Below are 113,837 nucleotides of genomic sequence, written 5' to 3' on the forward strand. Positions count from 1 at the left end.
GGAGGTCCTCGGCTACGCCTACCAGATGGCTGCCGAGCGTAAGGCGAATCCGGCGGACGATATCGTCACCACCCTCATCGAAGCGGACATCGACGGCGACGAACTCGCGCCCGAGGAATTCGGATTCTTCTTCATCGTTCTCGCCGTCGCGGGTAACGAGACCACCCGCAATGCAATTTCCCACGGCATGGCGGCCTTCCTCGACAATCCGGAGCAGTGGGAGATCTTCAAGCGCGACCGTCCGAAGACGGCTGCCGACGAGATCATCCGCTGGGCCACACCGGTTATCTCGTTCCAGCGCACCGCACTCGAGGACACCGAGCTCGGTGGTCAGGCGATCAAGAAGGGCGACCGCGTCGTGATGCTGTACGCATCGGCCAACAACGACGAAGAGGTCTTCGAAAACCCACGGGAATTCGACATTCTCCGGGATCCCAACCCGCACCTCGCATTCGGTGGAACCGGTGCGCACTACTGCCTCGGCGCCAACCTCGCTCGCATGGAGATCGACCTGATCTTCAACGCAATCGCGGACCATATTCCGGACATCACCAAGATCTCCGATCCGCATCGTCTGCGGTCCGGCTGGCTCAACGGGATCAAGGAATTCCAGGTCGACTACAAGACGCAGGGTGGGTGCCCGGTCAAGCACTGACCTCGGTGGAGGACAGGCCGGTCGCGACCAGCAGGGTGTCGCGCCGGTCGAGGGGCCCGGCCGGCCACCCGCTGGTCGGGGCCACTCCGAAGCGGTAGGAAAGGGGAAGGGATCTGTGGCGCGATGGAACACGGGACCATCGCTCATCGAGATGCATCTGCAGACTCAACCACTCTTGTAGCAACGGCCGCGCGCACCGCGAATCCGAGGCCGACGGTGGCGATCGCAGCGACCAGCCCGATCCCGATTCCGTAGGCCTGCGGCCCACCGTCTCCGGCATCGACCAGCCACCCGATGACCTGCTGGAGTACTGCCACGACCAGGAACACCGCACCGTTGACCACCGCCAGTGCGGTTGCACCGCCGCGAGAGCCGGTGTGGTCGTTGACCATCGAGAACACCACGACGACGCCGCCGGCCGCGACCGCGGCCAGCAGCATCCCGACCGTTGCCATCGCTGTGGCGCCCGATAGTTGCGCAGCGATGAACACTGCTATCCAGCCGCCGACCCCGACCGCGCTGACCACGACCATCGTTGCGGCCTTCCGGCCGTGTACATCCGAGAAACGACCGACGGCCAACGAGGTCAGTCCATACACAAGCAATGCTGCGGAGATCACGGTCGCCGCGGTTGCCGATGCCGTACCGGTAGTGGTCAGAAACGGCGTACCCCACAGGCTGGTGAAGGTGTAGAACGTCGAGTTCGTGCCCACGGCAACGAGTGTGAACGCAATAAGCGTGCGATCCCGCAGCAAGGCGCCGACACCAGTGCTGGTCTCCTGACCCGTCGTGCGGTCCACCACCGCAGACGGAAGATGCCGCACGAACATCAGTACCGCCGCCGCACTCAGCAACGACACCACCGCGGTGGCCGCCAGAACCCCTCTCCAGGTTGTCACCGACAGTAACGACGCCAGCGGGCCACCGGCGGCGATACTGCCGATGTTGCCGATCAGCATGGTCGTCCCCGACATCGCCGCGAATCGGCTTGCCGGATACCACGCTCCGATGGCGCGCAGCACACCCAAGAAGCTGGTGGAACTGCCGAAGCCGATAAGTGCCGACGCGGCGACCGCGGTCGGCAGGTTCATCGCGACGGAGTAGAGGAACAGTCCACCTGCGGAGAGTGCGGTGCCGACGCCGACCGCCCACCGGATGCCGATCCGGTCGATGATCGCTCCGGCCGGTACCTGCATGACGGTGTAGACGTAGAAGTAGGTGCCCGTGGCCAACCCGAGTTGAGCACCGGAGAAATCGAGCTCGTCGGCGAGTGGTCCGGCCAGGCTTCCTGGTGCGAATCGGGTGAAGAAGCTCAGCACGAACGGGATCAGCACCAGGACGTAGCCGACCGTGGGCGAGCGCAGTGTTGTTGGCATCACGGGCGATTGTCCAGCACGCGGTTCACAATCCATTTGTCGACACGATGCACGACCTGCTCGGTGTCGCAGTACCGCCCGGAAATCGACGCGGCCACTCCCTTCTGCTGCACCTCGTGGCGCTGGTGACCAGCGCCCGAACTCCTCAGGGTTGCTGATTCAGGCATACCAGGGGTCGACCAATTCGACTCCGGTACCGGTGAAATCCTTGGTGTTCCGTGTCGCGTATGTGGCTCCGTGTGCCAGACAGATCGCGGCGATCTGGGCGTCGGCGGTGTGGATCGGCAGCCCCGCCTGTTCACGCCTGATGAGGACGGCGGCGTAGTGCTCGGCGGCACCGTCGTCAAATGGCAGGATCGCCATGGTGTCTCGGTAGGGCTCGAGCGCGGCGTCGATCTTCGCGGCCAGTGTCGACCTGCGCCGGCCTTTCGGGAGGCGGCGCACGCCGGCCAGAAGTTCGGCGAGAGTGATGGCGGTGATCGCAACCTCGCCAGTGAGGCCTTCCATCCACGCGATGACCACGCTCTCCGGCTCCGGTCGGAAGATCTCGGAGATCACATTGGTGTCGAGGACGATCACGTGAAGTCCGCCGCGCGGGCGACGTCGGAGCGCTCGGGTAGGGGGAGATCCTCGACGCCCCCGGCTTCCTGCGCTGCACGCATGAGTGCGAGACCGATGTGTGGCCGACGCGTGGCCTTGGTGAGAATGTCGCGGGCTTCGGCCTCCATGGAGCGGCCGTGCTCCTTGGCCTGGGCGGCGAGCCGCTTTTTGACGGACTCGTCGAGCCCTCGGACGACGATGGATGACATCGGAACTACCTCCTCAGAGTGCTATCAAGAACGATAGCACCTGGGATGATCCTCGACCGCCCGTGGTGGTGGATACTATGCGTATGTCCTAATTCGAATCCCATCTCCAGCGGCCCTCCAGGACAGGGATGTGGGTCGACGTGGACGCCGCTTGGGCCTGGGTAACCTGGGACGTTCACTCGCATTGCGACCACTGTGTGCCAGTACGGACAACCGGCTGCGTGCCCACGCAGCGGCGAGACCTCCGGCGGCTCTGTGCGGGATGCCGCTGGAGGCTCGGTGTGCTCGATGGGACGTCGCATGCTGATCTCTGCGTGTTCGCCGATGGCCGGAGCCAACGCGTGGACGAATTGGATTGTGAGAGAGGCAATCTCGCGCCTACGTGACATGATATCTGGTCGGTGCACGTTGATATCGTAAAGTGTTGTGCAGAAGCGCAATTCGAAACGTTCCTACCGATTGACTTGTCGGATCGAGTGCAGCGTTGGAAGCGGTAGGGACGACCGATTCGCGGTCCGGTCCCACGAAGACGCATCGCGCAGGTAATCCTCTGGAGCCTCCGCTCGATCATCCTGCAGGTTCGGGAGCTCCAGGTCGACCGGTAGCCGCCACGACGCCGGTGGCGGCTCCAACGATCAGATCTCAGCATCGAATCGGCACGACAACGACCGGAGGAGGGATTCCATGGCACACGTACAATGTTCGACCACATCGGCATCACGTCGCAGGGGTCCGGTTGGAGCCGCGACCTTCGTCAGTCCCGACCACAAGCCGGGGTCGCCCACGGCGACGGCCAACGACCTGAGGTGCGCAACGTGTGCTTCGAAGTCGGTGACCTCGAGACGTCCGTCGTCGCGGTGGCCGAGCAGGGGTACGGACTCATCAGCGGGATCGCCGAGTATTGGGACAGTGTGCGGATGGCGTACAGCCGGGAGTGGCCGACCGCACGCGCACTACGCGAACCGGGAGCGCACCTCCGCGACCACATCCACCAGATGCAGTAGTCGATCACTGCCGTCGGGCGCCCCATCCGCATCGATGCCGCAGACAGTCACGCGCGTGACACCGGCCGCCGCATACGGCCGCACCGTCGCCTCGATCTCGTCGGCAGACGCATCAACCGGCACCATCGCCGGCATGACCACCTCGAACGGCCGGCCGAGGCCACGAGCGTCGCGAGCCTGCAGGGCCAGGCGCAGACTTTCCCGCACCCCGTCCGGTGTCTCGTTTCCGCCGCCGAGCAGCACACCGTCACCGAGTTCACCCGCGATTGCGAGCGTTCTGGGTTTGGTGGCGCCGATCAGTAGCGGCGGTACGAGTGCGGGCGGGTACGCGAGTCGGACGTCGTCGAGTTGGACGTACCGGCCCTGGGTCGTGACGGTCTCTCCGTCGAGCAGCGCCCGCAACGCAGTGCTGTATTCGCGTAGCAGCGTGATCGGTGACTTCGCTCGGACGCCGGCCTGTCCCATCCACTCGAGGATGCCGTGACCGATGCCGGGCAACAGCCGGTCCGGGAAGAGTCGGGCGAGGGTGGCGATTTCCATGGCGGTCAGGGCCACATTGCGCAGCGGTACGGGGATGAGGCTGATGCCGACGCGGATGCGCTCCGTCCAGGCGAGCACCGCGGCGGCGGGAGCCAGGCCGGACTCCGCGAAGCAGTCTTCCCAGAGCCAGAACTCGTCGATGCCGGCGGCCTCCACGGCGAGTGCGGCGTCGCGAAGGCGTTCGGGTGGTTGGCTGGGAGGAAAGACGAATCCGATCGCGACCGTGTTCGTCTCGGACGTTGCAGCACCTGAGTTTTCGGTGGCCATGTGTTCCTCGATTCTCGTCTTAGCTATCCCAGTGGCGCGACTATCGCACAGTCATACATCGGAACTCGAACGAGCGCACCCACGGTGACGGTCGAGGTGTCGGCAGAGACGAGAAAGATCATCGTCACGATCAGTTCTGCAACTGGATGAGTCACCCACACCCAGGATTACGCACCGAGGACGTGTATGCCCCGCTGGGTACTCGTGGCGTGCATCCGCACACCGACGAACAGCGATGACCGTGCAGATGAACACGGCACCCGGATAGTCGATCCGACCTCGCGTGCATCGGCGGTCAACCGTCAGGACAGCCTTCGGCCATGGAGTACCGTTCCTGCCCCGGAGACCGTTGCACACACGGCTACGGTTGATCGGACGTCGACAGCCGTACCCGGCCACTATCGAGATCGATCCATCCGCCGTCTCCTACAGCGACGTCGATTCGAGCGTGCCTCTTACCCACAACTTCTTCAGTGACATGCCTCTTCGCGGGGGAAAACAGTTCGTCCATCATCCCCAACGTGCCGCTCCCCGCGTCGGCCGTGCGTGGCTTGCTCTTGCGCCAGAAGATCCATCCTCTTCTCTCTGCCCACAGTGCTGCCTGGTCGATTCCGACGAGCACCACGATTGCGGTCACACCGATAAGCACGGCTTCCATCGAACATCCCCTCCAATGTCACGGATTCCTCGGCCAGCACAATGTTCGTGTGGTCTACTCCGGTTCAATCCCGTACCGATGATGCCAGAGGGGACTCGATTCCAGAGGTGCTCGGACGCACGGGAGAACGCCATCGTGGGTCTGCCGCCCGCCCGGTCGCGGTGTGGTGTCACCCTCGCCCGTTACCGTGTGCGCGTGAATAAACGCGTTCAGGTCGTGCCTGCGGTCTATGTGCTGTTCCGTCGCAACGTTGTCGGGCGCGAGGAGGTCCTGCTCCAACTGAGGGAGGGCACTGGCTACCTGGACGGACATTGGGCTCACGCTGCGGCGGGACACGTCGAGCGGGGCGAGTCGGTTTTCGATGCCGCTGTTCGTGAGTGTGCCGAGGAGCTCGGTGTCGTGGTCGATCCTGACGATCTCGTGGCGCTGACCTCGTTGCATCGCCAGGAGTTGCCCGGCCACTCGTACAAGGATCATCGAGTGGACTTCTTCGTCGAATGTCGCAGCTGGTTACGTGAGCCACGGCTGATAGAGCGTGAGAAGGCAGCGGCGCTGCAATGGTTCGACGTGCGAGAATTACCGACCCCGATGGTCCCGCATGAAGAGTTCGTGATTACCGCTCTGCACGCCGGTCGGCTGGCACCGCTTCACTGCATCGGATTCTGAACTACTCACGTCCGGCGTGAACGGACTGAGGTCTGGTTCCGTGGTGTCGCCAGGTCTCGTGCCGAGAAGGCGCGAGGATCGGTCATGGACGAGCGGCTTCGTCGCGCCTCACCGTCAACGGATCGGTGTCCGTTCCCATTCCTGCTGTTCGACGTTTTCCTCGGCTCAGAACAGGATTTGCCCGACCAATGCACTCGGAACTGCCGATGGACCGCGTTTCCGGCGTCGTTACCGATGACCATCCGGCAATCCGGCAGGACCGCCTCCGCGTAGCGGGACCCGACGGTATTCCTGGCGTTCCTTGCGATCGCGGACGACTATGCCGCGCTCCTGGAGCGTTCCGTGGAGCTGACCGGCTACATGGGAATCTTTGCGGGAGAGCGCGGTACGTCGTTCGCGGAGCAGTGCGTGGATTTCGCTGTCGAGGCTGGGGTCACCGTCGATCCACCGGGTGAATTCGTCATCGTTGTGTGACGTGTCGGTCCAGGGGTATCCGTGCTCGGTGAATGCGTGGGCGACGGCGATCTTGTCGAGGTCGCCGAATTTGCGACGGGCGAGTTCACGGCGCGTGACGTCAGTCAGGACCAGGTCTTTCTCATCGAGGTGGGCGCCGACGATCTTGTTTCGCGGAACATAGAGCGCGTCGTCGTCCTGCTCGAGGAGTACACCGTCGGAATCCACGGTGACGGTGAGTGATTCGCCGAGGGTGCTCATGGCGAGGACCACGCCCCCGACGATCCCGAGGATGGTCAGGATCGGTAGCGACCACGCGGTGGTCAGCTCGGAGAGAAGTTCCACCGGCCCGGGGACTGTCGGCAGAGTGTCGACGGCCCAGCGGCAGACCGGGGGAGCGGCGAAGCCGAGCCCGATGCCGACCAGGATGCATGCCGCCGCCACGACGGCGGGGATCATCCAGGAGACGGAGATCTTCGTTGCATCGTCACGCATCGTCGTCATGAGGTCCCTTTCGATGTCCGGTGAGATAGCGGTGGATGACCGTCCGCATGGTCTCCACGGGAGCTACCGCAGACGGGTTGTCCGCGTAGAGAAAAGCAGAATCCGTGATCGCACGGATCCAGGTGGCGGTCGCGTCCGGGTCGAGCGCGGGGTCGATCCGGTGGTGCGCGCGACGGAGGAGATCGCTGAGTCCTCGGCTCACTACGGCGTCCGTCTCGTCGAGGACCACGGCGAGTTGCGGGTCGTGGGCGACCTGCCGCATCACCTCGATCACGAGGCCCGCGGCGAGTGGGTCGGAGGCGGGTTCGACGAGCTCGGCGACCAGGTCGAGAATCGCCTCCAGTGGATCCTCGGCGTCGCGATAGCGTTCAACCATCGCCCGGGATTCGGGCAGGTCGCGCTCGAAGATTGCCCGGAAGACGCCGCGTTTGTCGCCGAAGTAATGGAAGACCGTGCCCGAACTGACGCCCGCGGCTTTCGCGATCGCGGTGACAGGGGTTGCTTCGTAACCGTGTTCGGCAAAGAGCACGGCGGCCGCATCGGTGATGGCATTGCGGCGTTGCGCTTGGAGTTCGGGGTCGACGGTACGGGCCATGAACCAAGGATAATAATTAATTGACTAGTAAGTCAATTAATTGTCCATGTGCGCGATCCGAGCGACAGGAGAACAATGTCAGTCCAGTCGGTGCAGGTCGCCGGCGGTGTCGATGTCGCCGGGATCTGCGAGACCTGCGCAATCCAACTGCCGGACCCGGTCGCGATTACGGGAGAGGAACGATCGCGCGCCCTCGTCGCCACGTGCTTGCTGCACCGCCGCTACCGCGTCGACCAGGTCGAAGACGACGGGATGACCGGGGCGCTCGCCGAACACCGGCAAGGTCACGGTTCCGGGTTCGTGCGCCGACAGGATTGCATGTACGAGTTCGGCGTTGATGCCGGGGAAATCCACCACCGTCAGCGCGATCACGTCGGCACCGGCCGCCGCGTCGACCCCGCACCGAAGCGAGGTCGACATTCCGATCTCCCATCGGGAGTTGTACACCGGGGTTGTTCCGGGTGGGCACGCTGCAGCCACCTCGTCGGCGTACGCGCCGGTCACGACGATCGTCCGGTCGCACCCGCCTTGCTCGAGAGCATCGACGACGGAATGCAGCAGGGGACGGCCCCGGTGGGGTAGCAGGGCTTTCGCCCGACCACCCAACCGTGAGCCGTCCCCCGCAGCGAGAACGATTCCGGCAGTGACCACGGTCCGACTCTACTGGGCCGGACGCAGCGTCTTCATCGCTCGATCGACTTCCCAGAAGGCGCGCAGCGACGCGATCTTGCCTTCGGCGTTCACCCGGTAGACGAACACGCCCTCGGCGTCGATGATGTTGCCGGCCATCGTCGTGCGAATGGTGCCGATGTTGACGCACTCGTCGCCGCACACCAGGACGTCGTCGACGAGGAACTCGAGCGAGTCGGTGTTCGCGATCGTCATGTCGTAGAACTTCGCGATCGCCTCCGTCCCGTGATGGCCCTTGCCTTCCGGGTCGAACCCCGACGGTCCGACAGGATCTTCGACATATCCGTCGTCAGCGAACAGCGCCAGCCATTCGTCCTTGCGCTTGCCGCTCGCGGCCGCCTGGGACGAGCGTGCCGCGACGCGTGCGGGATGTTCCTCGCTCATGCTGTGCCTCTCTCGTGGATGAAGCCCTTCGCGTGGATGAACTTCTCGGCGAACCTTTGCAACGATTCCTGCTTTGCCTCGAGCGGGGAGTCGAATCCGTGACCGTCGAATATCCATGGCACGACGATGATGTCGGTGACCCCCGCGTCTGCGAGTTCGGTGTAACCGGACGAGCCGAACTTGTCGATGCACACCGTCTGGATCTCGAAGGGGGTGTCGGACCGGCCGTATTCGCTGCGCAGCGTGCGCAAACGGTCGATCACAGGGACGAGATCGTCGAACTTGATCATTGCCGAGGTCCAGCCGTCGCCGACCCGCGCGGCCCGGCGCAACGCCACGTCGGTGTGGCCACCGACGTACAACGGCACCGGTTTGCTCGGGGCCGGGCTCATCTGCAGGCGATCGAAATCGTAGAACTCACCGTGGTGCTCGACCATGCCACCACCGAGGATCAGCTTCAGTACATCGATCATTTCGTCGACACGTTTTCCGCGTCGCGCGTAGGGAACGCCGCACCATTCGAATTCTTCCGGTGCCCAGCCGATCCCGACACCGAGCCCGAACCGGTTGTTCGTGAGGTTCGCGACCGAACCGACCTGACGCGCGAGCAGTACCGGATTGCGGGAGCCGAGTTTGAGGACCTGTGTGTAGAACTCGATCGTCGACGTAGCTGCCCCCATCGCAGCTGCGGCGATGAGCGGGTCCACCCAGGGTGTGTCCGCCGTCCACATCCGCGACCCGTCCGGCGTGTAGGGATAGTCGACGGTCTGCTTCTCCATGTAGAACAACGAATCCGGCAATGCGATCGACGAAAAGCCGCATTCCTCGGCGGTCTTCGCGATCCCCGCGAGCTGATCCAGTGGCGTCATCGCGACGCCGACGGTGAACTTCACCATGACATACTCCTAGTTCGCCGGCTTCTCGGACCCGACGACCCACATCGAGAAGTACTGCGAGCCACCACCGTACGCGTGTCCGAGTGCTTTGCGTGCGCCGTCGACCTGATGTTCTCCGGCCTTACCCATGACCTGGATCGCCGCCTCGGCGAAGCGGATCATGCCCGACGCGCCGATCGGGTTCGACGACAGAACGCCGCCGGACATATTGACCGGAAGTTGCCCCCCGATTGCAGTTTCTCCTGCCTCGGTGAGTTTCCACCCGCCACCTTCCGGGGCGAACCCGAGGTTCTCGAGCCACATCGGTTCGAACCACGAGAACGGGACGTAGATCTCGGCGCAGTCGATTTCGGTGAGCGGGTCGGTGATCCCGGCCTGCTTCCACAGTGCTGCGGCAGCGATCCGGCCTGCTTCAGGGTTCACCTGGTCGCGGCCGGCGTAGGTGGTCGGTTCGGTGCGCATCGCGGTCGCGTGGATCCACGCGACGGTGCGCCCGTCCGCCTCGGCCGCGGCAGCGCTGTCGGCGTCGCCGAGCACCACGGCGCATGCACCGTCAGAGGACGGGCACGTTTCGTCGTAGCGGATGGGATCCCACAGCATCTGCGACGCCTGCACCTTCTCGAGGGTGATGTCGGGCTGCTTGAGGTGGGCGTACGGGTTCTTCGCGCCGTTGAGACGATCTTTCACAGCGACCATCGAGCCGACGTGTTCGGGTGCCCCGGAGCGACGGATGTACGAGCGGACGTGGGGCGCGAAGTAGCCACCTGCGCCTGCACCGACCGGCATGGTGAACGGGACGGGCGTGGACAGCGCCCACATCGCATTGGATTCGGACTGTTTCTCCCACGCGACCGCAAGTACGCGCCGGTGGATACCCGCCTGGACGAGACTCGTAGCGACATTGGCGGTGGAACCGCCCACGGACCCGGCGGTGTGAACGCGCAGCAAAGGCCTGCCGGTTGCGCCGATCGCGTCGGCCATCGCCAGTTCGGGCATCATCGCGCCTTCGAACAGATCGGGAGCTTTCCCGATCACGACCGCGTCGATGTCGTCCCAGCCCACATGGGCGTCGGCCATGGCTCGGTCGATTGCTTCGCGGACGAGTCCTGCCATCGAGACATCGTGCCGCTTCGCGACGTAGTGGGTCTGTCCGGTTCCGAGGACAGCTGCAGGTTGCTTCGCCATCAGTTTCGTCCCTCCAGAACGGCTACCAGATTCTGTTGCAGTACAGCGCCACCCGTGGCGTGGGCGAGTGCCCTGCCCGCCTTCCCGTCCATGATCGCCTTGGCGGCGAAACCGATACGCTCGAGCCCACCGGAGAACATCGGGTTGCCGGTCAGCGGACCACCCGACGGATTGATCGCAGTGTTGCCGTTCAATCCGATCTCCTCACGCAGGATCAACTCCTGGTGGGTGAACGGTGCGTGCAGCTCGGCGAGGTCGAAGGAGATGTCACCGCCGGTGGCAGCCGCAGCGGCAGCGCGTGCGGACGGCGCGGACGTCAGATCGGCGGCTCCGAAATTCGGGGAGTCGATGCGATGCTCGATCCCTGTGATCCACGCGGGGTTCTCACACAGTTCCCGCGCGCGGTCGCCGGACGCCAGGATGATCGCGGCAGCGCCGTCGGTGACGGGGGCGCAGTCGTGACGGCGCAACGGGTCGGCGACGTACGGTGTCGCGAGCAATTCCTCGACGGTGACATCGCCGCTGATCTGGGCGTCGGGCCTGCTTTTCGCTGCCGCGCGTGCCTGGACGGCGACCTCGGCCATCTGCTCCGCGGTCCACTTGCCGGAGTCGAGTCCGATCCGTGCCTGCAATCCGGCGAGCGACACGGCGTCGAGGCCGAGCGGTGCGACGAGATAAGGATCGAGCTGGAGCGAGAGGACGCGCCGCAACGTGCCGGCCGACGACTTGCCGAACCCGTATACGAGCGCGGTGTCGACCTCACCGGTGATGAGCTTTACCCAGGCCTCGTAGAGGGCCCACGCTGCGTCCATCTCGACGTGCGACTCGTTGATCGGGGGAACTGCACCGATCGCGTCGATGGCCGAGATGAACGAGAACGAGCGACCTGCGAGGTAGTCGGACGAACCGGAGCACCAGAAACCGATGTCGGACTTGGTGATTCCGAGCTCGCCGTAGAGCTCCTGGAAGCAGGGCACGAGCATTTCGACACCGTTGGTGGTGCCGTGCGTTTCGCGGACGTGTGGAGCGTGCGCGAAGCCGACGACTGCAATGTCTGTCATGATTCCGCGGCTCCTAGAGGTGGTGTTTGAAAGTGTCGAAGTCGGCGTCGGGTTCGCCGGTGGGACGGAAGTATTCGATGTTCCTGAGGGTGTAGTCCCATTCCTCCTGCGGTCGCCATTTAGCTTCGACGCGCATGCCCATACGGACCTCTGCGGCATCGCACTCGAGGATCAGGTGCAGGAAGGGAATGTCGGCGCCGTCGAGCAACACATATGCGGCGACGTACGGGGGTTTGATCTGCTGGCCCATGAACGGAACATTCACGATGCAGAACGTGGTGACGATGCCCTTGTCGGACAGCTCGACGTGTTCCTTCGTCGGAACGCCGTCGGTGGGGCTTGCACCTCGCGGCGGAACGTACACCTTGCCCCCGGGCCCGGTTCGCCCGCCGACGAGCTTCCCTTCCTTCAATCCGCGCAGGTACCACGATTCCTCGGGAGACGCCGTGTGCGTGTAGTGCAGGTCGAGGGGCGTGACGATCATGCCTACCGGCTCGGTGTCGGCGTCGGCAGCGGGTGCTGCCTCGGCCTCGCCCGGCTCGAACGCGACGATGTCGTGGATGTCGCCCACCCGCTCGTCCGCCCATCGGACGCGCACCCGCATGCCGGTGCTCATGTCGTCGGGAGAAGGGACGTCGACGGCGTGCAGTAGCGACGAGTCCGAACCGTCGAGCCGGATCAGAGCCCACGCGAACGGGCGGTCGAACGGCTGCCCGGGCAGAGGCTCGGGATTCCACGTCCAGCTCACCACGGTGCCGGTCTGCCCCGCCTCGACGAAATCGACGAGCGGCTCGTGGGTGATCGCGTCGTATTCCGGGGGAGGGACGAGCACTCGCCCGTCCGAACCACGTGCGCCGACGATCCGCCCGTCGCGCAAACCGGTGACGAATGCACCGACGGCAGGCCCGGTGGACCGGGTGTAGTCGAACTGAAGATTCAACGGGGCTCTCAGTGGCGGTTCGACGACCGCGCTCTTTCCCAGACTCACATCTTCGAGTAGAACAGGTTCTAATGTCGCTGGCAAGAGTAGCGTGTGAACAGCGCGGCATGGCCAGTCGTCCGACCTGAAAGGCGTGCAATGGAACTGGGACTTCAGTTGGGATATTGGGGCGCGCAACCTCCGGCCAATGGACCGGAACTCGTTACTGCCGCGGAGGCGGCGGGGTTCGACGCGGTCTTCGCGGCCGAATCGTGGGGATCCGATGCGTTCACTCCGCTCGCATGGTGGGGATCGGCGACCGAGCGAGTGCGCCTCGGGACGTCGGTTGTGCAGATCTCGGCCCGAACCCCGACGAGTTGCGCGATGCACGCGCTCACCCTCGATCATCTTTCCGGTGGTCGGCACATCCTTGGTCTGGGGGTATCCGGACCGCAGGTCGTCGAAGGCTGGTACGGGCAACCGTTCGCGAAACCGCTGGCCCGGACCCGCGAGTACGTGTCGATCATCCGCGATGTTCTCGCGCGGAAGGAACCCGTCACCAGCGCGGGTCCGCACTATCCGCTGCCGTACTCGCAGGAAGGGGCGACGGGGCTCGGTAAACCACTCAAGCCCATCACGCATCCGCTCCGTCCCGACATCCCGATCTGGCTCGGAGCCGAAGGACCGAAGAACGTCGCGCTCACCGCCGAGATCGCCGACGGCTGGCTCGCGATCTACTACTCCCCGCGCCTCGCGCCGATGTACAACGAATGGCTCGACGAAGGATTCGCCCGTCCGGGAGCGCGTCGCACTCGTGAGGACTTCGAGATCGCGGCGACCTGCCAGGTGGTGGTGACCGACGACCGGGCCGCGACGATCGCCGGAATGAAACCGGTCACCGCGCTCTACGTCGGCGGAATGGGTGCTCCCGAGTTGAACTTCCACGCGCAGGTCTACCGCCGGATGGGATACGGCGAAGTGGTCGACGAGGTCACCGAACTGTTCCGCTCCGGACGTAAGGACGAGGCGGCTGCGGCGATTCCCGACGAGATGGTCACCGAGACGATGATCGTGGGCAATCGCGACGAGGTGCGTGCGGGGGTCAAGCGGTGGGAAGACGCGGGAGTGACGATGCTCCTGGTGTCGTGCCGCGACGCCGAGCACGTGCAGTCGCTGGCCGACGTCGTACTGGGCTGATTGCCTCTGCATCCGTTTCCGTCTCGCGGCATGCGGGCCTGTCCTATCCTCGAGCCATCCGGAGTTCCGTGGCGAGGGGGTCCGCATGTGCCGACTGTTCGCGCTCAGTGCTGCACCGCACCGCGTACACGCGACCTTCTGGCTGCTCGACGCTTCCGATTCTCTGGCTCGCCAGAGCCGTCGCGAGCCGGACGGCACGGGTCTCGGCACGTTCACCCACAGCGACGAACCCCTCGTGGAGAAGCAACCGATGGCCGCGTACGAGGATCGAGCATTCGCCACGGAAGCCAGAGAGCGGTCTTCGCGGACGTTTCTCGCTCATATCCGGTACGCGTCCACGGGCGGACTCGCCCCGCGCAACACACATCCGTTCGAGCAGAACGGACGGTTGTTCGCGCACAACGGCGTTCTCGGCGATCTCGACCGGCTGGACGCGGAGCTCGGGTCATACAGGGGTCTCGTGCAGGGCGACACGGATTCGGAGCGGTTCTTCGCGCTCGTCACCCGACGCATCGACGAGCACGACGGGGACGTGACGGCCGGCCTCACCGCCGCAGCACAGTGGGCTGCCGAGAACCTCCCGATCTTCGCTCTCAACGTCATCCTGACGACCGCCACCGAGCTCTGGGCGTTGCGATACCCGGATACACACGAACTGTGGGTACTCGAACGTCCGGGCGGAGGCGCCCAGGGTGATCGTCGCCTCGACCACGGCGGTACTGCAGGCACCGTGCGTGTGCAGGCAGGGCACCTCGCGCAGTATCCGGCCGTGGTGGTTGCCAGCGAGAGAATGGACGAAGACCCGCACTGGTCGGCGCTGAACCCCGGCGAGCTACTACACGTCGACGATCACCTGAGCACTGTCCGCAGCGTTGTGCTCGATGCCCCTCCGGCGCATCCGATCACGTTGGCGGAACTGGACCAGCGCGCAGCGGCCTCACAGCGCGGCAGGTGAATTCCCGTCAGGCACCGGTGAATTTCGGCGCTCGCTTCTCGACGAAGGCGCGAGGCCCTTCCTTCGCGTCGGCGCTCTTGAATACCGCAGCACCGAGTTCGGCGTCGATACGGAAGGCTTCTTCTTCGTGGAGTCCCTCGGAGCGGCGGATGGTTTCGAGGATTGCCTGAACCGCGACGGGCCCGTTGGCGGAGATCGTGTCGGCGATCTCGAGCGCCCTACCGAGAGCCTGGCCGTCCTCGACCACGTGCCCGATGAGTCCGATCTCCTTGGCTTCGGGTGCCAACAGGTGCCGACCGGTGAGCAGGATGTCGGCGGCGATCGTGTACGGGATCTGACGGACGAGGCGCACCGCCGAACCGCCGAGCGGGAACAGGCCCCACTTTGCTTCGGATACGCCGAACTTCGCGCTCTCTCCGGCGACGCGTATGTCGGTAGCCTGAAGGATCTCGGTGCCGCCTGCGATGGCGGGGCCCTCGACCGCCGCGATGAGGGGCTTTGTCAGTCTCCGTCCCTTGAGCAGAGCGGGCAGGCGAGACAGGTCCCAGCCGCCGCGGTTGCCTGTCCCGTCGCTGCGCTCGCCCCGTTCGAACTTGTCGCCGGGTGCGGACTTGTTCATGTCTTTGAGATCGGCGCCAGCGCAGAACGCGCCGCCTGCGCCGGTGAGGATCGCGACACGGATCTCGGGGTCGTTGTCGACGCGGTCCCACGCCTCGGTCATGATCGCCATCATCTCGCCCGACAGTGCATTTCGTGCTTCGGGCCGATTCATGGTGACGATCAGGGTATGTCCGCGTTGCTCGACGAGGCAGTGCGGAGCACGCTCCGAAACGTCCGAATTCTCGGCAGCGCCGGTGGGGGCGGTAGGGGGCACTGGAACTCCTGAAGTGTTGTGAGCTGGCTCTCAGTTCGGGTCTTGTCAGAAACGATAACACGTTCTATTTTGATGGCGTGGCCCTTAATATCGCAGACCTCGTAGAGCACGCCATCGATCTCGTCCCCGACCGTGTCGCACTCGCGTCGGACGGTCGCGAACTCACCTATGCGCAGCTGGAGGAGCGGACCAACCGCCTCGGGCACTACCTGCAGGAAGAGGGTGTCGCGCCCGGCGACAAGGTGGGCATCTACTCGCGCAACACCATCGAGGCCGTCGAGGCGATGATCGCGGTGTTCAAGATCCGGGCGGTAGTGGTCAACATCAACTTCCGGTACGTCGAGAACGAGTTACAGCACATCTTCGAGGATTCGGACATGGTGGCGCTCATCCACGAGCGCCGGTATGCCGACAAGGTCGCAAACGTGCTGCCGACTACACCGCTGGTGAAGACGTCGCTCGTCGTCGACGACGAAACCGGGCTCGACTACTCCGGCTACGGGGGAGTCGACTACGAGCAGGCGCTCGCGCAGACTTCCCCGGAGCGTGACTTCGGGGAACGCAGCCCCGACGACCTGTACATGCTCTACACCGGCGGCACCACCGGCAAGCCGAAAGGCGTGATGTGGCGGCAGGAAGACGTGTGGCGCGTCCTCGGCGGCGGTATCAACTTCCTCACCGGTGAGTACGTAGGTGACGAGTGGGAACTGGCGAAGACCGGCGCCGCCAACCCCGTGATGGTGCGCTTCCCGATCCCGCCGATGATCCACGGCGGTGCGCAGTGGGCGCTGCTACAGGCGTTGTTCGGTGGCGGCAAGCTGATCATGCACCCCGAGTTCGACGGCCACGACACGCTGCGCGTCATCGAGGAACACAAGGTCAACGTCATCTTCATCACCGGCGATGCAATGGGCCGCCCCATGATCGATGCACTCGAAGAGGGGAACCCGAAAACCGGTAAGCCATATGACCTCTCGTCCATGTACTTCATGGGGTCCAGTGCGGCGCTGTTCTCCCCTGCGCTCAAGGAACGATTCCTCGAACTGCTCCCGAACTGCATGATCTCCGACTCCATCGGCTCCTCCGAGACGGGGTTCTCAGGCATCGGCGTCGTCGCGAAGGGGCAGGCCCATACCGGCGCCCCCACCGTGAAGATCGACGCAGCGACCTCGGTACTGGACGAGGACGGCACCCCGCTGCAGCCCGGCGACGGCAAGGTCGGTCTGCTCGCCCGCAAGGGACACATCCCGCTCGGGTACTACAACGATCAGGCGAAGACCGAAGCGACGTTCCGCGAATACAACGGCGTGCGGTACTCGATCCCGGGTGATTACGCGCAGATCGAACCCGACGGCACGGTCACGATGCTCGGCCGAGGCTCCTCATCGATCAACAGCGGCGGCGAGAAGATCTATCCGGAAGAGGTCGAGGCCGCGCTCAAGGCCCACCCGGACGTCTTCGACGTGCTCGTGATCGGTGTCCCCGACGAGCGGTTCGGGCAGCGTGTTGCGGCAGTCGTCGCGACACGCGGCGGAAGTCGTCCCGCACTGGCCGATCTCGTGGAATCGGCGCGCGCGTCGATCGCCGGCTACAAGGTGCCACGCAGTGTCTGGTTCACCGACGAGATCAAGCGGTCGCCTGCCGGAAAGCCCGACTATCGCTGGGCGAAAGAGCAGGCAGAAGCCCGTCCTGCAGACGACATGTACAGCAGCGGCGGCCTCGTCGCGGCGAACTAGAAGGACACACATGCAGACCGATCTCAGTAAGAAGTTCGGCATCGAGTATCCGATCTTCGGTTTCACGCCGTCCGAACACGTCGCAGCGGCGATCAGCAGGGCCGGGGGCCTCGGCGTGCTGGGTTGCGTCCGGTTCAACGACCCCGAAGAACTCGACGCGGTCCTCACCTGGATGGACGAGAACACCGACGGCAAGCCGTACGGTGTCGACATCGTGATGCCGGCCAAGGTGCCTACGGAAGGTACCGCCGTCGATCTCGACAGCCTCATCCCGGCAGAGCACCGCGCATTCGTCGACCGCACACTCACGGAGCTGGGTGTTCCACCGCTCGGCGACGATGCCGAACACGCCACCGGAGTGCTGGGCTGGCTGCATTCGGTCGCGCGTTCCCATGTCGATGTGGCGCTCGGGCACCGACCCGCACTCATCGCCAACGCTCTCGGTTCGCCGCCGAAGGACGTCATCGATCTTGCACACGAGAAAGGCGTGCCTGTCGCTGCACTGGCCGGTGCCGTCGAACACGCGAAACGGCATGTCGAGAACGGCGTCGACATCGTCATCGCCCAAGGCTACGAGGCAGGCGGCCACACCGGTGAGGTCGCGTCGATGGTGCTGTGGCCGGAGATCGTCGATGCCATCGGCGATTCCGCTGCGGTTCTCGCCGCCGGTGGTGTCGGGTCGGGCCGTCAGGTCGCTGCAGCGCTCGCGCTCGGCGCGTCCGGTGTGTGGATGGGTTCGTACTGGCTGACCAGCTCCGAATACAAGCTCGGTTCGGCCGCGCGGGGACCGTCGTCGATTCAGCGTGCCCTGCTCGGCGCGAGTTCGTCCGATACCGTGCGGTCGCGTATCTACTCCGGAAAACCGGCCAGGCTCCTCAAGACCAAGTGGACCGAGGCGTGGTCGAAGCCCGATGCGCCGTCGCCTCTTCCCATGCCTTTGCAGAACATCTTGGTCAGCGAAGCGCACCAACGTATCTCCGCGGGGAACGATCCCGAGGTCGTGGCGATGCCGGTCGGGCAGATCGTCGGACGGATGAACGAGATCCGGCCTGTCGCGGAAATCATGACCGAACTCGTCGACGGCTACGACCGGGCGGTCGAGCGGCTGAATCAGGCGCGGTAGCCGAGAGTCATTCGCGGACTTCGACGATTCCGTGCGCGCCGCGCTCGGCATCGACCATCGAGTGCGACACGAACGGATATTGTCCGGGTTCGGGGAATTCGAGTTCGACGAATCCGCCTTGCGCGGGGGACAAACCGAGCGTCTGGCTACCACCGGTGCCCGGCCGCAACCGATACTCACCCTCCGACCACACGGTGTCGAACTGCCCGCCCACGACATGGAACGATGTGCCGCGGTTCGGTCCCGCTGCGAGCACCCAGATCCGGACCCGCTCACCTACCCGCGCCTGCAACGGCCTGTGGTCGTACTGGTTCGCATAGCCGTTGAACACCACCAGATCGGGGTCCTCCGCAGGGATCTTGTCGGAGTCGGCCTCGCCTCCTTCGGCTCCCAGGTACAGCTCCGACTGCACCAGGACGTATTCACGGTCGGCGGGCGGGAGGTCTGGCGAGTCGATGATGACCGCACCGAACATCCCGTTGGCGATATGCAGGGACATCGGCATGGTCGAGCAGTGGTACATCCAGATCCCGGCACGGGTCGCGGTGAACCGGTAGACAAGTGATTCACCCGGCTGGATCGTGCGCATGGGCTCGTCGGGCGCAAGCGCACCGGCGTGGAAATCGATCGAGTGGCCGATACTGCCATCGTTGACGAGTGTGATCTCGAAGACGTCGCCGACGTGGCCGCGCAGCGTGGGGCCGGGTGCGGTGCCCCCGAACGTCCACAGTCGCTGTGTGATTCCGGGGGCGACCTCGCGTTGTTCATCGGTGACAGCCAGCGTCAGATGGTGATCGGCATCAGGTGCAGGCGCAACCGGATCGTGGGCGATGAACCCGGAGTCCGGTGCGGCCCCGAGACTGTGCGACACAGCGCTGGCGGCAAGCGATGTCGCCTCGTGCTCCGAACCGGCCTCGCCGTGGTGCGGCGGTGCGGAACCGGAGGTGCGCACCGTCAGCGTCATCCCCATCTGGCGATGCCCGGCAACCGAGCACCACCCGTCGACGTCGCTGCCGATCACACCCGCGTCGAGTGTTGTGGTCGCACCCGGGTCGATGCGGTCGGTGCGAGTGCCGTTGGCCAGCACCAAATCGTGCCGGTCCGTACCCGTATTGACCAGGGTGACCACGAGCCGGTCGCCGGCGGCGACCTCGATGACGTCGGGGACGAACCGCATACCCTCGACGTGAACTTCGACTTTCGCGGTATGTCCGGTCTCGGCGACGTGAGAGGTGCCGACGGTCGCGATGCCGACCGCGGACGGGTCGGCGGCGACACCGACTGCGGCCGCGAACACCACGACCCCCAGGCCGGCCGCCGCGACCGACAGTCTGCGTCGCGCGGGTACCGGCTCGGGGCGCCCCGGTGTCGAGGTTTGCCCTCGCATGCGCCGCGCTGCCCACATCGCGCGGACCATGAGCGGCAGGAAGGACGCCAACGCGACGAGTACGAGGACCGAAGCCGCAACGAGCACGAGACTCGGAACGGGAAGAACGCACAGCAGCAATGCGCCGTTCGCGACCGACAAGCGCCAGGGCGCACCACGTTCGAGCTCCGCGGTGGCCGCCTGGATGGATGCGCGACCACCGATGACGACGGGCATCAGGTAGCTCAGCGCACCGAGCAGGACCTGGGTGAGGAATCCTGCGAGGAGAGCAGCGGTCGCCCGTCCGGTGACCTCCGTTGCATCGAGCGGCGTCGTTGCGAGTGCGATACCGAACCCGAGATAGGTGAGGGAGCCGAGCAGCCACACGACGCCGGCGAGTACGGAGAGCGTCGCGAAGTCGGTCGGATGCTTGCGGCGGATCTCGTCGAGGTGCGGTTCGAGGACGTACACGGCTGCGGCGAGGTATCCGAACACGCCGAGTGCCGTCACGAGCGGTATTCCGGCGACGGCGCCGACCACTCCGACGGCGAGTGCTGCGAGCAACGCAGGTAGTCCGCGTCGCGCCGCGGTTTCCACGCGCTGTGCCATGCGGGTACGCAACATCGTGGGCCACAGGGTGACGAGGGTGCCGAGCACTGTCAATCCGACCCAGCCGAGCAGGTTGATCCCGGCGTGAGCGAGCACCAGCCGGTCGTGCAGGTCGCCTGAGAGTCCCGAGTTCGCCATGGCTACACCGAATCCCGCACCGATAGGCAGCATGGATGCGGCTGCGACGTAGTACCGAATGGTGTGCGCGAATCGGGACGGGAGTGCGCGCCTGAGGCGCTGGAGAAGGATCGCTCCGTGCCACGCGGCGGCGACGGCCACGACGGTGCCGCCGAGGAGCACGGCGGGCCAGCGGCCGGTCACCATCCCGGTGACAACGGCGAGGGCTCCGGCATTGAACGCAACGAGCCGCACGGTTTCGCCGCGGTGGGTGACGGGCGCCGGGCGGCGCAACAGCGCATCGGTGAAGTGTCCGCTCCACACGAGGATCGCGTTGCTCGCGGCTCCCAGCCCGAGCAGATGGATGAGCAGCCATCCGGACTGCGGAATCCAGCGGTGTACGACGGCGACGACGACGAGCGCCGTGAACCACAGCCCGACCACTGCGCCGGCCTTCAGATGCCAGCTGCCACGCTCGGTCATCCCGCAACCTCCTCGGGAGCACGGTGCAGTGCAGGCCACGTCGTGATGGCGGTCATGAAGCGCGCATGCCCGCTCGCGCGGACAGTGCGGCGTGTCCGGAGAGCGACGGGCTTCACGGCGGGGCCGATGAATCGTGGGCGGGGAAGGACGGATCGGGCAGGAAGAGCCTGCACGCATCGGGTTCGGCGAAGGCGAGCAGATCGAGACCCGGGCCGGTGGGAGCGTCGATTTCGAGGAGGGCACCTTCGATGATGCCGAGGTGGACCTGGCACACGACGGTCGGGTAGCGGCGCGCTGCTTCCAGCAGTGGGCAGCGACGTAGTGCGACCCCGAGTGCGGGCCCGCGGTCGACGGGGTCGAATCCGAGCCGGATGAGGACGTCGAGTGCGAATGCGTGCGGATCGTTGGTTTCGGTGGCCATCAGGTCGATGACCTCGCGCGCGATCTCGCGTCCCCAGGCGATTCCGGCGGCTCGTGCATCTGCTTCGGGGTCGGTGCTGGTGCGGGCGATGTGTCCGGCGAGGGCGGTGGCCAGGCCCGCGTAGTCCCGGTGCGCGCCGGTGGGATCTGCGGTGGGGGTGGGGCGGTACAGCTGGGCGGGGCGTCCGCGTCCGTGTGCCTTTTCACGGGTGCGTTCGACGAGGTCGAGTCCGACGAGGGCATCGAGGTGCTCTCGCACGGTGTTCTGGTGGAGTCCGAGCCGTGTGGAGACGTCGCCGACGCGGGTGGGGGCGTGTGCGCGGATGTCGTCGAGCACCGCGATTCGCTGGGTGGACAGCGCCGGGTGCGACGTCGGCGGAAGTGCCGGTCGGGGGCCGTGTAGCAGATCACTGTTTTCCACGGAAATAACTGTAGTAAATTGACGGGTGGAAGGCCAGTGGCAACGACCACAGGCGCCACCACACCGAGGGAGTCATCATGAGCACCGAGGTCGTCCCCGTCGCCAGTAGTGCCGCCGATGCGCAGGCCGTCGACGCCGTCCGGAACCATCACGCCGAGATCGCGGGCCGCATCGCGATCCTCACCGACACCTTGATCGACGCCGCCGCGGCAGGAGGGGACGTCGAGACCGCCCGGCGCGCGGCCGTCGACTACCTCAACGGAACATTGATGCCGCACGCCGTCGCTGAAGAGCGCAAGTTGTACCCCGCTGCGGGTCGCCGCGACGATGCGCGGCTACTCGTCGAATCGATGATCGCCGTGCACCGCGTGCTCGCCGGGCTCGTCGATCGGATCGCGACGGAACCGTCGCCCGTCCGCCTCGCCGCGGCCGCGTACGCGCTTCGGGTCGTGTTCGATGCGCATCTCGTCGACGAGAACGACAGGATCCTTCCGCTGATCGCGGCCGACCCCGGGGAGTCCCTCACCGCGATCCTCGACGGAATGCACGAATTACTCGGTGGGCACGAAGAGTCCGAGGAGCTTACCGAGGCCGGTGCCCACTCCGGTGGCCACTCCTGCGGATGCGGTGAGAAGGACGACGAGCATCGAGGTCCCGACACGTGGGGCGTGAAACTGAATCGCGCCCGAGGTCTCACATGCGGGTGAGGACCGCGAGCAGGTTCTGGATCTCGTCGACGGTCGGGGTGCGCAGATTGTCCCGGCCGTAGACGAATCCGATCCCCGCGTACACGAGGGTGCCCGCGCGTATACGCGCTCCGGCATCGTCGAAACCCAGTTCGAGGAAGGCATTCTCGACCACCGCCATGATGCGCTGGTCCAGCGCGCGCACGGACTCGGCGACCTGAGGGTCGCTGCGGGCCCAGTCTCGAACCGCGGTCTCGGCGGCCCACGAGCGGTCGTCGACGAGCATCGTCGCCATGTGAGCGAGCCGCTCCCGCACCGGCATTTCCTCGACGGTCGTGAGTCCGCGAGCGGCGTCGTTGTCGTGGGAGCAGTAGCGTGTGGCGATGGCGTGCATCAGTTCGTCGATATCGGCGAAATGCCAGTAGAAGCTGCCTTTCGTGACACCGAGTTGGTCGCACAAACGCGAGATCTTCACCGCCGCGCGGCCCTCGGTGACGAGTAACTGCAATCCGGCTTCGGTCCAGTCGTCGAGTGAGAGCCGTGGGCGACGGGGGGAGTCGCGTGTCTTCTTCGCCGAGTGCCGAGTCACGACCATTCTCCTTGTCCGGTGCGAGTGCGAGACTACACGCCGTGGTCTGCGGTGGCCGCCGTGACGAGTTGCTTCGTGCAGATCGCGGAGTAGGTCGGAGCCGCGGATCGCCTCGCGGCAGCCCACGCATACCGGGTCTATCCGGCGACGACGTCGATCGCTCCGGGTGTCCCTGCCGCGGTCGAGAATGCGAGAGCGGCACCGGCTGCGAGGAATGTTGAGCGTGACCGGAATTGCAGTGTCATCGGATGCCTTTCGTGGCTTGACCAAACCATACCGTATGGTACTGTGAACCCCGTCACGATTCGTCGTGGTCGTACCGGTCGGTGTGGGGTCGACACGAAAGCGCATGATGCACAAGATCAGTCGCAGAACACTTCTCGCAGGAATGGCCTTGGGGGCCGGGGCGGGTGCACCATTGCTGTTCGGTGGTGGCCGCGCGCTCGCCGATGGTCCGGATATCTCGAACCCGTTGCTCTTCCACTCGCCTTCGCTCGAACCGTTCGTCGACGAACTCCCCATTCTGCCGCGCATCGACAACACGACGGTGACGATCGATGCGGTAAGCACGACGCACAGCTTCCATCGCGACCTCGCTCCCGGCCCCGCCCTCGCCTACGGCGACCGCACCTATCTCGGCCCGGTCATCGTTGCGCGGCAAGGGCGCGAAACCACGGTCGAGTACCGCAATCGGATCACGTCCCATCCGTTCGCAGCCGATTTCGACACGTCACTGCACGGACTCGGCGAGCACGACCGCACCGCGGTGCCCACCTCGATGCACCTGCACGGGGGTGTCACACCACCGGAATTCGACGGCCACCCGAGGCAGATCTCACGCCCGGGACAGGGCTACACCTACCGGTTCCCGAACCGGCAGGAAGCGACGACGATGTGGTACCACGACCACGCGATGGCCGTGACCCGGCTCAATGTCTACGCCGGTCTTGCGGGGCTGTATCTGCTGCGCGACGAATACGACACCGGCGAACCCGGCAATCCACTCGGCCTTCCCGCGGGCGACCACGAACTCGACCTCGTCCTCCAGGAAAAGATCGTGAACAGCGACGGCACACAGAGTATTCGCTCGACCCCCGTCGTTCCGCAGGGGCGCTGGGAAGGCGGAGCCGTCGGCGACGTCGGCGTCGTGAACGGCAAGATCTGGCCGCAAGCCCGCGTCGACCGCGGCCTGTACCGGATGCGGATGCTCAACGCGGCCTCGTTCAGCATCTGGGACCTGCACTTCTCGAATGACATGCCGTTCTGGGTGATCGGGATGGAAGGCGGTGTGCTCGATGCCCCGGCACCTGTGACGCGAGTGCGTCTGTCGCCGGGGGAGCGCGTCGACATTCTCGTAGACTTCAGTGCGCTCGAACCCGATTCCACCGTCGAACTGCGCAACACCGAACCCGCTGCGCCACAGGCCGCGCAGATCGGCGCTGTGCTGATGCCGACGTTCATGCGTTTCCGCGTCGGAATAGAACTCGGCTTCACCGACCCCGTCCCGGAGACCCTGCGCGGCGGTGCAGGACAACCCCCGGTGGTGGGCCCGATTCCGGTGCCGCAGACTGTACGCAACGTGTCGCTGAGCCAGCCGTCGGATGTCCGGCTGCCGCCGTCGATCATGTCGCTCAACAATCTCACCTTCGACACCGACGACATCGAAAAGCCTCGGCAGGGCACCGTGGAGCAGTGGAACATCGTCAACGCCACTCCCGATCCCCATCCGATTCACCTGCACCTGGTGCACTTCCGTGTACTCGGGAGGCAGGCGATCGACACCCTCGCGATGTGCGCGCGTCAACCACAGGGGCCACTGGGTATCAAGTGGACTCCCGACGCCGACCCGTTCGTCGTCGAACCGCTTCGCGGACCCGAGTCCTGGGAGACCGGTTTCAAGGACACAGTGATCTGCGACCCGAACTCCGTCACGCGCATCGTGGTGCGCTTCCCGACGACCGACGAACTCGGATTCGACCCTGACGCGACCTTCTCCACCGAGGTGCACACGTTCGACGACCACGCACATGCAGTTCCGCACCACGGTCACGGCGAACCGCAGGACGGTGAACTCCAAGGCTACGTGTGGCACTGCCACATCCTCGATCACGAAGACCACGACATGATGCTCGAATACCGGACGGTGACATGACTTTCAAAACAAACGACTACTTTCAGCGCATTCCCTACGAGCCCGCATCCGACGGCCGCATCGAGATGCACTCGGGCCTGAGCCGCCACTATCCGACACTCCACGGAAATCTTGTTGCCGCGCCGGGATACTCGCGGAAGGTCGGGGTGATCATGTGTCATCCCGCCTCGAACTTCCTGAGCCACTTCTTGCTGCGCGCGATCTCCGGGGCAGGCATTCCGGCCATGGGCCTGAACACCCGGTACGCGTCGAACGAGCCGGCGCTGATCATGGAGCGCGCCGCGTTCGATCTTGGCGCCGGAGTGCGGTGGATGGCCGAGGAACTGGGATTCGAGAAGGTCGTGCTGCTGGGCTTCAGCGGCGGTGGCTCCCTGGCGTCGTTCTATCAATCGCAGGCCGAGAACCCCACCGTCACCGAGACACCCGCCGGCGACCCGGCGTCATTCTCCGACGCGAAGCTACGTCCGGCCGACGCGGTGATGCTCGTGGGGGCGCACCCCGGGCGTGCGCGTGTCCTGCGGCATTGGATCGACGGCGCTGTCCTCGACGAAACAAACCCGTACAGCGTCGATCCCGCACTCGATCTCTACGCGCAGGGCAGGATGGTACCGCTCGACCACGACTGGGTCGCCCGGTACCGCGAGGCTCAACTTGCGCGTATGCGGCGCATCGATGCCTGGGCATTCGAACAGCTCGACGAATTGAACCGCACCGGTGCATCCGACCGCGGATTCGTCGTGCACCGCACCGTCGCGGATCCTCGGTTCGTCGACCTCACCCTCGACCCCAGCGACCGCGAACTCGGCAGCATGTACGGCGATCCGGCCGCCGCGAACACCGCAGCCGGTGGACTCGCGCGATTCGTCACGGTGCGTAGCTGGCTCAGCACCTGGAGCTTCGAGAACACCAATGCCGACGCTCTCGAAGACCTGTCACACGTCGATGCGCCCGCCATGGTGATGAGTCTGCTCGGCGACCAGGCCGCCTTCGCGGAGGATTCGCGCCTGATGAACCAGGCGCTGGGCGGCGACACCGATCTGATCGAGATGCGCGGACTCAACCACTATCTGGTTGATCAGCCGGGCGGTCTCGACGACGTGGTCGGCCGTATCACCGGCTGGATCCGTCGCACCGTCCTCGAGGAGGCAACGCCATGACCGGGACACTCGATGCGAAGACGACCCCGCCGGCACAGGACCGCTGTCCGAGTCGATTTCCCTATTGGCAGGCCGTCGAGCGCCCGGGCGTCGCGCGGGTCCGGAACATCATCCGCAAAGTCACAGGTTTCGACATCCTGCACGACGACGAGACTGCCCGTGCCCTGTGCAACGATCTCTTCAGCGGCGACCCCACCGCGGAACGGTTCGTCGGCGAGGTCTATCACGGCGATCTCGGCCCGAAGAACACGCGGGAGATGCTCGATAGTGCGCTCACCAGCGGCATCGATACCGTCCCGGACGCGCCGGAGGCGATGAAGGCGCTGTTCGAGGAGTTCGAGACCGTCCCAGACTGGGTGCAACCCGAACTCGTCGAAGAAGGCGCCAAGATCTGGCGACGCTGGGGCACTATGCTGTTCAGCTTCGCGGGCGCCGAAACCCTCGAAATCTACACGGAATCCGCTGTGGCGAAACCACTGTCGCTGGCCGGTGGGTATGCCGGTGACAACGCGCTGCGTCGTTACCTCGAAACCTGCCGCTTCTGGTGCGATGTCTCCGAGCCCGGTGCACTGCTCACCCCGGGATCGGCCGGACGCGCCACTGCCCTCAAGGTCCGCGTGATGCATGTATCGGTACGCGATCGGGTTGCGAAGCACCCCGAATGGGACGAACAGAAGTGGGGACTGCCGATCAGCCAGACCTACATGCTGCTCACCCTGATCGCAGGCAGCCTCACCCCCGGCCTTGCCCTGTGGACGCTCGGCTATCAGACCACACCGCGGGAGATCCGCGCTCTCATCCACTTTCAGAAGTACATGGGATACCTGCTCGGGGTTCGCATCGACTGGTATCCGGAGACGATCGGCGACAGCATCCGCACGTTGCTCACCACCGTGGTGTCGCGATCCTACGACTCGGGTGAGCACGGCAAGGAATTGATCGAGTCGTACCCGTTGGCATTCGCGCCCCGTGACGGCCAGCGAGGATTCGAGCGGCTACGGGCGGCGTACAACTTCCGGATCAACGCGGTCTACTCGGCAATGTTCATGGGACCGGGCACCCGTCGCAAGTATTCGATGCCGACCGTCATTCCGTGGATGATCATCCCGATCATCCGATTCCCGTTCATCACCGCGATGGAACTCGCCCGGCGTGTTCCCGGGATCGCCGGAGTGCACGAAAAGATCATGGTCGCTCATCGTGAGAACTGGTACCGAGCCCAAATGAACGGGCGAGAAGCGCAATTCGACGCAAGCGGCGCCCTGCGGCGCTGAATCCCGACATCACCGGAGGAACTATGGCGGCACTGCAGATCGTCGAGGCATGGAATGGTCCCGGTCGGCGCGACGGCGACATCACGCAAGTCGTCCCGAGCGACAACGGCGCTCACCCTTCGGCCGACAAGCACGCATTCGAACACTGGTACTTCGATGCACATCTCGACGACGGTCGCATCGTCGTCGCCATGCTGCAGACGCGGGAGCTGGTGCACCGGAAGCCCGGCGTCGAGATCCACGTCTACAGCGCCGACGGCGAGCGTCGCGAAGCCATCACACAGTATTCCGACGCAGACCTCACCGTGTCGGCGGAGCGGTGCGACGTCCAGGTAGGCCGCAGCTTCGCCAAGCTGACCGGCGAGGAGAACGGGCTACCGGTCTACCACGTGTCGGTGGCAGAGGACGACCTCGCATTCGATCTCACGTTCACCGCCGAGGTGCCGCCGTGGATGCCGGGACGGGGGCAGACCAGCTACAACGATCGCGAATTCTTCGCGTGGGTGGTCGGCGCACCTCGCGCACGTGTCGCGGGAACGGTGACCGTCGACGGGGTCACCACCGACGTCACCGGGCGTGGTTACCACGACCACAACTGGGGCGTCGGCGACATGAAGCGCATCATCTCGAAGTGGTATTGGGGTCGCCTCTACACCGACGATTTCTCGCTGGTCTACGCGATGGTGCAGACGCAGAAGAAGTACGGCGAGCACTGGTCTCAGCCGGTGATGATCGCTATGGGACGTGAGGTGGTGCTCAGCAACGGCGAGGTCGAGATGACGGAGGGCCCGGCGGTCTACGACGCCGTCGCCGATCGCACCTACCCGTCATGGTTACGGATACAGGTTGCCGATTCCCTCGATCTGACGTTGACGGTGCGCGAAATCGTCCACGCTCACAATCTCCTCGAAGACATCCCGATCGCGTCGAGCAAGCTCGTCAAGCCGATCGTGAACTGGCTGGTCGGCCGGCCGGGTTACTTCCGGTTCCGGTCCGATTTCACGATGACCGTGACTATCGACGGTGAACAATACGATCGTTCGGGTACGACGCTGCACGAGATGGTCGCCCTGACGTGACGGTGGACCTCGAGTACCTGAACGGGTTCGGTAACGAGCACCACAGCGAGGCGGTCGAGGGTGCGCTGCCGTGGGGTCAGAACTCACCGCAGCGAGCACCGTACGGGTTGTATGCCGAGCAGCATTCGGCCACCGCGTTCACCGAGCCGCGTGAGATCAACACACGCAGCTGGACCTACCGGATCATGCCCTCATCCGCTCATCGGCCGTTCCAGCGAACAGGCGACCGTGGCTGGGTGTCCGCGCCCTCGTCCGAGGCGGTGGTGACACCGAACCGGCTGCGTTGGGACCCGCAGCCCGCGCCTGCGGCCGGTGTGGACTTCGTCGACGGCATGACGACCTACGCTGTCAACGGAGACGTCCACGGACGTACCGGGATTGCCATACATCTGTATGCGATATCGGTGTCGATGACCGATCGGTATTTCGTCGACGCCGACGGAGAACTGTTGTTCGTCCCGCAGAGCGGTGCGCTGCTGCTTCGCACCGAGTTCGGCAGGATCGCGATCGCGCCGGGGGAGATCGCGGTGGTCGGGCGGGGCGTGCGCTTCCGGGTCGAACTCCTGGGTGACACAGCGACCGGGTATGTGTGTGAGAACTACGGAGCAGCCTACCGACTCCCGGAACTCGGGCCGATCGGCGCCAACGGACTCGCCCACGCACGCGACTTCCTCTATCCCACAGCGTGGTACGAGGATCGTTCCGGAAAAGTGGAACTGGTGCAGAAATTCGGCGGTCACCTGTGGGAAACCGAACTCGACCATTCACCGCTCGACGTCGTCGCGTGGCACGGGACGCACGGTGCCTACAAATACGATCTGGCGCGATTCAACGCCATGACCACCGCAGGCTGGGATCATCCCGACCCGTCGATATTCACAGTCCTCACCTCGCCGTCCTCGATCACGGGCCAGGCGAACGTCGACTTCTGCGTCTTTCCCGACCGTTGGGTCGTCGGTGAACACACTTTCCGGCCACCGCATTTCCACCGCAACGTGATGACCGAGTTCATGGGTCTGATCCGTGGGCGACACGATTCGAAAGCCGAAGGGTTCGTGCCAGGAGGAGCATCGCTGCACAACCAGTGGGGTGCGCACGGGCCCGACCGGGAGACCTTCGATCTGGCGTCATCCACCGAACTTTCGCCGGTCAAACTCGAGAACACGACCTCGTTCATGTTCGAAACCCGCCTCGCGCTCGCCGTCACCGAGTCGGCTCTGGGCGCATCCCATCGCCAAGGCGACTACGACTCGTCGTGGTCCGGACTGGAACGTCGCTTCATCCCGCCCTCGAACTAGGAGCCCCTCAATGACCGACACTGCAGCTCCCGTCATTCCCGCCCCGGTCGTCGTGCCGGACACACTTCTGCGCATCGGCGGCCGGGCGGTTCCGGCCCGGTCCGGCGAGACGTTCTCGTCCATCAACCCGGCCGACGAAGAGATCGTCGCCGAGATCGCACGCGGCGGCGCCGAGGACATCGACGCCGCCGTCGACGCCGCCCGCGACACGTTCGACTCGGGTGCGTGGTCTCGTATGGCCGGTGCCGAACGCGGCAGAGTCCTCTCGCGCGCGGCAGATCTCATCGAGCAACATGCCGCAGAGTTGTCAGCGCTCGAGACGGCGGAGATGGGCAAGCTGTACGCCGATACCGTCGCGGGCGACATTCCCGCGGCGGCAGCATCGTTCCGGCACTACGCGGGCTGGGCCGACAAGATCGCCGGCGAAGCGATGATCCTCCCGGACGTCGGACCGCAGCACCGCTTCGGCTTCACCCTCCGCCAGCCACTCGGGGTGGTCGGTGCGATCACGCCGTGGAACAACCCGACCGTGGTTGCAGCGTGGAAGATCGCACCTGCGCTGGCAGCGGGTTGCTCGGTCGTCGTCAAGCCCGCCGAGGATGCTTCCCTTGCAGTGCTGAAACTCGCCGACCTGCTTGCCGAAGCCGGCGTGCCGGACGGGGCGTTCAACGTCGTCCCCGGCCTGGGGCCGGAGGCAGGAGCTGCGCTTGCTGCGCACCAGGGCATCGACAAGATCACCTTCACCGGCAGCCCCGCCGTCGGCAAGACCATCACCTCGCTTGCGGGCGAGAAGTTCCGGAAGGTCACTTTGGAGCTGGGTGGCAAGGCCCCGCAGCTGATCTTCCCGGACGCCGACCTCGAAGCGTCGCTGCCGTGGATCGCGATGGGCAACTTCTATCACCAGGGGCAGGTATGTGCGGCGGGCACCCGCGTGATCGTGCACGAGTCCGTCGCCGACCAGGTCATCGAGGGCCTCGTCGAATTCGCACGTGCCGCAGTGATCGGTGATCCGTTCGACGCGGGAACCACCCAGGGCACGATCGTCAACCGCAAGCAACTCGACCGCATTCTCGGGTACATCGAGAAGGGCAAGAGTGAAGGTGCCGATCTGCTCACCGGCGGCGCCCGCGTAGGCGACAAGGGCTTTTTCGTGCAGCCCACGGTGTTCCGCGGCACCAACGATCTGACGATCGCGCGAGAGGAGATCTTCGGGCCCGTCGCGACCGTCATCACCTTCAAGACCACGGAAGAGGCCATCCGTCTCGCGAACGCGACGCAGTACGGCCTCAATGCCTTCATCTTCAGCCAGGGTCTCTCGACGGTGCACAGCGTGATTCCGCAGCTGAGGGTCGGCACCGTGTGGGTCAATGGCTGGGGTGTACCCGATCCGGCACTACCCTGGGGTGGTCGCGACGCGAGCGGCATCGGGCGTGAGCTCGGGCGCAGCGGCCTCGAGGCGTTCACCGAGGAGAAGACGGTTCACCTCGGCTACTGACCGGAAAGAAATGGACACTCAGTGACGACGGATACCGCAGGCACACCGACCGAGTCGACAGAGCAGACCGCATCCGGTGCGCTCGGAGAGATCAGGGTACTCGAACTGGGCACTCTGATCGCCGGTCCGTTCGCGGGACGGTTGCTCGGCGACATGGGCGCCGACGTCATCAAGATCGAGGATCCGAAGCGTCCCGACCCGTTGCGCACCTGGGGGCAGGGGGAGCGTGATGGTCACCGCTTTTTCTGGACCGTGCACGCACGCAACAAGCGGTGCATCACTCTCGATCTCAGGTCGGTCGACGGTCAGGACCTCTTCCGCCGACTGGTCGCCGAATCCGACGTCGTCGTCGAGAACTTCCGGCCCGGCACACTCGAGAAATGGGGCCTCGGCTTCGACGTGCTCTCCGAGGTCAACCCTGGGATCGTCCTTGCGCGTGTGTCTGGATACGGGCAGACCGGCCCCAGAGCCGGACACGCCGGATATGCCTCGGTCGCAGAGGCGGAAAGCGGTCTGCGGCACCTGAACGGCTATCCCGGTCAGGCGCCGCCGCGGCTCGCGCTGTCACTCGGCGACACGCTCGGCGGCATGTTCGCCGTCCAAGGTGTGCTTGCCGCGCTGCTGAGCCGCGAGCGGACGGGGCGCGGGCAGATCGTCGACGTGGCGCTGACCGAAGCGTGCTTGGCCGTTCAGGAATCGGTCATTCCCGACTACGACGCTGCCGGGGTGGTGCGAGGACCGTCCGGCACCAGGCTCGAGGGCATCGCGCCGTCGAATCTGTACCGCACCGCCGACGACATGTGGATCGTCATCGCGGCCAACCAGGACACCGTCTTCCGGCGCCTGTGCGCGGCTATGGATCGCCCGGAACTGGCCGACGATGCGAAGTTCGCCGACCACCTTGCGCGTGGTGTGAATCAGGACGACCTCGACGATCTCATCGGCGCGTGGGCCGCCACATGGCCCCTCACCGAGCTGCTCGAACACCTGTCGGCCTCCGGTGTCGTTGCAGGGCCCGTCAATACGGTGGCCGAAGTGGTCGCCGACGACCAGTTCCGGGCGCGCGACATGCTGGTCTCCCATCATGACGAACGCACCGGCCTCGATGTTCTCGGACCGGGGGTGGTGCCGCGCTTGGCCGACACCCCGAGTTCGGTACGTCGTGCAGGTCCGCCGATCGCCGGCTACGACAACGCCGCCGTCTACGGCGACCTGCTGGGCGTGACCGAAGGCGAGCGCGCCGATCTGCGCGAGCGCGGCGTGATCTGAGCGCAGTCGGTTCTCGTTCAGCCGGGCAGTCCGATTGTCTTGATTTCGAGGTACTCTTCGAAACCCTGCGTGCCGTTGCGTCGGCCGAGTCCGCTCTGTTTGGTGCCACCGAACGGGCTCGTGATCCCGAAGAAGGACTTTCCGTTGACGGTGACACTGCCGGTGCGCATGCGCTGCGCGACGGCCAGCGCCCGATCGTTGTCGGCGCTGCTCACCTCACCGGACAAGCCGTAGATCGAATTGTTGGCGATCGCAATGGCGTCGTCATCGGTGTCGTAGGCGGTGACGGTCAGTACCGGGCCGAAGATCTCTTCCTGCGCGACGCGTGAATTGGGATCGACGTCGCCCAGCAGCGTCGGCTGGGTGAAATAGCCCGTCGGCAGATCCTCCGGGATACCGCCGCCGGTGATGAGGGTCGCGCCGGATTCGACACCGTCGGTGATCAGGCCGAGTACCTTCTGACGCTGGGTTTCGCTGATCTGCGGTCCCTGCATGGTGCCGGGAACCCACGGATCGCCCACCGGGAACGATTCCATCGTGGCCTTCAGCACCGCGATGCCTTCGTCGTAGCGGCTGCGCGGTAACAGGATCCGGCTGGGCAGGATGCAGCTCTGCCCCGACATCACACATGCCATCACGGCTGCCATGGGAAGCGACGCGCCCAGGTCGGCGTCGTCGAGCACGATGTGAGCGGATTTGCCACCGAGTTCGAGCATCGTTTTCTTGACCGTGGGCGCGGCGGCCGCCAGGATGGCTCGCCCGGTCGCCGTCGAACCGGTGAAGGTGATCATGTCGACCCGTGGATCTGCCGACAACGCGGCGCCCACCTCGTTGGCGTTCGACAGCACGACGTTGAACACGCCCGGCGGAATATCGGTCTCCTCGGCGACGATGCGTCCCAGTTCGCTGCCGGACCACGGGGTGAGCTGTGCAGGCTTGAGGACGACGGCGTTGCCTGCCATCAGTGCAGGCATCGTCTCGGCGACGTTGAGATAGAACGGCACGTTCCACGGGGTGATGGCGCCGACGACCCCGACGGGGTCGAAGTGCAGGAGCCGTCGCGCCGGGCCCATGACAGTGGGATGCATTCCTGTGTCCTGCAGATAGTCGAAGCTGCGGCCGTATTCGGCCCAGTGCTTGACTTCCTCGATCGGATCTTCGATCTGGCTCGATGTCACCCCGATCGGGCAACCGACTTCGGTCACCACTATCCGGCGCAGGCGCTCGATGTTCTTCGTCAGCGCTTCATGCAGTTGGTTCAGGCAGTGGTAGCGGAACTCGACGTCGCGTGACCAGTCGGTCGTGTCGAAGGCGCGACGTGCGGCGCCGATGGCGCGTTCCATATCGGATACGGTGCCGTCGGTGGCGTGGCCGACGACTTCTTCAGTGCCGGGGTGGATCACGTCGAATGTGGCGCCGCTGCTGGTGTGTTGTAGTTCGCCGTCGATCAGCATGCGGTCGTCGCCGGCCAGTATTCCGGTGTCGTCCTGTACTGACGTCATATCGCTCCGTTCGGTTGTACGCGTTCGGGTGCTTGCCAATGTCGCGACATCAAGACGGGAATCGGTCGCGAGACTATATCGACGTCATCGATGGCGAGGTGATTCAGCGAAATCGTCGGGACACGGTCACGACCGCAGCCAGGGCACACCTGTGCCCTGGTGACGGTGGCTGCTTTTGTAGAACTAGGCGACCAGATCCGGTCTGTTCCCCGGAATCGGCTTACGGAACAAGTCCACACTCGCAGGAGGAATGAACTGCGGCCGACGCTCCTCGGTCATCTCCACTTCCCACTCGGTGTGGTGCATAAACCGATGATGATGACCGCATAGCAGCACGAGATTGTCGATGTCGGTGCCACCGCCGTCCACCCAATGGGTCAGATGATGGGCATCGGCCCAGGCCGGTGGTGTCGAACAGTGGGGGAAGGCGCACCCGCCATCCCGCACCGCGAGGGCTCTGCGTTGCGCGGTGGACGCGGTGCGGCGCGTCTGCCCGTGTGCGAGCGGCACGCCGTGTTCGTCGAGCAGGATCCGTGTGACCTGGCAGTCGCAGGCGAGCATCCGGGCGGCGTCGAGCGACAACGGTCCGGCCCACGGTTCGGTTGCGTATCCCTGTTCTGGGGAGTTCGCGAAGAGTTCTTTGACGGCGGTGTTCTTCGTCAGATCCGTGATCGACGCGGTGACCGTGACGTGCGGTTTCACGCCGCCTTCGACCGGGACGAGCCCGGCGGCTTCGACGAACTGCAGGAGTTGCTCGAACGCATCCGCGTTGCGCTTGGATGCCGGTCGGTCGTCTTTGATGCCGTTCGTTTCGGGCCTCGGTGCGGCCAACGGGGAGAGCAGGTGCCGGAGGCGGGCGCCGGTGACGGCATCGAACTCGCCTTTGATCACCACACGCCCGTGCAGAGTGGTGGAGACGAACAGCTCGTTGCGGGTGGAATCCTCACCGGGTGGTGGACCATCGCCCGTGCCGTAGAGGTGTTCGAGGCGGCGGATCACGGCGCGCACGGTCGCTTTCGTGGCGACCGTCTTGCTGGCGTGGTCGATGAGGATGTCGCGGGCCTTCTCGAACTCGCACGGGTTCATATTCCGTGGGTAGTGCTGGCAGAAGTAGGCGATCTGCCGCGCTTTCTCCGCATCGAGCAGCCCGGATGAGTAGGCGTCGCGGACTTCCGGTTCGAGCCGGAGCAGCTTCGCGAGTGATTCGATGCGATGACATTCACCGAGTTCGAGGTTGGTCGCGGCACACAACCAGTGCGCGGGGCTGCGGTACCCGTGTTCTTTGACGGCGTCGCGTTCGAACAGCGCGATCATCAGATCCACGCGGTGCACCTGCGACGCATGGATTTGGGCGCTGACGGCGAGCGTCTCGGACATCAGCTGCTTGTCATCGAATTTCCAGGTATCCCCACCCATGATCGAATTGTATAGAACATATATTCGACTTACAAGTACTTTTCGAAATCATGTTCGATGCTGGTCAGTTCGGTGTTGCGGGGCATGTTCATTCGGGCACGCTGGACCTATGGTGGAACTTGTTTCAGTTGTTCACCGTCTCTTCTCGAGGAGTGCTGAATGCACACACCCCTATGCGACCAGCTCGGCATCGAGTTCCCGATCTTCGCATTCACCCACTGCCGCGACGTCGTCGTCGCCGTGGCCAAGGCCGGTGGCTTCGGCGTTCTCGGCGCTGTCGGCTTCACGCCCGAAGAACTCGAAATCGAACTGAACTGGATCGATGAGCACATCGGTGACCGGACGTACGGCGTCGACATCGTAATCCCGGGCAAGTACGAGGGTATGGATTCCGACCTGTCCGCCGACGAGCTGACGAAAATGCTGCAGTCGATGGTGCCGCAGGAAACCCTCGAGTTCGCCCGCGGAATCCTCACCGACCACGGTGTCCCCGTACCCAAGGGCGACGACGATAACGCGTTGCAATTGCTCGGCTGGACCGAGGCCACCGCCACGCCGCAGGTCGAGGTGGCACTGCAGCATCCGAAGGTCACGCTCATCGCCAACGCGCTCGGCACTCCGCCTGCCGACATGATCGCGCACATCCACGACTCGGGTCGCAAGGTTGCGGCGCTGTGCGGTTCCCCGTACCAGGCCCGCAAGCACGCGGATGCCGGAGTCGACATCATCATCGCCCAGGGTGGCGAGGGCGGCGGACACTGCGGCGAGGTCGGCTCGATTGTTCTGTGGCCGCAGGTCGTCAAGGAGGTTGCGCCTGTTCCGGTACTGGCTGCCGGTGGCATCGGCAGTGGCGAACAGATCGCCGCTGCGCTGGCGTTGGGCACGCAGGGCGTCTGGTCGGGTTCGCAGTGGCTCATGGTCGAGGAAGCCGAGAATACGGCGGTCCAGCAGGATGCCTACATCAAGGCAGGCAGCCGCGACACCGTGCGTAGCCGCTCGTTCACCGGCAAGCCCTGCCGCATGCTGCGCAACGACTGGACCGAGGCGTGGGAGCAGGAGGAGAACCCCAAGCCTCTCGGTATGCCCTTGCAGTACATGGTCTCCGGCATGGCTGTTGCCGCCACCCACAAGTACCCGGACGAGTCCGTCGATGTCGCTTTCAACCCGGTGGGTCAGGTCGTCGGGCAGTTCACGAAGGTCGAGAAGACCTCCGCGGTCATCGAACGGTGGGTGCAGGAGTACCTCGACGCGACCGGCACACTCGAAAGGTTGAACGACGCCGCGAACGCATAGAACTCCACCCGTGCGTGGTTCTGGTAGCGGGGGCTACCGGAACCACGCACCGGCGGTTATGCCGGTGGTGTCATAAGCTCCCCGAGGTTCGTCGCCGAACCTCCGCCGTCGCGGCACAACTGCACGGTCGCGGCTCGTCGGCCCGGGTACTCGATGCACGGCATGTTCCTGGCTCCCCGCACCGCAATCGGCGAATCCGCCGGCAGCTTGCAATACAGATCCGACGGCGTCTCGGGCACATCGAGTTCCGTCGGTGAACGCCTCTGCTCGGGCGGAAGGAAGCCCTCGATACACGGCGGCGGGTCGTTGTAGGAGTTGACGAAGAACGTGTTCTGCGCCGGATTGTCGGCGTTCGGGAGCGCTGCCGATTGCGTCGACGCCATGATCGAGGGGAACAGCACCAGCATCTGCTCGAGCGACGGCCGGTACACGGCCGCAACCTGTTCGACGGTGATCAGGTTCGCGAGCAGCAGCGGCATCGTCGGCTCCATCTCCTCGAACATCGCCTGCACCTGCCCAGCGGCGGGCGCTGCGACATCGAGCAGCGCGCGAATGTCCGCATCGGAGTCGCGCAGTTGCGCGGTGGTTCCCGCGAGGGCGCTCGCCCATTGCGTGATCGACTCCGATGCCGCGACGTTCGTTTCGAGCAGGGGACCCGCCTGATCGAGCAGCGCCGCGATGGCGTCGGCGCTGTCGGCCCCATCAGCACTGACCGCCGCTGCCGCGTCGATCAGGGTTCGCAGGTCTTCATCCGATTCGCCTACAGCCGTGTAGGTTTCGTCGAGGAGAGTCGCAAGCCGGTCGTTCCCGACGGACTGCAGTGTCTCGTCGAGTTGGTCGAGGGCCCCGGCGATCGGCTCGGGAAGTGACACCTGCGCTGCGGCGACGACGGCGCCGTCGCTCAGGTACGGACCCTCCTCGTTCCCGGGCAGGAACTCGAGGTACTGCTCACCCACCGCCGACATGCTGCGGACCTGTGCCGGTGCATCCATCGGCACGGCAACCCCGGAATCGAGCGAGAGGACGGCTTCGGCCCCGGACGTGGTCATCGCGACCTCGGTCACCCGCCCTATTTCGAATCCCCGATAGGTGACATTCGCCGACGGATACAGGCCTGCGGCATCGACAAGTTCGACGCGAACCTCGTACCTGCCGACCCCGACAAGCTGCGGCAGATTCACGACCCACAACGCCACCGCCAGCACCGCGGCGATGCCGATCGTGAAGAACACGATCAGCCGGGCACGTAGGGCTGCGGTGGGACTCATCGGGTCTCCTCCTCGGTGGGCGGAACCAGCAGCGATACGAGGTCGGGGATCGGACGGTCCGTCCCGGTCAAGGCCCCCTCGAACGGCGTCCCGAGCAGCAGTGCGTTCTCGAGCGTCGGGAGCGTGAGGTCGAGAATGACCGTGCCGTTTGCATAGTCGCCGCGGACCGCGTTCTTGTAGGTGTCGATCGGGAAGGGGAATGTCAGCAGGTAGCGCAGCGACTCGGTCAGCGAATCGCCCGTGCCCGCGAGCGCCGCGAGTACCGGCTCGAGGTCGCGGAGATTCGCGATGGCGTTGTCGCCGCCGGCTTCGACGACTTCCGTGGCGACACGGCCGAACTGCCCCAGCGAGTCGACGGCACGTGTCAGATCTTCACGCTGCTCGCTCAACACCTCGAGAGTGGGGGCCAGCTGATCGGTAGCGGCCGCCAGCCGCTGGTTGTGCTCGGCGACTTCCGCGGCGAGGGTGTCGACGGATTCGATCGTCCCGATGATCTGTTCCTTCTGACCGTCGAGCCCAGCGAGCACGGTGTCGAGTCGGGTGATCAGTGCCCGCGCCGACTCCTGGCGTCCGTCGAGTGCGGTGTTCAGTTCGCGGCTGATCTCCTGCGCCTGCGCGAGACCGCCGCCGCTGAGGACCAGCGACAGTGACGACAGGGTCTGCTCGGTCGTGGGGAATAATCCTGCCCGGTTGAGCGGAATGATGTCTCCGTCCCCGAGCCGGCCCTGTGGGGCTTCGGCTGTCGGCGCACCGAGCTCGACGTGCGCGGATCCGAGCAGGCTGGTCTGCCCGATCTTCGCAATCGCATTGGCGGGAAGCTCGGTGCCTCCGTCGATCATCACCGTTACTACTGCATGCCCGTCGGCGAGCTGCAGATCGGCGACCCGCCCGACGGTGACGTCGCCGACCCGTACACGCGAATTACGCTCGAGGGTAGTAACGTCCGGCATTTCGATCACAACCGCGTACGCGCCGTCCCCTCGGCCGTGGGTCCCCGGTAACTCCAGGGAGTTCAATCCGCGCCACTCGCACCCCGCGACCAGCACGGTGCACATCAGAGCAAGCGCGATCTTCGACAGTCGTGCGGTCACGGTGCCCCCGGGAGCAGGAGGTCGGCGAGGTCGAGTGGAGCGACCACCGGCGCAGGCGGTGGAGCGACACCTGCTTGCGGCGCAAGATCGGGTTCGGTGTACACCAGCTGATCGGGCAGTGCCCCGACCCCGCGAGTGGGATTGATGCGCACGGGCGGGTAGTCCATCGTGAGCAGTGGCAGGATTGGGCCGAGGTACTGCACGCACAGTTCGGAACCGGTGTGGGCGTCGACCTGCTCCGCGGCGGCAAGGGCCGAGCACACGAACTGGGCCGGATTGGCGAAGTTCGACAGTGCCAGTGCGGACACCACGGTGTTGTGGGCGGGCTGGTAGATGCTCTGCAGGTTCGACAATGCGGTCGGCGCGACATGCAAGACCTGTGCAATGCCGTCGCGCTGCGCTGCGAGTGTCTCGGTGAGCGCGGCGGTGCGATCGAACGTCGTGTCGATGTTCCCGCGGTTGTCACGCACGAAGCGTTCGACGTCGACGAGCACCGTGTCGAGGGTGGCGAGCGCGGCACCCATGTCGTCGCGGTTGTCGTCGAGAGTCTGCGTCACGGATGCGAGATGGGTGTGAAGAGAGACGATCTGGTCGCTGCTGAGCGACAGTGCCTCCACGAACACCTGGAGATTCCCGATGGTGCCGAACATGTCTTCACGTCCGTCCGAGATGGTGCGCAGCGCAGCGGACAACTGCTCGAGGGACGCGCGCATCGCCGGACCCTGCCCCTCGACGTTGGCGGCAGCGGTGTCGAGGACCTCTCCGAGAGGGCCCTGCGGGTCGTCGACGGTCGGCCCGAGTTCGGTGGTCAACCGGGTCAGTTGTTCGGTGATCTCATCCCATTCGACGGGCACAGCCGTGCGCTCGAGCGGGACTACGGCTCCGGGGGTGAGTTCTGGCCCGCCCGTGTACGCGGGTGTGAGCTGCACGAAGCGCGCCGAGACCAGCGTCGGGGCGATGAACGCGGCCTGCGCGTCTGAGGGTATGGGCCGATCGGAGGTGAAGGTGACGAGAACGTGGTTGCCGCGCGGTTCGATATCGGTGACCCGCCCGACCTCGACGCCCATCACCCGCACGTCGTCGCCGACGTACAGGCCGCGACTCGTATCGAATTCGGCGGCGTATTCGACCGACGAACGCCACGGCGCCACCGTGAACGACAGCACCGCGACGATTGCCAGCACAACCAGGGGAACGAGCCAGGTGAGAAGGGGACGTAGACGGGTCATCGTCCACCTCCGACCGGGGCGATACCCGCACCCTCGAGTGCGGCGGTGAGCGCGGGTTCGATGATCTGCGCGGGCAGTAGATTCTGGATGTACGAGTTGAAGAACGGGCCCGATGCCACCGCTTCACCGAGTTCGGTTGCGTACGGGCCGAGCCGTTGGATCGCCAGGGCGATGTCGTCGCGGTTGCGCGTGAGGATGTCGAGCACCGAGTTGACCTTCTGCAGTGTCGGAGCCAGTTGGGCTTCGTTGTCGACGATGAGGTTTCCGATCTCGACCGACAACGCCTGCACGTTGGCGAACAGGGTGTCGAGAGAACTGCGACGGCGGTCGAGTTCGGCGAGAATGCGATCCGCGTCGACTATCAGCGAATCGATTGCGGTACTGCGCTCGGCGAGCACGGTGGTGACTTCTTCGGCGTGCCGGAGTAATTCGCGCAGGGATTCGTCGCGGGAGGCCACCGTGTCGGAGAGCCGCATGACTCCGTCGAGGGCGGCGGCGACGTCGTCGGGGGTGTCGCGCAGGGTGTCCGACAGGACGTCCATGGAGGCGCGCAGTTGTTCGGCGTCGAGTTCTGCTGCGGTCTCGGTGAGATCGCCGAGGGCATCGGTGAGCTGATACGGAGCAGTGGTGTGGTCGACGTCGAGGGTGGTGTCGGGGTCGAGGGTTCCGGGTCCGGCGGGACGCACACGCAGGTGCCGCGCGCCGAGTGCAGTGGCCGTTGCGATCTCGACGGTGGTGTCGGTGCCGAGGACGACGTCGTCGGTGACAGTGAAGGTGACGGCGACGGCGTCGTGGTCGATCTCGATGTCGGTGACCCGCCCGGCGTCCTTGCCGGACACCTGCACAGCGTCGCCGGTGTTCAGTCCGCCGGCGTCGACGAACCTGGCACGGTAGGTGGTGCCGTGGTCGAGGAACGGAAGCGACTGGATACTCAAGGCGCACAACATCAGAGCGATGACTGCAACGGAGCCGACGACGCCGACGCGAACCTGATTCATCTCACGGAATTGAGTCATTGCGGAGCACACCTGCCCGTGGTCTGCCCGAACAGGGGAGAGCTGATGGTGTTCCCGGAGGGATCGCTGACCTTGATGAGCATGCCGCACAGGTAGTAGTTGAAGAATCCGCCGTACGCGCCGAGGCGGGTGAGTGAGGCATACGCCTCGGGAAGTTCGGTGGTCAACTGCTCGATGGTATCGCTACGCGAGTCGAGTAGTGTTGCCAAGTTTCCTGTTTCGCTGATCGTCCCCGCCAGTGGGGCACGAGCCTCGGCGAGGAGCGCGGCCACCTCAGCGCCGGCGGCGTCGATATGGACGACGGAGTCGGCGAGCAGTGTGCTGTCCCGAGCGAGACCGGACGCGATTTGGTGTGCGCGCTCGAGGGCGGTGTCGAACGTGTCGCGGTGGGCGGCAAGGTTTGCCAGCACCGAGTCGAGGTTCGCGATCACCTGGCCGACGAGAGCATCGCGGTCGGCGATGCTCGAAGTGACCGACGCCGCGTGTACGAGAATCGATTCCACAGATCCGCCCTGGCCCTGTAGCACGGAACAGGCCGGTGAACGCATCGAGCGACAGCGCGTAGAAGCCGCCGAGTGCGCGCGCAATATTTCGCGGCACCGTGTTTCGGGTAATCGAAACCATCGGTGTTTTCGCCTCCCCCCACGGATCAGGCTCTCGAACCAGGGTTCCGAGAAACCATACCTCAGGGTATGTGAGGCGACAAGCGTCAGCGGCGATGCCGCTGCCCATAAGGAAACCTATGCGGACACGGAGGGATCCTGGTCGAGGAGCTGTGCGAGTTCTGCTGTCAACAGGCGGAATTCACTTTCGGCCTTCTCCCGCACCCAGACGGGGTCCGTGCAGTGCCATCGTTCGGCGGAGAGTGTGCGCGTGAGAATCTTGAACGTTGCCGTGTGGGGAAGGCTGCGGGCGACCCTGACGAACGTCGGGAGCTGTTTCGGCCCGAGATCCGCTCGAGTATCGAGGAATTCGGCAAAGGCAGCCGGATCGAACTCGTCATCGACAGCGGGGACCACCGCGATCATCACCCGGTCGCCCACGAAGCGGTCGGGCACGGCGTACACCGACACCTGCGCGAACCCTGGGTACCGTGACAGTACCCGTTCGATGGGTGCAGCACCGAGGTTCTCGCCGTCCACGCGTAGCCATCCCGAACTGCGACCCGCAAAGTACACGAACCCCTCGGCGTCACGGTATGCGAGATCGCCACTGTGGTAGCGGCCGTTCCTCAGCCGCTCGGCATCGGCCTCGGGGTTCTTGTAGTACCCCGCGAACGCACCTGCGCCATCCGAGTTGACCAGCTCCCCGGTAGCCTCGTCGGCATTGACGATCCGCCCGTCGTCGTCGAACACTGCCGGCGGACACGGCAGCCCGGTTTCGGTATCGAGGATCTCGATGCCATCGGGAAGCAGTCCCAGCGACCCGGCGGGCCTGCCGACGGTTGCGCGGATCGCGATTCCGCCCTCGGTGGAACCGAATCCGTCCACGACGGTCGCGTCGAATCGACGGCCGAATTCCGCGACCGCGGGCGCACTGCCCTCGTTGCCGTACATGATGCGTAGTGGATTGTCGGCGTCATCGGGTCGTTCGGGTGTGGCGACGACGTAGGACAGCGGCTTTCCCACGTAGTTCGCGTATGTGACTCCGAATTTCCGCAGGTCGGGCAGGAACCCGGACGCGGAGAACCGTCGACGCAACGCGATTCCGCTCCGAGCGCCCAACGCCACGCCCCAGCCTGCCATCATGGCGTTCGAATGGAACATCGGCATCGAGAGATAGACCGTGTCGGCCGGCCCCAGGCCGAACCTCCCGGCCAGCATCGTCCCGGGATCGGTGATCTTCGCGTGCGTGCATCGCACGGCCTTCGGGTCTCCGCTGGTGCCGGAAGTGAAGATCAACATGAAGAGATCGTCGGGCGCGATGTCGTCGACGACCTGATCGGAGCCCTCGTACGGGGCGATCGCGGCGTGCCACTCGTCGGAATCGATGTCGATCACCCGCACACCGGGAAGATCGAGTCCGGTGAGAAGTCCGATGTGTGCGGTCTCGGTGAACACCACCTGACAATCCGCAAGCAGGATGTCGCGGGCGAGCGCCTCACCCCGCCGAGTGGTGTTCAGGCCGGCAACCACGGACCCCGAGAACGCCGCTGCCCCGAGCAGCAGCGAGAACTCCGGCACGTTGTCGAGCAGCACGCCGAAATGGCGCGGACGCGACGGATCGAGCGTCTCGCGCAGCATCGCTGCTCGATCGTGGGAAAGTGCGACGTGCGCCCTCCACGAGACGAAGGCATCCTCGAACCACATTCCGCGGTCGTCGACCTCGGCCAGTCGGCCGAGGAGGGCGGTAACGGTGTCGGGCATGGTGCTTACCTCCGGGCGTCAGGCAGGCGCGTCGGCGAGTTCCCGGCCGAGTGCACGCAACTGTGTCGTGGCGGATCCCAGCAGGAATTCGTGCTGTTTCGCAACGAGGAAGTACCGGTGAACGGGATGATCCTCGTCGAGCCCGACCCCACCGTGGACGTGTACGACGGTGTGTGCGACCCGGTGCCCCGCGTCGGCGGCCCAGAATGCCGCGGTGCGTAGGGCGGTGGTGTAGGGCGCGTGCTGCTCGGCGTCATGGAGGTCGCTCTGAGCAATCCGGTAGGCGGCCTGCCACAACGTCAGCCGAACGCCTCTGACGTCGATGTACGCGTCGGCCAGGCGTTGAGCGACGGCCTGGAAACTTCCGATGGGACGGTCGAACTGGACACGCTCGCGGGCGTAGTCGGCGGTGAGTTCGAGCGCCCGGTCCAACGCTCCACACTGGTAGGCAGCCGACCCGAGGAGGAACCGGTCGCGCAACCGGGCCGCGACGGTGGCACCGTCCGAGCCGAGAATGCGATCCGGTCCGAGTGCGACCCCGTCCAGCGTCACGATGCCCGTGGATCCGAAACTCGTGGTCTGCTGTGGAGTGACGCTCACGCCGGGATCGTCGGCGCGCACCAGGAACACCGCGACCCCGTCGTCCGTGGTGGCGGGCACGAGGAAGCCGTCGGCGACAGGTGCGGTGTCGACCACGATCTTGGTGCCGTTCAGTATGTGACCGGAACCTGATGCGGTGGCCGAGGTAGTGGGGTGGAGCGGATCGTCGTTGACCTCTTCGACCAGTGCGGCCGTCAGAACTTTCTCGCCGGTCCCCGCGGGCTCACCCCACTCCTGTCGCTGTGACTCCGACCCGAATTCCGCTATCGCGGAGGCGGAGACGACGACCGACGTGAGATAGGGGACCGCCGCAGCGCCGCGTCCGAGTTCGATGAGAACAGCGGCCTGTTCGAGAGGGCCGAATCCGTCGCCGCCGACCGAATTCGGCAGTGCGGCGCCGAGCACGCCCGACGACGCAAGTGCATCCCACAGGACGTGATCGGTGCGGTCGTCTGCGGCATCGAGGTTGCGCTGGTGTTCGTCTGTGACGATGCCGGTGACGATGGTGCGCGTGAGTTCCGAGAGGTCCTGCTGCGCTTCGGTGAGAGTGAAATCCACGGTGGACGTCCTTTCTAGCGCTTGGAAGGCGGCATGCCGAGTGCGGTCATCGCGATGATGTCGCGCTGCACTTCGTTGGTGCCGCCGCCGAAGGTGAGGATCAGCGAACTGCGATGCATCCGCTCGATACGTCCGCGCAGCAGTGCGCCGGGAGAGTTCTGCCGCACTGTCGCCGCGGGGCCGAGAATCTCCATGAGCAGGCGATACGCCTCGGTGGCGAACTCCGTTCCGAAGACCTTGTTGGCCGAGGCAGGCGCGGGTCCGAGCGGACCGGTGCCGGAAGCGATGTCCCAGTTCATGAGCTGGAGGTACTCGGCCTTGGCGTGCACCCGTGCCAGGTTGACCTGAACCCATTCCTGGTCGATCACCCGCCGTCCGTCCGGAAGCTGCGTCTGCTGGGCCCAGGCCCGGACTTCGCGCAGCGCACTGAGGATGGGCCCGGCGGAGGTCAGGGCGACCCGCTCGTGATTGAGCTGGTTGGTGATCAGTGCCCAGCCACCGTTCTCCTCTCCGACGAGTGCGGAGGCCGGGACCCGGACATCCTGATAGTAGGTGGCGCTCGTGTCGGGCCCCGCCATGGTGTGCACCGGTGTGTACGAGAATCCCTCGGCGTCGGTGGGGACGATGAGGATGCTTATTCCCTTGTGCTTCTTTGCATCAGGATCGGTGCGGACCGCGAGCCAGACGTAGTCGGCGTAGGCGATCAGACTCGTCCACATCTTCTGGCCGTTGATCACCCACTCGTCGCCGTCGCGCACGGCACTGGTGCGCAGCGACGCAAGATCGGTGCCCGCTTCCGGCTCGGAGTATCCGATGGAGAAGTGGAGTTCACCGGCGGAGATACGCGGGAGGAAGTACGCCTTCTGTTCGTCGGTGCCGTAGTGCATGATCGTCGGCGCGACCGAGTCGATGGTCAGGAATGGAACGGGCGCTCCTGCGATGGCAGCTTCGTCGCTGAAGATCAGCTGATCCATCGCGGGACGGTTCTGGCCACCGAATTCCTCCGGCCAGCCGAGCGTGAGCCATCCGTCCTTTCCCATCTGCTGGACGACCTCGCGGTATACGTTGCCCGAGCCGTACTCGCCGGTGGTGGCGGCAAGCGCCTCGCGTCGTTCCTCCGTCATCAGGTCGGCGAAGTATCCGCGCAGTTCCGCGCGCAGCCGTTGCTGCTCGGGGGTGTAGTTGATGTCCACGAACGCTCCTTCGTCGTCATCGGATCCGACGAATCATTGCACAGAATTGTAACGCGTTCTAGTGTGAGTTCGAATGACTCGTACGGCGAGGAAATGAGGTCCGGAAAATGGATGTCGAGGTCGACTTCGACCGCTGTGAGGCCAATGGAGTGTGCGTGGGTATCGCACCCGAGGTCTTCGATCTGAACGACGACGACGAACTGATCGTTGTGCACCCCACTCCCGCGGGGAGTGAGGATCTCGTTCGTGACGCAATCGCGCAGTGCCCGCGCGCGGCGCTGTCCGAGGTCCGGTAGCGCTGGAACACCTCACCGGGTCTTGCCACAGACAGGAACAAGTTCTAGATTTCGGGGCGGCTTCGGATCACCGGGGTGGACCACGGGCGAGGGCATTTCGCATGTCGGCCCGATTTCGCAAGGGAGTACGTGAATGAGTGCTGTCGGCAACGGTCGCGACGAGAATGTGTCGCTCGAGGGCAAAGTTGCGGTCGTCACCGGAGCCGGCGCAGGGCTCGGACGCGCAGAGGCGCTCGGTCTCGCCCGCGCCGGCGCGAGGGTGGTCATCAACGATCTTGCTCCCGGTGACGCGGTGGACGACACGCTCGCGCAGATCCGGGCGCTGGGAGTCGACGCGGAGTTCGTGCCCGGCAGCGTCGCCGAACGGGAGACTGCCGATGCGATGGTCGCCACCGCTGTGGATCGATTCGGCGGCCTCGACATCGTCGTCAACAATGCCGGTGTCGTCCGAGACCGGATGCTTCCGAACATGTCGGACGAGGAATGGGACACGGTCGTCTCGGTGCACCTGCGCGGTCATTTCCTCTTGTGCCGCAATGCCGCCGCCTACTGGCGCGGCAAGTCGAAAGAGGTCGGCGGCCCGGTGTACGCACGGATCGTGAACACCTCGTCCGAAGCTGGGCTTCTCGGCCCCGAAGGTCAGGCCAACTACGGTGCGGCGAAGGCGGGGATCACTTCGCTCACCGTGTCGGCGGCACGGGGGCTGTCGCGGTACGGTGTCCGCGCCAACGCGATCTGCCCCCGCGCTCGCACCGCGATGACCGAAGCGGTATTCGGCGGCGCACCCGACGGGGAGATCGATCCTCTTTCTCCCGACCATGTCGCATCTCTCGTGTCTTATCTCGCCTCGCCCGCGGCGGAGGAGATCAACGGCCAGGTTTTCATCGTCTACGGCCCGATGGTTGCGCTGATGGCGCCGCCGACCGTCGAGCAACGCTTCGACGCGGTCGGGCAGTGGACTCCCGCTGCGCTCGCGTCCGAACTCGGTGGGTACTTCTCCGACCGTGATCCGGCCAGAACGTTCTCCGCGTCTGCGGCTCTCGATCTGTGATTCACCTCTAAGCTTTGGAGGAGGACCGACTCGGACGTTCGTCCGGATCGGGTTTCCTGCAACTGGCGGTGTCGGTTACTGTGCGATCCGGATGTTGTTGCGTGGCGACGTCTGGATACCGGCGTCCGAAAGCGTGTCCTTGCGGATGCCGAAAACAGAATGAGAATCTGTTCTAATTTTTGCTGGCGGACGCCGACGAATTCGCTGTCGTGACCGAACGGATCTGCAAATAAAAGAGGTTCCTCTCGCGCTCGAATACCCGATGAAATCCCAGCGTAAACCGCGTTATGTCGGCCGAATCCTCTCGGCTCGACCGTATTTTCCGACTGTGACACAGCCCCTCCGAGCCGCGGAAGCGATGCATCTTTGACACGTGAACACGTTCTAGTTAATATGACGCGGGTCACAGCAGTACTGCTGCTGTGGTGTGGTGCGAGCGAATCAGCGAACGAAGGGGGAGTGCGGTGGTAGACCTCTTCGAAGTTCCTCTTCGCGCCGTCGGTGGTCTGTTCGCCATGACGGGCGAGACCGCGCGTGCCGCGTTCGTCCGTCCGTTTCAGCGACGCGAATTCATCGACCAGGCATGGTTTGTCGCCAGGGTCTCCCTGATGCCGACCATCCTCGTCGCGGTTCCGTTCACCGTGCTCGTCAGCTTCACGCTGAACATCCTGCTGAGGGAGATCGGTGCGGCCGACCTCAGCGGTGCGGGAGCCGCACTGGGTGCCGTCACCCAGGTCGGCCCCATGGTCACCGTGCTCATCGTCGCCGGCGCAGGAGCCACCGCGATCTGCGCCGATCTGGCCGCGCGCACCATTCGCGAGGAGATCGACGCGATGAAGGTGCTCGGTATCAATCCGATCCAGCGTCTCGTCGTACCGCGCGTTCTCGCGTCCACGGTGGTCGCGCTACTGCTCAACGGGCTTGTCTGCACCATCGGCATCCTCGGTGGTTTCGGATTCTCGGTCTTCTTCCAAGGCGTGAACCCGGGCGCCTTCGTCAACGGCATCACACTGCTCACCGGATTCGGGGAACTCATGATCTCCCAGGTCAAGGCCGGGCTGTTCGGCATGATCGCCGGACTCGTCGCCTCATACCTCGGTCTGAATGTGCGAGGCGGCGCCAAGAGCGTCGGCGACGCTGTCAACCAGACGGTCGTATTCGCCTTCATGGCGCTCTTCGTCGTCAACCTCCTCGTCACCGCGGTCGGCATCAAGCTCACGGGCGGATGAGGGGGATACACGATGGCATTGATGACAGGTCGGTTCCCCAGAGCTGCGCGACGACTCGGTAACACGTCGAAGTCGATCGACAAGGTCGGCGAACAAGCGCTCTTCTTCGCTCGCGCTCTCGGCACCATGCCGCGCGCGGTGATGCACTATCCGAAGGAGACCGTGCGGTTGATCGCGGAGATCAGCATGGGCACAGGCGCCCTCGCGGTGATCGGCGGAACCGTGGTGATCGTCGGCTTCCTGACCTTGTTCACCGGCGGCATCATCGCCGTGCAGGGATTCAGCTCGCTCGGCAATATCGGCGTCGAGGCGCTCACGGGCTTCTTCGCAGCGTTCATCAACGTGCGAATCGCTGCCCCGACAATTGCCGGCATCGGTCTCGCGGCGACGATCGGAGCCGGCTCCACGGCGCAGCTCGGCGCGATGCGTGTCTCCGAAGAGATCGACGCGCTGGAGACCATGGCGATCCCGTCGATCCCCTACCTCGTCTCGACCCGCGTGATGGCGGGGATGATCTCGATCATCCCGCTGTACTCGCTCGCGGTCATCGCGTCGTTCATCGCCAGCCGGTTTGCAACCGTCGTGCTCTACGGGCAGTCGGCGGGCGTGTACGACCACTATTTCTCGACCTTTCTCATCCCGACCGACATCCTGTGGTCGTTCGTGCAGGCCATAGTGATGGCGGTCGCGGTGATGCTCATCCACACCTACTACGGTTTCAACGCGAGTGGAGGGCCGGTCGGTGTCGGCGTGGCCGTCGGAAACGCGGTGCGGGCCTCGTTGATCGCGGTCGTGACGGTGACCCTCCTGATCTCCCTTGCGGTGTACGGCACCTCCGGCAACTTCAATCTGTCGGGATAGGGCGCGCATGGAAACCGCTTCGTGGAAGAAGAAACTTGCCGCCGCCGGAATGGTCGGCGGACTGGCAGTGGTCATCGTCGTGGCATTGACATTGTTCGTCGGTGGATTCACCTCCACCACACCCATCACCGTCACCTCGGCGCGCTCCGGTCTGGTGATGGAAACCGATGCCAAGGTGAAACTGCGCGGCGTCGAGGTGGGCAGGGTCGCCTCGATCGAGCACAGCCCGAACGGGGCCGTCCTCGAACTCGCGATGCAGCCGGGCCAGATGGATCTCATTCCGTCGAACGCAAAGGTCGCGATCGAATCGACCACTGTGTTCGGTGCCAAGTTCGTCAACATCATCGTGCCGGACGATCCGTCGTCCACTCCGTTGGAGGAGGGCGCGGTGATCGCGGCCGACAGCGTGACCGTCGAGTTCAACACCGTTTTCGAGCACCTGTCCGATGTCCTGGCGCAGATCCAGCCCGAGAAGCTCAACGCGACCCTCGGCGCATTGTCCGAAGCGCTGTCCGGGCGCGGCGACGACCTCGGCGCGACCCTCGTCGCCGCAGACGAATACCTCGTCGAGATGAATCCTTCTTTGCCGCAATTGGAATACGATCTCGAGGTCGGCGCGGATGTCGCACAACTGTATGCTGATGTGGCTCCGGATCTGATGACCACCATCGGCAATGCGACCGATGTGGGCAACACCGTCGTCGACGAGCAGGAGCAGCTCGATCTGCTGCTGATGAATCTCACCGGGCTCGCAAATACCGGGCGGGACGTTCTGGGGGAGAACGAGTCCCAGCTCACCACCGCGCTCGATGTCCTGACGGATACGACCACACTGCTCGGTGAGTACTCGCCCGAACTCACCTGTTTCATCGTCGGACTCAACGACGCCCGTGTCGCATTCGAGCCGATGGCGGGCACCGGGAAGTACCCGGCCCTGATGCTCAGCACCAGCTTCATGGGTGGTGCCACCCCTTACAACCAGGAGGAGGATCTGCCTGTGGTCGGTGCGTCGGGCGGTCCCAACTGCCACGGTCTGCCGAATTTCGATCCGGTCCGCGACGGCAATGCATCGTTCCTGGTGACCGATACAGGGACCGTCCCGTACAAGCCTGCCACCGAAGCGTGGATCCGGTACCCGACGATCTTCGGGTTCCTGTTCGGCGACTACCTTCCGGCAGGGCAGTGACCATGAGGGAATCCACGGTCAAGTTCTCGATTTTCGCGCTGGTCATGGTGCTCGTGTTCGCGGGGCTCGCGGTGGTGTTCAGTCAGGCGCGTTTCACCGGAACGGAGGACTACCACGCCACGTTCACCGACGTATCGGGACTCGAAACCGGCGACAAGGTGCGAATCGCGGGGGTCCAGGTCGGGTCGGTCACGGGAGTCGACATCGGAGACGGCAACCACGCCGAAGTGGACTTCGATGTCGATTCCCACCAGACACTTTTCGCCAGTACCCGTGCGACCGTGCGCTACGAGAATCTGGTCGGCGACCGCTACCTCGAACTTCTCGAGGGGCCGGGCAGCATCGACATTCTCGGGGCAGGCGGCAGTATTCCTGTCGAGCAGACCGAGCCTGCCCTCGATCTCGACCTTCTGCTCGGGGGATTCAAACCCCTGCTCAAAGGGCTCGACTCGAAACAGGTGAACGATCTGTCGGGTGCGTTGCTGCAGGTCTTCCAGGGGCAGGGCGACGCATTGGTCTCGTTGCTCGGCTCCACGAATTCGTTCACCAATTCGATTGCGGACCGCGATCAATTGATAGGGGACGTGATCGACAATCTCAATGGCGTCCTCGGGACGATCGACGACCACGATCGTGAGTTCACCGAGACGATCGATCAGTTGCATGCCTTGGTCGGTGGACTCGCAGAAGACAAGGATCCGATCGGCGCCGCCATCCCGCAGATCGCCGCAGGCACCGCAGATCTCGCATCGCTGCTGCAGAACACGCGTCCCGACCTGCAGTCGGTGATCGCGCAAACGAACCGCACCATGACGCAACTGGACCTCGGAGAGGACGACATCAACGCCACCCTCGAACGGCTGCCGTCGGACTACAAGAAGCTCATCCGCGTCGGTGCGTACGGAAACTTCTTCCAATTCTTCCTGTGTGCCAACACCTTCAAGCTGTCGGGGCCGGACGGAACGACCATCCGATACACGACCGCTGCACAGACGACCGGAAGGTGTGCAAAACTCGAATGAGTGGAATCCGAGAACCCGACACACTCCGGATCGGCGCTGTCGGTCTTGCAGTGTCCGTCGCGATCGTGGTTGCGGGACTGCAGTACGACCAACTGCAGTTTCTTTCCGGTGGACTGACCTACTCGGCGCGGTTCGCAGATGCAGGTGGCCTCATTCCCGGTGACGACGTCACCCTTTCCGGAGTAGACGTCGGGTCCGTGACCGACGTCGCCCTCGACGGGGATGCCGTGCTCGTGACTTTCTCCGTCCGCGACGGCATCGCTCTCGGCGACGGTACCGGGGCCGATATCAAGACCAACACGGTGCTGGGCGCCAAATCCCTCGCCGTCCGCCGGGGTGGGCAAGGCGTGATGCGTCCGGGGACGGTGATCGCCCTCGACCGCACCAACTCGCCGTACTCGCTGACCGACGCACTCGGTGACCTCACGACGACCACGTCGGAGCTCGACACCGAACAGATCAACGAATCGCTCGAAGCGTTGTCGGATACGTTGCAGGACACACCACCCGAGATCCGCGGTGCCCTCGAAGGAATGACCCGGCTGTCGCAGTCGATCAACGCGCGCGACGAATCCCTGTCGCAACTGCTCGAACGTGCCGAGGACGTCACCGGCATCCTGGCCGAGCGCAGCGATCAGGTCAACGAACTGATCGTCGACGCCAACTCACTGTTCGGCGAACTGAGCCTGCGACGCGATGCCATCACCGAACTCATCGCGAATATCTCGGCAGTGTCGCGGGAATTGACCGGTCTCGTCCAGGACAACCAGGCGCAGATGGGCCCGACGCTAGAGGTGCTCAACAGGGTCACCGAGAATTTGCAGGCCAACAAGGACAACATCGCCGGTGCGCTCGACGGGCTCGGCCCTTACATCAGTGCTCTCGGCGAATCCGTCGCGAGCGGGCCGTTCTTCAATGCCTATGTGTCGAACATTCTCCCGGCGCCGTGGTGGAAGGCCATCGTGGACAGTCAACTGGCACCCGACCTGCTGCCGCAGGATCTGCAGGACGTGATCCCCAAGGAACCGCCGTCGATCAAGAGGGATGGCGAATGAACGCGCACACCACACCCACCGAGAACGCGGGCCGAAGCCGCCCGGCATGGCTGCTGCCTGCGATTGCAGGCATCGTGATCGTCGCGCTCGTGGCGGTTGGTCTCACAGTGTTCCTCGGTCTGGGTAAACGTACGATCCATGCCGAATTCCTTTCCACAAGTGGGCTGTACGAGGGCGACGACGTGAGGGTGCTGGGTGTGTCGGTCGGGAAGATCACCGACATCGAACCCGGCGACGAGGTGGTGCGCGTGAGTATGCAGGTCGACGACTCGGTCGATGTTCCCGCCGACGCCAAGGCCGTGATCATCGCCCAGAGTCTCGTGTCGGCGCGCTTCGTCCAGCTCACACCGGTCTACACCGGTGGAGACGAGATCGCCGACGATGCAACCATTCCGGTGGAGCGCACCGCATCTCCCGTGGAATGGGACGAGATCAAAGCAGAGTTGATGCGACTGTCGGAAGCGCTCGGCCCGGAAGAACTCGATCCGCAGGGCTCTCTCGGCCGATTCATCGACACCGCCGCGGAGAATCTCGACGGAAACGGCGCGACCATCAACAGCACACTTCGGGAACTGTCCGATACCATGCACACCCTGTCGGAAGGCCGAACAGATCTGTTCGGCACCGTCCGCAACCTGCAGACCTTCGTGTCGGTGCTCTCTCAGAGCAACGAGCAGATCGTGCAGTTCGGCGGTCGATTGGCATCCGTGTCGAATGTGCTGGCCGAAAGCTCCGACCAGCTGGGCGTCTCGCTCACCGATCTGAATGTGGCGGTCGGAGATGTGCAGCGATTCGTGCAGGACAACCGCGCGGGCCTGACCGAATCGGTGCAGCGACTTGCTGACGCCACAGAAGTGCTCGCCCGCAAGCGTCCCGAAATCGAACGTGTGCTGCATTCCGGCCCGACCGCCCTGTCGAACTTCTACAACATCTACAAGCCGGCGCAGGGTTCGCTCACCGGTGCTCTCGCGATCAACAACGCTGCCAACCCGATCGAGTGGATGTGTGGATCCGTTGGTGCCGCTGCGAATGCGACGTCCGAGCGCAGTGAGGAACTGTGCCGACAGCAACTCGGTCCTGTCCTGTCGTCGATCCAGGCCAATTACCTCCCGGTGCTGGCCAATCCACTGGCCGGTGTCCAAGCGTTCCCCGACCAGATCGAGTACTCCGAACCGGGGCTCGAAGAGGCGTCTGCCGGGCGAGGAACCGCTCCGGAGCAGCCCGCGATGCCGGCGTCGCCGCTCGACGGGCTGATTCAGGGGATGCCCGGCGTCAGCGTTCCGGGCGACCTGGGGTCGCTGCTACAGCCGGGAGGCGGACGGTGAGAATGCGGAGCAGAGCCGCGCGGTTCGTCGCGGCGGCAACGACGGTGGTCGCGGCTGTCACGCTGTCCGGGTGCGAGTGGAACGGGCTCAATTCCGTCCCGATGCCCGGGGCTGCGGGACGTGGCGACGACGCGTACCAGGTCCAGATACGAATGCCGAACGTCACGACACTGACGCAGAATTCGCCGGTTCGGATCGACGACGTCACCGTCGGTTCCATCGAGAACATCGAGGTCGAGAACTGGCACGCACTCGTGACGGTGTCGCTCGAGGGCGACGTCGAATTGCCCGCCAATGCGACGGCGCGCATCGGTCAGACGTCGCTTCTCGGGTCGCAACATCTCGAACTCGCGGCACCGACCACAGAACCGCCCGAGGGGAGGCTGGAACCGGGCGACATCATCCCGATCGAGCGCGCGGGTGCGTATCCCACGACGGAGCAGACCCTGTCCTCACTGTCCGTCGTGCTCAATGGTGGTGGCCTCGCACAGATCAACGACATCACCACCGAGCTCAATGCGGCTCTCGTCGGTCGTGAGGATTCGATTCGAGATCTGCTACCGCGCCTCGACGAGCTCGTCTCCACACTCGACACGCAACGCGAGGACATCGTGTCGGCGCTAGAGGGGATGGATCGTCTCGCGTCCACGGTGAACAATCAGAACGAAACGCTCGTTCGAGCGTTGGAGGAGCTTCCCCCGGCTCTCGGTGTGCTCACCGACCAACGGCAGAACCTCACATCGGCCATCACCTCGCTCGGCGAGCTGAGCACAACCGCGAGCCGGCTCGTCGAGAACAGCGGTGACGATCTGAAGACCAACCTGCAGGCGCTGTCTCCGACGCTGCGTGCACTCGCAGATTCAGGCAGTGCATTGACCGAGGTGCTCGGTGTGCTGTTGACCTATCCGTTCCCGCAGGCGGGCATCGACCAGATCATCCGCGGCGACTACGCGAATCTTGCAATGACGATCGATCTGACTCTCGACCGGCTCGACCTGAACTTCCTGACCGGAACTCCACTGGCCGGACGACTGGCAGGCCCCGAAGGCATCCTCGGTACGGATGCCGGTCTTGCGGCGCAGGCGGTCGACCCCTTCCAAGCGCCGTTGGCACCGCCTCCGGCTGCGCCGCCTGTCCCGGAAGGAACAGTGACGATCCCGGGAATCGGCGAGATCAAGATTCCAGGGCTGCCATGGGAGGTGCCTGCGCCATGATGCTCACCAGGTTCGTCCGTATCCAGCTCTCGATTTTCGCGGTGCTCACCGTGATCGGGCTGGTGGTCATGTCGCTGGTGTACGTGCGCCTTCCACAACTGGTGGGCATCGGTCAGTACAACGTCACCGTCGAATTGGCATCGACCGGTGGCCTCTATCCGCATTCGAACGTGACGTATCGAGGGAACACCGTCGGCACGGTCACGAGCGTGACCTTGTCGCCGGTGGGTGTCGACGCGATGTTGTCCATTGATTCAGGACAGAAGATTCCGGCCGATGTCGACGCAGCGGTACGCAGTGTTTCCGCGGTCGGTGAACAGTACGTCGATCTTGTGCCGCATGAGAATTCGTCGTCGGACCAACACCTCGGCGACGGCGATGTGATTCCCCTCGATCGCACGACGGTGCCCCAGGAGGTCGGGGCACTGCTCGATCAGGCGGATGTCCTGCTCGCCAGCATCTCCGACACGCGATTGCAGACCGTCGTCGACGAGGCATTCGACGCGTTCAACGGGACCGGGCCGGAACTGCAGCAGCTGATCGACTCGACGCGTTTGTTCGTGCAGGAGGCGTCGGCGAATTCCGTCGAAACACGCCGCCTCCTGGACGAAATCGGGCCCCTGCTGGACACCCAGGTGGTCACGAGTGATTCGATCCGCTCGTGGACCCGCGATATGGTGACCTTCACCGATCGGCTCCGCGAGAGCGATCCGGATCTGCGCGCACTCATGGAGAAGGGGCCCGCGGCTGCCGCGGAGGCGGAAACTCTTCTGCAGGAGCTGCGTCCGACATTGCCGCTGCTGCTCGCCAATCTGGTGAGCGTCGGTGAGGTCGGGGTGATCTACAACGCGGGGATCGAGCAGATTCTGGTGCTGTACCCGCCGATGACGACCGCTCTGATCACCGCTGCAGGCGGCGGCCCCGCGGAGGACGGTGCGGTTGTCGACTTCCATCTGCAATTGCACGACCCGCCGCCGTGCCTGTCCGGTTTCGTTCCACCCGACCAGTGGCGCAGCCCAGCGGACACCTCGGTGGTGGACACTCCAGACAACATCTTCTGTCAACTGCCGCAATCGGATCCGAATGCAGTACGTGGTGCGCGGAATGTACCGTGCATGGAGTACCCCGGCCGGCGGGCGCCGACCCCCGAGATGTGCCGTACGGGCTACACGCCGGGCTACTCGGACAACCCGTGGCGGGGTGCCCCCACGCCGGTGCAGTCGGAGAACGACATGCCGACTCCCGCGTCGTATTCCGAGGGTGACGCCGATGCGGCGCCCGCAGGCGTGACCGCGCGCCGGGTCGATCCGGAAACCGGCACGTACATTGGACCGGACGGCACTGTGTTCCGGCACACCGACCTCGGAGATGGGACGAGTTTGGAAACCTATATGAAGGCACAACAGGGCTGATGGCTGACGAGAACGAGAACCCCGAAGCAGACACCGCCGACGCGGGCAAGGTCGAGCCGACCAAGGTCGAGCTGAGCAAGGCCGGTGAACCCGAAGTACGCGAGGATGCCGCTACCGCTCCGCGGTGGGCCAAACCCGCCACGATCGTCGCATCGGTGCTGATCGTCGCGCTCGTCGCGGCGGGAGCGTGGTTGCTGTTCGAACGACAATCGGCAGCCGATCACAGCGACCGTCGCGAGGAGTATCTGCAGGCTGCGCGACAGACCGTGCTCAACCTGACGAATATTCAGGCCGACACAGCCGACGCCGATGTCAAACGGCTCATGGAGGGCGCTACCGGCGACTTCAAGGCAGAGTTCGAAGGTCGTGAAGGGCCGTTCGTCGAGGTCGTGCAGCAGGCGGGTGTCACCACCACGGGGGAGGTGCTCGAAGCAGGCATCCAGAACGAGGACGGCGCGTGCACGGCGTCGCTGGTCGCGTCTCGCGCAATGGTGAGCAACGCCGAGCAGTCCGAACCGGAGCCCCGCGATTTCCGCCTCCGCGTCACGGTCTGTGACGAGGACGGCCGGTTGCTGGCGTCGAAGGTGGAGTTCGTGCCGTGAGCGATGATCGGAAGGAAGAGCCCGTGACAGCTGTCGACACGGATGTCGAAGACAAGGCGGAGGCCGGGGGCAACACGTCGGCCGGTAGCGATGCGACGTCGTCGACGTCGCGGCTGCCGCTGATCGCAGGTGCCCTCGGTGTGGTCGTTCTTGTCTTCGCGGTCTTCGTCGGGTGGCTGGGGTACGGCAAGATCCAGGACAGCGCGGCCGAATCGGCCAGAGCCGAGGCTGTGGCTGCGGCGGAGGAACAGTCGGTTGCGATGCTCGCCTACGACTTCGAGAACGTCGACGAGCAGGCAGCTGCCGCGGCCGAGGGACTCACCGGCGACTTCCGCGACGAGTACATGAACCTGATGCAGAACATCATCGCGCCCGGAGCCAAAGAGAAGTCGATCAGCGTGCAGGTGAGTGTGCAGGCCTCCTCGGTGGTGTCGGCCGACGCCGATCACGCAGTGACGTTGCTGTTCCTGAACCAGATCACCACCAGTTCCGAGAACCCGGAAGCCGTGAGCAGCGGGAGCCGGGTACGTGTGGAGCTCGAAAACCAGGACGGGAGTTGGCTCGTGAACCGATTGACACCCATCTAGGACGGGCGGTCAGATCGGCTCGCCGGTTTCCGCGGGGGCGACCAGCGCGGGACCGGCGGCCCCCTGGTGGGCGAGTGCGTCGAGAAACGCTCGGGCCCACCGATCCACGTCGTGGGTCAGAACCTGGCGGCGAAGAGCCCGCATCCGCTTGCGGCCCTCCTCACGGGTCTGCGTCAGCGCGGCCTCGAGTTTGTCTTTGACGTCTTCGAGGTCGTGCGGGTTGCACTGGTACGCCTGCTTCAATTCCTCGGCAGCACCGGTGAATTCGCTGAGAACGAGTGCTCCGCCCAGGTCGCTGCGACAGGCGATGTATTCCTTGGCGACGAGGTTCATGCCGTCGCGGAGTGGGGTGACGAGCATTGCGTCGGCTGCGACGAAGAATGCGATCAGGTCTTCGCGGGGCACCGGGCGGTGAATGTAATGCACGACCGGGCGACCGACCTCGGCGTATTCGCCGTTGATGCGACTGACAACCATCTCGATCTCGCCGCGCATCTGCACATACGATTCGACTCGTTCACGGCTCGGTGTCGCCAGCTGAACCATCACCGTTTCGGTGGGGTCGACGCGGCCTTCGGCGATGAGTTCTCGAAGGGCATCGAGGCGAATATCGATTCCTTTGGTGTAATCGAGCCGGTCGACGCCGAGCAGCACTTTGGCCGGATTTCCGAGTTCCTTGCGGATTGCCTTGGCGCGGGCACGGATCGATTTGCTTCGGGACTGCTCGTCCAGCGCTCCCGACGCAATGGAAATAGGGAAAGCTCCCACCCTGACGGTGCGGAAACCGACCTGCACCACACCGAGTTTGGAGCGCACACCGACCGTCCCACGGGAGGTCTGATGCCCGGCCAGGCGGCGGGCGAGATACAGGAAGTTCGTTGCACCGCCCGCGAGATGGAACCCGATGAGATCGGCGCCGAGAAGGCCTTCGACGATCTCGGTGCGCCACGGCATCTGCATGAACAGCTCGACCGGCGGGAACGGGATGTGAAGAAAGAACCCGATGGTGAGATCCGGCCGCAGCATTCGGAGCATCTTCGGGACCAACTGGAGCTGGTAGTCCTGGATCCACACCGTCGCGCCGTGCGCGGAGGCTTTCGCCGTTGCTTCTGCGAATCGCCGATTCACCTCGACGTAGGCGTTCCACCACTCGCGCCGGTACTCGGGGCGCACGATCACATCGTGGTAGAGCGGCCACAAGGTGGCGTTGGAGAAACCTTCGTAGTAGTCGGCTATCTCGTCAGCGCTGAGCGGGACGGGGTGCAGGACCATGTCGTCTTCGACGATGGGGTCGATGTCTGCATCCGCAACACCTGCCCAGCCCACCCATGCGCCGCGGTTACTGCGCAGGATCGGCTCCAGCGCGGTGACGAGACCACCCGGACTGCGCTTCCAGCGGGTGGAGCCGTCCGGGAGCCGTTCGAGGTCGACCGGGAGGCGGTTCGCGACGACCACGAAGTCCGATTCGGTGAACGTGTCGGAATCTTGGCGCGGTTCCGCCTCGCCGGTCGTCACATCGTGTCCTCTCCGCCTACGGTTCGTTGGTTCAGTTCTTGTCGAGCGGGCCGATGCCGAGCATCGACAGGAGCATGCGGCACTCGTCCGCATCCTCGGCATATGCGGCGACGACGCGCTGCGCCTGGCGTGCGGTTTCGTCGGCGAGGGGTTCGATCTCCTCGTCGACGATGTCTTTCGTTGTGGGTTCCGCGGCCATGATTGTCCTCCCGGGGTGACTGCTGTGAGCAGGCGCTCTACCCGACTCTATGAGAATCGGACGCGTCAACGCCACCCGCCTTGCGCTGGATCGAGTCAGGTGCGTGGAGGCGTGGAGCGACGAGCCATCACGGTACGGTGTAGCGGGGGTTGCGCCACGTGTCGAGATGTGGCGCTGTTCGCTATTCGCCGAGGAAGGTTTTCATGCCCATCGCCACGATCAACGGAATCCCACTGAATTACCAGGTCAAGGGTTCCGGCGACCTGGTCGTCCTGATCATGGGGACCGGTAGCCCTGGCCGCGTGTGGGATCTGCATCAGGTTCCCGCGCTGGTGAAGGAGGGATATCGCGTCGCGACGTTCGACAATCGCGGCATCGCGCCGTCGGGGGAGAGTCTCGGTGGTATCACCATCGAGGACATGGTCAAGGACACCGCGGGTCTGATCGAGTTGCTCGGCGGCCCGGCGCACGTCGTCGGAACGTCCATGGGTTCGCGCGTAGCGCAGGAACTCGCGCTTGCCCGGCCGGATCTGGTGCGGAAGGCCGTTTTCCTCGCGGGGCATGCTCGGATGGACCGCTTCCAGATCACGCTGACCGAGGGCGAGCGTCAGCTGTACGACAGCGGGGTGGAATTGCCCGCGAAGTACAAGGCCGCGCTCACCGCGGTGATGAACCTGTCGCCTGCGTCGCTGGCCGACGAGAACACTGCCCGCGACTGGCTCGACGTATTCGAGTTCAGCGGTGGTCGTGTCTCGCCAGGCGTGCGAGCTCAGCTCGGGATGGACCGTGAGTTCGACCGTCGTGCCGCCTACCGGTCGGTGCGGGTGCCGTGCCTGTCGGTCGGCTTCGCCGACGATCGGATGATCCCGTCGTACCTGACGCGTGAGGTCGCCGATGCGATCCCGAACGCCAGGTACGAGGAGGTCCCGGACGCCGGTCACTACGGATACCTCGAACGACCCGAAGCTGTGAACAAACTGCTGCTGGACTTCCTGGCCGACTAGAAGGTCCGACCGGAACAAGCGACCCGGACCGTGTGATGCGAGCGCGGCGGAATCCCTGTGGGGTTCTGCCGCGCTCGTGCTTTTCCCGGCTTTTCGGGCAGGCCGTGGGCGTGTCCGAAACGACGGTCCCCATCGGGAGCGCTTCGCTTGGTACGCTCGCCGAACCAAGGTTAGCCTGAGCTTTGTTCAGGGGTGTTGAGGCGAGCCGGCTGCGGGCAGCATTGCCCCCGACTACGGAAGTTGAGTGATGATCGACCGATCAAGTACATTCACCGGTCAATCGGAGGTGCAGGGCGACCCGCATGGGGAAGTCTTCGACCTCGTCGGCATCGGTTTCGGTCCTGCGAATCTTGCGTTGGCCATCGCGATCGAGGAACACAACGAAACCTCCCTCGGCAACGAGATCCGCGCGTGTTTCTTCGAACGCCGTCCCGAGTTCGCGTGGCATCCCGGAATGCTCCTCGAGGGCTCGACCATGCAGATCGCGTTTCCCAAGGATCTGGTCACCTTCCGTAATCCGACCAGCAGCTACAGCTTCTTCTCCTACCTTCACGAGCACGGCCGGCTGGTCGACTTCGTCAACCATCAGACGTTCTTCCCCACTCGCCTCGAATTCCAGGACTACCTGCAGTGGGCCGCCCGACGGGTCGGGACCGAGGTTCGCTACGACGCCGACATCGTGGCCGTCGAGCCACTGCGCAACGCGCGCGGAAGTGCCGACCTGTTCACGATCCGCACTGCAGACGGCAGTGTCGTGCACGCTCGGACGGTCGTGATGGGTGTCGGCCTCCGGGCTCGCGTTCCTTCCTGGGCAACCGAGTCGTCACGCTGCTTCCACAACCACGACTTCCTGTTCCACCTCGACGAGATGCCGTCTCCGGTCCACCAGCGGTTCGTTGTGGTCGGTGCCGGTCAGAGCGCTGCCGAGGTGGTGCAGTACCTCCACGCCAACTATCCGCAGGCCGAGGTCCACAACGTCTTCGGCCGCTTCGGTTACAGCCCCGCCGACGACAGCCCGTACGCCAACCGGATCTTCGACCCCGAGGTGGTCGACGAACTGCACTCGGCTCCGTTCGAGGAACGCGAGCGGCTCCTCGCGCTGCACAAGGGCACCAACTATGCGGTCGTGGCGCCCGAACTGATCGAAGCGCTGTACGCAGCCGAATACCGCGAGAGGGTGCGTGGGCCGCGCCGTCTGTTCATGCGCCGCGCATCCGAGGTGCTCGCCACCACGGAGACCTCTACGGGCATCGAAGTGCAGATTCGTAACAGCCTGGACGGCTCGTCCGACACACTGGAGTGCGACGCCGTTGTCCTTGCGACCGGCTTCGAGCCGGCATCGCTCGGTTCGATGCTCGGAGACCTCGCGTGGAATACCCCGGTGCCGCCGGTGGCACGCGACTATCGTCTGGAACTGCCTGCCGATGTCGCGGCCGACGTGTACCTGCTGGGAGGGACGGAGAAGACTCACGGTTTGACTGCGTCGCTATTGTCGAATGCGGCAGTTCGTGCAGGAGAGGTTCTCTCTTCGGTCCTCGAACGCCGACTACGGGGGCAATCGGTGGAGCGGGCGGAGATCGGCGAGCTTGATAGAATACCGAGCCAGCACACCTACGCAACAAGTGAGGCGAGATGAGCACGAATCCATTTGACGACGAAGACGGCCGCTTCTACGTTCTCGTGAACGACGAGGAGCAGTACTCGCTGTGGCCGACCTTCGCCGAGGTCCCGCAGGGGTGGCGGGTGGTATTCGGCGAAGAGTCGCGCGCCGCGTGCGTCGAGTACGTCGAGCAGAACTGGACCGACATGCGTCCCAAGAGCCTGCGCGATGCGATGGAGGCCGACGAGAAGGCCCGCGAGGGTAGCGCCTAGAAACTTTCTTCTACATTCGACGAGAGTCACGCAGCCGACGAATACGCTGCGTGACTCTCGTCTTTTGTGCGGGTATCGGCGCGGTGGTGGAGATCGGTGACGTCGGAAGTGGCCCGGTTCCTTCGATGATGGGTAGGGGGCCGGTGCCGTCGATGACCGGAATCGGCCCGGTGGTGGCGGTGGCGCTGGGACGATCTTCTGCTTCCTCCATGGCGGTCCGCGAACCGGTCCGGCGCATCTGCGGTCGGCGCAACCCGCTCGCTGCGGCCCCGAGGAGAACGCGGGGATGCCGCGTCGTCCGGGCGAGCCACTCACCGAGCGTCACGCCCGCGGCGAGAGCGCATCCGATACCGAACGCCGAGAACAGCGCTGTCATGCCGGTAGTCACCTCGTTGCGCAGCATTGCGTACAGACCCCGGTACAGAGCCAGACCCGGCAGAAGAGGAGTGATACCGGCAACGGCGACGACGAGTGGCGGGATCAGAGCGCGGCGCGCCATCAGACCACCGGCGAAGCCGATGACCGTCGCGGCGATCGCGGACGACACGATCGGCCCGAGACTCAGCCCCAGCGACAACTGGTAGACGAGAGCACCCGCTGCGCCGGCGAGCCCGGCCACCGTGAGGGCCCGGCGCTCCGCGTAACAGGCCAGCGCGTAGAACAATGCGGCCGCCGCACCGGCTGTGACCTTCGTCGGCAGCTGTGTCAGATCGGGCAGTGGGGCATAAGTGATCAGGGGAAGCTCGGCCCCGAACACCTCGGCGATGCGCAGCGTCGTCGCCACACCGGCGATGATCCCGCCGGTCATCATCAACAATTCGAAGAACCGCGCGGACGCAGTGATCGGCGCCCCCGTGATGGCGTCCTGCACCGAACCCACCAGGGAGAGTCCGGACAGCAGCACGGTGACGCCCGCCGCGATGATCAGCCCCGGCGAAATATCGATACCGAGTGCTTCGCGGAATCCGTACAACGTGATGGCAGGCGCAGTGGCGATGATGCCGCCGACGACGTGCTGGAAGAAGAACGGCAGCCCTACACCGTTGAGGAATCGGTTGGCACGGTCGATCACGAACGTCGATGCGAAGGCCACCAAGGCAACGAGGAACCCACCGCCGAGCAACACGGAGATCGCAGCGGCCATGCCCGACCACGCGACCGTTGCAACCCAGCGGTTGTAGGGGTGGGGCGCGCTGGTGAGCGCCATGAGTTCCTCATGGGCCTGCGCAGGTGAGATAGCGTCGCGTCGGATCCTCCGGGTGAGACGATCGACCGCCGCCAGGCGAGTGAAATCCATGGATCGGTACTGCACGACACGCATGGTGCTGGCCGGGGGCATCGTCTGCCCGCGATAGGCCGACAGCACGATCGAGTTGTAGGTGACGTCGACATCGCACTGGGCCAGACCGTAGGTGGCGGCGACGAACCGTACCTGTTCGGAGGTGTCGATCGCGCCGGTTCCCGCGGCGAGCAGGACCTCACCCACGCGCACAGCGACGTCCAGAGCCTCGGCAACGACCGCATCGTCCGTCAGATCGATCGGTTGAAGTGGCGCGGGTGCGGCGGTGACCGCGTCGATGGTCGCGCGGCGCTTGCCGAAGATCAGATTGGCGGCGTCGTTGAGGAAGTTCACCGGCAACCGTCACCTACGAATCCGTGGCAGTCAGGGGTGAAACGCATGAGACCCACGGTAGCCAAACGGGCCGGGTGTGCGCGGCGAGTGTGACGCACTATATGATGGGCCGCGTTTGAAATGCCTCCTTAGCTCAGTGGTAGAGCACTCGCCTTGTAAGCGAGCGGTCGTCAGTTCAATCCTGACAGGGGGCTCACACGAAACGCAGGTCAGGGGCCGCTTTCCTCCGGGAAGCGGCCCCTTCTGCGTAACGATGCCCCGTGATCGGGCAGGGGCGCGCCACGTGGGCGCGTATCCCACGCCGCGCGGACGAGCTCGTGGCGTTGTCGGGTTTCCTCGAGTTTCTCCGCAGCTTTGGTGAACGTCTCCGATGGTGCAGTCGCATCTCCCGAACAGGCCGGTCGATATGGCACAGTGCGGCGCAGCCGAAACGACCACACCTGGATGGGAGATGTGCATGAGAGGTGTCCGAGGGGCCGGGTTTGCGAGGGCAGGGCTTGCGGCTGCAGTGGCAGCGACGGCCACGTTCGGGGTCTCGGCGGGAACCGCAGCAGCGACACCGTCGGCGGACACGATCGTCAACGGAATACTGTCGATATCGCCGATGTGTCAGGGCACAATCGACGAGCTGATCATCGCGTGCACCGAACTGGAGAAGCTGACTCCACGCTTCCCGGTGATGCTCGACATGAATCCGGTGGGCACGCATCTCGTGGTACTCGGGGCAGGCCTGACGGACGACGGCAAGATCCGGCCTGTGCTCGCGCAACGCCTCGAAGCAGCTCTTCGCGCGGCGGAGCGCTATCCGGAGTCGCCCGTCGTCGTCACCGGGGGAGTGCCTCGCAACGGCATCACCGAGGCCGGCGCCATGAAGGAATGGCTGGTGGCGCGCGGTATTCCAGCCGAGCGGATCATCGAAGAGCCCGAATCCTCCTCCACCGTGGAGAATGCGCACTTCACCAATGATCTTCTGCTCGACCGTCGCGCGACAGGAGCCGTGCTCGTCACCAACAGAGATCACCTGGAGCGGGCGATGATCAATTTCCGTCAGGCCGTCGATGCCAGGATTCCGGTGGCAGGGATCGTCGCGGCCTGAGTGCGGGGATCAGGCAGGAGCGATCTCCAGGTCGTCGTCGTCGACGAACACGAGACGCCCGTTGTCGAGCGCGACCGCCCACCGTCGGATCGGGGCCCAGTCGCGTCCGAGGTCGTCGCCCACGGTCTGCTGCGAGGTTCCGTAATCCTCCACGATCTTCCCGGGCGTCGATCTCGTCTCGGCGACGCCGGCTCTTACGATCACGGCAGCACCCACCGACAACTGATGGGAGGAGTTCGACGCTGGACCGGCCATATTCGGATCATGCCATCTCGAGGCGGGCTCGGCGGGGTGAAAGCGCGTACTCGCACGGCGATGGATTCACCGCAGCGCGAGCTTCTCCCGAGCTTCGGCGGCGAAGTCCTCTTCGACCATCAGGTCGTATCGGCTCGCCTCGATGCTCTTGCGGGAGATGAAGTCGCGCCTGCCGCCCGTGCTGTAGTGGGCGACGAAGCCGAGTGCACCGCCCCATAGAGCTCCGAACGCAATGCCGACGAGGATGGGTCCGGCGACGGTGCTTGCCGGAAGGAACACGGCGAGCAGGAGTCCGAACAGCAGGCCTGTCCATACGCCAACGCCTGCGCCTTTGGCGGTCGAGCGCGCCGTCGTCATCCGTCCTTCTACCTGTTCGACCGTGGTGACGCCCTGGCCCACGACCCTCAGGTACTCGACGGCGAAGCCTTCGTCGGAGAGATGGTCGATCGCGCGTTCCACTGCGTCGTATGTGCGATAGCTCTCGAGAAGCGTCTCCGAATCGAAGTTGTATCCCGAAGTGGGTGCGTAGATCTCTGTCATGCGCAGCTCCTGAAATCTGAAAAATTGGCAAAACGATACGCTCAGCGTAGCGTATCGTTTCGTAGTGTTTGATTTCGGGGGGTCATCTTCCGCAGACTCGATGCACTGGCGGGGAACACTCGCCCTAGAAGGGATGGACATGGTTGTCGATGCCGACGTGGAACCCGCGTCCGTATCGCCGCGACGTTCCGCCAAGTCGCGTGCCGGGACGGACGCGAGGATTCTGGGCGCGGTACTCGCGATCCTGCGCGAGCACGGACCGAACCGGGTCACCGTGGAGTCCGTCGCAGCGTTGTCCGGTGTCGCGAAGACCACCATCTATCGCCGGTACGCCAACCGCGACGAACTATTGGATGCCGCACTCGATTCGCAGTCCGCGGCGCCGCGCATACCCGACGGACTCTGCATGTACGACCGGGTGAAGTGGACCCTCGACCTGCTTCGCGTGGCGCTCTCGAGCGACATCGGTATGGGTAGCGTCAGCGCGGTCCTCACCGACGCTGATCCGGACCTGACCGAATCGTTCCGCGACATCATCAACAGTCGCAGCCAAGTCGCGGCCGAAGTGCTCCGTGCCGCTGTCGATGCAGGTGCCCTCCGCGCGGACCTCGACATCGACACCGCGGTGTCCACACTCGTCGGCTCGTACCTCGGCGCATACCTGCGGCACGGCCGGGTCGACGAGACCTGGGCCGACGACGTGGTGCACATGGTGTGCCCGGGGCTCGAACCCGGTAATGCCGCCGACTGACGTCGGCACGCCACGGCAGTGTGTCGTGGCGGTCGTCGGATCTCTGAATCTGGACCTTACGGCACTCGTGAGCCGTGCCCCGGACGATGGGGAGACAGTGCTCGGCCGGAGTCTGTCGACCTATCCCGGTGGGAAAGGGGCCAACCAGGCGATCGGTGCCGCACGGCTCGCCGCGACGGCGATCGTCGGGGCAGTAGGCAACGACGATGCCGCCGACGTCCTGCGCGCCGCACAGCGATCCGCGGGCGTCGACACGTCGCACCTGACCGCACTCGACGCCGCGACGGGTCGCGCGATTGTCGTCCTCGCCGAGGACGGGAGCAACCGGATCATCGTGATCGCAGGAGCGAACGGTCTCCTGGACCCCGCGCATGTCACCGAGGCGCTGGACGACCTTGATCCGGCGGTTGTCCTCACCCAGCTCGAGTTGCCACCGTCGGTGACTCGCGCGGCGGCGCTCTGGGCGCAAGATCGTGCGCGCAGGTTCGTGTTCAATCCCAGCCCGACGGCCCCGGTCGAACCGGAGATCCTTCGGGCAGCAGACCCGTTGGTCGTCAATGAGCACGAGGCTGCGCACTACGCGCAACAAGCCCCGGGCACCCACATCGACGTCATCGTCGAGCGATTGCTGGGCATGGCCCCCTCCGTTGTGGTGACACGAGGAGGCGACGACGTGGTGATCGGCACGGCGGACGGCGTCGAACACCTTCCGGTACCGGATGTCGACGTGGTCGACACGACGGGCGCGGGCGACCATTTCGCGGGTACGCTCGCGGCGCTGCTCGGCACCGGGGTGCCGTTGCGCGAGGCTGCGATGCGGGCGGCCACCGCCGCGGCACACCTCGTGGGGTTGCGCCGGGAGGAGCGCTGACGAGCGCTGACGGGCGGTTACGGCGGCAGCAGTTCGCCCTTGCTGCTGCGTAGCCACCGTCCGGGGAGCTTTCCTGCAAGATCGCCGAGCGGCCCGACCGCGCTGCGGAGCAATTCCACAGTTTCCTGCAGGGTGTCGACACTCTCGTTCATCCGGACGATGCCCGGCGTGAGACTCGCGAGGGTCTCGGACAGCGACACGATCTGATCGAGGGGGCCACCTTCGGCGAGCAGGCGTTCGAGGGCGCCACGCTCGGACAGCAGTACGTCGAGCGTGCCGCCTTCGGCGAGTGCGCGTTCCATGACCCCGCCGGGGCGGAGCGCCGTATCGACCAGGCCGCCGGGCGCGGTGAGGCGCTCGACCGCGCCGTCCTGCGCCAGTAGTCGTTCGAGCGGGCCGTCGGGCGCGGTGATGCGGTCGAGGAGCCCGCCCTCCGACAGGAGCCGGTCGAGGGCTCCGTCGTCGGCGAGAACCCGGTCGAGTGGGCCACCAGGAACCGTGATCCGGTCGAGTGCGCCTCCCGGTTCGAGGAGTCGTTCGAGTGGACCGCCGGGGGCGGTGAGCCGATCCACCGGACCGCCGGTCGCGAGGAGCCGGTCGAGTGGCCCACCGGGGCGCAGGGCCTGCCCGAGCCCTCGATCGTCTGCGGTCAACCGTGACACCTGCTGCAGCAACCCGAGCGAGCCCCGACTATCGCTCAGACCGACCGCGCCGAGAGCCGAATAGGTCGTCGGCGACACCGCGACACGTATGGTGCCGATGACCGTTTCGGCGACGAGAAGAGCGGAATCTGCCGCGGCCAGGCCGACTCGCAACGGTGCCGAGAGCACGGACCCCAAATTCATGAATTCACTGTAACCGGAGACACACAGAAATCGGCCCGGCGATCAGTGCAGAACTTTCAGCCCCACGACGCAGGCGACGATCCCGACGATCAACAGAATCTTCACGACGGACGCGGCCTCGGTACCGCTGACCATCGCGTACCCCACGGTCAATGCCGCGCCGATACCGACCCATATCGCATAGGACGTGCCGATCGGGAGAGTGCGCATGGCGTAGGCCAGGCCGGCCATGCTCAGCGTCAGCGCAACGAGGAAGACGATGCTGGGAGCCAGCCGGGTGAAACCCGCCGACTTTCCCAGAGCGGTGGCCCACACGGCCTCGAGGACACCGGACAACACAAGGATGATCCATGCCATGATGACAACTCCTGCACCGTCTTGTCGCTGGCCGGGTACGGTGCGCTCGTCCGGGAGACCGAGATGCGGTCACCATCGCTCCAGGCTAGGAACGACGGCCGACGGCGGCAAGAGGCCGGTGGGCTATCTCACCGCATCCGTTCCCAGGAAGCTCACAGCGAACGCCCAGCGGGACTCCAGGGGCGGGCGCGACAATCGTCGGCGTGACCGATAAATCCGAAGCCCGCATTCTGGTCGTCGACGACGAGCCGACGATCGTCGAACTCCTGTCGGTGAGCCTGAAGTTCCAGGGGTTCGAGGTCGAGACGGCTGCGAGTGGTGCCGAAGGTCTCGACCGGGCCCGCCGCTTCCGTCCGGATGCGATGATTCTCGACGTCATGATGCCCGGCATGGACGGGTTCGGGATGCTGCGGCGCCTGCGCGCGGACGGCATCGACGCCCCGGTCCTCTTCCTCACCGCGAAGGATGCCGTCGAGGACAAAGTCTCCGGGCTGACACTCGGCGCCGACGATTACGTGACCAAGCCGTTCAGCCTCGAAGAGGTCATCGCACGGTTGCGCACGATTCTCCGGCGTGCGGGGAAAGTGTCGGAGTCCGAGCGCTCGGGGCGCGTCAGGTTCGCCGACATCGAACTCGACGACGACACCCACGAGGTGTTCAAGGCCGGGCAGCCGGTCTCGCTGTCTCCCACCGAGTTCACACTTCTGCGCTATTTCGTGGTCAACGCAGGCACGGTGCTGAGCAAGCCACGGATCCTGGAACACGTGTGGAACTACGACTTCGGGGGAGAGGTGGGGGTGGTGGAGTCGTACGTGTCGTACCTGCGGCGCAAAGTCGACACCGGTGACGTTCCCCTGATCCATACCCTGCGGGGCGTGGGTTACGTGATGCGTGAGCCCCGGGTGTGAACTCGCGTTCGCTCCTGCGACTGCATGCTGTTCCGTTGCGGCTGAAGCTGGTTGCGGCACTGGTCCTGCTCGCGGGACTGGGGTTGCTGGCATCGGGCTTTGCTGTCACCTCGGCGTTCGAGACGTCGATGATCTCCCGCGTCGACCGGGATCTGCATGATGCCGGGCAGACCTGGGCGAAGCCGCTGGGGTTACTTCCTCCACCGCGGCAGGCTGCGGACCCGGGACGTCCGCCGAGTCCGTTCTACGTGTATCTCACCGACGCCGACGGCGATGTTCGGCTGCTGATCAACGACCAGTCCGAGTCTCCCGACCTGCCTCCGGTACCCGAAGCGGGACTGCGCACGGTGGGCTCCACCGACGGGTCGGGTGTCGAGTGGAGGGTCCTGACGACCGATGATCGGGACGGCGGCACCACCACGGTCGCATTGACCTTGTCGGAGACCGAGGACCTCGTCGACCGACTCGTCGTTCTGCAACTCGTGATCGGCGGAGTCGTGCTCGTTCTTCTCGGCATCGCCGGATATTTCGCAATCCGGCACAGTCTGCGCCCGCTACAGGAGGTCGAGCGTACGGCGGCTGCGATCGCGGCCGGCGACCTGAACGAGCGCGTCCCTGAAACGGATCCGAGGACCGAGGTGGGCGGGCTCTCCGTCGCGCTCAACACGATGCTCTCCAGGATTCAGGAGGCATTCACCGCGACCGCCGCGTCGGAGGAGTCCGCTCGCCGGTCGGAAGACCGGATGCGCCGCTTCGTCGCCGACGCGAGCCATGAACTGCGCACGCCCCTCACCACGATCCGCGGATTCGCGGAGCTCTACAAGCAGGGTGCGAGCGACGACACCGACATGGTGATGACGCGCATCGAAAGCGAATCCCGCCGTATGGGCGTCCTCGTCGAAGACCTGCTGATGCTGGCACGGCTCGACGCGCAACGACCGCTCGAACGCAAGCCCGTGGATCTGCTCGCGATCGCTGCCGACGCCGTGCACGGGGCGAGGGTCGTCGCGCCGGACCGCAGCATCGACCTCGAGGTCCTGGACGGGCCCGGCACACCGGAGGTACTGGGCGACGATGTCCGGTTGCGCCAGGTCCTCGGGAACCTCGTGACCAACGCTTTGACCCACACGCCGGCCGACGCAGCGGTGACGGTCCGGGTGGGTACGGTCGGCGCCGATGCCGTGCTCGAGGTTTCCGACACCGGGCCCGGACTGTCGGAAATCGACAGGGAGCGCGTGTTCGAGCGTTTCTATCGCACCGACAGTTCTCGTTCACGCACCGGCGGCACCGGGGGCGGCAGTGGTCTGGGACTGTCCATCGTCGCCGCGCTGGTCGCCGCGCACGGCGGGACGGTCGACGTCGACAGCATCCCCGGCCGGGGGGCGACGTTCCGCGTGCGAATGCCACGCCTGCACCCGGAGTGAGACCCCGACCTGCTCTACACTGCGTTTCGCATCATGCCGATTCGGTAGGGCAGGTAGGGAGCCAGATGGGGATCGCGGATTTCGTGTCGAAGGCCGCCCACAACGCGTGGTCGATGTTCGTGGCGGACGGTGTCGCAGAGCCGCACCGGACGCCGTCGGTCGTGGTCGGCGACGGTCTCCACCGCACACTGCGACGCTTCGGTCCCGAGGACGGCGGCGACCCCGTGCTGCTCGTGACGCCGCTCGCGGCGTCGCCGACCTGCTTCGACCTGATGCCCGAGCAGAGTCTCGCCGCGCACCTCGTCGGGCTCGGTCGCAGCGTCTTCCTCATCGAGTACGGGGAGATCACCGACGACGATCGCGACCTAGGACTCGAATTCTGGATCGACGACGTGCTCCCCGAGGCGATTCATCGTGTTGCGGAACTGTCGGGCGGACGCAACGTCGATCTCGTCGCGTGGAGCATCGCGGGAAGCCTTGCGCTGTTGACTGCCGCGGCCCACCCGGAATTACCGGTCCGCTCGATCACCACGTTCGGGACACCCATCGACTACGAGAAGATTCCGCTGATGGTCCTTCCCCGGCTGGCGGGTAGGTATCTCGCCGAACCGGCGCTCGATGTCGCCGACCATCTGTTCGGCGGGATTCCTGCACCGCTGGTGCGGATTGCCTACCGCGTCACCGCGCTCGAGCGCGAGGTGAGGAGGCCGTGGTTCGTCGCGGCCAACATCGCCGACCGCGACAAGCTCGCGCGTATGGAACGCGTCGACCGGTTCCAGAACGAGATCGAGGGCTACGCGGGTCGGGCATTCCGTCAGCTCGCGGTGAAGGTGACCGTGGGCAACGAACTGACGACGGGACGACTCGAGCTCGGCGGTCGCGTCGTCGAACTCGCCGATGTCGACGTGCCGGTGCTGGCGTTCGGTGGCACCGACGACGTTCTCGCTCCGATCCCGTCGGTCGAGCCGGTCACGTCTGTTCTCACCGGATCGCCGAGAGTACGGTGCGTTCGTGTTCCGGGTACCCACCTCGGGATTCTCGCGGGAACGACGGCCCCCGCCACGTCGTGGGTGGAACTGGCCGCGTTTCTGGACAACCCTCTCGGCGGCGATCCGGACGGCGCGGGAGCAGCGCCCGTGGCCACCGGTGAGTCGGTGTCGACAGCGTCGCAACCCCGGGCGCACTGAGGCACACCCTCAGTCGGGGACGTGTTCTCCGTGCCCCTGTTCACGCAGTGCTGCCCGGATCCTGTCGCGGGCCCGGTCGAGCGACTCGGCCGACGGATCCTTCTCGGCCTGCGAGAAATCGAAGTCGCCGAGCGTGTGCGCGGGGAAGACGTGCAGGTGCAGGTGGGGGACCTCGAGACCGGCGATCACCAGACCGACGCGCGGCGCTTCGTACGCTGCGCACACTGCGCGTCCGACGATCCGGGCGACACGGTTGACCTTGTCCGAGAGGTCGTCGTCGATCTCCTGCCAGTGATCCACTTCCTGTCGCGGAACGACGAGGACGTGCCCCTCGGTCAGCGGATTGATGGTGAGGAACGAGACGACATCGTCGTCCTCCCACACGAAACGGCCGGGTAGGTCACCGGAAATGATCATGCTGAACACGGAAGCCATACCGGCACAATAGGCCGATCACAGCTGCTCGGCGACATCGGCCGCAGCGAGTGAGAGGACAAGCAGGGGGACAACCTTCGCAGGTGGGATGTGATAGCGGTTACGGGACTGCTGTTCGACGATGTGTGCGGCCGACAGTGTTCGCAGATGGTGGTAGAGACGGCCGGGTGACGACAGAGCCGTCGCCTCCTGCAATTCGCTTGCAGTGGCGGGGCCTCGCAGCAGGGTCCGCACGATCGCGAGGCGGGCGGGATTGCCGAGCGCATCGAGGACTCCCGCAATTGCAGAGCCATTCAACCCGAGGGTGGCGGCAGCGTCGTATTCGACGGTCCACGACACGTTGCCGTACAACGACACCGTGCCCTGGTAGCCGATGCTGCCCGCCGTCCCGGGGGATGCGGTGCGGGCACTCTCATCGGCACTGGCACCCTCGTCGGCACGGGCACCCTCGTCGGCGCTGGCACTCTCGTCGGCGCTGGGGCTCTCGTCGGATCCGGTGCTGCCTTCGAGAAGCCGGACGCGACGTTCGAGGTCGGCGATCCTGTCCTCGTAGTTGCCGGTCGGGCGGTCGTTCACACAGCGCACCGTATCCGATCGAGCAGCGCGGGCTCCGACATCGCGGCGAACATGAGTCCCTGGTGCGCGAAGCTCGTCTGCGCAGCCGAATAATCGGCCTCCGACATGTTCGACGTCAGGATCACCGCGGTGGAGACGGTGCCGTCGGGCAGCCTCGTACTCATGGCCTCGGTGAGGATGCCGGGAAGGCTGCCGCCCTTGAATCCGAGCCCCTCGGTGCCGGGAGGCGCCGGCTGCCATTCCAGGTGACCGCGGGCGATGTCTGTTCCGCTCCCGAACGACCCGTCGGCGATCGCCCGATGGATGCTCGCGAGTTGCTCTGGAGTACCTGCATTGTCGTCGCGTTGAATCCGGTCCATTTCGCCGTACGGATCGTCGGGTAACACGTCGGGTTGTTGCAGAAGTTCGTGGACCTCGGCGCGGAAGCCCGGGTCGTTCGCGTAGCGCTGAGCGGTGTCCCACAGGTCGGTGCCGGTGTCGTCCGGTGCAACGAACCCGAGTGTATTGCCGAGCAGAGTCGGCGGTTCGAAGTCGTCCCATCCGCCCTGCTCCGCAGCCGTCCTCAGCGCGTCGTCGCCGAGCCGGTCCCGCAGGTACTCGGGTGCCGCGTTGTCGCTCTCCTGGATCATCGCGCTCACCAGGTCGTCGAGGGCGACGGTGCCTTCCGGGGTGACACCGAGGCGTTGCATGGCGGCGGGGTGTGCGCCGCCATCCGTGTCCGGGAGATACCAGCGTTCCCATTCGGCGACAGGGATTTGTTCTGCGGGGTCGAGATTGCCGTCCGCAACGGCTCGCGCGTACGCGGCAAGGTGGACGACCTTGACTGCCGACGCGAGTGGCGCGGGGTCGTCGGCGCGGTGTGCGACGACGTTCCCGCGTCCGTCGTCGATGACGAGGCCGACCGAGTCGGGGTGTTCGGCGAGGTAGCCGATCCAGCCTTCGGGGCTCGTCACGTCTGCGGCGGGTGGCGGGCCGCAATCGGCGGCCGCTGAGGTTGCGGTGCCGGTTGCGGTGGCGTCGTCGGGTGGTGAATCGGTGCACCCCGTGAGTGTCAGGGCGGTCGTGACGGCAAGTGCAGCGAGGACCTTCGTCGACATCGGTACTCCGTAAGTTCGGAAGTTCGGAATTACGAATTTACGATAGGCGTGGCGCAGACATGTGTCCAGCCCGCCGACCGGGTCGGTCGTATCGTCACCCTCATGGACGAGCCCGGATCTGCACGTGTCGGTACGCAACATGCGCTGATCGCCGAGCTTGTCACCGAGGTCCTGGCTCCGCTGCCCGCGGACCGCCGGACGGTCGTCGGACTGTGCGGGCCGCCCGGCTCCGGCAAGAGCCGCGCGGCGGGACTGCTCGTCGGTGCGCTCACCCGCGCCGGAATCGAGACGGGGTCGGCGCCGATGGACGGCTTCCATCTGTCGAACGCCCAGCTCGATGCCCGCGGCGCCCGTGAACGTAAGGGGGCACCCGACACGTTCGACGTGGCGGGATTCCGCGAACTGCTCCAGCGCGTGCGAGTGCGTCGGGACGAGACCGTCTACGCCCCCGACTTCTCGCGCAGACTCGACGACCCGGTCGCGGCGGTGCATGCCATCGAACGGTCTGCCCGAGTCGTGGTCACCGAAGGGAACTACCTGTTGTTCGACGCCGGTGGCTGGCAGGAAATCCGTCCACTTCTGGATCTCGTGATCTACCTGGACGTGCCGGCGGAGACACTGACTCCGCGCCTCGTTCGTCGGCATCGCGTAGGTGGTCGTGCACGATCACAGGCCCGCGACTGGGTTCGCGACGTCGATCTGCCCAACGCCACCGCCGTCGCTCGCACCCGTGGCCGTGCCGATCTCGTGTGGAGCCCCGTCCCGTAGTCTGTCGTGCGTGCGCGTACTCGTTATCGGCTCCGGTGCCCGTGAACATGCTCTCGCCCTGGCTCTGTCCCGCGACCCGGGTGTGACGGCCGTCCTGGCTGCTCCGGGCAATGCCGGCATCGCCGAGGTGGCCGAGCAGTATGCGGTCGATGCCTCGTCCGCCGATCAGGTTGTCGCGCTCGCAAAGGACAAGCAGGTCGACCTCGTCGTGATCGGACCCGAGGTCCCGCTCGTTCTGGGTGTCGCCGAGGCCGTGCGCGAGGCAGGCATCCCCTGCTTCGGCCCGTCTGCCGACGCCGCTCGTATCGAGGGGTCGAAGGCTTTCGCGAAGGACGTCATGGCCGCAGCAGGTGTGCGTACCGCACGCAGTGAGGTCGTCGATTCGCCAGCGATCATCGACGAGGCGCTCGACCGGTTCGGCCCTACCTGGGTGGTCAAGGACGATGGACTCGCCGCGGGCAAGGGTGTGGTGGTCACCACCGACCGGGACGCCGCCCGTGATCACGCGGCGGAGATCATCGAGAACGGACACCCCGTGCTGCTCGAGTCGTTCCTCGACGGACCGGAGGTGTCCCTGTTCTGCCTGGTCGACGGCGAGACCGTGGTGCCGTTGCTGCCCGCGCAGGATCACAAGCGGGTCGGCGACGGTGACGTCGGCCCCAACACCGGCGGCATGGGTGCGTACACGCCGCTTCCGTGGCTGCCCGAAGGCGCTGTCACTCGGATCGTCGACGAAGTCGTGAAACCGGTTGCTGCCGAACTCGTGCGTCGGGGTTGTGGCTTCTCCGGCCTGCTCTATGCGGGTCTGGCCATGGGCCAGGAGGGTCCCGCGGTCGTCGAGTTCAACTGCCGTTTCGGCGATCCCGAGACGCAGGCGGTGCTTGCGCTGCTCGAGTCCCCGCTCGGCGAGGTGCTCGGCGCGGTGGCGAACCGCACGCTCGCGCAGTTGCCCCCGCTGCAGTGGCGCGACGGTGCTGCGGTGACGGTCGTGCTGGCTGCGGAGCACTACCCGGCGAGCCCGCGCACCGGCGACGTGATCGGTGGCGCAGACAGCGACAAGGTCCTTCACGCAGGCACCAAGCGCGGCGACGACGGAGCGCTCCTGTCGGCGGGCGGTCGGGTGCTGAGCGTCGTGGGGGTCGGCGACGATCTAGAGGCTGCGCGTGCGGACGCGTACGCGATCTTGGATGACATCAAGCTCCCGGGCGGCCATTTCCGCACGGATATCGGTCTTGCCGCGGTCGAGGGGCGCATCGCGCTCTGACTTGTTCCCGTGCGGGAAAAACTTGCGCATACTGCATGAATGTTTCACACTCGGTGCATCTTCTGAAGAGGCCAGAGGTGACAAATGGGTTCATGGAAGCGTGCATCGACGCAGGATCCGACTCCGCTCGCGCATCATTGCGTCAGGCTCTACTCGCTGCCGAGCGACATCATTGTCGAGCGTGATGTCCCGATCCGTATGGCCGACGGCACCACATTGCGGGCGAACGTCTTCCGGCCGGAAGGCGCCGAACGCTACCCGGTCCTCGTCTGTGCAACGCCGTACGGCAAGGACGCCGGTGTCGACGACTATCCGGTGAGTTTCGGCGAGCTCGCTCAGTCCGGCAACTTCGTCGGCGAACTCGAACTGAGTGATCACACGGCGTTCGAAGCCCCCGATCCCGGCTACTGGGTGCCGCGCGGATACGCCGTTGTCGTCGCCGACCTGCGCGGCTGTTTCGCCAGCGAGGGGCGCCCGCGGCTGCTGCTCGGCCGGATCGCGGCAGACGCCGCCGATGTCGTCGAATGGGCCGCCGAACAACCGTGGAGCACCGGGAAGGTGGGAATGGCCGGGGCGTCGCATTTGGCGACCTTGCAGTGGTACACCGCGGCGCAACATCCGCCGCATCTCGCCGCTTTCTCCCCGTGGGATGGGATCACCGATCCCTTCCGCGACACGCTCAGCCACGGTGGAATCCCGGAAACGCATTTCAGCAGTTTCTGGTGGCGCGCGACGCAGCGCGGCAGCCGCTCGCCGTCGACGTCGATCCGGAGGATCTCTCCGTGGCTGTGGCGACGATTCCCGGACCGCTGCAGGCACGTCGTAGGCCCGCCGCCCTTCGCAGACATCACTGTGCCCGCTCTGGTGGGAGCGTCGTGGTCCGATCAGGGGCCTCGCACGCGCGGCTCCATCACCGGTTTCTCACAACTGGGATCGCCCGACAAGTGGTTGTACACGCACGGCCGCAAGAGCTGGCAGATGTTCTACGGGGTCGAGGCTCTGGACATTCAACGCCGGTTCTTCGACCGTTTCCTCAAAGGCGAGGACAACGGATTCGACGAGACCCCCCGCGTTCGTCTCGAAACCCGCCACGATCTGCGCACTTACTCCGAACGACATGAATCCCAGTGGCCGATTCCGGACACTCGCTACGTTCCACTTCATCTCGATCACGCCAGCGGTGGCCTGCATTCGGAGATGCCCGCAGAGGAGGCCAGTGTCCGGATGTTCCCCGTCGCAGGCGACGAACTGGTCTTCACCACGACCTTCGACGAGGACACCGAGGTCACCGGTCACGCTGCTCTGCGGTTGTGGGTGGAGGCCAAGGACGCCAAGGACATGGACCTGTTCGTCGCGCTGAAGAAGATCGATCCGGCGGGCGACGAGGTCCGTTTCGAAGGGCACGACGGTTTCGAAGAGGCGGTCGTCGCGCACGGATGGATCCGGGTGTCGCGGCGCGCGCTCGATCCGGAGGCGTCGACCGCATACCGACCGGTGACCGACCCAGCCGCGTACTGGCCGCTGTCGGCAGGACAGATCGTGCCCGTCGACATCGAGATCATGCCGCACAGCACGTTCTTCGAAGCGGGATCCTCGCTCGCGCTGGTTATCACGGGCCACGACTTCGACACACTTCCCGACATCCGGCACAACGACACGATCAACCAGGGATTCCACATCGTGCACGCGGGTGGCCGATTCGATTCGCATCTGTTGCTGCCCGTGGTGGCCGCCGAGGTTTCCACGGACGACGCCACCGGTGTCCCGGCCGCGTCCGCTTCGCTCCACGACCTCCCCATCGCGTGGGGTGCCCTGTTCGGTCGCCAGTACGTCCGGCTCTGAGCGCGAGGGGAGGACGACTACCGTCGACGTCGTGCGCACTGAATCCCGACGCTCCCTTATCGAGACGTTCCACGTCATGGACGTGTGGAAGGCCGCCGCCGAACGGCAGCGCACCCACGGTGACGTGCTGAGCCTGGCTGCAGGGCAGCCGTCGACACCGGCGCCCGTACCGGTGTTGCGGGCCACCCGCCACGCCGTCGACACCGAACTGCTCGGCTACACCGAGACCTTCGGGATCCTCCCGCTGCGCGAAGTGATCGCCGGGTACCACCGCGAGCGGTACGGACTCGATGTCGATGCCGACGACGTCGTGGTCACCACCGGGTCATCGGGTGCATTCACTCTGCTGTTCCTCGCCGCGTTCGACCCCGGCGACACCGTGGTCGTCGCGCGGCCCGGATATCCGGCCTACCGCAACACCCTCGCCGCGCTCGGCTGCAACGTTGTCGAACTCGATTGCGGTCCCGATACCCGCTACCAGCCCACCGTTGCCATGCTCGAAGCGCTCGACACCCCGCCTGCGGGGCTGGTGGTCGCGAGTCCGGCCAACCCGACCGGCACCATGATCGAACCCGACGAACTCGCCGCACTGGCCCGTTGGTGCGACGATCACGGCGCGTTGCTGATCTCCGACGAGATCTACCACGGCATCGAATTCGGCTCCCTGAGTTCAGCGGCGGCCTCGCCTGGGACTTCGACGTCCTGGGCGACGTCGAGGGAGTCGGTCGTCGTCGGGTCGGTGTCGAAGTACTTTTCGATGACGGGCTGGCGACTCGGGTGGATGCTCGTGCCGGATTCGCTGCGGCCTGCCTTGCAGCGCCTGGCGTCGAACATGACGGTCTGCCCGCCGTCCATCTCGCAATTCGCGGCGATCGAGGCGTTCGGCGCCGAAGCGCGTGTCGAACTCGACGGGCACGTTGCCCGGTACGCCGCCAACCGGGAACTGCTGTTGACCGGCCTACCGGATCTCGGGATCACGAAGCTGGCGCCTGCCGACGGCGCGTTCTACGTATACGCCGACATTGCTCATCTGCTGGCCGACGAGACGTCGACCGCGTGGTGTTCCCGGCTGCTGCACGACACGGGTCTGGCGCTCGCGCCCGGCATCGATTTCGACACCGTCCGAGGCGACGAGACGGTACGACTGTCCTTCGCCGGATCGACCGCGGACGTATCGGCGGCGCTGGACCGGCTCGCCGGATGGCTGCCGGTGTCCTGAACGGCGCTGCTACCTGCCCGACGCGATGATCTGCGCGATGTTGCGTTCGGCGAGTGCGGCGATGGTCAGTGACGGATTGACTGTGCCGGTGCTGCCGGGGATCAGGGCACCGTCGACGACGTACAGGCCGGGGTGACCGTGCACCCGGCCGTAGTCGTCCGTCGCGTCGCCCATCACGACACCGCCGAGCGGATGCGCCGTGAACGACGCGTTGACGTCCGCCGCCATCGGCTCGGCGCCGGGTACGGTGCCGCCGGCTGCAGCCATCCTGTCGTGCACGGCCCGCAGTGCGTCGATGCTCGCGCGTTCGCCGCCCGAAGGCCACTTCACCACACCCCGATCGGCGTTCGGGTCGTAGACGACCTCGGCGCGTGTCGGGTCGAGCGTCATGCCGAGGGAGGCGAGCATGCCCACGTCCTTCGCTGTGCCCGCGACGAACCAGTTCTCGAGGCTCAACGGCAGACCCGATTCGTCGACCACGCGAGAGGCCGCAGGCGAGCCCTGATCGCCGCCGAATGCGTCGGTCAGGGCGATCGAGCGCACGAGCACCGCGTCGCCGTTGGTGCCCCAGCCGCGGCCGACGTGCTCGTTGAGGTTGGCGAGCGATCCCGTGTGACGTGCCTTGACGAGCAGTTCCGTGGTGCCGACCGAGCCCGCACCCAGCACGAGCTTGTCGCATGTCAGTGTCGAGGTACTCAGGACGGCACCGGTGGGATCGACAGCCTGCACATCCACCACATAGCGGCCATCGGGTTCCTGGCCGACCGACAGCACCCGGTGGGCGTGGCACACCTGCGCGCGACCGGTTGCTTCCGCCGCCGGAATGTAGTTCTGGGTCAGGTCGAACTTCGCGCCGTTGGAGTTGCCGAGGTTCGTCTCGCCTGCCACCGCCGACCGGCGCACCGACCCCGCGAGTTCGGCGCGGACGATGTCCCAGTCCCAGATGCCGTCGATACGGTGCGGTGTGTAACCGGCTTTGACGGCGTCGTCGTCCCAGCGTCGCGAGTGCGTGAATTCGCGGGCGTGGTAGATGTCGTCGGGCATCGGATCGAGCCGCAGCATCGCCCGTACCTTCGGGTACCACGTCGAGGTCATCTCGTCGTAACTCAGCCGGCTGCCGAAGACATGCTCGAAGAAGCGTTGTTCGGGGGCGATCATCACGCCGGTGAACACGATCGAGCCGCCACCGACCGCGGCGCCGCGCCACACCGACATGTTCGGGTAGTCGGTCACGTCGAGCACACCCGCGAAGTCGTCGCACACGACGGGAATTCCGGTGGGGCCGGTGAATGAGGTGCGGTGGTAGTAGCCGCGCCCGTCGGCGAGCAGATCTGTCGTGAAGATCTCCCGCTGCGGGTCGCGGGGCCAGCGCATGCCGCGTTCGAGCACGGTCACCTGCGATCCCGATTCCGCGAGCCTCAGCGCGGCGACACTCGCCCCGAATCCGGAACCCACCACGATCACGTCCGAATGCGCCGGTGGGGTGGGGGGAGGGGTGAACAGTTCGGGGACGAGGCGACGGTATTCGTCGATACCGAGGGGCAGTGCCGAGGCGACCGGGAGCCCGGAGCCCCCGACACCCACGGACGCCACGGCTGCGCCGAATGCTGATGCCTGTAGGAACCGACGACGTTTCATTTCCGACTTCGCTCCGATCGTGTCGATACGACCGGGGGCGCGACAGCCGAGCCCCCATGCCGGCGGGGCTGATGGTACCGGGCGGTCTCTGGCCCGTTCGCCCCTGGTAGAGGTGGTTGGGCTGTCACGATGACTAGGTGTCGATTGCTGCGACTCCGAAGGGCGAGCGGCGCCGCCAGGCGCTGGTCGAGGCTGCAGCCGATCTCGTACTCGAAGGCGGTATCGACGCGGTCCGGCATCGGTCCGTCGCGACCCGCGCCGGCCTGCCGCTGGCGTCCACGACCTACTACTTCGATTCGCTCGACGACCTCATATCGTGCGCCGTGCACTTCAACAGCGTGCGTGAACTCGACGAGATGGACGAGTGGGTGCGTGAGGTTCCGCAATCATCGCGCACCGTCGGCTCCACCGCCGATCTGATCGTCGACCTGCTCATCGGCCCGCGCGCGATCGGTCAGGCAGACCGGGAACGTCTCATCTCGAGGTACGAACGCTATGTCGCGACCGCACGCCATCCCGAGTTGCGCGACGTGCAGCTGGAGATGCGCGAGCAGCTCGACGAACTGCTCACCGAACTGCTCCACCGCTGCGGCCGCGACGTGCACACGGATCAGCTGCGCCGGCTCGTCGCGGTGGTGGACGGCGCGGTGCTCGGTGGTCTCGGAGAACTCGATCCCGATCCGAGAGCGCTGGCGCGGGGGATCTTGATCGACGTCGTGGACACCGTCGCCCCGCCGGCCGATGGGTGATCACGGGCACGGGTCCGTAAACTGTTGCTCCGTGAGCAACATCCCGAACGTCCTCGCCACCCGGTACGCCAGCCCCGAATTGCGGCAGTTGTGGTCGCCCGAGCAGAAGATCGTGCTCGAGCGCCAGCTGTGGCTCGCAGTGCTGCGTGCGCAGGCCGAGCTCGGGATCGATGTTCCTGCGGAGGCGGTCGCCGATTACGAGCGTGTTCTCGATCAGGTGGACCTCGACTCCATCGCTGCGCGCGAACGGGTCACCCGCCACGACGTGAAGGCCCGTATCGAGGAGTTCAACGCCCTCGCCGGACACGAGCACGTGCACAAGGGCATGACCAGCCGAGACCTGACGGAGAACGTCGAGCAGCTGCAGATCCTGCGGTCGCTCGAGCACGTGCACGCACACGGTGTCGCGGTCGCCGCCCGTCTTGCAGAGCGCGCCGCCGAGTACTCGACGCTCGTTATGGCCGGACGTTCGCACAACGTCGCGGCGCAGGCCACCACTCTGGGCAAGCGGTTCGCGTCGGCGGCCGATGAACTCCTCATCGCTCTGCAGCGCGTACGCGAACTGATCGATCGGTACCCGCTGCGCGGTATCAAGGGCCCGATGGGAACGGCCCAGGACATGCTCGATCTGCTCGGTGGCGACGCAGGCAAGCTCGAACAGCTCGAAGCGAAGGTCGCGCAGCACCTCGGCTTCTCACATGTGCTGACGAGCGTCGGCCAGGTGTATCCGCGTTCGCTCGACCACGATGTGCTCTCTGCGCTCGTGCAGGTCGGTGCGGGTCCGTCGTCCTTTGCACACACCGTCCGTCTCATGGCCGGACACGAACTGGTCACCGAGGGATTCCAGCCCGGACAGGTCGGATCGTCGGCCATGCCGCACAAGATGAACACCCGTTCGTGCGAACGAGTCAACGGGCTGCAGGTCGTCCTGCGTGGTTATGCCTCGATGGCGGCAGAGTTGGCCGGTGCCCAGTGGAACGAAGGTGACGTGTTCTGCTCGGTCGTGCGCCGAGTCGCGCTGCCGGATGCGTTCTTCGCGATCGACGGGCAGATGGAGACCTTCCTGACGGTGCTCGCCGAGTTCGGTGCATACCCGGCGGTCATCGAGAAGGAACTCGTCCGGTACCTGCCCTTCCTTGCGACCACCAAGGTGCTCATGGCTGCGGTGCGTGCAGGTGTGGGGCGAGAGACCGCGCACGAGGCCATCAAGGAGCACGCTGTTGCCGTGGCCCTGGCGATGCGTGAGCAGGGCCGCGAACCCGATCTGCTCGATCGACTCGCAGCCGACGAGCGGCTTCCGCTCGACCGTGCGGGACTCGATGCCGCCCTCGCCGACCGGTCGGTATTCGTCGGCGCAGCCGAGGAGCAGACCGCGCGTGTGGTCGGTGCCGTGGAGGTTTTGGTAACGCAATACCCGGAGGCGGCGACGTATTTGCCGGCTCCGATCCTGTAGATACAGGAGACGGCTACCAGGGGAGAGTTCGATGGGGGTAGCTGCACACAACAGGGGAGACGACAGTGTCGGAGAAGGTGGGAACCAACGGTCGGGTCAGGGACGCAGTGCGCACACGCACGGCGCTCCTCGATGCCGCGCTCGAGGTGTTCCTCAGGGACGGTTATGCCGAAGCGGCGACCGAAGAGATCGTGGCTGTCGCGGGCGTGACCAGAGGCGCGCTCTATCACCACTTCGCGAACAAGCGTGAGCTGTTCCGGGGCGTGATCGAGCGCCTTCAGAAGGAGGCCGAGGAAACCCTCGTGCCGAACGAGCCGTACGACGATCAGTGGGAGGCGTTCACCGCTGCCGTGCTCGCGTCCCTCGACGCGGTCTACGACCAGGCGACCCGCCGTCTGCTGCTGATCGAGGCGCCGGCAGTTCTCGGGTGGGCCGAGGTACGTGAGACCCACCGCAGTTCGTCGTTGCGCAGCATCGAACTGATGCTGGAATCGCTCCATCCGGAGGGCCCGGAGAAGTCGATTCGCGAATCGGTGCTTGCTCACCTGATCGTCGCTGCCGTCGAGGAAGCAATGCTCTACCTCGCGCACAGTGACGAGCCGCAGCGCGACCGCGCTGTCGTGGAAGCCGAATTGCTGAGGGTGCTCAGCGCTGCCCGACGGCCGGCCGTGGGTTCGTAGCCTCCTAGTGAGATCCTTACCTACGTGAACGACTGCATCTTCTGCGCGATCGTGGCCGGAACCGCACCCGCGAGCGTGGTCCTCGACGAACCCGACGTACTCGCGTTCATGGATATCCGGCCCTTCACACCGGGTCACCTGCTGGTGGTGCCGAAGCGTCACGCATCCGGTCTGAAGCAGCTCGATCCGGACGACGGAGCGGCGGTGTTCGCGGCGGGGCAGCGCATCGCCACAGCGCTGCGGGCGAGTTCTCTCCCGATCGACGGCGTGAACCTTCTCCTGGCCGACGGCGTGGCCGCGGGCCAGGAGGTGTTCCACGTGCACTTGCACGTCGTGCCGCGCACCGGAGGCGACGGTTTCGGGGTCCGCGCCCGGTCGCAGTCACCCAACCGGACAGTGCTCGACGGCACCGCAGATGCGATCAGGTCCGCCCTGACCGTGCCCGAGGAGTAACGCCGTGACGTATGTGCAACCGATCGCGCCGATCGGCGAGTCGATCGCGTGGTCAGCTCTTGTCGCGGTCCTCCCGCTCCTGACGATGCTCGTGATGCTGGCGGTGTTCCGCGTCAAGTCCTATCTCGCTGCGGCGGTCGCGGTCGTCGTAGCCGTCGCGGTCGCTGCGATCGTCTACAGGATGCCGCTGGTCTCGGCGGTCAGCTCCGGCCTGGAGGGCGCCGCGTTCGGCGTGTTCCCGATCATGTGGACTGTCGTCAGCGCCGTGTTCGTCTACCGGCTGACTGTCGAGACCGGTCATTTCGACGTGCTGACCCGGGCATTCGCGCGAATCTCCCCGGACCAACGCATCCTGACGATCGTGATCGCATTCCTGTTCGGCGCGCTCCTCGAAGCCGTCGCCGGTTTCGGAACACCGATCGTCGTCGCCACCGTCGTTCTCATCGGCGCGGGGCTCAAACCGGTCAGGGCGGCGGCCGCAGCATTGATCGCGAATGCTGTGGGGACACCTCTCGGCGTCATGGGCACCCCGATCCTCACCATGTCGAAGGTGTCCGAAATCCCGATCGAGGAGATCGGACCCGTCGTGGCGACGCAGGTCTGCTTGATGGCAGCGATCGTTCCCTTGGTGCTCGTCGCGGTCGTCGGGGGCGCCGCAGGGGTTCGGCAGACGTGGCCGGCGGCGATTGCTGTCGGTATCGCATTCGCGTCCGCACAGTTCGTGTGCGCAACCTACTTCGTGGTCGGACTGAGCAACATTGCGGGGGCTGCCGCAGGTCTGGTGGCGTTGCTTGTCGTGTTGCGATTCTGGTCGCCCACCGGGCAAGCGTCTGCCGCGCCGCAGCACGAACCCGACAGCACCCGCCGCGTGATCGAAGCGTTCGCGCCGTACGCCCTGATCGTCGTCGTGTTCCTGATCAGCCGCATCGAGCCGGTCGCATCGGTGTTGTCGCGCGCGACATTTTCGTTCACGTGGCCGGGGCTCGACGTGCAGACTGCGGCGGGCGGAGTGCCCGCCGCCGAGATGTTCACGCTGAACCTGCTGACCGCACCGGGCACGATCGTGTTCGTCGCGGCGTTGTTGTCGATCGCGTTGCTCCGTGTCGAGGCCGGGGACGCCCTGCGCTGTTTCGTTGCCGCTGTGGTGCAGTTGCGGTGGTCGTTCGCGACAGTGACGTCCGTCGTCGCGTTGGCATATGTGATGAACCTGTCGGGACAGACAGCGACGATCGGTCAGTTCCTCGCCGGTGCGGGGGCTGCATTCGCACTGCTGTCACCGGTTCTCGGGTGGCTCGGTGTCGTCGTGACGGGTTCCAACACGGCGTCCAATGCGATGTTCGGAAGCCTGCAGGTGTCGGCGGCGCAGCAGGCCGGACTGGACCCTACCGTTCTCGTGGCGGGAAACATGACCGGTGGAACGGCCGGAACCCCGATCGCGTTGCAGAACCTTGCGCTGGTCTCGTCGGTGGAGGGCTTGGCAGGCAGGGACGGGGTGCTGCTGCGCCGACTGCTTCCCGTGAGCCTCGCTGCGCTCGCCGTGTATTCGGTGGTGGTCTGGTTGCAGACCACCTCGGTGTTGTCCGCGATGGTGACCTAGATTCGTTGCACCGTTCGGCCCGGAGTTCCACTACGGTGATCTTGTGCCAGTACCGCAGCCGATCATCACGCCCCTGACCGAGGCGGCGATCTTCCTTGTCGTCACGGTGGACGAGGGAGGTGAGCCGGTCGTCCGGGATCTGCTCGGCGACCTTGCGGGACTGCGTCGATCCGTCGGTTTCCGGATCCCGGAAGGCGGGCTCTCGGTAGTTGCCGGCATCGGGTCGAAGTTGTGGGACCGATTGTTCTCCGGTTCCCGCCCCACCGAACTGCACGAGTTCGTCCCGTTGAACGGCGAGACACACCACGCACCGGCGACGCCGGGAGACCTCCTGTTCCACCTCCGGGCATCGACGATGGACCTGTGTTTCGAGCTCGCCGGGAAGATCAACGATCGGCTCCGCGGCGTTGCCACCGTGGTCGACGAAACCCACGGATTTCGTTACTTCGACCGCCGCGACCTCCTGGGGTTCGTCGACGGAACCGAAAACCCCGAGGATGACGAGGCGATCGGTGCAACACTGGTCACGGACGACCCCGGTTTCGCCGGCGGCAGCTATGTCATCGTGCAGAAGTATCTGCACGATCTCGCGGCCTGGAATGCGTTGCCGGTCGAAGAGCAAGAACGCGTGATCGGACGTACCAAGCTCGACGACATGGAACTCGACGACGACGTCAAACCAGCGAACTCACATGTCGCGCTCAATACGATCGTCGACGACAACGGCGACGAACGCCAGATCCTCCGGGCCAACATGCCTTTCGGGAATTTCGGAGCCGACGAATTCGGCACGTACTTCATCGGATACTCCGGCACTCCCGATGTGACCGAACGAATGCTGCGCAACATGTTCCTCGGCGATCCGCCCGGAAACCACGACCGGATACTGGATTTCTCCACGGCCGTCACAGGCACGCTCTTCTTCTGCCCGGCCATGGATTTCCTCGAAGACCTACCTCCGGCGCCGCCGGAACGGCCGGTCGTACCCGAACCGAACGCACCGACCGCCGGAGACGGATCCCTCGGAATCGGCCCTCTCAGAAGGAGTTCAACGCTGTGAACAATCTCTATCGAGAACTTGCCCCCATCACGGACGCCGCGTGGGCCGAGATCGAGGAGGAAGCGTCCCGCACGTTCAAGCGGCATGTGGCGGGTCGTACTGTCGTCGACTTCTCCGGCCCGCACGGCACCGATTTCGCGGCGGTCGGTCTCGGCCGCACCCGCGAGATCGACGCTCCTGCCGACGGCGTGCGTGCACGACAGCACCGGGTGGCGCGCGTCGTCGAACTGCGGGTGCCGTTCACGCTCTCGCGGGAAGAGCTCGACAATGTCGAGCGCGGCGCTCACGATGTCGACCTCGACGCGGTGAAGGAGGCTGCCAAGAAGATCGCGTTCGCGGAAGACCGCGCGATCTTCGAGGGCTATGCTGCCGCGGGAATCGAAGGCATTCGTGCTGCGTCGACGAATGCTCCATTGCATCTGCCCGACGATCCGCGCGACATTCCGGAGACCATCAGTCTCGCGCTGTCGGAGCTGCGCCTGGCCGGTGTCGGTGGCCCGTACTCGGTGTTGCTGAGTGCGGATGCGTTCACGAAGGTCAGCGAGACGTCCGACCACGGCTACCCGATCCGCGAACAGATCCGTCGCCTGATCGACGGCGACCTCATCTGGGCGCCGGCGATCGACGGGGCATTCGTGGTGACGACCCGTGGCGGCGACTACGACTTGCAGGTCGGGCAGGATCTGTCGATCGGGTATCTGTCGCATGATGCCGACAGCGTGCAGTTGTACTTCCAGGAGACCCTGACGTTCCTCGTGTACACGGGCGAGGCCTCGGTCGCGCTGCTCTCGCAGCCCTGACCTCGCAGCCCTGACCTCGCCTAGCGCTGACCCTGTTGCTGCTTCTGGGCGGCGGTGTTGACGCGGGCGAGGACTCGGTGCAGTTCCTCGAGTTCGGATATCTCCACGCCGAGCGCGTCGACGACCTGATTCGGGACGGATTCGGCGGCGATCCGCAGATCGCGGCCGGCATCGGTCAGATCGACGACCAGTCGCCGCTCGTCGACCGAGCTACGGGTGCGGGTGATCAGACCGAGCGTCTCGAGTCGCTTGAGTAGCGGCGACAGTGTGGGGGAGTCGAGCTGCAGGAGCGCGCCGATGTCCTTGACGGCGAGTGGTGCCCGCTCCCACAACGCCAGCATGACGAGGTACTGCGGGTGCGTCAGTCCGAGCGGCTCGAGGATCGGCCGATACACGGCGAGCACCGCACGGTTCGCCACCGACAGGGCAAAACACACCTGACGCTCGAGGGCGAGGGGGTCGTCGCCGGACGAGATCTGCGAAGCGGGGATGTCGACGCTCATGAGATCACCGTACCGAACCAGTCGTGCGCCAATGGATCGTGGGCGATTTGGTTCGTTTCCGATCCGGTGCATGGACGTCGGGCCGGAGAGTGGAGCTGACGCACCACGGCAGACTGGCCCGCGCGGCGCTATCTTCCCGCAGGTACCCCTGTTCGAGAAGGCAGGCGCGCTGCTTCACTCCATCGCTCGAAACCCCGCTCTCGTCGATGGCAATAAGCGGACGGCCTGGGCGGCAACATGGCTGTTCCTCGGTTACAACGGTATCCCTCTACGCGGCGGCTTCGACGTCGATTCTGCCAAGGCGCTGATGAACGACACTGCCACCGGCGCTCGCGACGTCGCCTCGATCGCCGCAGCTCTCGTGACGTTCGTGGCCTGACGGCCGCGTATGCCCGATTGCAGGGCGCGGACCGGAATTCGCTGCCGGTCGATCAGACCGTCTTCAACCACATGCTCCTGATGTGGCCATTCGACCCGTGGACAGCCCAGTCGACAGATCCCTACGCAGCGACTACCCGCTATAGGCTCTCACTGCAGCGGCAGAATCATCAGCTGCATGCCACAGCTCCGGGCAACCAGGACACCACCCCACACCTACAGATCCAGGGAGGGTGCATGACAACGATATCGACCACCACAGATCTTCCGCTCTCTGCCGAGCGCGCCCGGCAGCTGGCCGCGATTCCCGAGGTGATGCAGTTCGTCCTCGCGCCGGTGTTGACCTTCGCGATGGACGAGGCCCCGCCGCCGGATGTCTCTGTGACCCCCGGCTTTTGCGCGCGTGGCCGGGTGAAGTGGTTGGGCGTCATCCCGACCTGGACTCACGAGATCCGCATTGTCCGTCTCGATGATCTCGAGATCTACACGCATGAGCGTGGCGGCCCGGTACGGAGGTGGAACCATCGGTTGGCCTTCTTCCCGCTGGACGAGACGACGTGCCGTTACACCGACGAGGTCGAGGTCGAGGAGGGGCTTCGTGGGTGGGGGACGGCGTTGTTCGCCCGGGTGATCTTTCGGCATCGACATCGCCGGTGGCGGCTGCTCGCGTCCGTACTCGCAGCCGAACGGGATCGACATGTGCACGATGATGGTGAGGTGATCTCGCCGGGCGGAAACCCCGTGACGAGCTGAGTCACGACGCGAGGTCGCATGGAGGTTCAGATCTCCGGCCAGTGATGTTCCAATCCCATGAGGATGAACTCGATCTTGGTGTCCACCACACCCCGCTCACGCCAGGATTCGCGTGGTTCGATGAGCGATTCGCTGCCCACGGCTTCCTTCACGCGATCGAAGCCGGTGGTGCCGCTGTCGTCGACAGTCCGCATCGACTCCACACCGAGATGACAGGCAAAGACGGTGTCTCCGATGAAGTCGAGTGCGAACAGGGCCTGCTTGTCGGTCTTGTCGTGCGCCGCCAGGGCTCGGGCATACGCAGCGATGACCCCCTCGATGCGGGTGAAGGCGGAGGCATAGCTGTAGACCACCCGGCTGAGTCCGGGAAAGTCGTCACACACCCGCCAGCATTCGTCCGCCCAGAGTTGGAGCATCGTGTGCCAGTCCGCTGCGTCGTCGTCGGGCACCCGGATTCCGGCAGCAATGTGGTCGAGGCAGGCCACGACGATCTCCTCGCGCGACGCGAACAGACGATACAGCGCCGTGGTCGCCACGCCGAGGCGACGACCCACGGCAGACAGCGTGAAGCGGTCGAGGCCCTCGCCGAGGGCCGCATCGATGACGTCCTGCTCGGTGAAAGCCGGCTTCCGCCCGGCCTTCTTGCTCAGCAGGACCGGTGAGCCCGCGTTCGTGCCATCGACATGGTCCATGCCATAAGGCTAGTGGGCCAGCTGCCAGCCCTGCGCCTCCTCGAGCCGACGCCAGAACTGAGAGTATGTGCCTCCGGCAGCCAGCAGTTCCTCGTGCGTCCCCTGGCTCTCGATCCGACCTTGGGCATCGAGCGCGACAATCTTGTCGGCTCCCATGATCGTGGCGAGCCGATGGGCGATGACGACGACGGTCGACTCTTCGCGCAGTCTCTCGATTGCCGCGACGATGTTCGCTTCGTTCTCGACATCGAGAGCCGATGTCGCCTCGTCGAGCAGGACGATCGGTGCCTTCTTGAGCAGGGCCCGCGCGATGGCCACTCGTTGGCGCTCTCCGCCGGAGATGCCCCGGCCACCTTCTCCGACCCGTGTGTGCCAGCCGTCGGGTAGCCGCTCGGCTATCTCCGTGACGCCGGCGAGGTCAGCAGCCTCCCGGATCTCCGCCTCCGTCGCCTCTTTCCGACCCACCGCGACGTTGGCCTCGAGTGTGTCGTCGAACAGATAGACATCCTGGAACACCATCGACAGCTGGCCCATCAGTTGCTCGGAAGTCTGTTCGGCCACGGGGAGACCGCCCACCAGTACCCGGCCCTCGTCGGCGTCGTAGAAGCGGCAGAGAAGCCGCGCGATGGTCGTCTTGCCGCTGCCCGACGGACCGACGAGAGCCACCATCGAACCGGGGGACACCGTCATCGAGACATTGCGCACCGCCGGTGAGGAATCGGGTGAGTAGGAGAAGGTGACGTCGTCGAGTTCCAATCTGCCCGGTGAGGGCAGTGTCCCGGGGTTGCCGGGCTCGGGCAGGGCCTGCGCCGTGAGTACGTCGTCGAGCGCGTCGAGCAGCGGTCGTCGCGACTCCAGACCCATCGCGCTCTCGGTGATCGCCGACAGCGTCGAGGTGAAGCGCAGTGCGAGACCGATGAATGCCAGTGCCGGGATCGGTTGCAGTGCACCGTCGGTGGCGAGCGATCCGGTTACGGTGATCAGCACCACGACCACGCCCTGGGTGACCATTCCGCTGAGAAGCATCCCGATCGTCTCGAGCCACAGCCCGCGCTTCTTGGCCGAATACGCACCCTCGAGCGCGTACCCCAGCGGCGCGTAGTCGTCGGTGCGGGCACAAGAGCGGATGGCGCCCTGGCACTGTGCGTACTCCACAACCCGGTTTGCCAACGTGGCTTCCTTCGGCTCGTGTATCGACCTGCCCTTGCGCATCAGTGCCGTCGACACCAAGGTGATGAGGACGAACACCGGCACCGCAGCGGTGAGGATCAGACCGAGCGCGGGGTCCCAGAACCACGCGGCGACGATGATCACGATTGCTGCCGTACTGCGCGAGACGAGCGGCCCGAACATGTGGGCAAAGATCTCGCCCGCCGACATCAGCTCGGACGACACCATTCGGGACAGTGCCCCCGCCAGCGGCCGTGCGAACCACCCGAGGGGCTGCTTGGCGACCTGATCACCGACCAGACGATGGAAGCTTCGTAGGAAGTCGAGCGCGACGTCGTAATTGGCCTTGCTGGCCCAGTAGTTGAGCAGGAAGCTGGCCACCGACAGGCCGCCGAGCACCCACAGCCAGCCGGCAAGTCCCAGCCCCCAGACGGCATCGTCCTCTGCCAGTGCGCTGATGGTGGGGAGGAGAGCCGCGAGCGCGAAACCTTCGACCAGGCCCACGATCACGCTGGCGGCGATGGCAGGCCGCATGTGCTCCGGGTGTGAGATCATGCGCTGCATCCGGGGGACGATATCGATCAGCGGAAGTTTCATCGGTGGGTTCCTTCGCGGTCGTTGCCGCCGGCGGGGCCGGCTTCGGGGAGACGCGTCTCGGCCCCGGTCACTCGCCACAAGCGCGCATATTCGGGGTGGCTGAGCAACTCCTCATGGGTCCCGATGGCCGACACACGACCGGAATCGATCACGACGATCCGATCGACCCCTTTGATGACCTCGGGACGATGGGCGATCACCAGAACGGTCCTGCCCCGGACAAGGGTGGACAGGGCTTGTTGGATGTGGTGCTCGGACTCGGGATCCGTGAGGGCGGTAGCTTCGTCGAGGATCAGGATCGGGGCGTCGACGAGCAGCGCTCGGGCGATCGCGATGCGTTGCGCCTGCCCGCCGGACAGCCCCGAATCCGTGCCGTAGATGGTGTCGAAGCCGTCCGGGAGGGCCTCGATGTCGTCGAGAATCCGGGCGGCTGCCGCCGCTTCCCGAACCTGCGTGTCGGTGGCATCCTGCCGGCCCAACACGATGTTGTCGCGGATGCTGATGCCGAGCAATTGGGGATCCTGCAGGACGAAGCCGACATGGGAATACAGATCGGTGATCCGGTCGAGCGGTACGCCACCGATTCGGATGGTCCCCGACCGAGGATCGTCGAAGCGGGCGAGCAACGTGGCTATCGTCGATTTGCCCGACCCGGAGGGGCCGATGAGTGCGGTGACAGTCCCTTGCCGAAGGGTGAATGTGACGTCATCGACGGCGAGTGCCGCATCGGGACCGGAACCGTAGGTGTAGCTGACGCGGTCGAATACGACTTCGTGGGAGCGGAGTTCGTGACCATCTGCATCGTCGGAGTGCGACAGGATCGGGGCGTTCACCAGATCGACGAGCCGCAGCGCGGCGCCCCCTGCCATCTGCTGGGCCCACATCGAATTCATCAGGCTCTCGAGTGCGTACGGGATCAGGAGCGCGATGAGCGAGGTGGCGAGTACGTCGGCGGTTCCGACAACGTCGTGATGGACGAGTACGGCACCGACGCCGATGTTGATGAGCAACACCAACGGCACGGCAAGAACTGACGTCCCGAGGGCGGAGACTCGAATCAGTGGTTTGACCCAGGCCAGGTAGAAGTCGTAGAAGTCATCGGCGGCCTCCTGATAACGGCGGTGGGCACGTCCCACGCGTCCGAATGCCTTGACAACCGATATGCCGGTGACGAATTCGACCATCCGCGCCGACACGGTGGACAGTCGCTGATCCATCTCCGCGGTCTTCTCGCCCATGCCGCGCATCGATCCGGCCATCGCCGCGGCATAGAGCGGGATCGTCGCGATTGCCAGCAGTCCCAGCCGCCAGTCGATGATGAAGGCATAGACCATCAACGCCAGAGGCATCACCATCGCGTTGGTTCCGTCGACAGGCTGATGGGCGATGAGGTGATGAATGGTTCCGATATCGTCCTGCAGCGCTTTGCGTACGCGTCCGGAGTTGGTGGACGTGAACCACGCGAGGGGAGTACGGGAGAACCGTCTTACCAGACGGAGTTGGATGAGGTGGCCGAGCTTGATGTCGGCGAAGTGGGTGACGAGCAAGGCGGTGAAGTAGATGACCAGTCGGAGCCCGAAGGTGACGAGGAGAACCCGAATCCACATCCCGACCTCGTCGCCGTCGACGGGAGCGTTCGAGTTGTGTGCACTGAGCAGCAGGTCACCGATGCGCACCAAGGCGATATAGGGGACCACTGCGAAGATTCCTGACACTGCCGCGAGGATCCGGCCGACGGTCAGGCGCGCCGACACCGGACTCATCAGCTCTTTCAGCGCGCGGGCACCTGCCTTCTGTTGATCCTTCTGTTCGTGGGCGGAGTCGGATTTCCGTCGCTGGTCCTCTGAGGGGGGATCGGTAGCAGGTGCGGTGGTCGTCATGGCACTCCTGGGCGTCGGGCAAACCGGCTGTCATCGGTAGCCAGGGGAAATTAGGTTAGGTTTGCCAAAACTATTTATGAATGGCGTTCACTTTAGGGCGCACGCCTGCAGGACGCAAGGGTGAAGTTCATGTACATCCATTGCGCGGCAACGCACTGACATCCGGTCCCGGCACCAATGACGCACCGGCTGTGATGCGCGATCGCGCACACACCACAGCCGGGTCGATCGAACTATGCGACAGCGAGCTCGTTCGGCTGGTCCGGGAGCTCGGTGGATTTCACGATCACACCGGTGGTGAGATCGACGGCGTGAATGGTATTGCTCGCAGGTTCGGTGACATATCCGATATCGCCGTCGACCACGAGGGCCGGGTGCGGGTTCTGCCACTCGTCCGGCCCTTCCCATGGTGCGATCACGGGGTACTGGCCCCTCATCTCACCGGTGGCAGGGTCCATGACATAGATGGATCCGTCGGTTGCGAGAACGTAGGCCTGGTCGTTCGGTCCGCGAGCGATGCCGCGCCAGGTGTACTCGATACCGTCGGGCAACTCGATCGCTTCGTACGTGTGCGCTTCGGTGTCGATCAAGGTCACCATGTTCAACAGGTAGCCCTCGGCGTCGGGGTCGTTCTTGTAGTCGCCGACGATGAGCGGGCTCGTTTCCGATACGTAGGCGTTGCCCATCCGTCCGTATTCGTCAGGAGCGGTGAGCTTCTCGAACGCGCCGTCGTGGTAGAGCAGAGCTCCGTCCTCGCAACCGAAGACCACAGCCTCATCGGTTGCTGTTCCTTCCCCGTGGACGCCGGGGCACTCTTCGCTTCGCGCCACCTCGTTCGAATCCGTGTCGAGTGCCCGCACACCGGTACGGCCGTCGGCGTTGCCGATGGTCGTGAGTAGCGTGCCGTCCTCGAGGACGATCGACACCCCGTGGTGGGCTTCATCGCCGGGAACCATCCGGGTCGAAGGCAACTCGTTGTTGTTCGTCAGCAGCGCGTCGGTGTCGAACACGACGGTGTTGCTGGTGCCGTCGTCGTAGAGGACGGTTTTGCCATGGTGGCGGACGACGTGCGCCGGAGTCTCGGCCTCGAAGACGAGATCGGTCAGTTCCGGTGTGGCGGTGTCGAGTACCTGGAAACCGCCGGTGGTCGTCACGAGAAGATGGCGGCCGTCGCCGACTGCGTTGAGCCGGGTGAACTCTTCGGAGTCGAACTCGCCGAGAATCTCGAGGGTGTCCCCATCGAGTACTACCAGCCCGTTCTCGATCGCGACCGCAATGCCTCCATCGGTCGAGGCGTCAGCGGAGGGCGAAACGGTGGTCGGGTCGGTTACCGTCTGCTCATCCGATCCGCTACATGCGGTGGCCAGCAATGCGGCGCCGACTGCAGCCGCAATTGCTCCTTTTCCGGGCACATGTCGTAGTCTCATCGATCTTCCTCTCGGTATACGGTTATCAGGGAGAGAGCCCGGCGGTGATGCGCTCGGTGTTGGCGCGCATCATCTCCAGGTAGGTTTCGGCGCCTTGTCCGGGTTCTGTGAGCGACTCCGTGAACAGTTCGATCACGTCCACGTCGACGCCGGCTTCGTCGGCGAGGACCTGGACCAGGCGGTCGGGTTGTGACGATTCGGCGAAGATCGCCGGTACACCGGATTCGACGATGGCGGAAGAAAGTTCGCGCAGGTCGCTCGCGCTGGGCGACGCGAGCGTCGTACCTCCGGGGATGATCGCGCCCACGATGCGGAAGTCGAATCGTTCAGCAAGATAACCGAAAACGTGATGATTGGTCACCAGGTTGCGCCGGTCCTCGGGGACGGAATCGAACGCCGCGGTCATCTCTTTCTCGAGTTCAGCGAGTTCCTCGCGGTAGCGTTCGGCGTTCTCGTCGATCGCCGCCTTGTCGATGCCGTCGATCGATACCAGCGCGTTTTCCAGTGCGTCCACAACGTCGCGCATGCGCGCGGGATCGGTCCAGAAGTGAGGGTCGGGTGTACCTTCGTTCTCCTCGGAGTACGCGAGAACGTCGATGGTGTTACCTGCGACGAACGTGTCCACGCCCGCATCTGCTGCCCGATCGAGGTGCTGCTGCAGCCCTTCTTCGAGGCCGATCCCGTTCGATACCACCAGATCGGCTCGACTCAGAAGGCTTGCTTCCTGTGCTGAGATCTCGAAGGAGTGCGGATCTGCATTGGGTTTCATGAGCGTGGTGACCTCGGCGGCATCACCCACCACATTCTCCACGACGTCCCCGAGAATGTTGGTGGTCACGACGACCGTCGGCCGGTCCTCGTTCTCGCTTGTGCTTCCGCAGCCTACGAGAGTGAGCATCCCTGCCAACGCCGCACCGACCAGACGGGTTCGTCGCATCATCGCCCCGTCTCCGCGAAAAAGACGGGAGTGGTAGGTGTTTCGAGAGTCCGGGCAAGCCGCGCGTTGTCGGCATAGGCGATCTCGTAGACGACGCCTTCCGCCGGAGCATGGATGTATGCACGCTGCCGGTCGACTGTCAGTTCGACGCTCTCGAGCAGTGCGGGGTCTGCGATGCTCCGAGGCAACAGTGGCTCTGTGGCCGCGACTTCATCACCCGAACTGCCGTCGTACACCCGAACGCGGCCACTTCGATCGAGGGCGACGATATGCTCGTCCGCATCATCGGCGGCCGACACCCGGAGGAGCGGCTCGGTGGTCGGGATCAGCTGCCAGGTGCGGGCACGGGTGTCGAGTAGCCAGATGCCCTCGTCGCCGGCCCGTGCGGCGACACTCGGGCGCCCTTTACGATTGTCGAACTCCACTGCGGGCGTGTGAGTCCCTTCCGGGTAGGGGAGGTGCTCGAAGGTCACGTCCCCGTCTTCCGCTGTCGCGAGCAGAGCGCCGGTGGCGCACCCGATCACGACTCCGACCCGGGTGGTGATGGTGCCCTGTGCGTCGGGACATTCGACGCTCTTCCCGTCGACGGGTGTCCCATCGGCACGATGGAAACGCACTTCCGTGGCCTGTCCTCGATCTCCTGCGTGGGTGACCAGGGCCCCGCCCCCGAGGGGGACGGCAAGTCCTGGATGTGGCCCGGTGCCGATCCGGAACAATTCGCGTATCTCCCCTTGCGAGAGAGCCTCGTTGTCCAACAACACCGCCTCACCGGTGAGAGGGAAGAAGAGGCCGGTACCACCGATGGTCGACGTGTTCGATGTCGAAACCGACGGTATGCCTTCACCGGTGACGTTCCCGAGCAACTTCGGGGCCGCCCGGTAGTAGTGGAAGTGGTCTACGTGATCCCAGGTCCACACACCACTGTCGACGATGTCGACTCCTTGTTGCGTCGTCGCAAACAGGTATCGCCCGTCGGATGCGACAGCAGACGGTGCGGAGATGGTGCCCAGCTCCGTGGTGGTGTCGTCGAGAAGATCGAGCATGCCGACTGCACCCGCGGCGTCGATGCTCACCAGGTGCAGCGGCGGTTCGGCAACCTCCTCCGCTCCTGCAATCGCGCCGTGGCCGTCACCGGTGGATCGATCGGCCTCCGGTATCGGCGGGGTCGAATCGGCGGACTGGGTTGCGCAGGACGACAGCGCGATAGTTGCGGTCGCGGCAAGTGCGGTCAGAATCCCGCGTCGTAACATTGTGTGCTTTCTGATCGACAATTGTTCAGGTCAACGGTTTTCGGCGCAGATCGAGACCGGCGGTTCATCTCCGGCATCTCCGAACTCCTCGGTCGGGTGCACGTCACGGTCGTGGCGATGACGGAAACGATTGCGGGTACTGCGAGTGATCGCGGATGTCAGGGCCAGGCAGATGGCGCAGAACGCGATCGATGCGCCGGCGGCAGTTCCGAAGTGCCATGAGGTGAGCAGACCGGAGGTGACGGCCGCGAATCCGAACACCGTGGCGAGGAGCATCGTCGAGGGAATGCGTCCGGTCCACTGGTGGGCCGCGACGACCGGGCCGAGCAACAGGGCCACTACGAGGAGCGTTCCGACCGCCTGGTACGACGCGACCACGGCGAGGGTGACGAGTGCGACCAGCATCACCTGTGCGAGCTGAGGGCGGAGACCGAGGGTGTGGGCGATGCGCGGATCGAACGCGGATGCCACGAAGGAACGGTGGAACTTGGTTGCGATACCGAGTGTGATCATGAGTGCGCTTGCGAGCGTGACGATCTCCGCAGTCCGGATCGCGAGGATGTCACCGAACAGAATGGTCGTCGCATCGGTGGCGAAGCTACGTGAATGAGAGACGATGATGATGCCACTCGAGAGCATCGCGACGAACAACAGGCCGATGGTCGTGTCATAGGACAGGCGGCCTCGCCGTTGCAGGGCACCGATCGCGGCGCTCATGGCTCCGGCGCTGATCGCTCCGCCCGCCAGCACGGGCAGACCCAGGACTGTGGCCAAGGCAACCCCGGGCAGCATTCCGTGGCCGATCGCTTCACCGAGAAAAGCCATGCCGCGGATGACTACCCAGGTGCCTACGACACCGCAGATCGCTGCGACGAGGGCACCTCCCAGAAGGGCGCGGACCATGAAGTCGGTGGTGAAGGGATCGCTGAGCCAGGACACGGGTCAGGAGCGTAACTGGTAATGACAACGATTACCAATTGCTATAGTCGCATGAATGAAGACTTCGACCTCCGTATTGACGGCGCGATCCCTGAGCTATGCCTACGACGGACGCGATGTTCTGCACGGTGTCTCCGTGACGCTCCGTCGTGGAACCGTGACAGCAATCGCGGGCCCCAACGGCTCGGGTAAGTCGACTCTCATCGAGTTGCTGGCGGGAGTTCGAACTCCCCGCTTCGGAAAGATCTCACGATGCGGCGCGGTGGCGCTCGTCGTCCAACGGCCATCCGTCCCCGACACCCTGCCGGTGACCGTCTTCGATGTCGTCACCATGGGAACCTGGGCACGACGGCTGGACCGCCGGAGTACCCGCAGCGCGGTCGTCGAGGCCATCGAGAAAGTGGACCTCACGGGATTCGAGAAGCAACCACTCGCGGCACTCTCCGGCGGGCAACGGCAGCGGGCCCTCCTTGCGCAAGGAATCGTGCAAGAGGCACCGATCCTGCTCCTCGACGAACCCGCCGCAGGGCTGGATTCGGCCAGTCGCCGACGCACACGCGAGATCCTCGCCGAGTATGCGACCCGTTGCGGAGCGGCAGTGGCTTGCGTGACCCACGATGACGAATCCATCGCCGCCGCAGATCGCGTGCTTCGACTCGAGTCCGGACGCGCAGTGGTGCGCTGAAGCGAGTGACCGGTCGTCGCAATCGATGCTCGGGGCCGCGTTCGTGTGACGCCCCGTCAGGGCTGGTAGTCAGGGTATTTCGTGTGCAGTTCGAGATAGCCGGCGACGTTCGCCTCGAGCCAGTCGTCGCCGTCGCCGGGGGTTCGGCCGTCGCAGACCGCATCGCCTTCGATGCAGACTCGTTGGACGGGGATCTCACCGAATTCGCTGCGCGCGCCACCGAGCGTCACGCCGGGGACGATGGGGCCGGGGAACAACGTCTCGACGCCCCGGGTGTCTCGGGGATCCGAGTACAGGATGCCGCTGATCCGGGACGGCGGGACTGATCCGTCCTCCGCGATCTCGGCGAGGACGTCGCCGGCAATGGAGGCGCCCTGCGAGTAGCCGAGAATCAACAGATCAGCGTCGGGGCAGGTGCTGTGCCGGGCGGCGATGGTCTCGCGGAGTCGCTCATGCCCGATCTGCTTGGATCTGTCGTAGGCGATGGCGCCGTCGTCGTCCAAGCCGTCGCCGTCGTCGTGCGAACCGGTACTGGGCATTGGTACGACCACCGCGGGGTAACGGATGTGTTCGACAACGGTGCCCGGGCCACGATGACGGTCGGAGATCTCTGCGAGTGGCGAATCCGGGTCGATCGAGTCCGGAGTGCTGAAGCCCTTGGTGCCGTCGACCGCGAGGACGTAGCGGTCGGGGCACGGACTCGTATCGTCGGCAGCAGCGGTGGGGGCGGTGACCAGCACGGCGCCTGCGGTGGTGATCAGTCCGGCGGCGAGCATGCAGAGAAGACGAGTGTGGGTACGAGTGGTCCGGGGCATGCGCGGTTCTCCTGGTCGGCCCCCGACAGGCGATGATCGAAGTCGATACTAGCGAACTCCGGGTCCGCGGTCCTGTCTACTTTGTCGCTTTTGCAGTGAAGGTGATCACACCGCGTCAGACGGTAGCCCTGTCATCCGCAGGGTGAGGTTCAGCCGGCCCCGTGCTATTCCGAGACCTGGCCCGCAGGAGTTCGGAAATACCGACGGCACACCGTGATACGCAAACCTCGACGGTCCGCCGAACACGAACAGATCCCCGGACTCGAGCCGGATGTCGGTGTAGGGCCGGCCTCGCGTCTCACAATTTCCGAATCGGAAGACGCATGAATCGCCGAGGCTCAAGGACACGATCGGTTCGGCGACGCGTTCGTCCTTGTCCTGATGCATCCCCATTCGCGCGTCGGCGTCGTAGAAGTTGATCAGGGCTGTGTCCGGCTCGTAGTCGTCGGCAGGGCGGGAGTACGCGTCGGCGACCGCTCGGCGACCGAGGTCGGCGAGCCATCGGGGGAGAGGTGCGACGGGCGCGTCATCGACATCCACCGCCCTGCGGGTGTAGCGGTACGGAGACCAATGCCACCCCAGGCAGACCGTCTGCACCGACATCACTCCGCCTCCGGGGAGGGCGGTGTGTCGCATCGGTGCCGGACCCCGCGCCCAGTTGCGGCATGCCTCGACCAGCCGGCGCTGCGCGTCGCGGTTCAGCCACTCGGGCACGTGCACTGCCCCGGGGGCGACCTCGCGACGTGCACGGGGGATGGGCAGCGGTTCGTTCACTGTCGCGGCTCCTCGATGCTTTCGTCGTCCGGGGCGGTCGGCTGTCATCCGCCGATCACGTATAAATACAGAATGCCGAGCTCCGACATCGACGACACCTTCGACGACTCTCCTCCGTCGATGGCACCGTCGTCGTTGTTGCGCGACCTTCCGGTCACCGAGCGGGGGCTGCGGACGCGGTCGTCGTTGATCGCCGCTGCCCGGACGGTATTCGAGAGTGCGGGTTACCTCGACACCAGGCTCGTCGACATCACCAAGCACGCGAAGTGTTCCGCGGGCACGTTCTACACCTACTTCTCGAGCAAGGAAGAGATCTTCGCGGCGGTGCTCGAACTGGCGCAGGAGGACATGCTGCATCCGGGCATGCCACGCGTGGCCGACGAGGATGATCCGGCGGCGGTCGTGGAGGCGAGCAACCGGGCTTATCTCGAAGCGTATCGACGCAACGCGAAGCTGATGGGTCTGCTCGAGCAGGTCTCGCACATCGACCCGGTTTTTCGTGAGCTGCGTCAGAAACGCGGCGACGCCTTCATCCGGCGCAATGCACGCAGCATCGCGCATCTGCAGGACCGCGGCCTCGCTGATCGCGAGGTCGACGCGCTCCTGGCATCGAGGGCCCTCTCCGGCATGATCAGCCGACTTGCCTTCTCCCACTTCGTCATCAACGAGGACGAGTCCGCGAACATGGACGAGCTCGTGTATACCGCGACTCGACTGTGGGTCAACGCGCTGCGGATCCCTCACGGCGACTGATCGTTCCGGATTCGGCGTGGTCCGTCGTAGCATGCGGGCATGACGACGACACGCATCGCCGCACTTGCGGTCCTCGCTGCTGCGGCCTGTGGTGCATGTAGCCAGCAAGAAGTATCCGTGACCCGTAACGGCACCGCGGTGCCTGCGGTCGCTGTCCCGGTATCGGCGCAAGATGTCGACCCGTGCGCCGCAATTTCTCCCGAGACGCTCGATGCGGTGGGCGCGGGCGATGCGATGCCGCGTGAGTTGCTCGCCGAACCCGGGTGTGAGTGGTCCGGGGTGAACTCCTACATCACTCCTGACGCGACGCTGTGGGTCTCCGGCAGATCCGAGCCCGACGATGTGTGGGAGCGCACGACCGTTGCGGGTACCGAGGTCGAGATCTGGACTCTCACGCCGGAGATGGGCCGATACATTGCGCGATTCGACGACCTCACTCTCTCCCTGAACTACAAGCGAGCTCGAAGTGAGATTCCCGCAGGCGAAGCGCTAAATCTTCTGATGGCAGACGTATTGCGCGCGTACGGTCGCGTCGAATAGCAACTGTGGTCCCGTTGCCTCGTTCGCGGGGCGGGGCGCCGCGAACGGTTGAAGTTGACGCCGTATTCAACTTATAGTGCGGTGGACGAGGTGTACGGCTGCGGGGAGGACGAAGTGGACGTTGCTGGGAAGGTCGCCATCGTGACCGGCGGAGGCAGCGGGATCGGTGACGCCCTGGCTGCCCGGCTCGTGTACACAGGTGCCCGCGTTGTCGTGGTCGACCTCGATGTCTCCGCCGCGGAGCGCACGGTTGCGCGCATCGACGCCGAACATCCCGGCGGTGCCGTCGCGGTCGGTGCCGACGCCTCCGATGCCGACGCGATCGCGCGGGTCATCGGGATCGCAGAGAGCCGCTTCGGGCCGGTCGATCTGTACTTCGCGAACGCCGGCATCACCGGCATGCACGGACTCGACCTCGACGAAGACCAGTGGGAGAACGTCTTCGACGTCAACCTCCGGGCGCACATCCGTGCGGCGAAACTACTCGTCCCGGGATGGGCCGAGCGTGGCGAAGGCTACTTCGTGAGCACCGCGTCCGCGGCAGGCCTGCTCACCCAGATCGGTGCGGCAGGATATTCCGTCACCAAGCACGCTGCCGTCGGATTCGCAGAATGGCTGTCGGTGACCTACGGCGACCAGGGCGTCCGCGTCAGCTGTATCTGTCCGATGGGTGTCAACACGCCGCTGCTCTACTCCGGCAGCAATTCCGGTGAGTCACTCGGCGACCTCGGAACTCGCGCCGTGACGTCCTCCGCAGCGGTGCTCGAACCCGCGGATGTCGCCGAGATCGTGCTCGACGGCATCCGCGACGAGCGGTTCCTGATCCTTCCTCACCCGGAGGTACTCCAGATGTACCGGAACAAGGGTGCCGATTACGACCGGTGGCTGCGCGGAATGCGGCGCTACCAACGGTCCCTGATGTCCGAATCCTGATCGACTCTCGAGGAGTTTGCCGTGTCTTTGTTCGACCTGTCACCGCGCGCCGAGAAATATCGGGCGGATCTGCTGGAATTCATGGAGTCCCACGTCTACCCGGCCGAGGCCGTCTATCACCGTCAGATGGAAGAAGCCGGCGATCCGCACTTCCACCCGCCCATCATGGAGGAACTCAAGACGGAAGCGCGCTCGCGCGGGCTGTGGAACCTCTTCCATCCGCATCCCGAGTGGGGCCCAGGGCTCACCAATCTCGAGTATGCGCCCCTCGCGGAGATCATGGGCCGGAGCCCATTGGCGTCGGAGGCCTGCAACTGCGCCGCACCGGACACCGGCAACATGGAGGTGTTCACACTATTCGGAACAGAGGAACACAAAGAGAAGTACCTGAAGCCGTTGCTCGACGGCACTATTCGCTCGGCCTTCGCGATGACCGAGCCCGACGTCGCGAGTTCGGATGCCACCAACATCGAGATGTCGATGGTTCGTGACGGCGACGACTACGTCCTCAACGGGCGTAAATGGTTCGCATCCAACGCGATGCACAAGAACTGCAAGGTGCTCATCGTGATGGGCAAGACCGACCCCACCGCGGCCCCTCACAGGCAGCAGTCGATGATGGTCGTCCCCATCGACGCCCCCGGTGTCACCGTGGTGCGCAACCTGCCGGTCTTCGGCTACCACGACCGCGAAGGCCACGCCGAGATCCTGTTCGAGGATGTGCGCGTGCCGTCGAAAGATGTTCTCGCGGGCGAAGGCGAAGGCTTCGCGATCAGCCAGGCGCGTCTCGGGCCCGGGCGCATCCACCACTGCATGCGCGCGATCGGCGTGTCGGAACGCGCCCTCGAACTGCTGTGCCGACGTGCACAATCGCGCGTCACATTCGGCAAGCCCGTCGCCGACAACGCCAACATCCAGGACTGGATCGCCGAGGCCCGCATCGAGATCGAGATGATCCGCCTTCTGACCCTCAAGACCGCGTACCTGATGGATACCGTCGGCAACAAGGAAGCGCGCACCGAGATCGCGGCGATCAAGGTCGCCGGACCGAATATTGCACTGAAGATCGTCGACCGGGCGATCCAGGTCCACGGTGGTGGCGGAGTCACCGACGACTTCCCACTCGCCATGGCGTACGCGCATCTGCGCACACTGCGTTTGGCCGACGGTCCCGACGAGGTGCACAAGCGCGCGATCGCCAAGCAGGAACTGCGCAAGTACCGAGACCTGCGGCCCACGTCATGACGGGGTTCGATCTGACGGGCAAGACCGCGATCGTCACCGGCGGCTCCCGCGGTATCGGACTGGAGACTGCCCGTGGTCTCGCACAGGCGGGAGCGAACGTCGTCGTGACCTCACGCAGCCAGGAATCGGCGGATGCCGCCGCGGCCGACATCGGCCCGGCTGCGCTCGGTGTGGGAGCGCATGCCGTCGACGACAATGCTGCGCGGCGATGCATCGACATCACCCTCGAGAAGTTCGGCCGCATAGACATTCTCGTCAACAACGCCGGCACCAACCCGTCGTACGGCCCGCTGGCCGACCAGGACCACGCGCGGTTCGCGAAGACCTTCGACGTGAACGTGTGGGGCCCGGTGTTGTGGTCGTCGTTGGTGGTGAAAGCGTGGATGGGTGATCACGGCGGCAGCATCGTCAACACCGCGTCGATCGGCGGAATGAAGTTCGAAGCGAACATCGGGGTGTACAACGCGTCGAAGGCCGCACTGATCCACCTCACAAAGCAGCTCGCGCTCGAGCTGTCGCCGATGGTCCGCGTCAATGCCGTCGCACCCGGTGTCGTGAGAACCAAGCTGGCCGAAGCACTGTGGAAGGACCACGAGTCCCGGGTCGCGGCCTCCACGCCGCTCGGGCGCATCGGTGAACCTGTCGACGTCGCCTCGGCTGTGCATTATCTCGTCTCCGATGCGGCGCAGTGGATCACCGGTGAGGTGATGGTGATCGACGGTGGCCGGTTGCTCGGCAACGCGCAGTCGTTCCGGCAGGGAAGTGCACGCGATGTCTGACACCGTGGTGGTCGGGATCGAGACCGAAGCGGTCACGACGTGGGTCGCAGGCATCGTGCCGGAGTTCGCGGGGCCGCTGACATTCGAGCGGATCGGGCTGGGACAATCCAACCTGACCTACCTGATCAGCGACGCATCCGGGCGGCGGTGGGTGCTGCGACGGCCGCCCCTGGGTACGCTGCTCGCTTCCGCACACGATGTTGCGCGGGAAGCCCGGATCCTTTCGGCCCTCGAGCACTCGGCCGTTCCGGTACCGCGCGTGCTTGCGGTGACCGACAACCCGGCGGTCTCCGATGCGCCGCTCGTCCTGATGGAATTCGTCGACGGGCTCGTCGTCGACCGGATGGCCGTGGCCGAGGAACTCACACCCGGGCAGCGACGGGCGATCGGGATCCGCCTGCCGCGGACACTCGCGGCGATCCACGCCGTCGACCTTGCCGAGATGGGATTGGCGGATCTCGCGAGCCACAAGCCTTACGCCCTGCGCCAGCTCAACCGGTGGTCGGGCCAATGGGAACGCTCGAAGACGCGAGAGATACCCGACCTCGACGACCTCACCCGACGGTTGCTGGCCAACATCCCGGAGCAGCGGGAAGTGACCCTCGTGCACGGCGACTTCCACCTGCGGAACCTCATCACCGCACCGCAGAACGGTGACGTGCGAGCTGTCCTCGACTGGGAGTTGTCCACACTCGGAGAACCCTTGGCGGACATGGGAAGCATGCTCGCGTATTGGAGTGAACCGGGTGAGCGCACCGCGGGCGACTTTCCGGCCACACAACTGGACGGCTTCCCGAGCCGGACCGAACTCGTGGAGATGTATCTTGCCGAGACCGGTCGCGACCCCGCCGCACTGAAGTTCTGGCATGCGCTCGGGTTGTGGAAGGTGGCCATCATCGCCGAAGGCGTGATGAGACGCGCACTCGACGACCCACGCAACAAGGCAGCCGCGAGCACCCCGACCGTGGAGCGCATCGACGCACTCGTCGGCGCCGCCATGGCGGTGGCCGCGGATGCCGGTATCTGACCGACCGAACACCAACGAAGTAGAGGCTGTGATTTCGTGAAAGCGTGGCGTGTACACGAACTCGGTGAGCCGCGAGACGTTCTCAGGTACGAGGACATCGACGAACCGGTGGCCGGGCCCGGCCAGTTGCTCGTACGAACGTTGGCAGCACCCGCCAACTTTCCCGACGTGCTGTTGTGTCGGGGAAAATACCAGCTCAGGCCTGCGCTGCCATTCACTCCGGGCGTCGAACTGTGCGGTGAGGTGATCTCCGCAGGTGAGGGTGCCGCCCGTTACTCCGTAGGCGACAGGGTGATCGGGAACCCGAATCTGCCACTCGGCTCGTTCGCCGAGTACACCGTGATGGACGAGGTGAACGCCTTCGCTGCGCCGGTGTCGCTCGACGATGCCGAGGCATCCGCGCTGTTCATCGGATACCAGACCGCGTGGTTCGCGCTACACCGCCGAACGCAGCTGCGCGAGGGCGAAACGCTTCTCGTGCACGCGGCTGCGGGCGGCGTCGGCAGTGCTGCGATACAACTCGGGAAGGCGGCCGGTGCGCGCGTCATCGGTGTGGTGGGCGGACCGGAGAAGGCCGAGTACTGCAAACGCCTCGGCGCTGATCTCGTGATCGACCGGCACACAGATGATTTCGTGGCAAAGGTCAAGGAGTTCACCGGAGGTAGGGGCGCTGACGTCGTGTTCGATCCCGTCGGCGGCGACGCCTACGCGGGCTCGACGAAGTGCATCGCGTTCGAGGGACGGATCGTCATCATCGGGTTCGCAGGCGGAACCATCCCTACTCCGGGCCTCAATCACGCACTGATCAAGAATTATTCGATCATCGGACTGCACTGGGGCCTGTACAAGGAGTACGACCGTGCGGTCATCGAACAGTGCCACAGCGAACTCACGGCGCTCACCACCTCCGGGGCGATAGCACCTCTCGTCAGTGAGCGGTTGTCGTTGTCGGAGGTTGCGGACGGAATCGCGCGGCTGGGTGAGGGAACGACCGTGGGCAGGGTTGTGTTCGTTCCGTAGCTGCACGCCGGGATCCAGTATCGGCCGGCGGTGGGAGAACCGCCGGCCGATACTGTCATCTCGTCAGTTCTTGACGTATCTGATGCCGAGCGTGAGCACGATGGCGAGGACGCACATGACTACGAGCATGGCGCACACGGCTCCCAGTGCTGCCACCGTCGGTGTCGATGATCCGGGGACTACGAGGGAAGCGAGCAGCACTGTCGTAATCGACGTGCCCACCGCCATCGCGGCGGTGCGCACGACCGACTGGCTTCCGGTGATCTCGCTGGTGTTGTGCTCGGGGACGAACTCGACCAGCAGGTTCGGCAGTGCCGTGTATGCGAAGGCCGTCGCGATGGACACGGTGATGACCAGCGCGGTCATACCGACCACGGAACCGCGGAAGACGAAGAATGCGCCAGAGGCGATCATGAACAGGGTGGTGCCGAGCAGCAACGACGATCGAGCGCCGACTGCTGCAGCAATCTTGCCTGCGAGCGGAGTGAAGAGCATTCCGATCATTGCGCCGATGAACGAGAGCATCCCGGCGTGGGTGGCCGACAGGCCGAGTCCGAACGGCGCGGTGTCCGGGGTCTGCATGATGATCGGGATGAGCATCGTCGTCACGCCGATCGGGCCGACTCCAAGCGCGATCGTGGCGAGCATGGTGAACGCGACGTTGCGCTCGGCGAGCAACCGGAGGTTGATGATCGGGGATTTGCGGGCGAGTTCCCAGCGCACCCACCAGGCGAAGATCGCAATACCGACCACGAGTAGGCCGAGCACGCGGGTATCTCCCCACCCCCAGGACTTGCCTTGGGTGAGGGCCAGGAGGATGGCGGTCACCGAGATGGCGAGGCCGATCGCGCCGACGAAATCGACCTGCTGACGTTCGGCGTCGCGATGACGCCACGGCAGCACGGCCTCGACAAGGACGACGCAGCCGATGGCATAGATTGCGGTGACGACGAACATGTACCGCCAGTCGCCGAGATCGATGATCAGGCCTGCGACCAGGAGCGAGGCGGCACCGGCGGCGACTGCGGATCCGGAGATCAGCGCGATGGCCATCGGTACCTTCTTCGCCGGGAGGTGTTCACGGGCGAGTCCGATGCACAGCGGCAGGATCGCACCGGCGACACCCTGGATTGCGCGACCGATGACGACGGCCCACAGCGACCCGAATGCCATGCTGATGATCGATCCGACTGCTGCGCAGATCAGGACGACGATGAGAACGCGCTCTCGGCCGTACATGTCGCCGAGGCGTCCGCATACTGCCGCGGATGCGGCTGCAACCAGCAGGAATGAGGTAACGGTCCATCCCACAGCAGATGAGTCTGCTGCGAACACCTGAGTGAAGGTCGGAAGTGCGGCGTACATCATCGACGTCTCGAATGCGCTGATGATCTCAACTGCGATAAGAACGGAGACGATCACCCAGACCGGCCGGGTCCGTTCGAATCGTTTCTCTGAGCGGGTTGATGCGGGGCGGCCGGGTATCACCGATGTACTCATTCGAGCTCCTGAATCCTGGGGACTTCGAGGAGAACGGTATGGCTGTGCGCGTGGTCACATCGACCGGATACCGGTGAGTGGGACACTCTTGCGGGCAGGGGTCAGGTCTGTGTTCCCGGCTCGTCGTCCCTGGTGATCGCCCTGGTCAGTGAATCTGCGACGAATCGGGTGAGTTCTGCGTGATCGAGGTCGCTTGCCCAGTTGTGCACGATTGTGTCGGACACGCCTTGGAGGGCGGACAGGACGAAGGGGAGCATGGAGGGTTCGTCCCGCAGGACGCGACCTTCGGATGCCGCTGCCTGCGTGAGTGCGCGGTGAAGTTCGGTGTTGTACTCCCGTGCGGTCCGTCGCACCTGACGGACCGATTCGCGTTCGGTGCGGTCGTCGCCTTCGATGTCGCGCCAGGTTGCGGTGAAGCGTCCGACGCGGCCCCACTGCTTGGTGGACTCGGGGATCACCGCGGCGAGCAGGGCGGCGACTCCTCGGTCGCGAGGAAGAGTTGCGACGAACGACCGGGATTCGATCTGGCTCTCGTTGAGCAGTGAGGTGAAGATGTCCTGCTTGTCGGTGAAGTACTGGTAGATCAACCCGACGCTGGTTCCGGAGCGCTTCGCGATCGAGCGGATGGTCAGCGCCGAGTACCCGCCCTCGTCGAGCAGGGCTGCGGCCGCATCGAGGGTGCGGCGACGTCGGGCCGCCGCATCTCCGTAGATCGATTTGCTGCTCGATTCGCCCATCGTCACACCGTAGCCGGGTGTGGCCGTCGGCCGCCGGGCGACGTGCCGGGTACTGCACGGTGCCGGACGACCGGTATCGAACATTGTTCGAAATGAGGATTGAACATTGTTCGTTCTGTGGTTACAGTCACTGCATGACCAGCGACGCCCCAGCGGCGACACGACCGCGCGTCTCCTCCGGGGAGATCGCAGACGCACTCACAGCCTCTGAATTAGCCACTGCTGCAGGAGAATTACTCCTCGAGCTCCGTGCCGCACTCGACTCCGACGGTGCGGAGCCGGACGAGATCCGCAGAATGGGCGATCTGCGGAGCCACGAGTACCTCATCGGCGCCCTCGCTCAACGATTCCCCGACGATGCCGTCCTCTCGGAAGAGGGCAGCGACGACCACGCCCGGCTCGGAGCAGACCGCGTCTGGATCGTAGATCCACTCGACGGCACGCGGGAGTTCGGAGACCGTGGCCGTAGTGACTGGGCTGTCCACGTCGCGCTCGTCGAATGCGGAGCGCTCGTTGCCGGAGCAGTCGCGATGCCTGCACTGGCGACCACGTTCAGCACCGATCGCGTGTCCGCCGGCCATCCGATGCCGCAGTTTCGCGCGCCTCGTGTCGTGGTGAGCAGAACCCGCAAACCCGAACCCGTCCTCGCGCTCGCGGCGGCATTGGGCGCCGAGCTCGTCGAAATGGGATCGGCCGGCGCCAAGGCCATGGCCGTTGTGCGAGGTGAGGTCGACATCTATGCCCACACCGGAGGTCAGTACGAGTGGGATTCGGCGGCGCCGGTGGCGGTGGCGCGGGCAGCGGGACTGCACGTCTCACGAATCGACGGCTCCGAACTCCGCTACAACCAGGAGAACCCCTGGATGCCAGACCTGTTGATCTGCCGTCCCGAGTGGGCCGGCGAAGCATTGGAGGTGCTCGGACGATGAGCAATCCCACTACCGCGCGGTCTCTGACCCATCTGGAACGTCTCGAAGCCGAGAGCATCCACATCATGCGGGAGACCGTCGCCGGTAGCGAGAATCCCGTGATGCTGTACTCGGTCGGCAAAGACAGTGCCGTGATGCTGCACCTGGCCCGCAAGGCGTTCCACCCGTCGCGGCTGCCGTTTCCCCTGCTTCACGTCGATACCACGTGGAAGTTCCGCGAGATGTACAAGCTGCGCGACGAGACCGCTGCCGCAGGCGACTTCGATCTGATCGTGTACAAGAACCCGGAATGCGTCGAGAAGGGGATCAATCCGTTCACGCACGGCTCCGCGACACACACCGACATGTGGAAGACCGACGGGCTCAAACAAGCCCTCGACCTGTACAAGTTCGATGCAGCCTTCGGCGGTGCCCGGCGCGACGAGGAGAAGTCCCGGGCGAAGGAACGAGTGTTCTCGATCCGGTCCGCCGAACACCGGTGGGATCCCAAGCGTCAACGCCCTGAGCTGTGGCGGATGTACAACCTGCGGAAGACCCCGGGTGAGTCGCTCCGAGTGTTCCCACTGTCGAACTGGACGGAACTCGATGTGTGGGAGTACATCCGGCAGGAGAGCATCCCGATCGTGCCGCTCTACTTCGCCGCGAAGCGACCCGTCGTAGAGCGCGACGGCACACTGATCATGGTCGACGACGACCGGATGCCGCTGCTGCCCGGAGAGGTGCCGGAATTCAAGAGCGTCCGGTTTCGCACCCTCGGTTGCTACCCCCTCACCGGCGCGGTCGAGTCCACTGCCACGACCTTGACCGGCATCATCCAGGAAATGCTCTTGACCACTACGTCCGAGCGGCAGGGTCGCGTGATCGATCACGACAGTACCGCGTCGATGGAGAAGAAGAAGCAGGAAGGTTACTTCTGATGACGCCCCCTACCGATCTGATCGCGGACGACATCGAACAGTATCTGGAGCGGCACGCGCGCAAGACGATGCTCCGCTTCATCACCTGCGGCAGTGTCGACGACGGCAAGAGCACATTGATCGGCCGGCTGCTGTACGAGTCGAAACTCGTCTTCGAGGACCAGCTCTCGGCGCTGGAGTCGGATTCGCGCAAGACAGGAACGCAGGGCGACGGACTCGACTTCGCGCTCCTGGTAGACGGGTTGGCAGCCGAGCGTGAGCAGGGCATCACGATCGATGTGGCGTACCGGTATTTCACCACCGAGCGCCGTAAGTTCGTCGTCGCCGACACTCCGGGACACGAACAGTACACCCGCAACATGGTCACCGGCGCCTCCACCGCAGACCTTGCGGTCATTCTCGTCGATGCGCGGAAAGGAGTGCTCACACAGACCCGCAGACACTCGTATCTGGTGTCACTGCTCGGCATTCGGCACGTGGTGTTGGCGGTGAACAAGCTGGATCTCGTCGACTATTCGCAGGACGTCTTCGACGAGATTTCCGGTGAGTATTGCGCGTTCGCAGCCGAGATAGGCCTCACCGATGTCGTTGCCATCCCGATGTCCGCGTACCTGGGCGACAATCTCACCGAGCCCAGTGCGCACACGGCGTGGTACGACGGCCCCACGCTGATCGAGCATCTCGAATCGGTGGAGGTCGCGGGTGACCCGGGTGCAGCACCGTTTCGAATGCCGGTGCAGTGGGTCAACCGGCCCGACCTCGACTTCCGGGGATTCTCGGGGCAGGTCGTCGGTGGGGTCGTGCGGCCCGGTGACCACGTGCGGGTGCTACCCGGCGGGAAGACGACCACCGTCGACCGCATCGTCACGATGGACGGCGATCTGGACGAGGCCGTCGCGAGCCGATCCGTCACGATTACCGTCGCTGACGAGATCGACATCAGCAGGGGTGACGTGCTTGCTGCGGTCGACGCGCCGCCCGGGGTCGCGGATCAATTCGAAGCGCACGTGGTGTGGATGGGGGAGCACGAGATGCTCCCCGAGCGTCCGTACGTGTGCCAGATCGGCACGATGACGGTGACAGCCCGCATCACCAGGCCGAAATACAAGATCAACGTCGACACGCTCGAGAAGATCGCAACGAACACGCTTGCGCTCAACGAGATCGGTGTATGCAACCTGAGTTTCGATCGGCCGGTGCCGTTCGATCCGTACTCCGAAAACCGTGATACCGGCGGGTTCATCCTGATCGATCGGCTCACGGGCGCCACGGTCGGTGCCGGCATGATCGCGCATTCGCTGCGCCGGTCCGACAACATCCATTGGCAGGCCGTCGATGTCGACGGTGACGCGCGTCGTGCGCTCAACGGGCACCGTTCGCAGGTGTTGTGGTTCACCGGCCTGTCCGGCTCCGGGAAATCGACCATCGCCAACGAACTCGAGCGGAGGTTGTACGCGCTGGGCTGTCACACCTACCTGCTCGACGGCGACAACATCCGGCACGGTCTGGGGCGCGACCTCGGATTCACCGAAGCAGACCGGGTGGAGAACATCCGACGGGTTACCGAGGTCGCGCGGCTGATGGCCGACGCAGGCTTGATCGTGGTCGCCTCGTTCATCTCACCGTTCCGTGCCGACCGTGACGCGGCACGCGAGGTGATCGGAACCGGCCAGTTCTGCGAGGTGTTCGTCGACACCCCCATCGAGGTGGCCGAGCAGCGAGATCCCAAGGGTCTCTACAAGAAAGCGCGTCGAGGTGACCTCGTCAACTTCACCGGGATCGACTCTCCGTACGAGCCTCCGATCGACCCCGAACTGCGTATACCCACGACCACGACCTCGCCTGAGACAGCTGCCGAGCTGATCGTCGAGCTCTTGCGCGACCGTGGCGTAATCGACTGATCTGACCGGCAATGTCATCCCCCATCGAGAAGGAGGGCTCCGTGCCCAGCCGTGACGAAATCTGCTCTGCCATCGAGTCGTATGTGAAACATCTGGACAATCATGAGGTGGACCAGCTCGTGTCGCTCTTCGCGGCCGATGCCGTCCAGCACGAACCGTTGGGTGTGCACACCTACCGAGGTCTCGACGAGATCCGGCAGTTCGATACCGAGTGCGCGAAGGTGTCGTTCTCGGTGACGCGGCACTCGCCGATCACTGTCTGCGGAAACCACGCTGCCACTCAGCTGCGGATCCAGCGGCAAGGAATGCACGACTTTCTTGCCACCGACTTGTT

Annotated in this window: 110 protein-coding genes, 1 tRNA gene, 2 pseudogenes and 1 riboswitch (2 of these 114 running past the window's edge); of the genes and pseudogenes, 63 read left to right on the forward strand and 50 right to left on the reverse strand. The window is 65.1% G+C overall.

The annotated features are described in order from the left end of the window. Positions 1-655: the 3' portion of a cytochrome P450 gene (locus ACSYG9_RS13395; RefSeq protein WP_440123000.1), read on the forward strand. Its footprint begins 599 nt before the window's first position; 655 of the gene's 1,254 nt are visible here — the last part of the coding sequence; its start codon lies off the left edge, out of view; its stop codon occupies positions 653-655. A gap of 143 nt (positions 656-798) precedes the next feature. Here ACSYG9_RS13395 and ACSYG9_RS13400 read toward each other — a convergent pair whose 3' ends face one another. The 3 genes from ACSYG9_RS13400 to ACSYG9_RS13410 all read right to left on the reverse strand — a co-directional run bounded on the left by ACSYG9_RS13400 (position 799) and on the right by ACSYG9_RS13410 (position 2,840). Beyond that, on the reverse strand, positions 799-2,031 hold the full coding sequence (locus ACSYG9_RS13400) for an MFS transporter (RefSeq protein ID WP_454842799.1): 1,233 nt from the start codon (positions 2,029-2,031) through the stop codon (positions 799-801). 159 nt (positions 2,032-2,190) lie between these two features. Next, positions 2,191-2,610: a PIN domain-containing protein gene (locus ACSYG9_RS13405; RefSeq protein WP_454842800.1), complete on the reverse strand. Its 420-nt coding sequence runs from the start codon at positions 2,608-2,610 to the stop codon at positions 2,191-2,193. Continuing rightward, a complete protein-coding gene (locus tag ACSYG9_RS13410) occupies positions 2,607-2,840 on the reverse strand; it encodes a FitA-like ribbon-helix-helix domain-containing protein (RefSeq protein ID WP_440123004.1) in 234 nt (77 codons plus the stop codon). The genes ACSYG9_RS13405 and ACSYG9_RS13410 overlap by 4 nt, the downstream gene beginning before the upstream one ends. Positions 2,841-3,584: 744 nt before the next feature. Between ACSYG9_RS13410 and ACSYG9_RS13415 the strand changes: the two are divergent. Continuing rightward, a pseudogene (locus ACSYG9_RS13415) lies at positions 3,585-3,844 on the forward strand (hypothetical protein); the annotation flags it as partial. On the opposite strand, the gene ACSYG9_RS13420 reads toward ACSYG9_RS13415, so the two are convergent. After that, positions 3,794-4,651 (reverse strand): LLM class flavin-dependent oxidoreductase, encoded by an 858-nt coding sequence (locus tag ACSYG9_RS13420; RefSeq protein WP_454842801.1) that lies wholly within the window; start codon positions 4,649-4,651, stop codon positions 3,794-3,796. The pseudogene ACSYG9_RS13415 and the gene ACSYG9_RS13420 overlap by 51 nt on opposite strands. Before the next feature lie 361 nt (positions 4,652-5,012). Further along, entirely contained in the window at positions 5,013-5,309 is a 297-nt protein-coding gene (locus ACSYG9_RS13425; RefSeq protein ID WP_454842802.1) for a DUF6191 domain-containing protein, read from the reverse strand. A 195-nt stretch (positions 5,310-5,504) separates the two neighbouring features. Here ACSYG9_RS13425 and ACSYG9_RS13430 point away from each other — a divergent pair, with 195 nt between their 5' ends. Next, positions 5,505-5,975, forward strand: coding sequence for an NUDIX domain-containing protein (locus ACSYG9_RS13430; RefSeq protein ID WP_454842803.1), 471 nt, complete (start codon positions 5,505-5,507; stop codon positions 5,973-5,975). 228 nt (positions 5,976-6,203) lie between these two features. Here ACSYG9_RS13430 and ACSYG9_RS13435 read toward each other — a convergent pair whose 3' ends face one another. From ACSYG9_RS13435 to ACSYG9_RS13470, 8 genes are all read right to left on the reverse strand, one after another. Beyond that, positions 6,204-6,932, reverse strand: coding sequence for a YqeB family protein (locus tag ACSYG9_RS13435; protein ID WP_440123008.1), 729 nt, complete (start codon positions 6,930-6,932; stop codon positions 6,204-6,206). Continuing rightward, positions 6,916-7,527, reverse strand: a complete 612-nt coding sequence (locus tag ACSYG9_RS13440) for a TetR family transcriptional regulator (RefSeq protein ID WP_440123009.1) — start codon at positions 7,525-7,527, stop codon at positions 6,916-6,918. Before ACSYG9_RS13440 ends, ACSYG9_RS13435 begins: the two co-directional genes overlap by 17 nt. A 78-nt stretch (positions 7,528-7,605) precedes the next feature. Next, positions 7,606-8,178, reverse strand: a complete 573-nt coding sequence (locus ACSYG9_RS13445) for a nucleotidyltransferase family protein (protein ID WP_454842804.1) — start codon at positions 8,176-8,178, stop codon at positions 7,606-7,608. Between the two features lie 9 nt (positions 8,179-8,187). Then, positions 8,188-8,601 carry a nuclear transport factor 2 family protein gene (locus ACSYG9_RS13450; RefSeq protein ID WP_440123011.1) on the reverse strand — a complete coding sequence of 138 codons (414 nt, stop codon included), beginning with the start codon at positions 8,599-8,601 and terminating at the stop codon, positions 8,188-8,190. Beyond that, positions 8,598-9,494 carry a TIGR03619 family F420-dependent LLM class oxidoreductase gene (locus ACSYG9_RS13455; protein ID WP_454842954.1) on the reverse strand — a complete coding sequence of 299 codons (897 nt, stop codon included), beginning with the start codon at positions 9,492-9,494 and terminating at the stop codon, positions 8,598-8,600. Before ACSYG9_RS13455 ends, ACSYG9_RS13450 begins: the two co-directional genes overlap by 4 nt. A 12-nt stretch (positions 9,495-9,506) precedes the next feature. After that, positions 9,507-10,682: a thiolase domain-containing protein gene (locus ACSYG9_RS13460; RefSeq protein WP_440123012.1), complete on the reverse strand. Its 1,176-nt coding sequence runs from the start codon at positions 10,680-10,682 to the stop codon at positions 9,507-9,509. Further along, entirely contained in the window at positions 10,682-11,743 is a 1,062-nt protein-coding gene (locus tag ACSYG9_RS13465) for a thiolase domain-containing protein (protein ID WP_440123013.1), read from the reverse strand. Before ACSYG9_RS13465 ends, ACSYG9_RS13460 begins: the two co-directional genes overlap by 1 nt. A gap of 13 nt (positions 11,744-11,756) precedes the next feature. Further along, a complete protein-coding gene (locus ACSYG9_RS13470) occupies positions 11,757-12,731 on the reverse strand; it encodes a Zn-ribbon domain-containing OB-fold protein (protein ID WP_454842805.1) in 975 nt (324 codons plus the stop codon). A 90-nt stretch (positions 12,732-12,821) separates the two neighbouring features. Between ACSYG9_RS13470 and ACSYG9_RS13475 the strand changes: the two genes are divergently transcribed. Next, positions 12,822-13,859, forward strand: coding sequence for an LLM class F420-dependent oxidoreductase (locus tag ACSYG9_RS13475; RefSeq protein WP_454842807.1), 1,038 nt, complete (start codon positions 12,822-12,824; stop codon positions 13,857-13,859). Positions 13,860-13,944: 85 nt separating this feature from the next. Further along, the gene (locus ACSYG9_RS13480) at positions 13,945-14,814 is read left to right on the forward strand and encodes a class II glutamine amidotransferase (RefSeq protein ID WP_454842809.1); all 870 of its coding nucleotides are present in this window, start codon (positions 13,945-13,947) and stop codon (positions 14,812-14,814) included. A gap of 7 nt (positions 14,815-14,821) precedes the next feature. Here ACSYG9_RS13480 and ACSYG9_RS13485 read toward each other — a convergent pair whose 3' ends face one another. Then, on the reverse strand, positions 14,822-15,688 hold the full coding sequence (locus ACSYG9_RS13485) for a crotonase/enoyl-CoA hydratase family protein (protein ID WP_454842811.1): 867 nt from the start codon (positions 15,686-15,688) through the stop codon (positions 14,822-14,824). A 77-nt stretch (positions 15,689-15,765) separates the two neighbouring features. On the opposite strand from ACSYG9_RS13485, the gene ACSYG9_RS13490 reads away from it, so the two are divergent. Beyond that, positions 15,766-17,424 carry an acyl-CoA synthetase gene (locus ACSYG9_RS13490; RefSeq protein ID WP_454842813.1) on the forward strand — a complete coding sequence of 553 codons (1,659 nt, stop codon included), beginning with the start codon at positions 15,766-15,768 and terminating at the stop codon, positions 17,422-17,424. A 10-nt stretch (positions 17,425-17,434) separates the two neighbouring features. Then, positions 17,435-18,547 carry an NAD(P)H-dependent flavin oxidoreductase gene (locus ACSYG9_RS13495; protein ID WP_454842815.1) on the forward strand — a complete coding sequence of 371 codons (1,113 nt, stop codon included), beginning with the start codon at positions 17,435-17,437 and terminating at the stop codon, positions 18,545-18,547. A 7-nt stretch (positions 18,548-18,554) separates the two neighbouring features. On the opposite strand, the gene ACSYG9_RS13500 is transcribed toward ACSYG9_RS13495, so the two are convergent. Both ACSYG9_RS13500 and ACSYG9_RS13505 read right to left on the reverse strand, forming a co-directional pair. Beyond that, positions 18,555-21,122 (reverse strand): multicopper oxidase domain-containing protein, encoded by a 2,568-nt coding sequence (locus ACSYG9_RS13500; protein ID WP_454842817.1) that lies wholly within the window; start codon positions 21,120-21,122, stop codon positions 18,555-18,557. A 112-nt stretch (positions 21,123-21,234) separates the two neighbouring features. Beyond that, positions 21,235-21,963: a helix-turn-helix transcriptional regulator gene (locus ACSYG9_RS13505; protein WP_454842819.1), complete on the reverse strand. Its 729-nt coding sequence runs from the start codon at positions 21,961-21,963 to the stop codon at positions 21,235-21,237. Between the two features lie 77 nt (positions 21,964-22,040). On the opposite strand from ACSYG9_RS13505, the gene ACSYG9_RS13510 reads away from it, so the two are divergent. Next, positions 22,041-22,670: a hemerythrin domain-containing protein gene (locus ACSYG9_RS13510; RefSeq protein ID WP_454842821.1), complete on the forward strand. Its 630-nt coding sequence runs from the start codon at positions 22,041-22,043 to the stop codon at positions 22,668-22,670. Here ACSYG9_RS13510 and ACSYG9_RS13515 read toward each other — a convergent pair. Then, the gene (locus ACSYG9_RS13515) at positions 22,657-23,244 is read right to left on the reverse strand and encodes a TetR/AcrR family transcriptional regulator (protein ID WP_454842823.1); all 588 of its coding nucleotides are present in this window, start codon (positions 23,242-23,244) and stop codon (positions 22,657-22,659) included. The genes ACSYG9_RS13510 and ACSYG9_RS13515 overlap by 14 nt on opposite strands. A gap of 343 nt (positions 23,245-23,587) precedes the next feature. On the opposite strand from ACSYG9_RS13515, the gene ACSYG9_RS13520 reads away from it, so the two are divergent. Genes ACSYG9_RS13520 through ACSYG9_RS13550 form a run of 7 tightly spaced genes read left to right on the forward strand, consistent with a single transcriptional unit; the run spans position 23,588 to position 32,962 of the window. Beyond that, on the forward strand, positions 23,588-25,390 hold the full coding sequence (locus tag ACSYG9_RS13520) for a multicopper oxidase family protein (RefSeq protein ID WP_454842825.1): 1,803 nt from the start codon (positions 23,588-23,590) through the stop codon (positions 25,388-25,390). After that, positions 25,387-26,547, forward strand: coding sequence for an alpha/beta hydrolase (locus ACSYG9_RS13525; protein WP_454842827.1), 1,161 nt, complete (start codon positions 25,387-25,389; stop codon positions 26,545-26,547). Before ACSYG9_RS13520 ends, ACSYG9_RS13525 begins: the two co-directional genes overlap by 4 nt. After that, entirely contained in the window at positions 26,544-27,821 is a 1,278-nt protein-coding gene (locus ACSYG9_RS13530) for an oxygenase MpaB family protein (RefSeq protein ID WP_454838665.1), read from the forward strand. The genes ACSYG9_RS13525 and ACSYG9_RS13530 overlap by 4 nt, the downstream gene beginning before the upstream one ends. Before the next feature lie 23 nt (positions 27,822-27,844). Then, a complete protein-coding gene (locus ACSYG9_RS13535; protein WP_454838666.1) occupies positions 27,845-28,900 on the forward strand; it encodes a lipocalin-like domain-containing protein in 1,056 nt (351 codons plus the stop codon). Next, positions 28,897-30,198, forward strand: coding sequence for a homogentisate 1,2-dioxygenase (hmgA, locus tag ACSYG9_RS13540; protein WP_454838668.1), 1,302 nt, complete (start codon positions 28,897-28,899; stop codon positions 30,196-30,198). Before ACSYG9_RS13535 ends, hmgA begins: the two co-directional genes overlap by 4 nt. Positions 30,199-30,208: 10 nt before the next feature. After that, the gene (locus tag ACSYG9_RS13545) at positions 30,209-31,693 is read left to right on the forward strand and encodes an aldehyde dehydrogenase family protein (protein ID WP_454838669.1); all 1,485 of its coding nucleotides are present in this window, start codon (positions 30,209-30,211) and stop codon (positions 31,691-31,693) included. Between the two features lie 21 nt (positions 31,694-31,714). Further along, positions 31,715-32,962 carry a CaiB/BaiF CoA transferase family protein gene (locus ACSYG9_RS13550; RefSeq protein WP_454838671.1) on the forward strand — a complete coding sequence of 416 codons (1,248 nt, stop codon included), beginning with the start codon at positions 31,715-31,717 and terminating at the stop codon, positions 32,960-32,962. Positions 32,963-32,979: 17 nt separating this feature from the next. On the opposite strand, the gene ACSYG9_RS13555 is transcribed toward ACSYG9_RS13550, so the two are convergent. Continuing rightward, on the reverse strand, positions 32,980-34,464 hold the full coding sequence (locus tag ACSYG9_RS13555; RefSeq protein WP_454838673.1) for an aldehyde dehydrogenase family protein: 1,485 nt from the start codon (positions 34,462-34,464) through the stop codon (positions 32,980-32,982). 183 nt (positions 34,465-34,647) lie between these two features. Next, positions 34,648-35,880 carry a DUF222 domain-containing protein gene (locus tag ACSYG9_RS13560; RefSeq protein WP_440123032.1) on the reverse strand — a complete coding sequence of 411 codons (1,233 nt, stop codon included), beginning with the start codon at positions 35,878-35,880 and terminating at the stop codon, positions 34,648-34,650. Positions 35,881-36,039: 159 nt separating this feature from the next. On the opposite strand from ACSYG9_RS13560, the gene ACSYG9_RS13565 reads away from it, so the two are divergent. After that, on the forward strand, positions 36,040-37,173 hold the full coding sequence (locus tag ACSYG9_RS13565) for a nitronate monooxygenase (protein ID WP_454838676.1): 1,134 nt from the start codon (positions 36,040-36,042) through the stop codon (positions 37,171-37,173). 56 nt (positions 37,174-37,229) lie between these two features. On the opposite strand, the gene ACSYG9_RS13570 is transcribed toward ACSYG9_RS13565, so the two are convergent. The 8 genes from ACSYG9_RS13570 to ACSYG9_RS13605 all read right to left on the reverse strand — a co-directional run bounded on the left by ACSYG9_RS13570 (position 37,230) and on the right by ACSYG9_RS13605 (position 46,494). Next, on the reverse strand, positions 37,230-38,441 hold the full coding sequence (locus ACSYG9_RS13570) for an MCE family protein (protein WP_454838678.1): 1,212 nt from the start codon (positions 38,439-38,441) through the stop codon (positions 37,230-37,232). Continuing rightward, a complete protein-coding gene (locus ACSYG9_RS13575) occupies positions 38,438-39,532 on the reverse strand; it encodes an MCE family protein (protein WP_440123035.1) in 1,095 nt (364 codons plus the stop codon). Before ACSYG9_RS13575 ends, ACSYG9_RS13570 begins: the two co-directional genes overlap by 4 nt. Then, a complete protein-coding gene (locus ACSYG9_RS13580; RefSeq protein WP_440123036.1) occupies positions 39,529-40,761 on the reverse strand; it encodes an MCE family protein in 1,233 nt (410 codons plus the stop codon). The genes ACSYG9_RS13575 and ACSYG9_RS13580 overlap by 4 nt, the downstream gene beginning before the upstream one ends. Next, a complete protein-coding gene (locus ACSYG9_RS13585; RefSeq protein ID WP_440123037.1) occupies positions 40,758-41,777 on the reverse strand; it encodes an MCE family protein in 1,020 nt (339 codons plus the stop codon). Before ACSYG9_RS13585 ends, ACSYG9_RS13580 begins: the two co-directional genes overlap by 4 nt. Beyond that, the gene (locus ACSYG9_RS13590) at positions 41,774-42,280 is read right to left on the reverse strand and encodes an MCE family protein (protein WP_440123038.1); all 507 of its coding nucleotides are present in this window, start codon (positions 42,278-42,280) and stop codon (positions 41,774-41,776) included. The genes ACSYG9_RS13585 and ACSYG9_RS13590 overlap by 4 nt, the downstream gene beginning before the upstream one ends. Before the next feature lie 237 nt (positions 42,281-42,517). Next, complete coding sequence (locus tag ACSYG9_RS13595) at positions 42,518-44,143, reverse strand: long-chain-fatty-acid--CoA ligase (RefSeq protein WP_440123039.1); 1,626 nt, start codon at positions 44,141-44,143, stop codon at positions 42,518-42,520. A gap of 18 nt (positions 44,144-44,161) precedes the next feature. Next, positions 44,162-45,301, reverse strand: coding sequence for an acyl-CoA dehydrogenase family protein (locus ACSYG9_RS13600; RefSeq protein ID WP_440123040.1), 1,140 nt, complete (start codon positions 45,299-45,301; stop codon positions 44,162-44,164). Between the two features lie 14 nt (positions 45,302-45,315). Continuing rightward, entirely contained in the window at positions 45,316-46,494 is a 1,179-nt protein-coding gene (locus tag ACSYG9_RS13605) for an acyl-CoA dehydrogenase family protein (RefSeq protein ID WP_440123041.1), read from the reverse strand. A 107-nt stretch (positions 46,495-46,601) separates the two neighbouring features. On the opposite strand from ACSYG9_RS13605, the gene ACSYG9_RS13610 reads away from it, so the two are divergent. The 12 genes from ACSYG9_RS13610 to ACSYG9_RS13665 all read left to right on the forward strand — a co-directional run bounded on the left by ACSYG9_RS13610 (position 46,602) and on the right by ACSYG9_RS13665 (position 58,334). After that, positions 46,602-46,790: a ferredoxin gene (locus tag ACSYG9_RS13610; RefSeq protein WP_054714149.1), complete on the forward strand. Its 189-nt coding sequence runs from the start codon at positions 46,602-46,604 to the stop codon at positions 46,788-46,790. A 133-nt stretch (positions 46,791-46,923) separates the two neighbouring features. Continuing rightward, complete coding sequence (locus ACSYG9_RS13615) at positions 46,924-47,841, forward strand: 3-oxoacyl-ACP reductase (protein ID WP_440123042.1); 918 nt, start codon at positions 46,924-46,926, stop codon at positions 47,839-47,841. Positions 47,842-48,305: 464 nt separating this feature from the next. Beyond that, positions 48,306-49,070, forward strand: coding sequence for an ABC transporter permease (locus tag ACSYG9_RS13620; RefSeq protein WP_440123043.1), 765 nt, complete (start codon positions 48,306-48,308; stop codon positions 49,068-49,070). 12 nt (positions 49,071-49,082) lie between these two features. Continuing rightward, positions 49,083-49,931 (forward strand): ABC transporter permease, encoded by an 849-nt coding sequence (locus ACSYG9_RS13625; RefSeq protein WP_440123044.1) that lies wholly within the window; start codon positions 49,083-49,085, stop codon positions 49,929-49,931. 7 nt (positions 49,932-49,938) lie between these two features. Continuing rightward, positions 49,939-51,117 (forward strand): MCE family protein, encoded by a 1,179-nt coding sequence (locus ACSYG9_RS13630; RefSeq protein WP_440123045.1) that lies wholly within the window; start codon positions 49,939-49,941, stop codon positions 51,115-51,117. A 2-nt stretch (positions 51,118-51,119) separates the two neighbouring features. Next, positions 51,120-52,139: an MCE family protein gene (locus tag ACSYG9_RS13635; protein ID WP_440123046.1), complete on the forward strand. Its 1,020-nt coding sequence runs from the start codon at positions 51,120-51,122 to the stop codon at positions 52,137-52,139. Continuing rightward, the gene (locus ACSYG9_RS13640; RefSeq protein ID WP_454838684.1) at positions 52,136-53,194 is read left to right on the forward strand and encodes an MCE family protein; all 1,059 of its coding nucleotides are present in this window, start codon (positions 52,136-52,138) and stop codon (positions 53,192-53,194) included. The genes ACSYG9_RS13635 and ACSYG9_RS13640 overlap by 4 nt, the downstream gene beginning before the upstream one ends. Continuing rightward, positions 53,191-54,519 carry an MCE family protein gene (locus ACSYG9_RS13645; RefSeq protein ID WP_440123048.1) on the forward strand — a complete coding sequence of 443 codons (1,329 nt, stop codon included), beginning with the start codon at positions 53,191-53,193 and terminating at the stop codon, positions 54,517-54,519. Before ACSYG9_RS13640 ends, ACSYG9_RS13645 begins: the two co-directional genes overlap by 4 nt. A gap of 2 nt (positions 54,520-54,521) precedes the next feature. After that, positions 54,522-55,733 (forward strand): MCE family protein, encoded by a 1,212-nt coding sequence (locus ACSYG9_RS13650; protein WP_440123049.1) that lies wholly within the window; start codon positions 54,522-54,524, stop codon positions 55,731-55,733. Then, positions 55,730-57,145 carry an MCE family protein gene (locus tag ACSYG9_RS13655; protein ID WP_440123050.1) on the forward strand — a complete coding sequence of 472 codons (1,416 nt, stop codon included), beginning with the start codon at positions 55,730-55,732 and terminating at the stop codon, positions 57,143-57,145. The genes ACSYG9_RS13650 and ACSYG9_RS13655 overlap by 4 nt, the downstream gene beginning before the upstream one ends. Beyond that, a complete protein-coding gene (locus ACSYG9_RS13660; protein WP_454838686.1) occupies positions 57,145-57,747 on the forward strand; it encodes a hypothetical protein in 603 nt (200 codons plus the stop codon). Before ACSYG9_RS13655 ends, ACSYG9_RS13660 begins: the two co-directional genes overlap by 1 nt. 23 nt (positions 57,748-57,770) lie before the next feature. Beyond that, positions 57,771-58,334: a twin-arginine translocation pathway signal gene (locus ACSYG9_RS13665; RefSeq protein ID WP_454838688.1), complete on the forward strand. Its 564-nt coding sequence runs from the start codon at positions 57,771-57,773 to the stop codon at positions 58,332-58,334. Positions 58,335-58,343: 9 nt separating this feature from the next. On the opposite strand, the gene ACSYG9_RS13670 is transcribed toward ACSYG9_RS13665, so the two are convergent. Continuing rightward, positions 58,344-59,849 carry an alpha,alpha-trehalose-phosphate synthase (UDP-forming) gene (locus tag ACSYG9_RS13670; protein WP_454838690.1) on the reverse strand — a complete coding sequence of 502 codons (1,506 nt, stop codon included), beginning with the start codon at positions 59,847-59,849 and terminating at the stop codon, positions 58,344-58,346. A 31-nt stretch (positions 59,850-59,880) separates the two neighbouring features. Further along, positions 59,881-60,048, reverse strand: a complete 168-nt coding sequence (locus tag ACSYG9_RS13675) for a hypothetical protein (protein ID WP_454838692.1) — start codon at positions 60,046-60,048, stop codon at positions 59,881-59,883. A gap of 203 nt (positions 60,049-60,251) precedes the next feature. On the opposite strand from ACSYG9_RS13675, the gene ACSYG9_RS13680 reads away from it, so the two are divergent. The 3 genes from ACSYG9_RS13680 to ACSYG9_RS13690 all read left to right on the forward strand — a co-directional run bounded on the left by ACSYG9_RS13680 (position 60,252) and on the right by ACSYG9_RS13690 (position 62,924). Beyond that, positions 60,252-61,052: an alpha/beta fold hydrolase gene (locus ACSYG9_RS13680; protein WP_440123053.1), complete on the forward strand. Its 801-nt coding sequence runs from the start codon at positions 60,252-60,254 to the stop codon at positions 61,050-61,052. A gap of 247 nt (positions 61,053-61,299) precedes the next feature. Continuing rightward, entirely contained in the window at positions 61,300-62,688 is a 1,389-nt protein-coding gene (locus ACSYG9_RS13685) for a SidA/IucD/PvdA family monooxygenase (RefSeq protein ID WP_440123054.1), read from the forward strand. Beyond that, positions 62,685-62,924, forward strand: a complete 240-nt coding sequence (locus tag ACSYG9_RS13690) for an MbtH family protein (protein ID WP_247272680.1) — start codon at positions 62,685-62,687, stop codon at positions 62,922-62,924. Before ACSYG9_RS13685 ends, ACSYG9_RS13690 begins: the two co-directional genes overlap by 4 nt. 10 nt (positions 62,925-62,934) lie before the next feature. Here ACSYG9_RS13690 and ACSYG9_RS13695 read toward each other — a convergent pair whose 3' ends face one another. Next, positions 62,935-64,557, reverse strand: a complete 1,623-nt coding sequence (locus tag ACSYG9_RS13695; RefSeq protein ID WP_440123055.1) for a threonine/serine exporter family protein — start codon at positions 64,555-64,557, stop codon at positions 62,935-62,937. A 122-nt stretch (positions 64,558-64,679) separates the two neighbouring features. Between ACSYG9_RS13695 and ACSYG9_RS13700 the strand changes: the two genes are divergently transcribed. Continuing rightward, positions 64,680-64,751 (forward strand) — tRNA-Thr (locus ACSYG9_RS13700). Between the two features lie 263 nt (positions 64,752-65,014). Beyond that, positions 65,015-65,653 carry a YdcF family protein gene (locus tag ACSYG9_RS13705; protein ID WP_454838695.1) on the forward strand — a complete coding sequence of 213 codons (639 nt, stop codon included), beginning with the start codon at positions 65,015-65,017 and terminating at the stop codon, positions 65,651-65,653. A gap of 9 nt (positions 65,654-65,662) precedes the next feature. On the opposite strand, the gene ACSYG9_RS13710 is transcribed toward ACSYG9_RS13705, so the two are convergent. Next, the gene (locus tag ACSYG9_RS13710) at positions 65,663-65,908 is read right to left on the reverse strand and encodes a hypothetical protein (RefSeq protein ID WP_440123088.1); all 246 of its coding nucleotides are present in this window, start codon (positions 65,906-65,908) and stop codon (positions 65,663-65,665) included. Positions 65,909-65,974: 66 nt separating this feature from the next. Then, the gene (locus ACSYG9_RS13715; RefSeq protein ID WP_440123089.1) at positions 65,975-66,448 is read right to left on the reverse strand and encodes a general stress protein; all 474 of its coding nucleotides are present in this window, start codon (positions 66,446-66,448) and stop codon (positions 65,975-65,977) included. 139 nt (positions 66,449-66,587) lie between these two features. Between ACSYG9_RS13715 and ACSYG9_RS13720 the strand changes: the two genes are divergently transcribed. Together ACSYG9_RS13720 and ACSYG9_RS13725 are read left to right on the forward strand one after the other, a co-directional pair. Beyond that, entirely contained in the window at positions 66,588-67,199 is a 612-nt protein-coding gene (locus ACSYG9_RS13720; RefSeq protein ID WP_454838698.1) for a TetR/AcrR family transcriptional regulator, read from the forward strand. 67 nt (positions 67,200-67,266) lie between these two features. Then, on the forward strand, positions 67,267-68,070 hold the full coding sequence (locus ACSYG9_RS13725; protein WP_454838700.1) for a ribokinase: 804 nt from the start codon (positions 67,267-67,269) through the stop codon (positions 68,068-68,070). Between the two features lie 17 nt (positions 68,071-68,087). Here ACSYG9_RS13725 and ACSYG9_RS13730 read toward each other — a convergent pair whose 3' ends face one another. Both ACSYG9_RS13730 and ACSYG9_RS13735 read right to left on the reverse strand, forming a co-directional pair. Next, positions 68,088-68,915: an ABC transporter gene (locus tag ACSYG9_RS13730; RefSeq protein WP_440123092.1), complete on the reverse strand. Its 828-nt coding sequence runs from the start codon at positions 68,913-68,915 to the stop codon at positions 68,088-68,090. 42 nt (positions 68,916-68,957) lie between these two features. Next, entirely contained in the window at positions 68,958-69,272 is a 315-nt protein-coding gene (locus ACSYG9_RS13735) for a DMT family transporter (protein WP_454838703.1), read from the reverse strand. Between the two features lie 10 nt (positions 69,273-69,282). After that, positions 69,283-69,348, reverse strand: a riboswitch (guanidine-III (ykkC-III) riboswitch). Between the two features lie 127 nt (positions 69,349-69,475). Here ACSYG9_RS13735 and ACSYG9_RS13740 point away from each other — a divergent pair. The 3 genes from ACSYG9_RS13740 to ACSYG9_RS13750 all read left to right on the forward strand — a co-directional run bounded on the left by ACSYG9_RS13740 (position 69,476) and on the right by ACSYG9_RS13750 (position 72,791). Continuing rightward, the gene (locus tag ACSYG9_RS13740) at positions 69,476-70,180 is read left to right on the forward strand and encodes a response regulator transcription factor (protein WP_454838705.1); all 705 of its coding nucleotides are present in this window, start codon (positions 69,476-69,478) and stop codon (positions 70,178-70,180) included. Continuing rightward, complete coding sequence (locus tag ACSYG9_RS13745) at positions 70,177-71,604, forward strand: ATP-binding protein (protein ID WP_440123095.1); 1,428 nt, start codon at positions 70,177-70,179, stop codon at positions 71,602-71,604. Before ACSYG9_RS13740 ends, ACSYG9_RS13745 begins: the two co-directional genes overlap by 4 nt. Before the next feature lie 65 nt (positions 71,605-71,669). After that, on the forward strand, positions 71,670-72,791 hold the full coding sequence (locus ACSYG9_RS13750) for an alpha/beta fold hydrolase (RefSeq protein ID WP_440123096.1): 1,122 nt from the start codon (positions 71,670-71,672) through the stop codon (positions 72,789-72,791). A 9-nt stretch (positions 72,792-72,800) separates the two neighbouring features. Here ACSYG9_RS13750 and ACSYG9_RS13755 read toward each other — a convergent pair whose 3' ends face one another. Genes ACSYG9_RS13755 through ACSYG9_RS13765 form a run of 3 tightly spaced genes read right to left on the reverse strand, consistent with a single transcriptional unit; the run spans position 72,801 to position 74,899 of the window. After that, positions 72,801-73,226 (reverse strand): HIT domain-containing protein, encoded by a 426-nt coding sequence (locus tag ACSYG9_RS13755; protein WP_440123097.1) that lies wholly within the window; start codon positions 73,224-73,226, stop codon positions 72,801-72,803. An 18-nt stretch (positions 73,227-73,244) separates the two neighbouring features. Next, positions 73,245-73,802: an ArsR/SmtB family transcription factor gene (locus ACSYG9_RS13760; RefSeq protein ID WP_454838708.1), complete on the reverse strand. Its 558-nt coding sequence runs from the start codon at positions 73,800-73,802 to the stop codon at positions 73,245-73,247. Continuing rightward, entirely contained in the window at positions 73,799-74,899 is a 1,101-nt protein-coding gene (locus ACSYG9_RS13765; protein ID WP_440123099.1) for a serine hydrolase, read from the reverse strand. The genes ACSYG9_RS13760 and ACSYG9_RS13765 overlap by 4 nt, the downstream gene beginning before the upstream one ends. A gap of 48 nt (positions 74,900-74,947) precedes the next feature. On the opposite strand from ACSYG9_RS13765, the gene ACSYG9_RS13770 reads away from it, so the two are divergent. From ACSYG9_RS13770 to ACSYG9_RS13785, 4 genes are all read left to right on the forward strand, one after another. Beyond that, complete coding sequence (locus tag ACSYG9_RS13770) at positions 74,948-75,667, forward strand: nucleoside/nucleotide kinase family protein (protein ID WP_440123100.1); 720 nt, start codon at positions 74,948-74,950, stop codon at positions 75,665-75,667. Positions 75,668-75,677: 10 nt separating this feature from the next. After that, positions 75,678-76,931: a phosphoribosylamine--glycine ligase gene (gene purD / locus ACSYG9_RS13775; RefSeq protein ID WP_440123101.1), complete on the forward strand. Its 1,254-nt coding sequence runs from the start codon at positions 75,678-75,680 to the stop codon at positions 76,929-76,931. Positions 76,932-77,015: 84 nt separating this feature from the next. Then, positions 77,016-78,773 (forward strand): CocE/NonD family hydrolase, encoded by a 1,758-nt coding sequence (locus ACSYG9_RS13780; RefSeq protein ID WP_454838711.1) that lies wholly within the window; start codon positions 77,016-77,018, stop codon positions 78,771-78,773. Positions 78,774-78,804: 31 nt separating this feature from the next. After that, positions 78,805-79,992, forward strand: a complete 1,188-nt coding sequence (locus ACSYG9_RS13785) for an aminotransferase class I/II-fold pyridoxal phosphate-dependent enzyme (protein WP_440123103.1) — start codon at positions 78,805-78,807, stop codon at positions 79,990-79,992. 9 nt (positions 79,993-80,001) lie between these two features. On the opposite strand, the gene ACSYG9_RS13790 is transcribed toward ACSYG9_RS13785, so the two are convergent. Then, positions 80,002-81,630, reverse strand: a complete 1,629-nt coding sequence (locus ACSYG9_RS13790; protein WP_440123104.1) for a GMC oxidoreductase — start codon at positions 81,628-81,630, stop codon at positions 80,002-80,004. Between the two features lie 137 nt (positions 81,631-81,767). Here ACSYG9_RS13790 and ACSYG9_RS13795 point away from each other — a divergent pair, with 137 nt between their 5' ends. The 7 genes from ACSYG9_RS13795 to ACSYG9_RS13825 all read left to right on the forward strand — a co-directional run bounded on the left by ACSYG9_RS13795 (position 81,768) and on the right by ACSYG9_RS13825 (position 88,422). Continuing rightward, a complete protein-coding gene (locus ACSYG9_RS13795; protein ID WP_454838714.1) occupies positions 81,768-82,379 on the forward strand; it encodes a TetR/AcrR family transcriptional regulator in 612 nt (203 codons plus the stop codon). A 31-nt stretch (positions 82,380-82,410) separates the two neighbouring features. After that, positions 82,411-83,832: an adenylosuccinate lyase gene (purB, locus tag ACSYG9_RS13800; protein WP_454838716.1), complete on the forward strand. Its 1,422-nt coding sequence runs from the start codon at positions 82,411-82,413 to the stop codon at positions 83,830-83,832. A gap of 65 nt (positions 83,833-83,897) precedes the next feature. Continuing rightward, positions 83,898-84,512 carry a TetR family transcriptional regulator gene (locus ACSYG9_RS13805; protein WP_440123107.1) on the forward strand — a complete coding sequence of 205 codons (615 nt, stop codon included), beginning with the start codon at positions 83,898-83,900 and terminating at the stop codon, positions 84,510-84,512. Positions 84,513-84,536: 24 nt separating this feature from the next. Beyond that, positions 84,537-84,965 (forward strand): HIT domain-containing protein, encoded by a 429-nt coding sequence (locus ACSYG9_RS13810; protein WP_440123108.1) that lies wholly within the window; start codon positions 84,537-84,539, stop codon positions 84,963-84,965. Positions 84,966-84,969: 4 nt separating this feature from the next. Next, complete coding sequence (locus tag ACSYG9_RS13815; RefSeq protein WP_454838719.1) at positions 84,970-86,562, forward strand: L-lactate permease; 1,593 nt, start codon at positions 84,970-84,972, stop codon at positions 86,560-86,562. Positions 86,563-86,605: 43 nt separating this feature from the next. Further along, positions 86,606-87,622, forward strand: coding sequence for a Dyp-type peroxidase (locus ACSYG9_RS13820; protein ID WP_454838721.1), 1,017 nt, complete (start codon positions 86,606-86,608; stop codon positions 87,620-87,622). Beyond that, positions 87,619-88,422: a family 1 encapsulin nanocompartment shell protein gene (locus ACSYG9_RS13825; RefSeq protein WP_454838723.1), complete on the forward strand. Its 804-nt coding sequence runs from the start codon at positions 87,619-87,621 to the stop codon at positions 88,420-88,422. Before ACSYG9_RS13820 ends, ACSYG9_RS13825 begins: the two co-directional genes overlap by 4 nt. A gap of 20 nt (positions 88,423-88,442) precedes the next feature. Here ACSYG9_RS13825 and ACSYG9_RS13830 read toward each other — a convergent pair whose 3' ends face one another. Further along, a complete protein-coding gene (locus ACSYG9_RS13830; RefSeq protein WP_440123112.1) occupies positions 88,443-88,925 on the reverse strand; it encodes a transcriptional regulator, SarA/Rot family in 483 nt (160 codons plus the stop codon). 148 nt (positions 88,926-89,073) lie between these two features. Here ACSYG9_RS13830 and ACSYG9_RS13835 point away from each other — a divergent pair. After that, positions 89,074-89,304: pseudogene (locus ACSYG9_RS13835) on the forward strand (type II toxin-antitoxin system death-on-curing family toxin); the annotation flags it as partial. A 236-nt stretch (positions 89,305-89,540) separates the two neighbouring features. Further along, a complete protein-coding gene (locus tag ACSYG9_RS13840; RefSeq protein WP_454838725.1) occupies positions 89,541-90,056 on the forward strand; it encodes a hypothetical protein in 516 nt (171 codons plus the stop codon). Between the two features lie 26 nt (positions 90,057-90,082). Here ACSYG9_RS13840 and ACSYG9_RS13845 read toward each other — a convergent pair whose 3' ends face one another. The 7 genes from ACSYG9_RS13845 to aztB form a co-directional block, all read right to left on the reverse strand. Beyond that, positions 90,083-90,748, reverse strand: a complete 666-nt coding sequence (locus ACSYG9_RS13845; protein WP_440123115.1) for a TetR family transcriptional regulator — start codon at positions 90,746-90,748, stop codon at positions 90,083-90,085. A gap of 9 nt (positions 90,749-90,757) precedes the next feature. After that, positions 90,758-92,515: an ATP-binding cassette domain-containing protein gene (locus tag ACSYG9_RS13850; RefSeq protein ID WP_440123116.1), complete on the reverse strand. Its 1,758-nt coding sequence runs from the start codon at positions 92,513-92,515 to the stop codon at positions 90,758-90,760. Continuing rightward, positions 92,512-94,395: an ABC transporter ATP-binding protein gene (locus tag ACSYG9_RS13855; protein ID WP_454838728.1), complete on the reverse strand. Its 1,884-nt coding sequence runs from the start codon at positions 94,393-94,395 to the stop codon at positions 92,512-92,514. Before ACSYG9_RS13855 ends, ACSYG9_RS13850 begins: the two co-directional genes overlap by 4 nt. A 233-nt stretch (positions 94,396-94,628) precedes the next feature. Continuing rightward, a complete protein-coding gene (gene aztD, locus ACSYG9_RS13860) occupies positions 94,629-95,822 on the reverse strand; it encodes a zinc metallochaperone AztD (RefSeq protein ID WP_454838730.1) in 1,194 nt (397 codons plus the stop codon). 25 nt (positions 95,823-95,847) lie between these two features. Next, positions 95,848-96,762: a zinc ABC transporter substrate-binding protein AztC gene (gene aztC, locus ACSYG9_RS13865; RefSeq protein WP_440123119.1), complete on the reverse strand. Its 915-nt coding sequence runs from the start codon at positions 96,760-96,762 to the stop codon at positions 95,848-95,850. Beyond that, positions 96,759-98,009: an ABC transporter gene (locus tag ACSYG9_RS13870; RefSeq protein WP_454838732.1), complete on the reverse strand. Its 1,251-nt coding sequence runs from the start codon at positions 98,007-98,009 to the stop codon at positions 96,759-96,761. The genes aztC and ACSYG9_RS13870 overlap by 4 nt, the downstream gene beginning before the upstream one ends. A gap of 30 nt (positions 98,010-98,039) precedes the next feature. After that, positions 98,040-98,948 carry a zinc ABC transporter permease AztB gene (gene aztB / locus ACSYG9_RS13875; RefSeq protein ID WP_454838734.1) on the reverse strand — a complete coding sequence of 303 codons (909 nt, stop codon included), beginning with the start codon at positions 98,946-98,948 and terminating at the stop codon, positions 98,040-98,042. 55 nt (positions 98,949-99,003) lie between these two features. Here aztB and aztA point away from each other — a divergent pair, with 55 nt between their 5' ends. Beyond that, a complete protein-coding gene (aztA, locus tag ACSYG9_RS13880) occupies positions 99,004-99,633 on the forward strand; it encodes a zinc ABC transporter ATP-binding protein AztA (protein WP_440123122.1) in 630 nt (209 codons plus the stop codon). A 56-nt stretch (positions 99,634-99,689) separates the two neighbouring features. Here the strand turns inward: aztA and ACSYG9_RS13885 are convergent, their stop codons facing one another. Together ACSYG9_RS13885 and ACSYG9_RS13890 are read right to left on the reverse strand one after the other, a co-directional pair. After that, complete coding sequence (locus tag ACSYG9_RS13885) at positions 99,690-100,448, reverse strand: cutinase family protein (RefSeq protein ID WP_440123123.1); 759 nt, start codon at positions 100,446-100,448, stop codon at positions 99,690-99,692. Positions 100,449-100,553: 105 nt separating this feature from the next. Further along, on the reverse strand, positions 100,554-101,222 hold the full coding sequence (locus ACSYG9_RS13890; RefSeq protein ID WP_440123124.1) for an alpha-ketoglutarate-dependent dioxygenase AlkB: 669 nt from the start codon (positions 101,220-101,222) through the stop codon (positions 100,554-100,556). A 72-nt stretch (positions 101,223-101,294) separates the two neighbouring features. On the opposite strand from ACSYG9_RS13890, the gene ACSYG9_RS13895 reads away from it, so the two are divergent. From ACSYG9_RS13895 to ACSYG9_RS13925, 7 genes are all read left to right on the forward strand, one after another. Beyond that, positions 101,295-101,975 (forward strand): TetR/AcrR family transcriptional regulator, encoded by a 681-nt coding sequence (locus ACSYG9_RS13895; RefSeq protein ID WP_454838737.1) that lies wholly within the window; start codon positions 101,295-101,297, stop codon positions 101,973-101,975. Between the two features lie 39 nt (positions 101,976-102,014). Next, a complete protein-coding gene (locus ACSYG9_RS13900; RefSeq protein WP_440123126.1) occupies positions 102,015-102,515 on the forward strand; it encodes a hypothetical protein in 501 nt (166 codons plus the stop codon). Between the two features lie 114 nt (positions 102,516-102,629). Next, positions 102,630-103,448 carry an SDR family NAD(P)-dependent oxidoreductase gene (locus tag ACSYG9_RS13905; protein WP_440127656.1) on the forward strand — a complete coding sequence of 273 codons (819 nt, stop codon included), beginning with the start codon at positions 102,630-102,632 and terminating at the stop codon, positions 103,446-103,448. A 21-nt stretch (positions 103,449-103,469) separates the two neighbouring features. Then, complete coding sequence (locus ACSYG9_RS13910; protein WP_440123127.1) at positions 103,470-104,693, forward strand: acyl-CoA dehydrogenase family protein; 1,224 nt, start codon at positions 103,470-103,472, stop codon at positions 104,691-104,693. Further along, positions 104,690-105,472: an SDR family oxidoreductase gene (locus tag ACSYG9_RS13915; protein ID WP_454838740.1), complete on the forward strand. Its 783-nt coding sequence runs from the start codon at positions 104,690-104,692 to the stop codon at positions 105,470-105,472. The genes ACSYG9_RS13910 and ACSYG9_RS13915 overlap by 4 nt, the downstream gene beginning before the upstream one ends. Beyond that, positions 105,465-106,499 carry a phosphotransferase family protein gene (locus ACSYG9_RS13920; RefSeq protein ID WP_454838742.1) on the forward strand — a complete coding sequence of 345 codons (1,035 nt, stop codon included), beginning with the start codon at positions 105,465-105,467 and terminating at the stop codon, positions 106,497-106,499. Before ACSYG9_RS13915 ends, ACSYG9_RS13920 begins: the two co-directional genes overlap by 8 nt. Positions 106,500-106,535: 36 nt before the next feature. Further along, complete coding sequence (locus tag ACSYG9_RS13925) at positions 106,536-107,519, forward strand: zinc-binding dehydrogenase (RefSeq protein ID WP_440123130.1); 984 nt, start codon at positions 106,536-106,538, stop codon at positions 107,517-107,519. A gap of 63 nt (positions 107,520-107,582) precedes the next feature. On the opposite strand, the gene ACSYG9_RS13930 is transcribed toward ACSYG9_RS13925, so the two are convergent. Further along, on the reverse strand, positions 107,583-109,019 hold the full coding sequence (locus tag ACSYG9_RS13930) for an MFS transporter (protein ID WP_440123131.1): 1,437 nt from the start codon (positions 109,017-109,019) through the stop codon (positions 107,583-107,585). Positions 109,020-109,120: 101 nt separating this feature from the next. Then, positions 109,121-109,756 (reverse strand): TetR/AcrR family transcriptional regulator, encoded by a 636-nt coding sequence (locus tag ACSYG9_RS13935; RefSeq protein ID WP_454838744.1) that lies wholly within the window; start codon positions 109,754-109,756, stop codon positions 109,121-109,123. Positions 109,757-109,890: 134 nt separating this feature from the next. Between ACSYG9_RS13935 and ACSYG9_RS13940 the strand changes: the two genes are divergently transcribed. The 4 genes in view from ACSYG9_RS13940 to ACSYG9_RS13955 are tightly spaced (at most 41 nt apart) and all read left to right on the forward strand, a layout consistent with a single transcriptional unit that may run on beyond the window. Next, positions 109,891-110,685, forward strand: a complete 795-nt coding sequence (locus ACSYG9_RS13940; RefSeq protein ID WP_454838745.1) for a 3'(2'),5'-bisphosphate nucleotidase CysQ — start codon at positions 109,891-109,893, stop codon at positions 110,683-110,685. Beyond that, complete coding sequence (gene cysD, locus ACSYG9_RS13945) at positions 110,682-111,602, forward strand: sulfate adenylyltransferase subunit CysD (protein ID WP_454838746.1); 921 nt, start codon at positions 110,682-110,684, stop codon at positions 111,600-111,602. Before ACSYG9_RS13940 ends, cysD begins: the two co-directional genes overlap by 4 nt. Beyond that, on the forward strand, positions 111,602-113,503 hold the full coding sequence (gene cysN, locus ACSYG9_RS13950; protein WP_454838747.1) for a sulfate adenylyltransferase subunit CysN: 1,902 nt from the start codon (positions 111,602-111,604) through the stop codon (positions 113,501-113,503). Before cysD ends, cysN begins: the two co-directional genes overlap by 1 nt. 41 nt (positions 113,504-113,544) lie before the next feature. Beyond that, positions 113,545-113,837: the 5' portion of a nuclear transport factor 2 family protein gene (locus tag ACSYG9_RS13955; RefSeq protein ID WP_454838749.1), read on the forward strand. It continues 85 nt past the right edge of the window; only the first 293 of its 378 coding nucleotides appear in the window; it begins with the start codon at positions 113,545-113,547; the stop codon falls past the right edge of the window.

It is taken from the genome of Rhodococcus sp. SJ-2, from assembly GCF_053750035.1.

Coding starts and splice junctions, on each gene's coding strand:
- ACSYG9_RS13400 (WP_454842799.1), bottom strand. CDS start 2,031: ATGCCAACAACACTGCGCTCGCCCACGGTCGGCTACGTCCTGGTGCTG.
- ACSYG9_RS13410 (WP_440123004.1), bottom strand. CDS start 2,840: ATGTCATCCATCGTCGTCCGAGGGCTCGACGAGTCCGTCAAAAAGCGG.
- ACSYG9_RS13420 (WP_454842801.1), bottom strand. CDS start 4,651: ATGGCCACCGAAAACTCAGGTGCTGCAACGTCCGAGACGAACACGGTC.
- ACSYG9_RS13425 (WP_454842802.1), bottom strand. CDS start 5,309: ATGGAAGCCGTGCTTATCGGTGTGACCGCAATCGTGGTGCTCGTCGGA.
- ACSYG9_RS13435 (WP_440123008.1), bottom strand. CDS start 6,932: ATGACGACGATGCGTGACGATGCAACGAAGATCTCCGTCTCCTGGATG.
- ACSYG9_RS13440 (WP_440123009.1), bottom strand. CDS start 7,527: ATGGCCCGTACCGTCGACCCCGAACTCCAAGCGCAACGCCGCAATGCC.
- ACSYG9_RS13450 (WP_440123011.1), bottom strand. CDS start 8,601: ATGAGCGAGGAACATCCCGCACGCGTCGCGGCACGCTCGTCCCAGGCG.
- ACSYG9_RS13460 (WP_440123012.1), bottom strand. CDS start 10,682: ATGGCGAAGCAACCTGCAGCTGTCCTCGGAACCGGACAGACCCACTAC.
- ACSYG9_RS13465 (WP_440123013.1), bottom strand. CDS start 11,743: ATGACAGACATTGCAGTCGTCGGCTTCGCGCACGCTCCACACGTCCGC.
- ACSYG9_RS13475 (WP_454842807.1), top strand. CDS start 12,822: ATGGAACTGGGACTTCAGTTGGGATATTGGGGCGCGCAACCTCCGGCC.
- ACSYG9_RS13480 (WP_454842809.1), top strand. CDS start 13,945: ATGTGCCGACTGTTCGCGCTCAGTGCTGCACCGCACCGCGTACACGCG.
- ACSYG9_RS13495 (WP_454842815.1), top strand. CDS start 17,435: ATGCAGACCGATCTCAGTAAGAAGTTCGGCATCGAGTATCCGATCTTC.
- ACSYG9_RS13500 (WP_454842817.1), bottom strand. CDS start 21,122: ATGACCGAGCGTGGCAGCTGGCATCTGAAGGCCGGCGCAGTGGTCGGG.
- ACSYG9_RS13510 (WP_454842821.1), top strand. CDS start 22,041: ATGAGCACCGAGGTCGTCCCCGTCGCCAGTAGTGCCGCCGATGCGCAG.
- ACSYG9_RS13515 (WP_454842823.1), bottom strand. CDS start 23,244: ATGGTCGTGACTCGGCACTCGGCGAAGAAGACACGCGACTCCCCCCGT.
- ACSYG9_RS13520 (WP_454842825.1), top strand. CDS start 23,588: ATGATGCACAAGATCAGTCGCAGAACACTTCTCGCAGGAATGGCCTTG.
- ACSYG9_RS13525 (WP_454842827.1), top strand. CDS start 25,387: ATGACTTTCAAAACAAACGACTACTTTCAGCGCATTCCCTACGAGCCC.
- ACSYG9_RS13530 (WP_454838665.1), top strand. CDS start 26,544: ATGACCGGGACACTCGATGCGAAGACGACCCCGCCGGCACAGGACCGC.
- ACSYG9_RS13535 (WP_454838666.1), top strand. CDS start 27,845: ATGGCGGCACTGCAGATCGTCGAGGCATGGAATGGTCCCGGTCGGCGC.
- ACSYG9_RS13545 (WP_454838669.1), top strand. CDS start 30,209: ATGACCGACACTGCAGCTCCCGTCATTCCCGCCCCGGTCGTCGTGCCG.
- ACSYG9_RS13555 (WP_454838673.1), bottom strand. CDS start 34,464: ATGACGTCAGTACAGGACGACACCGGAATACTGGCCGGCGACGACCGC.
- ACSYG9_RS13560 (WP_440123032.1), bottom strand. CDS start 35,880: ATGGGTGGGGATACCTGGAAATTCGATGACAAGCAGCTGATGTCCGAG.
- ACSYG9_RS13565 (WP_454838676.1), top strand. CDS start 36,040: ATGCACACACCCCTATGCGACCAGCTCGGCATCGAGTTCCCGATCTTC.
- ACSYG9_RS13570 (WP_454838678.1), bottom strand. CDS start 38,441: ATGAGTCCCACCGCAGCCCTACGTGCCCGGCTGATCGTGTTCTTCACG.
- ACSYG9_RS13580 (WP_440123036.1), bottom strand. CDS start 40,761: ATGACCCGTCTACGTCCCCTTCTCACCTGGCTCGTTCCCCTGGTTGTG.
- ACSYG9_RS13585 (WP_440123037.1), bottom strand. CDS start 41,777: ATGACTCAATTCCGTGAGATGAATCAGGTTCGCGTCGGCGTCGTCGGC.
- ACSYG9_RS13595 (WP_440123039.1), bottom strand. CDS start 44,143: ATGCCCGACACCGTTACCGCCCTCCTCGGCCGACTGGCCGAGGTCGAC.
- ACSYG9_RS13610 (WP_054714149.1), top strand. CDS start 46,602: ATGGATGTCGAGGTCGACTTCGACCGCTGTGAGGCCAATGGAGTGTGC.
- ACSYG9_RS13615 (WP_440123042.1), top strand. CDS start 46,924: ATGAGTGCTGTCGGCAACGGTCGCGACGAGAATGTGTCGCTCGAGGGC.
- ACSYG9_RS13625 (WP_440123044.1), top strand. CDS start 49,083: ATGGCATTGATGACAGGTCGGTTCCCCAGAGCTGCGCGACGACTCGGT.
- ACSYG9_RS13630 (WP_440123045.1), top strand. CDS start 49,939: ATGGAAACCGCTTCGTGGAAGAAGAAACTTGCCGCCGCCGGAATGGTC.
- ACSYG9_RS13635 (WP_440123046.1), top strand. CDS start 51,120: ATGAGGGAATCCACGGTCAAGTTCTCGATTTTCGCGCTGGTCATGGTG.
- ACSYG9_RS13640 (WP_454838684.1), top strand. CDS start 52,136: ATGAGTGGAATCCGAGAACCCGACACACTCCGGATCGGCGCTGTCGGT.
- ACSYG9_RS13645 (WP_440123048.1), top strand. CDS start 53,191: ATGAACGCGCACACCACACCCACCGAGAACGCGGGCCGAAGCCGCCCG.
- ACSYG9_RS13650 (WP_440123049.1), top strand. CDS start 54,522: ATGCGGAGCAGAGCCGCGCGGTTCGTCGCGGCGGCAACGACGGTGGTC.
- ACSYG9_RS13655 (WP_440123050.1), top strand. CDS start 55,730: ATGATGCTCACCAGGTTCGTCCGTATCCAGCTCTCGATTTTCGCGGTG.
- ACSYG9_RS13660 (WP_454838686.1), top strand. CDS start 57,145: ATGGCTGACGAGAACGAGAACCCCGAAGCAGACACCGCCGACGCGGGC.
- ACSYG9_RS13675 (WP_454838692.1), bottom strand. CDS start 60,048: ATGGCCGCGGAACCCACAACGAAAGACATCGTCGACGAGGAGATCGAA.
- ACSYG9_RS13680 (WP_440123053.1), top strand. CDS start 60,252: ATGCCCATCGCCACGATCAACGGAATCCCACTGAATTACCAGGTCAAG.
- ACSYG9_RS13685 (WP_440123054.1), top strand. CDS start 61,300: ATGATCGACCGATCAAGTACATTCACCGGTCAATCGGAGGTGCAGGGC.
- ACSYG9_RS13690 (WP_247272680.1), top strand. CDS start 62,685: ATGAGCACGAATCCATTTGACGACGAAGACGGCCGCTTCTACGTTCTC.
- ACSYG9_RS13705 (WP_454838695.1), top strand. CDS start 65,015: ATGAGAGGTGTCCGAGGGGCCGGGTTTGCGAGGGCAGGGCTTGCGGCT.
- ACSYG9_RS13710 (WP_440123088.1), bottom strand. CDS start 65,908: ATGGCCGGTCCAGCGTCGAACTCCTCCCATCAGTTGTCGGTGGGTGCT.
- ACSYG9_RS13715 (WP_440123089.1), bottom strand. CDS start 66,448: ATGACAGAGATCTACGCACCCACTTCGGGATACAACTTCGATTCGGAG.
- ACSYG9_RS13720 (WP_454838698.1), top strand. CDS start 66,588: ATGGTTGTCGATGCCGACGTGGAACCCGCGTCCGTATCGCCGCGACGT.
- ACSYG9_RS13730 (WP_440123092.1), bottom strand. CDS start 68,915: ATGAATTTGGGGTCCGTGCTCTCGGCACCGTTGCGAGTCGGCCTGGCC.
- ACSYG9_RS13735 (WP_454838703.1), bottom strand. CDS start 69,272: ATGGCATGGATCATCCTTGTGTTGTCCGGTGTCCTCGAGGCCGTGTGG.
- ACSYG9_RS13750 (WP_440123096.1), top strand. CDS start 71,670: ATGGGGATCGCGGATTTCGTGTCGAAGGCCGCCCACAACGCGTGGTCG.
- ACSYG9_RS13755 (WP_440123097.1), bottom strand. CDS start 73,226: ATGGCTTCCGTGTTCAGCATGATCATTTCCGGTGACCTACCCGGCCGT.
- ACSYG9_RS13765 (WP_440123099.1), bottom strand. CDS start 74,899: ATGTCGACGAAGGTCCTCGCTGCACTTGCCGTCACGACCGCCCTGACA.
- ACSYG9_RS13780 (WP_454838711.1), top strand. CDS start 77,016: ATGGGTTCATGGAAGCGTGCATCGACGCAGGATCCGACTCCGCTCGCG.
- ACSYG9_RS13790 (WP_440123104.1), bottom strand. CDS start 81,630: ATGAAACGTCGTCGGTTCCTACAGGCATCAGCATTCGGCGCAGCCGTG.
- ACSYG9_RS13830 (WP_440123112.1), bottom strand. CDS start 88,925: ATGAGCGTCGACATCCCCGCTTCGCAGATCTCGTCCGGCGACGACCCC.
- ACSYG9_RS13840 (WP_454838725.1), top strand. CDS start 89,541: ATGACAACGATATCGACCACCACAGATCTTCCGCTCTCTGCCGAGCGC.
- ACSYG9_RS13845 (WP_440123115.1), bottom strand. CDS start 90,748: ATGGACCATGTCGATGGCACGAACGCGGGCTCACCGGTCCTGCTGAGC.
- ACSYG9_RS13850 (WP_440123116.1), bottom strand. CDS start 92,515: ATGAAACTTCCGCTGATCGATATCGTCCCCCGGATGCAGCGCATGATC.
- ACSYG9_RS13855 (WP_454838728.1), bottom strand. CDS start 94,395: ATGACGACCACCGCACCTGCTACCGATCCCCCCTCAGAGGACCAGCGA.
- aztD (WP_454838730.1), bottom strand. CDS start 95,822: ATGAGACTACGACATGTGCCCGGAAAAGGAGCAATTGCGGCTGCAGTC.
- aztC (WP_440123119.1), bottom strand. CDS start 96,762: ATGATGCGACGAACCCGTCTGGTCGGTGCGGCGTTGGCAGGGATGCTC.
- ACSYG9_RS13870 (WP_454838732.1), bottom strand. CDS start 98,009: ATGTTACGACGCGGGATTCTGACCGCACTTGCCGCGACCGCAACTATC.
- aztA (WP_440123122.1), top strand. CDS start 99,004: ATGAAGACTTCGACCTCCGTATTGACGGCGCGATCCCTGAGCTATGCC.
- ACSYG9_RS13885 (WP_440123123.1), bottom strand. CDS start 100,448: ATGCCCCGGACCACTCGTACCCACACTCGTCTTCTCTGCATGCTCGCC.
- ACSYG9_RS13895 (WP_454838737.1), top strand. CDS start 101,295: ATGCCGAGCTCCGACATCGACGACACCTTCGACGACTCTCCTCCGTCG.
- ACSYG9_RS13900 (WP_440123126.1), top strand. CDS start 102,015: ATGACGACGACACGCATCGCCGCACTTGCGGTCCTCGCTGCTGCGGCC.
- ACSYG9_RS13915 (WP_454838740.1), top strand. CDS start 104,690: ATGACGGGGTTCGATCTGACGGGCAAGACCGCGATCGTCACCGGCGGC.
- ACSYG9_RS13920 (WP_454838742.1), top strand. CDS start 105,465: ATGTCTGACACCGTGGTGGTCGGGATCGAGACCGAAGCGGTCACGACG.
- ACSYG9_RS13930 (WP_440123131.1), bottom strand. CDS start 109,019: ATGAGTACATCGGTGATACCCGGCCGCCCCGCATCAACCCGCTCAGAG.
- ACSYG9_RS13935 (WP_454838744.1), bottom strand. CDS start 109,756: ATGGGCGAATCGAGCAGCAAATCGATCTACGGAGATGCGGCGGCCCGA.
- ACSYG9_RS13940 (WP_454838745.1), top strand. CDS start 109,891: ATGACCAGCGACGCCCCAGCGGCGACACGACCGCGCGTCTCCTCCGGG.
- cysD (WP_454838746.1), top strand. CDS start 110,682: ATGAGCAATCCCACTACCGCGCGGTCTCTGACCCATCTGGAACGTCTC.
- cysN (WP_454838747.1), top strand. CDS start 111,602: ATGACGCCCCCTACCGATCTGATCGCGGACGACATCGAACAGTATCTG.